Source organism: Maribacter dokdonensis DSW-8, from assembly GCF_001447995.1.
In the GTDB taxonomy this organism is placed as follows: Bacteria; Bacteroidota; Bacteroidia; order Flavobacteriales; family Flavobacteriaceae; genus Maribacter; species Maribacter dokdonensis.
Map to the genome: position 1 here is coordinate 57672 of NZ_LDPE01000006.1, position 93374 is coordinate 151045.

Consider the following 93374-nt stretch of genomic DNA (forward strand, 5'->3'; position numbering starts at 1 on the left):
GAATCAGGTAACCCAATTATACACCTCTTATACGGTACCTGCAAAGATGAATTTTTATCGTTTAGAGAAAGAATTTGGAGTAAAATCAGATGAAATAGTGCGCCTTAATCCAGAAATTACAGAACGTGGTGGGTTAAAAGAGGGTATGGTTATTCGTATACCTGAACAAAAGGTAGAAACTGGTGATATTAATACGGACAACTATATTTTTTATGAGGTTAAACCAAAGCAAAACGAGTTTAGGCTGACTAGAAAATTTGACATGACCTGGGCAGAGCTAACCCAATTGAACCCTGATTTAAAAGATGGCTTAAAGGCAGGCATGGTACTTAAGTTGCCAAAAGATAAAGTAGGTGATTTTGAAGTGAAGAATGCTCTGGTATTGGATAAAGTGAATTTATTGGATAGCATTAATGTTGCCGTAAAGCCAAAAGTACTGTTCATGTTGCCATTTAGATTGGACAAGGTGAATTTGGCGGATAAGGAAAGCGCTGAAAAAACAATTGATTCTAGAAGAGATATGACCGTTAGTTTAGGTCTGTATTCCGGTGCATTGGTAGCCATAGATTCGTTAAAGTCTTTAGGAGTATCAATAGATGTGAAAACGGTTGATAATCAATTGGATTTAGGTAAGACAAAACAACTATTGCAAGCAGAACAATTAGGTGGTTATAGTGCGGTTTTTGGTCCTTTGGACAATCCTTCATTAAAAGAGACCGCAGTTCAAGCTTCTAGATATAACGTTCCGGTATTGGCGCCGGTAACGGCAAAAAGCGATTTAAGTTTAGAAAATGTGTTCTACTCTTATACGGATGAAGAGGTATTGTGGAAACATATGTTAGACTATGTTGAAAACAATCATACAGATGAAACACTTTTGATCATAGCAGATGAAGATAATAAAAAGGAAAAAGATGCTATTATAGAAAGATTTCCATCTGCAAAAGTGGTAGTCGTAAAAGAAGAGGAGAAAAATATTGGTATTAACAGAGATAAACTACAGACACTGCTATCTGACCAAGTACCTAATTGGGTTTTTGTAGAATCTGATAATTATAAGTTGATTTCAAGTATAGTCTCCATATTAAATTCATTTAATAATACTGCCTTTGATCCTTTGGTGGGTAAAGATAAAGTTAGTGTTCGCATGTTTACAACAGACATGAACTCTGCGTTTGAAAATGATGTGATTTCCAATACACATTTATCAAATTTAAAGTTCACTTACCCTTCAGTGAATAAAGAGGTTGCCAATAGTTCTTTTGTAGATAGGTATAGAAAACGCTTTGGTGATGATCCCAATAAATATGCGGTAAGAGGTTTTGATCTTACCTATGATTTGTTGTTGAAATTAGCTTATAAAAACAACTTGTTGGAAGCTTCTAGATTCATAGGTGAAACAGAATACAATGGTAATAAGTTCAATTACCAAAGAAAAGGTGTTGCGGGCTATTATAATCAATCGTCATATATAATGATGATGGATGATTTAAGAATTAAAACATTAGAATAAAATGACATCAAAAGTAACGTATAACGGTGGTCTTAGAACTGAATGTGTTCATTTAAAGTCCAACAATTCTTTTGTGACCGATGCTCCCGTTGATAACAATGGTTTAGGAGAGGCTTTTTCACCAACTGATACCGTAGCTACGGGCTTGGCAAGTTGTATGTTGACTATGATGGGTATTAAGGCAAACGGGTTAGAGGTAGACTTGAAAGGGACTACGGCATCCGTAACTAAGCATATGGCGGCCTCACCTAGAAGAATTTCTAAAATAGAGGTTGAAGTTCATTTGCCGGAACAAGTTTCTGAAAAGGATAGAAAGATATTGGTGCATACTGCAAATACATGCCCGGTACATTACAGTTTACACCCGGATATTGAAAAAGTAATCACCTATTATTGGGATTTGTAAAAAGAACATATCATATTTTTTGGCTTTTGATCGTTTTGTGCATTGCTTCTGTTCAAGGTCAAGAGGAAGTTGAATGGTCACCGGAGTTTAGGTTTACTTGGAAAGATTTTAAAGGCAAGGTTCCGTCCGGTAGTGGTGCAGCAGCTACTACGGCCAGTGGAATTAGTTATGATTTTTCTACATTTTATGAAAACGGGGAAATGCAGGTGGACTTTAATGTATACGCATATTTTTACCCCACAAAATCTTGGTATAAACCAAAAATATGTAATGATGTAACATTATTGCATGAGCAGTTGCATTTTGATATTACGGAGCTATACGCACGTAAATTAAGGGTAAAGTTGGCAAATGCCACTTTCACCGATAATGTTAAGGAAGAGGTTCGTAAATTGTATAGGTCAACCATTAGGCAGTTGAACGATTTTCAGAATAAGTACGACGCAGAGACCAATTACTCCAGAAATTTGCCTGTTCAAGAAAGATGGGTGAAAGAAATAGGGGAGGCACTTGACCATTAGAGATCAGTATAAATTAAAAAGCACCTTTATATTCAAGGTGCTTTTTATTTTTTGGATATGAGTGTTTTTATATGTCGCAAATAGTGACACCTTGCTTTAAGGCATCTAATTTATTTTCCCAACTAGGTACAAACTCTTGTGCAACATGACCCTTATAACCTGTTTTCAAAATAGCTTTCATGACTGCAGGATAGAAAATTTCTTGGGTTTCATCTATTTCATGTCTGCCAGGGTTACCTCCTGTATGGTAATGACCATAATATTGATGGTAGTTTTCAATATTTCTTATAATATCGCCCTCCATTATTTGCATATGGTAAATATCATATAGAAGTTTAAAATGTTCAGATCCAATAGCCTCACAAAGAGAAACGCCCCATTCGGAATTGTCGCACATATAATCTTTGTGGTTTACTTTACTGTTCAATAATTCCATTTGAAGAACAACACCATGTTTTTCTGCCAAAGGCATTAGCCTCTTTAATCCGGTTGCACAATTGCGCAAACCTACAAGGTCGTCCATTCCGTTTCTGTTACCGCTAAAACAAATTAAGTTGGTGTAGCCAGCTTCAGCAACAAGGGGAATTACGCGTTCGTAATCAGCAATAAGTTCATCGTGTAAAGAAAGGTCGTTAAAACCTTTTTCAATACCCATACCTGCTCCCCAGCACATAGATGCATGAATATTGTATTTTTTTAGAAGAGGAAATTCTTCTGGTCCAACTAGATCAATCGATCTAATGTCAAGTTCCACTAAGCTTTTAAGAAAATCTTCAAAAGGAATACTGCCGTAACACCAATAACAAACACTATGGTTTATATTGTATTTTAATTTAGCCTTAATGTCAGGTTTGGTGTTGTTTGCCACTGCGGCAGATGTAGTTAAGAAACCAACAGAGGCAGCCGCTGAGGTTCCAATAAAATTTCTTCTTTTCATGTTGTTTTGAGATGTTGATTTTTTAAAGATAATTTTTTTACATTTAATAATGGAAATAATTCCCGATAAGGAAAAATTAATAGAGCTGGCACATTATAGGATGCCATTTGGTAAATATAAGGGCAGGTACTTGGTAGATTTACCAGAACCCTATTTGGTGTGGTTTCAACAAAAAGGGTTTCCTGATGGTAAATTGGGAGATTTGTTGCGATCTATGCTAGAAATCAAAACAAACAGCTTAGAATCGGTAATTCGAAAAATACAAAAACATTTTCCTAAGGAAACCCGTTAAGTTCTATCCTCAATTTGTAACTTTGTCTCCCGTAACATAGAATTCGATACATGGCACAAACCAAATACATCTTCGTTACGGGAGGCGTTACTTCTTCGTTAGGAAAGGGCATTATTGCTGCATCTTTGGCGAAATTACTGCAATCTCGCGGATACAAGACTACAATTCAAAAACTAGATCCTTACATTAATGTAGATCCAGGAACCTTAAACCCTTATGAGCATGGCGAGTGTTATGTAACTGATGATGGTGCGGAGACCGACTTGGATTTGGGTCACTACGAGCGTTTCTTAAACGTACGTACCTCACAGGCAAACAATGTTACTACGGGTAGAATTTACCAAAGCGTAATTGAAAAAGAACGTAGAGGAGAATTTTTAGGTAAGACCGTACAGGTAGTTCCGCATATAACCAATGAGATAAAAGAACGTGTGCAGTTGCTAGGCAATAGTGGCGATTACGACATTGTAATTACAGAAATTGGTGGTACTGTAGGTGATATAGAATCATTACCATACATAGAAGCGGTTAGACAGTTACTTTGGGAGTTGGGTGATGATAATGCCATAGTAATACATTTAACCTTGGTACCTTTTTTATCTGCGGCTGGCGAGTTAAAGACAAAGCCAACACAGCACTCTGTTAAGACTTTAATGGAAAGCGGTATTAAAGCCGATATTTTGGTATGTAGAACAGAGCATGAGATTTCTAATGAAATTAAGGATAAGTTAGCACTTTTCTGCAATGTCAAGCGCGAAGCGGTAATACAAAGTATTGATGCATCTACTATTTATGATGTTCCATTATTAATGCAAGAAGAAGGTTTAGATACCGTAACATTGCAGAAATTGGCATTGCCAAATACCGTAGAACCGGATCTTACTCGTTGGAATGAGTTTTTGGTAAGGCATAAAAACCCTAAGAACGAGGTTACTATTGGTTTGGTTGGTAAGTATGTTGAGTTACAAGATTCTTATAAATCAATTTTAGAGGCATTTATACACGCTGGAGCATCAAATGAGGTTAAGGTGAATGTAAAATCGGTACATTCTGAATATATAACCGAAGATAATTACAAAAACAAGCTTAAAGGATTAGATGCTATTTTAGTAGCACCTGGTTTTGGTGAGCGAGGTATAGAAGGTAAGGTAAAGGCTGTTGAATTTGCTCGCGTAATGCAAATACCGTTTTTAGGTATTTGTTTAGGTATGCAAATGGCGGTCATAGAATATGCACGCAATGTTTTAAAACTTGCAGATGCAAATTCAACCGAGATGGATGAGAACACTCCTGATCCGGTTATTAGTATTATGGAAGAGCAAAAAACTGTAACCGATAAAGGAGGTACAATGCGTTTAGGTGCTTGGAATTGTGATTTAAAGGACGGTAGCTTAGTGAAGAAAATGTATGAAGGTGCTTCTCAAATATCTGAACGTCACCGTCATAGATATGAATTTAATAATGCATATTTAGAGCAATTGGAAAATGCCGGACTTTTAGCAACTGGTTTTAACAAGGAGACCAATTTGGTTGAAATTGTGGAGTTAAAAGATCATCCATGGTTTATAGGTGTGCAATATCACCCAGAATACAAAAGTACGGTTGCCAATCCGCATCCATTATTTGTAGGTTTGGTAAAGGCAGCTTTAGACCATAAAAAGGCACAAAGTAATGCCACATTGGCATAAACTTCATATTTGGGCATATATTTGCAATCTTAAAAAATTCAAAATAGACCCAATTAATTAGAAACACCACATGGAAGAAAAGAAATTTGATGTACAATCCATCATAGGCTTTGTGCTTATTTTTGGAATACTCGTCTTCATGTTTTACCAAAACAGACCTACTCCAGAAGAGTTGGCGGCAGAAAAGGCAAAACAAGAGCAAGTAGAAGCTGCGAAGGCATCAGAAAATTTAGAAACAGAGACTGTAGGTAGCAATGAACCACAGTTAGATTTACAAGATTCTACAGCAGTTGCCAATTACCAAGGTAAATTAGGTGCATTTGGGTTTACAAAACCATCTAATGATATTACCACCTTGGAGAATGATGTTCTTTTGTTGAAAATCAGTAATAAGGGTGGGCAGATCGTAGAGGCGAAAATGAAACAGTACGTTACTTATGATTCTGTGCCGGTTTATTTGGTAAAAGATGGTAACGCTTCTTTCGCATTAGATTTCTCTACATCTGACAACAGGGTGTTGAATACGGCAGATTTGTATTTTGAGCCATCAATGTCAAATGATAATGGCAATCAAGTTTTGTCGTTGAAAGCAAAGACTTCAAACAATCAATATTTGGAGTATAGGTATGTCATGAAACCAAATGATTATTTGGTTGATTTTATGATTAAATCCAAAGGATTGGATAACGTCATTAGTGCAAGTAAACCTGTAACGTTAGATTGGAAGTTAAAAGGTATTCGTCACTCAAAAAGTATTCAATATGAAAATAGGTATACACGTTTGACCTATAATCATGAAGATGGTAAAATTAGCAAGTTATCTGAAGGAAGTGATGATGAGGAAACCGAAGAGGATATAAAATGGATTTCTTACCGTCAACACTTTTTCTCAAGTATATTAGCAGCAGATGTACCATTTAAAAATGGAGATTTGACTTCGGTTAACTTGGTAGAGGAAGAAAGTAGAACCTTTGGTTTTACAAAAGAATATGCATCTGCGTTACCAGTGGACTTGGAAGGCGGGGAAATTTCTAAAGATTTACATTGGTATTTTGGTCCAACAGATGTAGATACCCTTTCAAAGTATGAAGATTTGGGTCTAGATGATTCCATTCCTTTTGGGTGGGGTATTTTCGGTATGATCAATCGTTATGTGTTTACACCATTCTACGGTCTTTTAAGCACGTATTTTCCTTATGGTATAGCAATTGTGATCATGACGATATTGGTACGTTTGGCAATGTCGCCTGTAACATATAAATCCTACTTGTCACAAGCAAAAATGAAGGTGTTGAAACCTGAAATTACTGAGCTTGGAGAGAAATACAAGGATAATGCCATGAAAAAGCAACAAGAAACCATGAAGCTTTATGGTAAGGCAGGGGTAAGCCCCATGAGCGGTTGTATACCAGCGGTTATTCAAATGCCGATATTCTATGCACTTTTCATGTTTTTTCCAACATCGTTCGCATTACGTCAAAAATCATTTTTATGGGCAGATGACCTTTCTTCTTTTGATACTATTTATCAATTCCCAGAAGGATTCTCCATTCCATTCTACGGTGATCACGTGAGTCTGTTTCCTATATTGGCATCTATAGCTATTTTCTTTTATATGATGATGACTACAGGACAGAATATGCCAACTCAACCAGGTATGCCTAACATGAAATTTATCATGTACTTAATGCCATTTATGATGTTGTTTTTCTTTAACAACTATGCAAGTGGATTGAGTTTGTACTACTTCGTTTCTAACTTGATTACTATTGGTATTATGCTGGTCATTAAGAATTTTATACTTGATAATGATAAAATTCATGCCCAGATACAGGAGAATAAGAAGAAACCTAAAAAGGAAAACAAATTCCAAAAGAAAATGCGCGAGATGATGGAACAAGCAGAAGCGCAAAAGAAGAACTAATTTTATTGTTCTATATAAAATGAAAAGCCCTTTCAAATTTGAAAGGGCTTTTGCCATTAAATAGAGTTGGTTTGGTAAGATTTGGGATGGTAAAGATGTAATTAAATTTAAGTTCAATAAAAAGTTAGTTGTAAAGGGTGGCTTATTGTATGTTAAAATAGTCTGTACTGATGTTAGTCATTTTATGGCATAAAAAAACCTTCCCATAAAGGAAGGTTTTTAAATTTGGTGAATGGCGCTAGCTTATTACAATGCATCTAAAGCTGCTTGTGGCAAAAGAACCTTGTTAATAACGTGTACAACACCGTTGCTAGCTTCAACATCGGCAATGATAACAGAAGCGTTATCTTCGCTCGCATCTTCAACGTGTACTGTTCCATCTTTAATGTTAATACCTACATTTTCACCTTGTACGGTTGCAATAGTTTGCCCGTCACTTAAATTCGTAGAAAAAGCAGCTGTTCCAGAAACTACGTGAAAAGTTAAAATAGTAGTCAATAATTCTTTTTCGGCTTCGGTATCAAAATCCGCAAGGCTATTATAATCCTCTCCTAAAGAATCTAGTAATGCTGTGAAGGCATCATTAGTTGGGGCAAATACTGTAAAGGGACCATCCCCGTTTAAGGTTTCTACCAAACCAGCATCTGCTTGCACCAGAGCATCTACCAATAAGCTTAGGTCGTCTGTAGCTGCTGCAGTATCAACAATGGTTTTCAATTGTAAGCTCATAACAAAGTCTATTGCCGCTTGTGGTAATAAGACTTTATCAATAGTATGTGCAACACCGTTAGATGCCATAATATCTACTGCGGTAATATTTGCGTTGGTATCGGAAGCATCACCGATTACGAATGGATCCCCAGAAGAAATTATTTCAACGCTGTTGTTTTCAAACGCCGTTGCAACCTGTCCTGCAGCCAAATCTGTAGATTTTACTTCAGAGGCAATAACGTGAAATAATAAAATATTTTTTAATAAGTCAATTTCTTCATCTGTATCAAAATCATCAATGCTATTATAATCGTCGCCTAAAACCTCTAACAATGCTACAAAGGCATCATCTGTAGGTGCAAATACGGTAAATGGTCCATCAGAACTCAAAGTAGCGGCTAAATCAGCCTTAATTACCGCTGCCTCTAAAAGGGATAAAGGTTCGGTAGCTACAACAATATCCACCAATGTGCCATTCTCTTCAGGCATTTCCTCTCCGTTCAAAGCATCTATAATAGCTTGTGGTAGTAATACTTTATCAATAACGTGAACCACTCCATTACTGGCCTCTACATCTGCAATAACTACTTTAGCATCAATTTCAGTGGCGTCATCGATGAAAACATCACCATCAATATTAATGGTTAAATCTTCACCTTGTACTGTAGTCACCATCATACCGTTGGACAATTCGGTAGAGTTGGCAGCTACACCTGCAACTACATGATAAGTTAATATTGAAGTTAAGATCGCTCTCTCTTCGTCCGTATCAAAATCTGCCAAAGTATCAAAATCATCTAATTGGTTCAATAGTTCGGTAAAGGCATCATTAGTTGGTGCAAAAACGGTAAATGGACCGTCGCCACTTAATGTGCCTACTAAATCAGTGCCTTCTGAGTTGTCAGCAGTAGTAAGGGCAGAAACTAATGAGGTAAGCGCATCTTTCGCCTGAGCTGTCTCTACAATGTTCATTTCGTTTGGTGTCATAGGTGTTACACCGTCATCATCATCACTACATGACCATGTAACTATGGAAATGGTGAGTACTAGTAAAAAATTTCGTAATCGTAACATTTTTTTCATAACTGTGTTTTTAAGGATTGTTCAATTAAATATGGAAGATGTTTAACATTAATGGCAATAAAATACATATATGGTAGTAAAACATCTACAATGCTAAAAATACGATAGTTGCATTTTGTTTAAACAATTTTTAAAAAAGTTTAACAAAATATTTTTAACTCAATAAAATTAGCTGTTAGTACGTAGTTGATCTGAGCTCTTCTTTTTATTAAGATTGTAGGCAGTGAATAAAGAGTATGTGTATTTTTAAATAAATAGACTTTGAATTGAAATTTTGTAATTTTGTTGCGACCAAGATGAAGAGATGAAAAAAGTAGTAATAGGACTTTCTGGAGGAGTAGATTCAAGCGTGGCGGCATACCTTTTAAAAGAGCAAGGTTATGACGTTATTGGCCTGTTTATGAAGAATTGGCATGATGATTCGGTGACGATATCAGAAGAATGTCCGTGGTTAGAAGATAGTAACGATGCCTTGATCGTTGCAGAGAAGTTGGGTATTCCATTTCAAACGGTTGATTTAAGTGCTGAATATAAAGAACGTATAGTTGACTACATGTTCAGGGAATATGAAATGGGGAGAACCCCAAACCCTGATGTGTTATGCAATAGGGAGATCAAATTTGATGTCTTTATGAAAATAGCCATGCAGCTTGGGGCAGATTTTGTAGCTACGGGTCATTACTGTAGAAAAGGCACTATCAAAAATACAGACGGTACCGAAACCTATCAGTTATTGGCAGGGAAAGATGGTAATAAAGATCAGTCTTACTTTTTATGTCAATTATCGCAAGAGCAATTATCAAAAACCTTATTTCCAATAGGGGAGTTGACCAAGCCACAGGTGAGGGAAATTGCCGGAAAAATGAATTTGATCACCGCTGATAAAAAAGATTCTCAGGGTTTATGTTTTATTGGTAAAGTAAGATTGCCTGAATTTTTACAGCAACAATTAAAACCTAAGACCGGTAAAATTGTTGAGGTTCCTGCCGGGTTAGATGCTTATGCACAAATAGCGCCAAGTTTTGATGATAAAAAATCAGAGTTGGCCTACTATGCGGAGAAACCGGTATATCATTTAAATGATGGTAAAGTAGTAGGTGAGCACCAAGGGGCACATTATTTTACCAAAGGGCAACGTAAAGGCTTGCATGTTGGTGGAACAAAAGAACCTTTATTCGTAATCGATACTGATGTTAATGAGAATATCATTTATACAGGTCAAGGTAAGGCACACCCAGGTTTGTATAGAAGAACTTTGTTTGTAAAGGATGAAGAAATACATTGGGTTCGTGAAGATTTAGCTCTGAAAATGGATGAGAAGTTAGAGGTGAAAGCACGAATAAGATACCGACAAGAACTACAGGAAGCTGCCATATATAGAGTAGAAGGTGGTATGTACGTAGATTTTAAGGAAATGCAATCCGCCATTACCGAAGGTCAGTTCGTAGCTTGGTATTTAGAAGATGACCTTATTGGGTCTGGGGTTATTTCTTAAATTTATATGGTGTTATAGGAGGATTAATAATAATCAAAACTGTAACATATTATTCCATAGTAGGTATTACGGAGAATCAATGCTTGCGTTGAAAATTATAGTAACTATTGAATATAATCCTTTGGTGTTTTCCAGGGTAATTTACCTAGCTCATGCAAAATAGAATTTCTGAACTTTTCAAAATAGAATTTCCAATAATTCAAGGAGGTATGATTTGGACCAGCGGATGGCGATTAGCCAGTGCGGTGTCCAATGCTGGTGGTTTGGGAGTTATTGGTGCCGGTAGTATGTATCCAGGTGTTTTACGCGAGCATATTCAAAAATGTAAAAAAGCGACTTCAAAACCTTTTGGAGTGAATATACCGATGTTATATCCTGATATTGATAAATTGATGGATATTATTGTTGAGGAAAACGTCAAGATAGTATTTACATCCGCGGGAAACCCAAAAACGTGGACACCCTTTTTAAAGGAAAAAGGAATTACGGTTGTACATGTTGTCAGTAGTTTAAAGTTTGCTTTAAAGGCACAGGATGCGGGAGTAGATGCCATTGTAGCAGAAGGTTTTGAGGCAGGTGGACATAATGGTCGTGATGAAACAACAACTATGGTTTTAATTCCGGCCGTTAAAGAGAAAATTCATATTCCCCTAATAGCCGCCGGTGGTATAGCAACTGGGAAAGCAATGTTGGCGGCAATGGTCTTAGGTGCAGATGCGGTGCAGGTTGGTAGTAGGTTTGTGGCAAGTGAAGAAGCGTCTAACCACATAAACTTCAAAGAGGTCGTGGTTAAAGCCAAAGAAGGCGATACCCATTTAACATTAAAAGAGCTTGCCCCAGTTAGACTAGTAAAAAATAAGTTCTATAATGATGTACAAAAAGCCTACACTACAGGAGCAACCGTTGAAGAACTAAAAACTCTTTTAGGAAGAGGGCGTGCCAAAAAAGGTATGTTCTTAGGCGATTTAGAAGATGGCGAACTAGAAATAGGTCAAGTATCTGCGTTGATACATGATATAAAACCGGCTGGTGAAATTGTAAAAGATATTATGAGTGAGTTTCAAGAAAGGAAAGCGGAAATTTCTAATTTCTGACATTATTTAAGCAAGTTTCGATAAGCAAATCTATGCCATAGGTTTTATCAAATTCCATGTATGATGTGTCAATTGCTCTTGAAACTGACCATAATTGACTCATTGCATATTGTTCTCTTAATAATTTATTTTGTCTTATTTCTTCAAGGTAAATCTCATCCAAATATTCTAAGTCTTCTAGTATAGAATTTTCTTTTTTTGAAGTCTCAAACTGAGCTAATGTTTTTTTAATTTCTCTTTCAGAATATTCTTGAAGATTAGATTTTAATAGACTTTCAGTATTTGTTTGAAAATTAATTACAGCTAAAAAGGTTTGATCATTTTTATATGCGATAAGTAAACCAATTGCTTTCTCATCTTTAGGCATTATCATTTCTCTTTGGGTTTCATTGCCAACATAAAACGTTTTAGAGTCATTTGTTTTTAAACGATAAAGGCTTTTTATTGAGGTATACATAACATAACCATATACTTTGTCAAAGGTATTTTCATTTGTAACTAAAAACTCTAATGGCGAATATTCCCAATCTTTGGACATTGTTCCTCTGTCAATATTAATCCAACCAGTATCGTTTAGTTCAAAACCATAGCCAGTCATACGATAGGCTTCTCTTTTATTCAATAATGTTTTATAATTATTAACCAATTCTTTAGCCTTTTTTGTTTTCTCATTATTAGCTTTAACGGCTTTGTTACGTTGCTCTTTCAATTCATTTTTAACTAATTGCAACCTCTTCTCATAATAACTTTTTAAAAGCCGTAAGTTTTTATTAGGAACCTTCACTGTAGTCCATTTTTGAGATGCAAATTTTTTAAAATCTTTTTGATAAATATTCTCGTCTAATAAGCTAGCTGCAATACTGTCAAGTTCCCATAAATTCTTATCTAGGTTATGGGTATATATATCAATGATATCTGACCGGCATATTTTGAACATGAGCTTAAGTCTTTCTTCAAATTGTTTTGTGGCAATTAATGTATTTTGAAACTGATTATTTTTTATTGCTTTAATTGCAGCTGGATCAACTCCATAGTTAACTGAATTGTCAAGCTCTGAGTAGTGTGTTGAATCTAATTCTGTTTCATTTACTTTATCATAATAGGATTCGCTAACATTTATATCTGGTACAGTTTCTTTTATAATCTCATTTCCAGTCTTAAAGTATAGGCTATAATATAAACTATCAACGAACTTTTCATTTACTTTCTGGTGATTAAGAAAAGGCATTTCTTTTTCTAAAGTTTCAACAAATCCGTCAGGTAAAAAGTCTAACGTAAATAAATCTAAAGGAATAAGATAATTTTCTATCGGAATTGGATTTACCCAATTCATATTTCCATTTTTATCTCGCAAACCTTTGTAAACAGACATTCCTGATTTTCGATTGGTAGTAGGAATTTCTACATATACAGGCTTTTCAGGATTTACAAATAGTTGTTTGCCTTTAGCAGTTGCATTAAAGTAAATCATTCCATCAGTCTCTAAAAGCTTTCCATCTGATATAGTAGTGAGGTTGCTTAAAATCATCTCATCTATGGTAAGGGCTTCGGTTAATTCTATTTCAACATCATCAGTGACTATATTATTATCAGAATCTAAAAAACTTCCTTTTTGAAATACGATTGTGGTTCCATTCTCGCCAGAAATTACGGTATCATTTTTAGTGTCAATTTTAAAATATTGACTCGAAGTAATAGTATTTTTAAATGGGTCTTCTTGATGATTTTTAACTATTAAATCTGGTTTGGGCTTACATTGAAGAAAAGAAAATAACAAAGCCGAAAAGCCTAAAACTAATAAAATACCTTTTTTCATAAGAGTGGTTTAAAAGTAGGTAATAAGCGTTAAAAGTTTATTTAGAGTAGTGTAGTGCTGTCAATTAACATGCCATAAAAAAAATGAGTATCGATTTTGCGACTTAGAAGATGGCGAACTAGAAATAGGTCAAGTATCGGCTTTAATACATGACATAAAACCAGCTGATGAAATTGTTAAAGCGCTGATGAAAGAGTTTAATGAGAGGAAAGCCGAACTTTCCTCTCTATAGATTAAACTTCTTTATCTTCCCCTTCGATCACCCGCTTTTTGTTTCTCAAAGATCCAAGGTATTCAATAAGATCACGAAGTTCTCTTCTTGAAATCATTCTACCCATTGCTGGCATTGCAGACATGGAATTCTCTCTACTGGCAATTCTCATTAAAGGGACTCTTAAAGGCTCCGCTTCAGAAGTTCTTAGTAGTAATTCTTTGTCATTTTCCTCAATAAGAACACCCTTTACTTTTTGTCCGTCTTTCAACGTAATGGTTACGGTGCCATAGCCCGGTGCCAAACGTATACTAGGTTCTATAAGCGCTTCTAGCAATTGTTGTCTGTTCAGGATATTGCCAATATTGTCCAATTTTGGTCCAACCTCTCCACCAGAGCCATTTACTGAGTGGCAACGTACACATTGTGCCGTGGGATTATTGTTGAATACCGATCTACCGGCCCACCAATTTCCGCCATAAAGTGTTTCTTGAAAAGAATCGGCAGAATATCCAGCCTCCTTAAGTTTGTCTAATTGAGCTATTAATTTTGGGTTTTCGGTTGCGTTTACAGATTCCATTAAATCTAATAATATACCCTGTTTAAGTTGGTCTTTACTGGCTTTATTAATTAGGCTAGATAGTAATGCATTACTATTCTCTACAGGTAGGTCACCTAAAACATTTAACATTCTCTGTTGTTCAGATATAGAGCCTCTTTTAAAAATAGGGTCTACAATGCTAGGAAGTTTTTCTTTAGGTATATTTAATTGCGCCAATAGACCTACGGCTGCTGTTCTTACTTCTTCATTGCTGTCTTTCATACCAATGGACATGGCAGTTTCCATTTGTTCGAATTTTAATTGACCAAGACTGTTTAGTACTGTAGCACGTACCTCTGCTGATTTGTTATATTTAAAAATAGAGAATAACTCATTGTTATAATCGGTAATACCCACTGCGCTCAATGTCTTAGAAATACCAATTAAAATTTCAGGTTGGCGTTCCTTTAAAAATGAAGGAATATCTTTTCTGATCTTCTCTTCTAGTTGACCGTTTTGCCTAATTATTTCTCCTCTATATCTACCATCTACACGGTCTAAGAGAGAAGGATTGTTCCAAGTTCCTAAGGCGGCAAGAGCCTCGCCACGTAAGTCGCTAGAAACACTTTTACGCTTTGCAAAATTGATAAGGAAATCTAGTTGTTCATCACCACCAACACGTAAAGCTGCGTTGATCGCTCTTCTTAATAATGGTTCTGAGGTGAATTTCTCATTATTAAGGGTAGCTGCCAAAGCCGGCAATGCAGCCTCTATAGAAAGATCGTCGTTTATGGCACGAGCGGCTTCCGTTACTATATACTCATCTTTATCAGATAAAAATATTGAAATATTAGGGTCTTGTAATTTTCTCAAGACAAGAACTGCTGCAATACGCAAACTTCTGTTCTCATTATTGGCAAGCGCTACAATTGGTTCTACTTTTCCTATTCTTGCAAGAGCCAATACGGCGGCATGTCTTAGGTAAAGATCTTGATCATTATTTGTTTCGATCATTGCCAAAAGTGGTTCAATGGCGTTTTCATGTTTTAATCTTCCTAATGCTTGGGCAGCATAGAACTTAACCCGATCGTTCTGGTGGGTGGTCAATGCTATTAAACTATCGGCAGCTTTCCCGTACCTTACATCACCAAGAACTTTTGCACTTTGCGCAACAATTTCAGGATCTTCGTCACTTAATAGATTTAATAAAGGTTCGGCATCATCAACATCTTTTGCCGCAATTTGCCCAATACCCCATATGGCGTGAATACGTGCAAATTGGTTTTCTTCTTCAGTTAAAGCCTTTTCTAAAGCTCTGTATCCCCAAAAAGTTCTTTTGGCAAGTTCAAATTGTGCTTTTTGCCGAATTCTCATATCATCATATGAGAGTAGTTTTATAAGATTATCAGTTTTGTCATCTTCATAATTATGGGTCATTAACCGTTGTGTTTCTAACCTTTCTTGTTCAAGATCATTGGTTTGGTCCGTAACGTCTAATTTCCATACTCTTCCGTAATTTTTGGTTCCCCAACCATTAACCCAATCGGCAAGGTATAATGCGCCATCTGGACCAAAATCAATACCTGTAGGCAATACTCCGGATAAGATAGATTCTTCACTCTTCAATTCAAAAGAGGCACCTTTCGGTTTTAGATCAAAAGACCAAATATGTGATCTGCTGGGGTCACCTACAAATTCTACTAAGAAAAATTTGTCCATCCACTTTTTGCCCAAAGCGGTGCCAGGGTTATATCTCATTCCGGTAGGTCCGTTATGAAAATTCTGAATAGGAGGTATGATATACGCGGCTTGACCATCCCAATGTGGGGTAAAGAGTTTTTCATCCATCCAAACGTTATAACCATTGTTCTTTGGGTCCGTATATTTTCCATACTGCCAATTGGCTCTCCACCCAGCATCTGAACCTTCTACGATATGAACCAGGCGTTCACTTTCTCCCTTATGGTCACCGTCGTTATCAGAAGAAATAATATTTCCGTAAGCATCAAAAACAAACTCATGCGTATTGCGCAGACCGTGAGCAAAAACCTCAAAATTGCTACCATCTGGGTTACTTCTTACAATTACCCCTTCATTTGGGTACTTATGGTTTTCGCCCTCAACGGTAGTAATATTTGCACCAATATCACCAATACCCCAATATATTTTACCATCTGGACCTTCTATGGCACCGGACATACCGTGACCGCTAAATCCTATATGTACGGCAAAGCCCTCTGCAATACTGGTTTTTTCGTCCAAAATTTTATCGTCATTAGTATCTGTTAAGCGATACATACCTGGACCAATACCAACAAAAACATCGTTATCACGTACTAAGAGTGCGCCGGCCACATCATTGATTTCATCGCTAAAATCGTTCATGATCTGGGTAGAAATATCTGCAATACCATCATTGTCGGTATCTTGTAACATCCAAATTTCATCTTGTTCAACGGCAAGATCTTGCCAGTCATGAATGCTATCATTATTAAGGTCAGGTAACCATTCATTTTCTTTACTAAGTTCAGGAGCAAAAGTTTTATGAAGAAAAGCTCTTCTATCTTCCACAGATTCAAGGGAGATGGATTCTGTCATCCAATCTCTATGTCCGCGAATATCAAATTCTGAGTTTTTGGCTCTGTTAGTACGTGTAATGTATACATTGCCTTCATTGTCAATATCAAGTGCAATGGGGTCTGGAGCTAAGGAATCTGAAGCCCAAAGACTTAGTTCTAGTCCGTCTGCAACTTCAGCAGTAATGGTTTCTCGAGCTATTTTGGCCATTTCAATAAGCTCGGTACTATCTTGTTGAATGGTTATCGGAATTTCAACAGGCTTTTTATTGATGCATGAAATAGAAAAAAATAATAGGGCGATTACCCCCAAAAGGAATTTTTTAAAGAATGTCATTGTTGTTTGGTTGAATTGAAACTTAAATGTAGCGAATAATGGAGATAATCAAGAAAGAAATTGAATAGTTGTTAAGTTATTAACCATATATGATATAGATTTATCAATTTGAAATATAAATGACATTTAAATTAATGTGGTGAAACTGTAACTAAAAGTTCTGCTATATTTGATTACTTATTAAACTAACAATGATATGAATACTATTAAAACAGCTGTATTTGTTTTTCTGACGGCAATCGGTTTAACATGTGCACAAGCGCAAGAAGGTCATCCTTTAGAGGGAAAATGGAATTTGACAATTGATCAAGAAGGAGAGAAGCTACCATCGTGGTTAGAAATTAGGCACTCGGGCACCAATACATTGATCGGAAGATTTACATATGCTTTTGGTAGTGCAAGACCTGTAGCCGAAATAGAAAAGCACGGAGAATTATTTTCTTTTGAAATACCTCCACAATGGGAGCCAGGAGCTGCCAATATGGAATTTGAAGGAAAAATAGTAGGAGAAGGGCTAGAAGGAACCATGATATATGTAGATGGTAAAACATATAATTGGACAGCAACAAAATCACCAAAATTACCATACTATGAAAATGCAAAAGAAGGGAAGACCATAAAACTTTTTAATGGTAAGAACTTAAATGGTTGGATGATGAAACCGGGCAATCAATGGGCAGTGTTAGATGGTATATTGACCAGTGCAAAACCTGGAGTCAATTTAGTATCTGAAGAAAAATTCAAGGATTTTAAATTGCATGCAGAATTTAGGTATCCTGAAAATAGTAATAGCGGACTTTATTTAAGAGGCCGTTATGAAGTGCAAATAGCTGATAACATTGGGTTGGAACCTTCTTCAATTTATTTTGGTGGAATCTACGGATTGTTGACCCCGAACGAAAATGCCGCTAAGAAAGCGGGCGAGTGGCAAACCTATGATATTACATTGATAGGTAGAAGAGTAACCATAGTTGCCAACGGAAAAACTATTATCTCTAATCAGAATATAGACGCTATGACAGGTGGAGCTTTAGATAATAATGAAGCAGAGGCGGGACCTATTATGATTCAAGGCGATCACGGACCTGTAGAATTTAGAAAACTAGAAATTACGCCATTGAGCAAAGGTTAATTTAAAGTATAGGGATAAAAGCCTCTATTTTAGAGGCTTTTTTTATGCTTTTTTATTGAGCGTAGTTATTAAAGCAAGCGATTTCTCTTCCTCATCTTTGTGCACAAACACCTCAATAAGTTCGGGCAAAGGACTGCCAAAACCCGCTAACCTAGCAGATTCGGTTTCGTCTTTGATTACGGCCTTGATATTGTTGTCTTGTAAAGTTAGTTTTATACGTTGAGCTTCTATTTTATTACCGCCAAATACTTTTATATAGTCTGTGTCCATTTTTTTTTTTTTAATTTAAAAGAATTGTTTTTCCGCTTTTAGCACTCTTGATGGCAGATTCAAGAATTTCCATAGTTATCATATTGTTTTCTAAAGAGTATACATTGTACGGTTCTAATTGAAGTGTACCATTAATAACTGCAGCAAAAACGGCGAAAGGGTCATTGTAGGGCTCTTCCCGCTCTCCCAGAAGAAATGTTTCTTCGGTATAATCGCTATAGCCCTTAGAAAGTCTTATTCTTAATTGGGTAGGATTGTCAGAGTAAATAGCACCTTTAGTGCCATAAAGTTCCATATCTTTTCTGCCAATTGGCCAGTTCCAAGAAGGTTCTAAAATGGCCATTTCATTCTCATAAGTTAATATAATAGTTGCATCGTCATCAACATTCGGGTTGTTTTCTTTTTGTAGTTGCTGAGTTACGGCAGTAATGCTTTTTGGTCTTTTACCCTTGGTTATCCATGTCATTAAATTGGCGCCATAGCAACCAAAATCTGTTAAAGCACCGCCACCGTTTAAATTGGGGTCCGTTAACCATTCTAAAAATTCACTTGAGACGCGAATGTTTTTAGGTCCCTTATGTCCATCTCTAATAATTACCTTCCTTAATTCACCAATTTCTCCTTGTTGGTATAGGTCAATAGCTTTGACATTGGTTTTGTACCATGAAGTTTCATAATTGGTCAATACCCGAATATTATATTTGTCTGCGAGTCTTTTAATTTCCTTCGCATCATCATAGGTAGTTGCCAATGGTTTTTCTACCATAACATGAATTCCTTTTGGGGCACATGCTTTCACTACTTTTAAATGATCCTTAATGTTGCCAAAAGCTGCAACTGCATCAGGGTTGACCATGTTAATCATTTCATCCATGGTACTGAAAACGATATCCATAGAGAAACCAAATTCTTTGGAAAGTTTTATGGCCAGTTCTTGGTTGGGTTCTACAATTCCTACCATGTTCATATCCGGTTGCTGGCCTCTGCCAAGAATCCATCCAACGTGTCCATGGGTTAGTCCTGCTACTCCTAATTTTAACGGAGGTTCTTGAGCGTAGACCAAGGTCGTTATAATCAAGGTTAAAACTAGAAGTATATTTTTAAAATTAAAGTTAGTTGACATTATCAATTAATTCATGGGTTGGCTTTTGTTCCAATAAATTTGTACTTATGGTAAAGTAAAATGTACTGCCTATGTTTTCTTCGGAAGTCACCCATATTTTACCTAAATGATGATCTACAATTTTCTTACTCCCGTAAAGCCCAATACCTGAGCCTTCAAATTTAGATTGGTTGTGTAATTTGTGAAAGGCATTAAATATTTTTTCTGACTGTTCGCTTGGAATTCCTATACCGTTATCTGCAACGCTGAATAAATAATCATTCTCTCTTTTCTCAGATGTAATGGTGATTATTGGCTCCTGAGCAGATGATTTAAATTTTAAAGCGTTGTGAACTAAATTCTGAAATAACATTCTAATGTCGCTTGGTCTGGCAACAAGGGTTGGTAATTCATTAAATTTAATTGTAGCCTTTGTTTCTTTAATTTTTTCAGAAAGGTCATCAAGAACAGATTGCAATATTGCAGTAACGTTTACAGATTCCATACCGCTTGAGTTTCCAATTTCAGCATATTTTAAGAGACCTTCTACTAAGTTTGTAAGTCTAGTAGAACTGCCCTGCAAATGTTTAAGATAACTACTGAAATTAGCATAACTAGAAATGGCGTGTTGTTTTTCCAATTCGCTGGCAATAACATTTATGTTGTTCAATGGTCCTCTAAGGTCATGGGTAACTATAAAGGTAAATTCTTCTATATGGGTATTTTTAAGTTTTAATTCATTGTTCAATACCTCTAGTTTTTTATTCTGGTACTTTAGGTTGTCTTGTGCCTTTTTTAAGTTGAGTTCACTTTCTTTTAAAGCTTCAATATGATTTTCCAAATCTGTAGTATAAGCCCTAGTTTTATTTTGATCGTACATTCTAAAGGTTAGTGATAGCCAACCTAAACTTGCTAAAAATGCAAACACTTCATCAAAAGGAACGTCTATGGTGCCAAGTATTGGACCATACATAGTAACATAAATAGTAGGCAGTATAAACGCAAGTACATCAAAAAAAATGATGATGTTTCTTAACCTAGGATTTTTACGATACCCGATAAACGCTAGAAAACCCATGGTAGCAAAGGCGACTCCTTGTCCAAAATAGCCACCAATTAGGAGTATAAGCGACATAAAAACCAATGGAGGTAATAATGTCATGTATAACCTAGTTGCTTGTCGGTAGTCTAATCGATTTAAGATAAAACCAATGCCAAATACCACTGCAACAATAAGAGCGAGAATTTGTTCTATATACGAATGAAAAATTAAGGTGTATATAAAAACCAAAAAAGTAAAAATAGCGGATATGATGGTAATTAAACCAAATTCGTCGGTAATGTCCCTGCTTTTAGCTTTATGATTTTTTGATGTCGTATTTAACTGTGACAAATGATTTAAATTTTGATGTAGTCAATTTGAGTTCTAAACAAATAAACAAGAGCGTTAATGTTTGATCAATATCAAATTAAAAGTAATTGTTATACATATATTCGTTATTAATGAAATAGAAACATAACTCAAACAGGGGAAGTTGTAAACAATTTAATTTCTACTTAAATATAATCAAGTAATAATTAATAAGCACATATTTTTTGCTTTAAAATGGCTTTTTAATTTATTGCATTGGTATTTCCATTAGCAATATTTCAGTTTCGCTATTTGCAGTTATATTCAGGGAATTTACATCCCAGATACCTAAACCATCTCGGGAGTTCAACTTTTGGTTTTCAATTTCGACTTCACCTTTGATAACAAAAATATATACTCCGTTTCCATCCAAATGAACTGTATAATTGTCTGTAGCCCCGGTGTCATATTTTCCCAAATAAAACCATGCATTTTGTTGGATCCAAACTCCTTGATCGTCTTCGTTAGGAGATAATATTTGATATAAACTGTTTTTGGTTGCAATTTCAAAGGTTGAAATTTGATCATATCTTGGAGTTATATTTCGTTGATTAGGAATAACCCATATTTGCAAAAACTTGACCTCATCAACTGAACTTTGGTTATACTCACTGTGGGTAACTCCAGTACCGGCACTCATTACTTGAATATCTCCTGCTTTGATAATTGTACTATTGCCCATATCATCCATATGTTGAAGGTTACCTTCTAATGGTATGGAAATAATTTCCATGTTTTTATGGGGGTGTGCCCCAAAACCACGCCCCGCTGCAACCGTATCGTCATTTAAAACTCTTAAGGTTCCAAAATTCCTTCGTTCTGGGTTATAATAATTGCCGAAACTAAAACTATGATAAGAGTTTAGCCAACCGTGATCGGCATGACCTCTAGTGTCGGATTTGTGAAAAATTGTTTTCATTTTTTATATTTTTTATCATGCTTTTAGTCGAGAATTATGGCATAACTTTACCTTAGAATATATAATAAAATGCAGTGCTGAGTCTTTTGTGTTAGATTTTGATTCATACTGTGGAATTATTGATTCTATTAATTTACAGCATAATTTAATTCGCTTAAGTACGTTATAAAATAAAAATTCCTTTTTCCCCTAATATGAAATTTAATATACTATTTTTTGCTTTTATTTTTGGTGTTTATGTGAATGCTCAAGATCCAAGCGATGCGGCTAAACATATAGGAGCAGGTGTGGTCATTGGTGCAGCAGGAGGATATGCAGCACATAAAATATCAGACGGACAACGTGGTTGGAAATGGGCAGGAGCAGTAGGTAGTAGTTTAGCCGCTGGTCTTGCGAAAGAAGCAATTTATGATCAGTCTAAAGGGTATGAATGGGAAACTAAAGATGTTTTGTATACTACTTTAGGCGGTGTTCTTGCAGGGATGGCGATTGATATATTGACTGATAATAGTAGAAGAAGAAGTGGTGGGGGTAAAAGCTGTGGCTGTCTCGTAGCTCATTTTGATAGTAATAAAGTTCAACTCCCAAAGTTCGTTGAAACTGGCACTGGTGATATATTCTCAGAGGTACAGGCAGCCTATTTACTGAATTGATTTATAATAACCCTTTTGCTTTTATCTCTAAATATTTATTGATGGTGTTTATGGTAAGGTCTTCGGGCTTTGTCAGTATGGTCTGTATGCCATACTTTTTTAGTTCATTGACCACTAGTTGTTTTTCATAAATAAATTTCTCTGCAATTGCCTGTTCAAAAACTTCTAGTGTATTGTTGGGTTTACATTTTGCATACGATACAAGTTCTGAGTTTTCAAAGAAAATAACGACCAGTAAATGTTGTTTGGCAATAGCTTGCAAGTAAGGAAGTTGGCGATGCAGGGCATCAAGGGTTTCAAAATTGGTATACAGTAATAATAGACTCCTTTGTGGTAAATTTCTTTTGACATCAATATATAATCTACTGAAATCACTTTCAACAAAGTTGGTCTTGAGGTTGTAAAGTGTTTCTAATATTAAGTTCATTTGTGAACTTCTGCGCTCTGCAACAACTCTGTTTTCTATTTTATTGCTAAAAGAGAAAATACCTGCTTTGTCATTTTTTTTGAGGGCAATGCTGCTGATGACCAAGGTAGCGTTTATGGCGTAATCTAGTAAGCTGAGTGAATTAAAAGGCATTTTCATAACCCTGCCTTTATCAATAACAGAATAAATCGGCTGTGACTTTTCATCTTGAAATTGGTTGACCATTAGTTGCCCTCTTTTGGCAGTGGCTTTCCAATTTATATTTCTTATATCATCACCTTGTATGTAATCTTTGATCTGTTCAAACTCCATCGTATGACCGATTCGTCTAATTTTTTTAATGCCAAATTCAAGTAATCTGTTGCTGAATGCCATTAGGTCATACTTGCGAAGTTGTAAAAAAGAAGGGTAAACAGGTACTTCTTTATCTTGGTCAAACGTATATTTTTTAGCTAAAAGTCCAATGGGTGAAATGGCGAATAAATTTAAATTTCCAAAACTATAAACGCCCCTTTCTACGGGTCTTACAGCATAGGAGTATAGTTTCTGCTCTCCCGGTTTTAATAGGCTGTTAAAATTAAAATCTCGATTTTGAAATTGAAACGGAAGTTCATCTATAATGGTTATTTGAGCAGAAAACAAATACTTGTTGGTGACTTCTATCTTAATCGTATTGTCATCACCATTAGAAAGTTTGTCGGTAACAATTCTATGCGCTGTAATTTGCCCTTTTGACAGAAAAAGTAAAATGGCATCGGTAATAAGTAAAGCTAAAAAAAGGTAAAATAGAAGCTTTGGAATATATGCAATGTTTTCAAAAATATAAGATAGTAGAAAACATAGGATAACTCCTGATAACACCAAGAAGAACCTTTTTTGAATAAATATATTTTTGAAAATCTTTTTCACTGAAGTTTATCTTGGGATTTCTATGGTTTGAATTAAATCCTTGATCATTTTCTCAGCTGTATAACCCTCCATTTCACGTTCTGGAGTCAGAATAATTCTATGGCATAGTATAGGGCTTACTACTTTCTTTATATCATCTGGTGTAATAAAATCTCTTCCGTTAATGGCGGCAACGGCTTTAGAAGCATCTAAAATGGCAATAGATGCCCTTGGAGATGCGCCTAAATAAAGGTTGGCGTTTGTTCTGGTATTATTAACGATTGCTGCAATATATTTTAGAAGATTATCTTCCACGACAATATCTTTGATGACCTTTTGGTAAACGGCAATTTGTTCAGCCGAAAGAATAGCATCTATAAGCGATTCTACATTATTGTTTTTTTGATGGTGTTTATTTTCTAAAATCTGTACTTCTTCTTCTAAAGTTGGGTAGTGCACATTGATTTTAAAAAGAAAACGGTCTAATTGGGCTTCGGGTAATCTGTACGTGCCTTCTTGCTCTACAGGGTTTTGGGTAGCAAAAACCAAAAACGGTGGTTGCATGTCAAATTCATTACCATCTATGGTTATTTGTCTTTCTGCCATAGCTTCAAAAAGTGCAGCCTGTGTTTTTGCCGGAGCTCTGTTTATTTCGTCGATCAATATAATATTTGAAAAAATAGGACCCTTTTTAAATTCGAATTCAGATGTTTTAACATTGAAAATAGATGTTCCAAGAATATCGCTAGGCATTAAATCTGGCGTAAACTGTATTCTGCTAAAATCTACGTTCATAGTTTTTGCAAGTAGTTTTGCGGTTACAGTTTTGGCAACACCTGGAACCCCTTCTATAAGTGAATGACCGTTGGCTAAAATTGAAACGATCAAAAGTTCGATCATTTCTTGTTGACCGATTATAACCTTTCCTAATTCGGCTTTTACCTTGGTAACAGAATCTTGAAGCTTGGTAAGATCTATTCGAGAATTAAATTCTACCTGTTGTTCGTCTTGTGTGTTATCTTCCATAAGATTGTTTAAATGTATTTATTTTCTTGGCAAGTACTATAGCGTCTTGTTCAGAATGTATAGGTTTGTTTTTAAGACTAAGAATGAACTCGATGAGGTCTTTGGTTTCTTCTATCGATTTTCCTGCCTTAGCACTTAATTGTGCTATTAGTTTTTCATCAAGAACCGTAGTGTTTACATAAAACCTATTTCTAATATGGGTTAAAAAATAGGTGATTTTTTTATGGTTCAAGTTGGTGTAGTCTTTCTTTTGATGGTATAATGACCCCACGGTTTTAGCAAATTCTACAGAAGAATTTTCTAATGGTTTTATAATTGGTATTATTCGTTGCTCTCTTTTTGCCTTGAAAATAACAAATAGCAATAAACCAGTAATTGTTAGGTAGTAACTCCATTTTAAAGCAGATTGATTTAAAACGAACCGCATTGGGGAGGTAATTACTTTACGCCCAGATTTCTTATAATCGTCCCATATTAGGGTATTGTTATTCAAATAAGCGAAACTTTGACTACTGTAACCAATTTTATCACTTAACATATAATAGTTGGTATAAGCAATAGGCAGGGTGTTGATAATAAAATTTCCTTTGCCAAATGAAGTTTTTATGAAGTTGGGACTTATTTTTATTTCATTGGGGGTTTTATTTAACAATGTGGAACTTTTCACGTGAATATGACCTAAAATTTCTGTTTTGGCGGTATCAATACTGGTTAAATATGCAGGGTTGACACCTCTTTTAAAATAGAAAGCCTCTTCATTAAAATATGTATTGGTAAATGATGCTTTAGTTGAATCTTCTTTTATATCATACCGTTGTTCAATGGTGATATTTAATGTGTCTGCCAATTTACCGGTAAGGTTGCTCGTAGCTATGAATACCTGATTGCCTTCGTCTACAAATTTTAGTAGTTGGTTTGTTTCCTGTTCGTCCAAATAAATAAAATCATTGATCAAAATGTAATTGGCGGCAGTTGAGGTATCTCGATCTACTAGCACATCATAGATGTTTTCTTCTACAGTTTCAATATCGTTATGTGGAAAAATAGATGCTAACTCATTGTAAAGCACGTAGCAACCGAACGGAATTTTAGATGCCAATGTGTAAGACGGGCTCCAATTGATCGGTCTTGGGCGTACTATTTCTGTTACAATGATACCAATAAGCACCGCAACCAAAAGACCAAGTATTATTTTAGAACGTTTTCCCAAGTTACTATTGAATTAGTTTGTTGATTGCTTCAAAATCTAAGACAGATATGGTGTATCTATCATTATCTATATCTTGTTCTCCGTACCATATATAATCGTATAGATAGGCTATTCTTTTAAAACCTTGTTTTAACTGTGGTTGTTGAATCTCGTTAACATAATCTGTATTGGTTTTATCAAAATGCCAATCTATAATATCTTTTTTAGACAGTTTTTGCAGTGATAATAGAAACTGGTAACGTACCGCTAATCTGTAGTCCTTGTTTGCAAGGGCCTCATTCAATAAGTTGTCGATATCAACACCTTCAATGTGTTCTTCGGTAAGGTTAATATCGTTGATCGTTTTAGCCTTTTTTTGAAAGATTGCGTTGAAATTTTCATTGATCAGGAATTTTACGAGCAGGTAAATGGCGAGAATTCCTAATAAGATATAAATGAGATATTCTAAAAGTTGTAATACTTCTGGAGATAGGGTAATGCCAAACACATCGAATAGCCCTTGCCCAACCCAATTTAAAAATCGGGCAAATAAATTTTGAGATTCGCCGGTTTTAAAGGTATAATTGAATTCATCACCTGAATATTTCTTTGTCAGGTCATCTTCAAAATTTCTCAATGTTAAAACTGATGAAGTATCGGTTTTAACAATACTATCTGTTTTATGTTGAGCAAATGAGAAAAAGGTCATCAACAAAAAGAAAATATAAATGAATGGTAGTCTCAAATTAATCGTTTTGTCCTATTTGTTCAATTCTTGCCCTTGTATTTTCATTATAAGTCTTTTCATGTAATGCATAATATAATATGCCATTGATAAACTGGGAAAGACATTGTCCGTATACCGCAATAATCAGGAAAATGGATAACCCTAAAGTGTAAACAATTGTTGAAACAATGGAATTTGTATAATCTACATCGTTCTCTACAACATGAAAAGTATACACCCCTATTATAATACCGGGTATGATCAAAGCGATCATTAATAGCAAACCTAATAATAAACCTAAAATAAAGTTTACTCCTATAGATTTCCAAAAACTACCGGTTACAAGTTTCCAACCTTCGCCCAAGGCATCGGTAACGCTTTTTTTATTTTGGAGCATATCAAAAAAAGAAACACCGATCCAGGCTGTTAAAAAGAACTGAACAATATACTGGGCAAAAAAGCCTAGTAGGGGTATAATGGCTAAAATTATGGCCACTATAAAATAGACAAGGTAAATAGGTATAAGCAATAAGACAAAAAGCAGAATATTTCCAAATTGGCTTTTGGCATATTGCCAAACTTCTTTTTTGTCTACGTTAGAATCTTTGGTTTCCTCATATTTTATCATATAACTGGTAGAAAGCGAATAATTTAGAAAAGCAACTCCCAGAAAAATAACAAAGAATAAAAATCCTCCTATACCTAAATAAACATAATAATCTTCTTCGGCAGCTAAATTATCGGAAAACGGACTTTGCCCAGATTCGTGTGCTATCATTCCTATAAAACCAGAAACCAATAGGTAACTGGTAATTAAAAGTCCTATTAAGAAAACACCATTGTAGCTTAAGAAAACATTGGTAAAGCTTTTTATGTTCTGTTTAAAAAAATCAAAATAAGCGGAGATAATACCGCCGAATTCACGATTAACCTTTAGCGGTATGTAATTGTCTTTCATGTTTGGTATTTAGTAAAATAGGATATGCTATGTAATAAAAAATGATTAGAAATAATGATGCTCCAATAATTATGAATGCCAACCAATTGGGCATATTGGTATACCTTGTTATAAATCCTTCAATAAATCCGGCAATTATAAAAAACGGTATGGTGCTGACTACAACTTTAAGTCCATCTTTGGCACCCTTCATAAAAGAGACGCGCCTAGCGTACGTTTTCGGAAAAAGTATGCTATTGCCCATTATTAGACCTGCACAGCCGGCAATAATAATAACCGATATTTCTATGGTACCGTGAAGCCAAATTTGTTTATTGGCCTCAAAGAAAACTCCTTTGGTATAAAAAAAAGTAATGAATGCCCCGAGCATTACACCATTTGAAAATAATATATATGCGGTGCCTATACTTGTGATTACCCCAAAGGCAAATGCTAAAAAGGCAACTCTAATATTGTTAATGGTAATTCCCAAAAAAGAACCAATTTCACTACCGCCTTTATAGATTGCTGCTGGATCACCGTTAGCTATGTTGTTAAGTGTTTCATTAACATAGGCATCACCTAAAATCAACCTTACAAAGGTAGCATCGTTAATAGCGGATAAAGAGCCAATGGCAGATGCGATAATAAAAATTAAAAAGGCAATGCCCAAGGTGTTATGGTACTGTCTAAAAAAAAGAGGGAATTCTGTAATCCAAAAACTGAGAATTCGATTTTTACTTTCCTTTTTGTTCTTATAGATTTTCTGGTGGGCAAGAGAAGCAAGTTCGTTTAAATACAATAAAGTCTTACTTTCTGCGTAATACGTTTGCGCGTATGCCAAATCATTGGTCAGTTGAATATAGCCATTGGCAAGTTCATCTGGGTCGGTAGAAGCACCTAGGTTAATAGCTTTTTCAAAAGCTATCCATTTTTCCTTATTTTGCTTTACAAAAGCAGCTTCGCGCATAAACTATATTTACCTTGTTAAATTTAAGATTAAATGAATAACCTTCAAATCAATACAACGCAAAATGTTAACCTTAATTATACTATTGTTAGTATTGGTGAAAGAATTGTAGCATTTTTTATAGATGCATTTATACTTTACCTCTATTTTATCTTGGTGAATTTAATTGGCGATGCTATAGGTTATATATATTCAGATGGATGGACGCAGAGAGGTTTAGTTGCTTTAATTTCTTTGCCGGCAATGTTTTATACACTTTTAATGCATATTACCTTTAATGGTAGAACCGTTGGTAAAATGATTATGAAAATGAGAGTGGTAAAGGTAGATGGTTCACCCGTTCATTGGAGTAATTATTTAATTAGATGGATGCTACGTTTGGTTGATATTTGGATTTTTCTTGGGTCTATAGGTTTGCTCACTATTTTATTCTCCGATAAAAAACAGCGTTTAGGTGATGCCGCGGCAGGTACGGTGGTCATTAGTACAAAGAATAGGACAAAGGTATCCCATACCATTTTAGAAGAGGTGGAAGATGCTTATGTGCCTCAAATCATGAATGTTACTATGTTGACCGATAAGGATGTTAGACTTATTAAAGAAACATTTGGGATAGCTAAAAAAAGTAATGATTTTAAGACGTTAAAAGCGCTTAGAGAGAAAGTTGAAAGTATCTTGCAGACCAATTCGGAATTGTACGATATTGCGTACTTGGATACCGTTCTAAAAGACTATAATTACTTTACGCAAAAGATCTAGCTCATGTTTTATTTCATTATCGATATTTTAGGAACCATTGCTTTTGCAATATCTGGGGTATTGGTTGCTATGGATAAAAGGTTAGATGTATTTGGGGTTTTGATCATTGCATTTGTTACAGCTGTTGGGGGAGGCACCTTACGAGATCTACTTATAGGTATTAAACCTGTTGGCTGGCTTAATGCCCCAGTTCATTTATTGATTATTGTAGTAACCGTATTGTTGGCAATCATTTTTGTGAAGCAATTAAAATACGTAAGAAAATCACTTTTTTTGTTTGACACCATTGGCATTGGTTTGTATACCATGGTAGGTATAGAAAAAGGTTTGGCGGCAGATCTTTTACCGGTAATGTGTATTGCTTTAGGAACCATTACCGCCTGTTTTGGTGGCGTTATAAGAGATATATTGTGTAATGAGATTCCTGTAATATTTAGAAAGGAAATTTATGCCACCGTTTGTATATTAGGTGGGTTGGTGTATTTTGTATTGATACAGTTTCCTGTAAAAGATACCATTGCTTATTCTTTGGCTATCCTTACTATAATAATTATGCGGGTATTAGCAGTTCGCTTCAAAATTTCCCTGCTCAATATTTATAGAAATCAAGCTTAATTCTGATTGGTTGGCTATAGTTGCTTATTCTATAACTTCAGCTTTTTGAATATAAACATTTCTCATAGGCCAATCTCCTTTTTCTACAGGTACGTTATTTATTTTATCAACCACATCCATGCCATCAATGACCCTTCCGAAAGGAGTATAGTTATCATCTAAGTGATATGAGCCAGGGTCTGTAACAACAATGAAAAATTCAAATGGTGATGCTAGTTTATGTGGATTGTCCATTTCACTACTTGGCATGGAAATAGTGCCCCTGTGATGCTTATGTCCTTTTCTGGTATCTGGCGGCAATAGATAACGACCAATTTTAGATCGTTTTTCTGCTGTCTTTTTGTCATCAGAGTTTCCACCTTGAATAATAAAATTCTTTACCACTCTATGAAACTGGGTATCGTTAAAATATCCTTTTTTGGTGAGGTAAATAAAGTTGGCCCGGTGGTAGGGTACATTATCAAATAATTCTACAGTAAAACTGCCAAATTTTGTGGTAATTCTGACCTTATTTTCTTTTAGGGTCTTTTCATAGTTGAAAAAGTAATCAATGGCATTCTCTTCGGTAAGTTCAAAAGCATCTTTTTCTTGTTCTTTTTCAGCTTCATTTTTAGTAATTTTAGTAGAGTCTATGGTTGTCTTGGCTACGGTAGTAGTACTATCAACTTTCTTAGGGGTATCTTTGCAACTGGCCATTGCAAAAAATACTAAGAGTAGTAAAGAATAGAATTTTGGTAAACGCATGAATTTTAATTTTTTTGAACAACAGATATCAAAAATAAAGGATCTACCGCTACCGGGAGAAGCTTCGCAATACAAAATGGCTCCAGAAAGCCGATTAGAAGAATTACAACGTATTAATATTTCTCAGAAAAACCCTAGAAGGGCAGGGGTAATGGCATTGTTTTACCCTACAAATAATATGGGAACAAACTTGCTTTTGATTTTACGTAAAACTTATAAAGGGGTACATTCTAACCAAGTTGCTTTTCCTGGGGGCAAAGAAGAAAAATCTGATGATGGCCTAATGACCACTGCGCTTAGGGAAACGTATGAAGAAGTAGGGGTGGCACCAAAAGACATTACGGTGATCAAAAAAATTTCAGAAATCTTTATACCTCCCAGTAATTTTATGGTTCAGCCTTATATTGGGCTATATCGAAATCCAAAACCATTTGTAAAACAAGATGCAGAGGTTGAGTTAATTTTAGAAGTTCCTGTATCGGATTTTTTAGATGATACATTGGTAGTTTCAAAAAAAATGACCACATCTTACGCTGTGGATATTGAAGTACCAGCCTTTAAATTAAACGGTTATATTGTATGGGGGGCAACGGCAATGATGATGAATGAGATTAAAGAGTTACTAAAGCAGGTGTTGTAAGGCATATTTAATTATTTTAGCATTCTATGGGATTATTTGATAAAAACCCTTTTGGGCATAATTTATTCATTAAAAAATGGCTAATACGCATTTTGGCCGTGCTATCGCATCAGCGGTATAAGCGCTTTAATACGTTGGAAATTGAAGGGTCTGATATTATTAGAAATTTACCGGATAAAAATGTGTTGTTCGTGAGTAACCATCAAACATACTTTGCAGATGTTGTGGCTATGTTTCATGTTTTTAATGCCAGTTTAAGCGGTCGTGAAGATTCCATTAAGAACTTGGGATATATATGGCAACCAAAATTGAATATGTATTATGTGGCCGCTGCAGAAACCATGAGGAAAAGTCTTTTGACCAAGATAATGGCCTATGCGGGATCGGTAAGTGTAGAGCGTACTTGGCGTTCAGAAGGCAAAGATGTTAAGCGCCAAGTGAAAATGAGCGATATTTCTAGTATAGGCAAGGCCTTGAACGATGGTTGGGTAATTACTTTTCCACAAGGTACAACTACCCCTTGGAAGCCTTTAAGAAAAGGTACGGCACACATTATCAAAAAATATAAACCAGTGGTTGTGCCAGTGGTTATTGATGGCTTTAGACGTTCTTTTGATAAAAAAGGACTTCGTGTTAAAAAGAAAGGAATACTTCAATCTATGGTTATTAAAGAGCCATTGGATATTGATTACGAAAATGAATCTACCGAATCTATAATAGAAAAATTGGAGTACGCTATTGAGCAGCACCCTTCATTTTTAAAAGTGATATCAAAAGCCGATCTTTTGGCTATTGAGGAAGAGAACAAACAGCGTAAATGGAATCCCCCTTCTTAAATAGTAAGGTTTCTAAGTTCACTGTAGTTCTGTTTTAGTTTTCTAAGTAGCAGTCCGTATAATAAGAAATAAATGCCACCCATGACCAAGGTTAGAATTACTCCAAAAATACCTATGGACATCATTATGGTAATTTTTAATTTTTCGGGTGATATGTTTGCAAGGCTATCTTTTAATTCTGGGAAGGCATTGACCATATTATCATTTAGGTAAACACCTATAATCATTATGATTATGGTCATCATTATCATGGATAATGAAAAAATAACGTAATGCTTAACGGTTTTTCTAGTCTTTATGATTTTCTTCATTAGACTTTTGGAGTTGTCCAAAACCGAAATTTCCTTAAATCTTTTATAGAACTGAAAAATAAAGTAAAAGGCTATGATATAAGTAAAGCCAGAGAGCACTACAAGGTATTTTGAGACACCTATGTTTTCATATAGCTCCATTCCATCACGCATAGATGGCAGTAGATATAAAAGGTGCGGTACGGTAAATTCCAATATACTAATGATAAGGATCCACCTAACAATTGAGGAAGATTTTTTCCATATCATTTTATGAATCTCGTCATAGCTTAATTTAGGAACATCGAATTCCTTTTTTTGCCAATCTTTCTTTAATAATTCCAGTTCATCCGTCATACGCCTATGGATTCAAAATGGTTCTTAATTTTGTTTTGATACGGTTCATTTTAACCCGTGCATTTACTTCGGAAATACCTAATGTTTCAGATATTTCAGTATAGTTTTTATCTTCAAGATATAAAAACACCAACGCTTTATCAACGTCATTTAATTGTTTGACCGCCTTGTACATTAATTTTAATTGTAGTTCTTCGGTCTCATCATATTCGTCGGCCTTGATCTTAAAAATTACAGACTCATAATCAGCTGTGTCAATTCTTCTTTTTTGTTTTCGATATAGTGTAATGGCAGTATTTAGTGCCACACGATACATCCAAGTACTGAATTTGGCATCGCCCCTAAATTTGGGATAAGCCTTCCACAATTGAATGGTAATTTCTTGAAACAGATCATTGTGAGAGTCGCGGTCGTTTGTATACAGCGTACACACTTTATGGACAATGTTTTGGTTGTCCTGTAGCTCGGTCACAAATTTGTGTTCAAGTTCTTTATTCACTCTTGGTTGGCTGTTCTTACGTTGTTAGTCTATAAAAGGTTTTGTTTGTTACAATATATTTAGAAATACATAAAAAAAAGTGCCAATTAATACCTTGGCACTTTTAAAATCGATAACATAAGACTCTATTTTCTATAATCTAAGGCAGGTGCTCTATCACCTAAAAGAGGAATGTATTTAAAATCTGCTCCTCTTTTTTCTAAAAATTCAGCTTTAGCGGTCTCTACTAATTTTTTATCCTTAAAAAGGTCTATTGCAGTTTTGGTCAAGGTCTTTGCGGCTACCATCATTCCTTTTCTACCAATGGAAGTTCCGCCTGCAGCAACCGCCTGCCAACTGTGAGCCGGTGTGCCAGGAACCCAGGTAGCGGTGCCAAAACCAACTGTAGGTACGGTAAAGCTAACATCGCCTACATCTGTAGAGCCGTAAGCCCTAGCTTCGGTTTTGTAAGGTTGAACATTTTTTGCGGTAGCAAGATCCGCTTTTTCCTGTCCTAAGGTTACAGCTATTTTATCGGCAAATTCTTTTTCTTCTGCTGTGTATTCTATACCGCCAACTTCAGAAAGATTATCGTGCATTACTTTTTGTAATGTTAGGTTGGGCAGTAATTCGTGTGTACCACCGATCATCTCATAGTCCATTGTTGTACCCGTACCCAATGCGGCACCTTCGGCAGCTTTTACCATTCTGTCGAATATATCGATCACAACATCACGCTTATTATGACGTGCATAGTAATAAACTTCTGCAAAATCTGGCACTACGTTGGGTGCTTTACCTCCAGCTGTAATAACATAATGTATTCTGGCCTCTTGCGGAATGTGTTCCCTCATCATATTGATCATCAAGTTCATGGCTTCAACACCATCAAGGGCAGAACGTCCTTTTTCTGGAGAACCGGCGGCATGGGCAGAAATACCATGAAATCTGAATTTTGCCGATTTATTAGCTAAAGCAGCACCTGCGCTAGCTGCATTTTGTGACCCGGGGTGCCAATGTAGCGCTATGTCTACATCATTGAAGAGACCTTCACGAACCATATAAACTTTACCCGATCCACCTTCTTCAGCAGGAGTTCCATAGAAACGTATGGTACCTTTTGCCTTATTGGCCTCTAACCATTCCTTTGTTGAAATTGCCGCTGCCGTAGATGCCGTACCGAACAAGTGATGACCACAGGCATGACCAGCGGCGGCACCAGCAGATTCTTTTTCAGCGGTAGCTTTTTGGGATAGTCCCGGTAATGCATCATACTCGCCCATAATGGCAATTACGGGACTGCCACTGCCATATTCCGCAATAAAAGCGGTAGGTATACCCGCTACTCCGGTTTTAATGGAGAAACCGGCATCCTTTAATGTTTTTTGTAATAGACCCGAGCTCTGTTCCTCTTGGTATCCCATTTCTGCGAATTCCCAAATATTTTGAGCTATATTTCCGTATTTATCACTTTTTTGCTCTAATTTTTTGATTATGTCTTTTTCGCTCTTCTGAGCATTCATAGAAAAAACTGAAGTACCTAGTACTGCCAGTAAAATAAGGGTTTTGCGCATTTTGGTGTTTGTTTGAGTTAGAGCTTAAAGATACTAAAAACACATTATTATTTTAAAGTAGGAGTCCATTTGTTTAATTTTGTCAGTAAGTAAACTACTATGAACATACCACTCTCAAGCTATCCTAGAATTGTAATTATAGGTGGTGGTTTTGGCGGAGTATCTCTAGCCAAAAAATTAAGTAAACAAGAAGTACAAGTTGTCCTTATAGATAAGAACAATTATCATACATTTCAACCACTATTATATCAAGTGTCTACAGGAGGTCTTGAACCAGATTCCATTGCCTACCCCTTACGCAAGGTATTGATCGGATATGATAATTTTTATTTCCGTTTGGCAGAAGTAGAACATATTGATGCGGCCGGTAAAAAAGTGAATACCAACATAGGGGATATAAGTTATGATTATTTGGTGGTAGCCACAGGTTCTGAAACCAATTTCTTTGGAAATAAGGAAATTGAGGAGCATGCCATGTCAATGAAATCAATTCCGCAATCATTGAACTTACGTAGTTTAATATTGGAAAATTTTGAGCAAGCGCTTCTTACCGATGTCTATCACGAACGCGATGCATTAATGAACTTTGTAATTGTTGGTGGCGGACCAACTGGTGTTGAGTTAGCAGGCGCTTTGGCTGAAATTAAAAAAGGAATTTTGCCAAAAGATTACCCTGATCTAGATACCCGAAGAGCACAAATTAATATTGTTCAAGGTGGAGATTGTTTACTGCCGGGTTTTAGTGCGCAAGCATCTAAAAAAGCAGAAGATTTTTTAGAAAAATTAGGGGTTCAAGTATGGAAAGGGGTTAGAGTTACCGGTTATAACGGTAAAACCGTTACCACAAAAACAGATTTGAAATTCGATTCTGCCGCCGTCATTTGGGCAGCTGGTGTTAAAGGAGCTGGAATTAAAGGATTGGATGGTGAAGATGTTGTGGCTGGTGGCAACAGATTAAATGTTAACGAATTTAATCAGGTAATAGGACATCCGGAAATATTCGCTATTGGCGATATTGCTTGTATGGCTACAGAAGATAACCCCCGTGGTCATCCAATGGTAGCTCAACCGGCAATTCAACAAGGCAGGTTGTTGGGTGAGAATCTGGTGAGGTTAATAGAACATAAGCCAATGAAACCTTTTGTGTATAATGATAAAGGTAGTATGGCTACTATAGGGAGAAATAAAGCAGTATGCGATATTAAGAAATTTAGGTTTCAAGGGGTATTTGCATGGTTCGTTTGGATGTTCGTTCATTTATTCTTTTTAATAGGGTTTAGAAATAGAATGGTCGTATTTATAAACTGGGTATACAATTATATAAGGTTCGATCGAGAGGCTAGATTAATTATTAGGCCGTATAAAAGAGATTACAGTCAGTTTAAAGACTAAAGAAGAGGTGTTATTTCTTGCTGCCGCAGTAAGTTAAGTGTTTGGTAGTTAAAGTTTTGATAAGTATTTCGTTAGGTGTACTATTTAAAATATCTTTTGTAGGAATTTATTTTCAACATCTGATATCCAACCTATGAAAGTTCTCGTGCGAAGTTTTCTGTTCATGTTTGTAATTGTTGTCAATGGTCAATCAATAGAAGAACCTCCAGAGAAAAATCAACCTTCTTCATTGACGGGAATAGCGGTTACGGGGCATGCATATCCTGTTTCTGCAATAGGTGATGTTCACAAATCTTTTATGGTTCAATATGGGGTTACAAAATCTCTGCAATTAGAACTTCAAGGGTTTTACGATACTTATATTTTGTCGGAAAGATTTCGATCTAGTTTAATGGTAAAGTATTATCTGAATAAAAGATTATACTTGCTCTCTGGTCTAGATGCAGAAATTGCAACTGAAAATTCAGAAGTTGGACAAGCACCTTATCGACTTGGCTTTGTAGCGGGAATGGGATATGATGTTACGGAGAATTTCATGCTTGAAATAAAAAGTAGTATTCAATTGAACGAAACTGGTATAGGTGCTTTTGGTGAAACTCAAATTGAAATGCCATCTGTTTATACCATTGGCAGTAAATGGAAATTTTAATAACTTTTTCTAGGGTGGTAGGTATTCATGACCTCCGCCAAATGAGATCGGTCTACGTGCATATAAATTTCTGTAGTGGTAATACTCTCATGTCCTAGCATTTGTTGAATTGCACGTAAATCTGCACCATTTTCAAGTAAATGAGTGGCAAATGAATGTCTAAAGGTGTGAGGGCTAATACTCTTGTTTAATCCAATAGTGGTCGCCAAGTTCTTAACAATAGTAAAAATCATGGCTCTGGTAAGTTGTTTTCCTCGTCGGTTCAAGAACAAAATATCTTGAAAGCCTTCCTGAATTTTTAAATGTACCCTAATTTCATTTCGGTAAATATCAATATATTTTTTATTCACATGACTTATAGGTATAAATCGCTGTTTATCACCTTTGCCGGTAACTTTAATAAAATCTTCATCAAAAAAAAGGTCGGAAATTTTTAAGCTAATTAGTTCGGAAACTCTTAAACCACAGCCATATAAAGTTTCTAGCATAGCTCTATTTCTTTCACCTTCTGGTGTACTTAGGTCAATGGCATTGATTAAATTATCTATTTCAGTTTCTGAAAGCGTATCAGGTAACTTTCGTCCAATTTTTGGAGATTCTATTAAGTCTAAAGGGTTGTCTTTTCTATAATCTTCAAAAATTAAGTAGCCAAAAAAGCTTTTTAAGCCAGATATGATACGTGCTTGTGATCTGGGGTTTACTACTTTGGCCGCCTCATATATAAATTGCTGAACGGTTTGTTTGTCAATAATAATAGGGGTGGTATTAATGTCGTTCGCTTCTAGGAAGGTCATAAGCTTTTCAATATCTCTAGAGTAACTTAGAATAGAGTTTTTAGATAGTCCGCGTTCCAGTTTAAGGTAGGTGGTAAAATCTTTAAGCGCATGTTTCCAATTCATGGTTTAAAGATAAAGAATACATTAATTCTGTAGTAAATAATGTATAGATGGAAGAAATACTGGTTTATTGGTATATGTAAATACTTGTTAAATTTTTACTTTTACACCTATTAACTATAAAATGGACTTTTAGTCAATAGTCCTATTAATCAATCAATTTTTAATTAAGTCAAGTACATTAAAAAAACAACAAAATGAAAAAACTATTATTTTTAGTAGCAGCGGTTATTTTAGGAACAAATGTTTCTAACGCACAATCTGATTACACATTTGCAGCCGGTTTAGGTCTAGATTTATTTTCTGGGGTAACATTAGTTGGTCCAAGTGCAAAATATTTCTTTGCAGAAGAGCATGCAGGTCAAGCGGAGTTGATGTTTGAAAGCGGATTAACAACTTTAACAGGTCTTTACGAATACCATGGCGATATTTCAGGAGCTGATGGTTTACAATGGTTTGCTGGTGCAGGTCCTTCAATCTTATTTTTTGGAGAAGGCATAGGGACAGAGATAGCACTTAGACCAATAGTTGGTTTAGATTATAAAATTGATGGAGTGCCATTAGCTTTTTCGTTTGACTGGAGACCCTTTATAGGTCTTGGTGATCTTCTTGGAAATGAAGTTGGTGCTTTTGGTATCGGCGTTAGATATGTAATTGAATAGAAATTTCAGCATTTGAATATTAAAAGGGGAAGCTAAGCTTCCCCTTTTTTTGTACTCCAATAGGTGATTTTGTTTTAAAATAGAATTATAAAACCTATTTAAAAGCAGTGTGTACAACTACTTTAAGGGTGTTCACAACAAAGATTCATGTAAGCTAAGTCTTACCTTTATTTTTGATGAAAACAAACCAAACCAACCATGAAAAAGTTTTTTATAGTACTTATTGTTTCATTTTTTTCGACCGGTATTTATGCTCAAGAAGGGTTTAAGCTAGGAATACAGGCAGGTTTGCCATTTAATGATTACAATGAAGCGGTAAGTGTAGTACTTGGTGCAGATTTCTCGTACATGTATCCGTTAGGTGAAGTTGTAGATGTTGGTCCGGCTATAGGGTATATACACGGTTTTGCTGAAACTTTTCAAACTACAATTATAAGGGAAGAGCAAAAAGCTGTTCAGTTTATGCCATTATCGGCAGGTGTTCGTTTTTGGACCTCCAATTATTTCTCTTTTGGCGGTAATGTTGGTTATGCCGTGGGTATCAATGATGGTAACGAAGGGGGGCTTTATTATAGACCTACTTTGGCTTACTTAATGAGTTCAAGTGTAGAGGTCAATGTTTCTTACACAGGTATAGATATAGATGAGACCTCTTGGACTACTTTGACACTGGGTATTGTTTTCAACTTTGAGCCTAAGTATAGAACTCGACGTTAGTTTCGCTGTTCTTTAGTTAACTATTATACTTCTTTGATTTCTTATTAATTGTTAAGTAACATTCGTTATTTTTGATATATGAAGATTATCATAATTAACGGTCCTAACCTAAATCTATTGGGTAAAAGGGAGCCAGAAGTTTACGGTGCACAGACTTTTGAAGATTATTTTTCAAAATTGCAGTTTAAGTTTAAAGATGTTGAGTTGGAGTATTTTCAATCTAACATAGAAGGAGAACTTATTTCTAAAATACAAGAAACTGGTTTTAGTTATGATGGTATAGTCCTTAATGCTGCGGCATATACCCATACTTCTGTTGGTATAGGAGATGCGGTAAAGGCTGTAGAAACTCCTGTCATAGAAGTTCATATTTCAAATACCCATAAGCGCGAAGAATTTAGGCATATTTCCTACATATCGCCTGCTGCCAATGGGGTTATTCTAGGCTTTGGATTAAAAAGTTATGATCTAGCCATTGAGAGTTTTTTATTTTAACTCAAAAAAATAATTAACATCTAGAGTACGGTGTACATTCGTAAATAATAGAAAACTATGCTGTTATGAAAAGAATTGTATTTCTGTTATTTGGTTTTGCTATATTACTTATTGTTTCATGTAGTGATAAAGACGAGTTGGCACTTAGTCCAAATCCAAACGCGCCTATTGATTCAGTTGGGGTATTGACGACCATAAATGCTTTTTCAAATTTATCTTTTTCCAATCCTTTGGATCTACAATCTCCAGATGATGAACGTAATAGAATTTTTGTAGCTGAAAAAGATGGAATTATAAAATCCTTTTCAAGTGAATCTGAGGTAGGTGAAGTAAGTACATTTTTGGATATTTCTGATCGCATAGCCACCGAGAGCGAACTAGGGTTGCTAGGCTTTACTTTTCATCCGGAGTTTAGTGCAAACGGTTTTTTATATGTTGTCTATACACCCAATGAAGAATTGGCGGTGATATCTCGTTTTAAGGTTTCTGAAAATGATTTGGATATTGTAGATATGTCTAGCGAAACTATTTTATTGGAAATTCCTCAACCAGATACTAATCACAATGGCGGGCAGTTGGCATTTGGACCTGATGGGTATTTATATATTGCATCTGGTGATGGTGGTGGCTCAGGCGATCCCAATGGTAATGCACAGAATTTAGAAAACTTTTTGGGTAAGATATTGCGTATAGATGTAAATACTACAGATGCTGGGTTAAATTACGCTATACCGGCAGATAATCCTTTTGTAGAAGTAGAAAATGCCAGGGGTGAGATATATGCATACGGATTAAGAAATCCGTGGAGATTTAGTTTTGATGTAGCTACCAATACCATTTGGGCTGGTGATGTTGGTCAAGGAGAGAAAGAAGAAATTAACCTTATTGAAAAAGGAGGTAATTACGGTTGGAATATTCTTGAAGGAACTTCTTGTTTTCTTGAAGATGATTGTGATAGCGCAAACACTATAGCGCCAATTTATGAATATGGTCATGAACAAAATGATAGGTCCGTTACCGGTGGTTATGTGTATAGAGGAAGCAGTTTACCTTCGTTACAAGGTTTGTATGTGTACGGTGATTTTGTATCCGGCAGAATTTGGGCTTTAGATGTAAACGGTAATAATAAATTGATCGTAGATACGGATTTGGCTATATCGTCATTTGGTACGGATGCAAACGACGAGTTGTATATATGTGCCTTTGATGGTAGTATTTATCAGTTGACTACTGAAATGGAAGAACAGCCTTAACCGTTGTCTTCTGGCTTTAAATATTTTTCTTCAACATAGAATGTTGCGAAGGGTAGAAGTGAAGCTATACCAAAAATGAAAACTTTCTTAAATGACCATTTATGGGTAAAGCCAACTATTAATGTAAGTGCTATAAAAGCGATAAAAAGCACTCCGTGGGCGTAGCCAACATATTTGTTTGGTTCTGGTATTTCAGCCCAGTATTTTAATGGCATGGTCACCCCGAACAACGCCAAATAGGAGATTCCTTCTAAAATTGCCGTTGCTCGAAATAACTTTAACATGCTAAATTATATTAAGTAGTAAATTACAAATGAATAACCTCGTCATAAGCTGCTGCCACTGCTTCCATAACAGCTTCGCTCATTGTTGGGTGTGGGTGAATTGCTTTAAGAACCTCATGTCCCGTAGTTTCTAGCTTACGGCCAAGAACGGCTTCAGCGATCATATCGGTAACACCTGCACCGATCATATGACAACCTAACCACTCACCATATTTAGCATCAAAGATTACTTTTACAAATCCGTCAGAAGCACCCGAAGCTTTCGCTTTACCACTTGCCGAGAAAGGGAATTTACCAACTTTGATATCTATTCCTTTTTCTCTAGCCTGCTTTTCGGTTAAACCTACAGAGGCTATTTCTGGAGAGCAATAAGTACAACCAGGTATATTACCGTAGTCTAATGGCTCAACATGCATTTCTGCCAATTTTTCAACACATAAGATACCTTCAGCCGATGCTACGTGAGCAAGTGCTGGTCCAGGAGTTACATCACCAATGGCATAGTAGCCAGGTATGTTGGTTTGGTAATAATCGTTCACCAAAATCTTATCACGGTCGGTAGCAATACCAACATCTTCTAACCCTATGTTCTCAATATTGGTCTTAATACCTACGGCAGAAAGAACAATATCGGCTTCAAGAACTTTTTCTCCTTTAGCTGTTTTAACGGTAGCTTTTACCCCGTCACCAGAAGTGTCAACAGAAGTAACTTCTGCAGAAGTCATAATCTTTACACCTGATTTTTTGAAACTTCTTTCCAATTGCTTGGATACGTCTTCATCTTCTACCGGTACAATGTTAGGTAGGTATTCTACAACCGTAACTTCGGTCCCCATAGAATTGTAAAAGTATGCGAACTCTATACCGATTGCACCACTACCAACAACGATCATTTTTTTAGGTTGCTTATCTAAGGTCATTGCCTCTCTGTACCCAATGATCTTCTTACCATCTTGCGGCAAGCTTGGTAGCTCTCGGCTTCTTGCGCCTGTAGCTATAATAATATTACTGGCACTATATTCCGTAGTGGAACCATCTTCAGCCTTAACTGAAACTTTTTTACCAGCTTTTAAAGTACCGTAACCTTTAATAACCTCAATTTTATTCTTCTTCATTAAGAATTGAACCCCTTTGCTCATTCCTTCTGCAACACCACGGCTTCTTTTCACGACAGCATCAAAATCCTTATCGGCACCTTTCACTTTTAAACCGTAATCTTCGGCATGTTGCAGGTATTCAAATACTTGTGCAGACTTCAATAAGGCTTTGGTAGGTATACAACCCCAATTTAAGCAAACGCCTCCTAGACTCTCTTTTTCTATAATGGCAGTCTTAAAACCTAATTGTGCAGCCCTAATTGCGGTAACATATCCACCAGGACCACTACCTAAAACGATAATATCGAAAGTGCTCATATTTTGATTTTTTGTAGTTTTAATTGAGGTGCAAAAATACAAAACCTTTATCAAATTATTTGTAGGTTTTTAAAATATGACCTTTAATCTAAAATTGTGATATTTTATTAGGAGTCATCCTGTATGTGGTATATAGGTTTTAAAGTAAAAAAGAGGTCTTAAAGACCTCTTTTTTATTTCAAAATTGTTAAGCTATATGAACTATTCTGCAGGAACAAAATTTAAAGCCACACCGTTAATGCAATGGCGTAAGCCTGTTGGGGCTGGTCCATCCTCAAAAACATGTCCTAAATGCCCCCCGCAAGTGGCACAGTGCTCTTCGGTTCTTTTGTAACCAATTTTATAATCTACATCATAAGCTACATTACCTTCTATTTCCTCATAAAAACTGGGCCATCCGGTACCTGAATCAAATTTGGTATAACTTTTAAATAAAGGAGTGGCACAGGCGGCACAAACATATGTACCTTTTTCTTTGTTTTTAAGAAGTTCACTGGTAAACGGATTTTCAGTAGCAGCTTCGCGTAGAACGTAATATTCGGCATCGGTCAATTCTTTTCTCCATTCACTGTTGGTTTTTTGAACAGGAAATTCTTTTTTATCCTTATCAATGCTGCTAGATGTCATCTCTTTCTTTTGGGCATTACCCTTACAGCTTACAAAGAGTATTAAAAGTGCAATAGCAAAATGTAGTTTCATATTATATTTTTTTAATTATGTCGATGAATTTATATAATCCTTTCAATGTATAGTAATTACGATACTTTTTTGGTTAAGGTTTTAATAAAATAAATAAAAGCCTTTGAAGATTATTCAAAGGCTTTTACTTATATAGGTTAATTCCAGGGATATTTATTGTAATGTTACTTTCTGGACTTCATCTTCCGTAATACCTAAATGTGACATTACAGAGTTGATGTTAGAAGTATCTAACTTTCCAGTGGTAGATTCCGCTGGTAATATGGCGATTCTAAATACTTGGTCGTCAGTATCGCCCGGTTGTAAAGTTGATAGGTCAAAATCTGATTCTAAGAAAATACTAACATCAAAAAAAGTATAATCGTAATTATATTGTAATAAGCCTTGGTCTAATATTCTAGTTTGTGGCATTAACCTCCAAATGTCTACAGATTCTCCATTGCTGTCTTCAGTTACATCCCATAGCATGTAAACTAAAACTACATCAGTTTCAAAAACTTCTATAGTTTGTGGAAACTCGTAAAATATGGAATAGTCATTGTCCAAGGTGAAAGTACCCTGTATGTCTATCACTTTGCCTAAGATATTAATTCCGTCCGCGCCATCGGCACCATCAGCACCATCAAATCCATCAAACCCTTGTGGTCCTTGTGGTCCTTCACACGAAATAAAGAATAGCGTTACAAGTGCTCCTAGAAATACATTTATTTTTTTCATAATGTTATAATTTTTGGTTTGAGTTTTTATTTTGAATTCTTATTTCAAAAAGCGTTCCATTTTTGGTATTTAAATATATAAATCGGATATTAACTGCTATATTTTCAACAAAAATGAAATGTAGTTGAGCGTCTTTAAAAGATGATTAGCTTTACAAAAATAAACACTCCATATGCCTAACGTACAAGTTTACTCATTATTTACAGATTTTGATATCAATCTTTTTAAAGGAGGAAAGCATTATCGACTATATGATAAACTAGGGTCTCATATCGTAGAAGTTGATGGTGTAGCCGGTACATACTTTGCTGTATGGGCACCTTCGGCGAAAGCGGTTTCTGTTGTAGGTAATTTTAATTTGTGGAATGCAGAGGAGCATCAATTAAATGTGAGATGGGACAGCAGTGGTATTTGGGAAGGTTTTATTCCCAAAATTGGAAAGGGTGAGATCTATAAATATAAAATACAGTCTAACAATAATGATATTTGGACAGAGAAAGCTGATCCTTTTGCCAGGTATTGTGAGCATCCGCCTAACACGGCATCAATAATTTGGACTGCTGAGCACAATTGGAAAGATGATGCTTGGATGGGCTATAGAAAAGATAAGAACGGTTTGGATAAACCTTATTCGGTTTATGAAGTTCATTTGGGATCTTGGAAGAAAAATGCCGAAAATAAATTTTTAACCTATAAGGAATTTGCAAAAGACCTTGTGGAGTATGTAAAGGAAATGGGGTATACACATGTGGAGTTTATGCCTATAATGGAGTATCCTTACGATCCTTCTTGGGGGTATCAACTAACAGGGTATTTTGCCCCCACATCAAGATTTGGGTCGCCCGAGGAGTTTAAATTACTGATAGATACATTTCATCAAAACGATATAGGGGTCATATTAGATTGGGTGCCGTCTCATTTTCCGGAAGATGCGCATGGTTTAGGCTTTTTTGACGGCTCGCACTTGTATGAGCACCCAGATAGAAGAAAAGGATATCATACAGATTGGAAGAGTTTGATCTTTAATTATGGTAGAAATGAAGTGAGGGCTTTTCTGATTAGCAATGCTTTATTTTGGTTAGATCAGTTTCATGTAGACGGCTTGCGTGTAGATGCCGTAGCCTCCATGTTATATTTAGACTATTCTAGAGAGGAGGGTGAATGGGAGCCAAATATGTATGGTAACAACGAGAATTTAGAGGCTATGTCCTTTATACGTGAACTAAATGAAGCGGTATATACCAACTTTGAAGGTGTACAGACCATAGCGGAAGAATCTACTGCATTTTCAGGCGTATCAAAACCGGTGGCACATGGTGGTTTAGGTTTTGGTATGAAATGGATGATGGGGTGGATGCATGATACCTTACAGTTCTTTAAGAAAGAACCCATCTATAGAAAACACCATCAAAATGATCTTACCTTTAGTATGACCTATGCGTTTACCGAAAATTTCATGCTTCCTTTTTCTCATGATGAGGTAGTTTATGGTAAGCAGTCTTTGGTTTATAGAATGCCGGGAGATGAGTGGCAAAAATTCGCAAATTTAAGATTGCTATTTGGGTATATGTTTACCCACCCGGGTACAAATTTAATGTTCATGGGGGGTGAATTCGGTCAAACGGCAGAATGGAATTTTCAACAAAGTTTAGATTGGCATTTGTTACAGTACAGTGTGCATAAGGGAGTACAGGATTTTGTAAAGGATCTAAACCATTTATATAGAAATTCTCCGGGGTTATATGAAAAACAATTTAGTCCAGAAGGTTTTCAATGGATAGATTATGGTGATCATGAAAACTCGGTATTAACGTACGTTCGTAAAGGACATGATGAAAAGAACGATTTGGTGATTGCGTGTAACTTTACTCCTGTACCAAGAGAAAATTACAGAATAGGGAACCCGAAAAAAGGAAAACTAAAGGAAATTTTAAATAGTGACGATGCCAAATATGGTGGCGGTGGCAACCTAAATGATAAGATAACATCATCAACCAAGCCTTCGCACGGTCATAAGAAGTCTATCGTAATAACTATACCGCCTTTAGGGATAGTAATATTGAAATAATCATAATAAGTTGTCGTTTAAACACATCCAATTGTAAGAGTTTCTGATTTACCGACTGTTATGCTAATAATTAAGAATTCATGATCACAAACACAGAGCTTGAATATAAAGGTAATTTATATCCAAACCACATCGTTGAATTTGCACAGGACACTGATAAAATCTATTTCACCACAGATAACGGAGTAGTATTACAAATAACTATCCTTAGGGGTAGTATTATACGGTTTAGGTACGCCACAAATTACAACTTTGAACCTGATTTCTCTTATGCCATAGACCCCGAGGCTACTATGGGCTATAGTAAATTAGAGGTGGTAGAAAATGATACGGAATATATAATTTCTACGGCACGTTTAAATATTCTGGTAGACAAGAAAACGTTACGAACCCAGATTTCTGATTTAAACGGTACTATTATCAATGAAGATGAGTTGGGCTTTCATTGGGAAGAAAATTATGAATATGGTGGAAATACCGTAAAGTTGAGTAAGATTACCCAATCTGGTGAAAGTTTTTATGGAATGGGCGATAAAGCCATGCATAGCAATTTAAAGGGTAAAAGAGTGGAGAATTGGGTAACTGATCAATTTGCCTACGCAAAAGAGCAAGATCCACTGTATAAGGCCATTCCTTTTTATATAGGTTTAAATAAAGGTATAGCTTACGGTATCTATTTTGACAATAGTTTTAGAACAGGCTTTGATTTCTCTCAAGAACGAAGAAATATTACCAGTTTTTGGGCTGAAGGTGGAGAAATGAACTATTATTTCATATTTGGTCCAGATATGCCAAAAGTGGTCAGTTCATATTCTAGCCTTACCGGTACACCAGAGTTACCACCCATGTGGGCATTAGGTTTTCATCAATCTAAATGGAGCTACTATCCAGAAAGCAATGTAAAGGAAATTGCCAGTGAATTTAGAAAGTTACAAATACCATGTGATGCTATTTATCTAGATATAGATTACATGGATGGCTTTAGGTGTTTTACTTGGGATAAAAACCATTTCCCTGATCCAAAGCGAATGATTCAAGAATTGGAGGAAGACGGATTTAAGACCGTGGTGATGATAGATCCAGGTATAAAAGTAGACCGCGATTATTGGATTTATAATGAAGCCCTTGAAAATGGTTATTTCTGTAAAAGAGGAGATGGTCCGTTAATGCATGGAAAAGTGTGGCCGGGAGAATGTAATTTTCCTGATTTTACAAACCCAGCAGTGCGTGAATGGTGGGCAGAATTGTACAAGGAATTTATGTCGGATTTGGGTGTTCATGCAGTGTGGAACGATATGAATGAACCTGCTGTGATGGAAGTTCCATCAAAAACGGCCCCATTGGACACTAGGCATGATTATGATGGTAACCCGTGTACCCATAGAAAAGCACATAATGTTTATGGTATGCAAATGGTTAGGGCTACCTATGAAGGTGTTAAAAAATATGTTTATCCAAAAAGACCGTTTGTAATAACAAGAGCGGCATTTTCAGGGACCCAAAGATATTCTTCTACGTGGACAGGAGATAATGTGGCTACATGGGAGCATTTGTGGATCGCTAATGTACAAGTGCAACGCATGTGTTTAAGCGGGTATTCATTTGTTGGCTCTGATATTGGTGGTTTTGCAGAACAACCAGATGGCGAATTATTTGCTAGATGGGTGCAATTGGGAATTTTTCACCCATTTTGTAGGGTGCATTCCAGTGGGGATCATGGTGATCAAGAACCTTGGTCCTTTGGATCTGAAATAACGGATATCGTAAGAAAATTTGTAGAACTACGCTATCAGCTATTACCGTATTTGTATACGATGTTTTACAAGTATACCAAGGAAAATGTACCTATGGTGCAGTCTTTGGTCTTTTTTGACCAAGAAGATAATCAAACTCACTTTAGGACAGATGAGTTTATATTCGGTGATAAGATATTGGTATGTCCAATACAAGAACCTAATGCTCAAGGACGCCGTATGTATGTGCCAAGGGGCGAGTGGTACGATTTTTGGACAAATGAGTTTGTAGAGGGAGGTAAGGAAAAATGGGTTGCGGCAGCATTGGATATGATTCCGATCTTTGTAAAGGCAGGGTCTATTATTCCAAAATACCCTATACAGCAATATGTTGGAGAGAAAAAAATAGAAGAGCTTGTTTTAGATGTGTATTATAAAGAAGGCACTGAAACCTCTGAAGTTTACGAAGATGCCAATAATGGTTATGATTATAAAAAAGGAAGATATTCTCTAAGTAATTATAAGCTTACGGGTAAAGACAACTCCTTGATTATTCAATTGTTCAAGGATGGTACTTTTGATACGGAGTATGAGAAAATGAAGTTGAATTTTCACGGACTTCCATTTGAGATCAGTAGTGTTAAGATAGATAATGAAGAAATACCGCTAAAGAGTATAAGCATTAATGATAACAATGATTTGCTTATAGACAAAAACTTTACCTTATTGCATTTATCAGGAAAAGAATAACTTTGTAGTTTTCTACCATTAACTAAAATGAACAAAAAATGAAAAAACTAGTATTAATAATATTCGTCTTTATAGGCGTTTCGGCTTGTAAGGTTAATCCCTTTACTGGTCAAAAAACATTGAATTTTTACCCAAATAGTCAAGTATTTCCATCTGCATTTGCACAGTATGACCAATTTCTAACGGAAAATAAGGTGGTTACAGGTACTGCAGATGCGCAAATGATTACTAGGGTTGGTCAGCGAATTTCTTCGGCTGCTGAACGTTGGTTAACGGCTAATGGGCATCCAGGTTATTTAAAGGACTATGCTTGGGAATATAATTTGGTAAATGACGAAACGGTAAACGCTTGGTGCATGCCAGGTGGTAAAATTGTTTTCTATACGGGTATATTGCCCATAACACAAACAGAGACCGGTGTAGCTGTAGTTATGGGGCACGAAGTTGCCCATGCCTTGGCAGATCATGGAGCACAGCGTATGAGTGCAGGTACATTACAACAGTTAGGTGCCGTAGCAGGTAATGTTGCAATTAAAAATCAGCAAACTTTAGGTATTTTCAATCAGGCATATGGTGTAGGTACCCAGTATTTAGGTATGCTGCCTTTTAGTAGAAGTCATGAGACAGAGGCAGATAGAATTGGCTTGCAGATTATGGCAATAGCAGGTTACGACCCTTATGAAGCTGCGGAATTATGGAAAAGAATGAAAGCGAACAGTGGTGGAGAGGCACCGCCAGAATTTATGAGCACGCACCCATCTAACGATACCAGAATAAATAATCTTACAGCTTGGGCGCCAGATGCCGCTGCAGAAGCCGCAAAATTTGGGGTAACAAATTTTAAGTAAAACTTTAAGGATTATTGTATATTGAAGCCGTTCAGAAATGATCGGCTTTTATTTTTATATATGGGGAAGACACTAGTTTTAAAAGGAAGTAAGAAATTATTGAACGCTTGGGCCTTTTATGATTGGGCAAATTCCGTTTACAGTTTGGTAATTTCGTCGGCAGTTTTTCCAATATTTTATGGCGCACTTTTTAGAATTGCCGGTATTGAAAAGGTGACCATTTTTGGTGGGGAAATAGCAAGAGCACCATTAATAAGTTACACAACATCTTTAGCCTTTGTTTTTATAGCCATCATAACACCGTTAATTTCAGGCGTTGCGGATTATTTGGGGAACAAGAAGGTTTTCATGAAATTCTTCTGCTACTTAGGAGGGTTGTCATGTATTGGTTTATACTGGTTTTCATTGGAAAATATATACTTTGGGTTAGTATGCTACTTTTTTGGCCTTGTAGGGTTTTGGGTGAGTTTTGCCATTAACAACTCCTACCTACCGGACGTTGCTTTTCCAAAACAGCAAGATGCAATTAGCGCAAAAGGATTTACACTAGGGTATATAGGAAGTGTGGTGCTTTTGGTTTTTAATTTGGCTATGGTCATGAAACCTGATTTATTTGGAATAACCACAGATGAATCTGGTGCGGCCGAAATTAAGGCCATGAAATATTCTTTTGTAACCGTTGGTATATGGTGGATACTTTTTGCACAGTACAGCTTCTACTATTTGCCAAAAGGCTACAAAAAAGAGGGGGAGCGCACCAACATTGTTTTAAATGGTTTTAAAGAGTTGAAGCAAGTGTGGCATCAGTTAGGGGATCAGGTGAGGTTAAAAAGGTATCTAGGTGCATTTTTTGTCTATAGCATGGCAGTGCAAACTGTGATGTTGATAGCAACTTATTTTGGGGAAGAAGAAATTGCTTGGGGTACGGATTCTGAAAGAACTACGGGGCTTATCATTAGTATATTGGTTATTCAATTGGTCGCAATTTTAGGGGCTACGGTTACCGCAAGTGCGTCAGAAAAATTTGGTAACATAAAAACATTGATCGTGGTAAATGCCCTTTGGGTAGCCATCTGTATTTATGCCTATTTTGTAATTACGCCTACGGACTTTTATATTGCCGCTGGTTGTGTTGGGTTGGTTATGGGTGGTATACAGGCGCTTTCTAGGTCTACCTATTCTAAGTTTTTGCCAGATACTACAGATACCACATCTTTTTTCAGTTTTTATGATGTTGCGGAAAAGATTGGAATTATAATAGGAACATTTTTATATGGGGCAATAGCTCAGAGAACGGGTAGTATGAGAAGTTCTATAATCTTTTTGGGCGTATTTTTTCTGATCGGCATGATATTGCTTGTGAGAGTACGCGAAACAAAAAAGCCCCTTTAAAAAGAGGCTCAGTTGAATTGATTGTTCGCTATTTTGATCTTATGCTTTTATCCTTTTGAAATGTCGCCAGAACCAGAAGTTTTTGTGTTTACTTTTTCAGGATTTCCTCTATAGGAAATATCCCCAGAACCAGATACCCTTGCTTTTAAAGACTTATTTGCGGTAACTTGTATATCTGCTGAACCGGATATTGTTGCGTCAACATTATCAGCTTCTAGGTCATATGCTTCAATATCTCCACTACCTGAGATTGTAGCTTCAAAATTGGTGGTGTCACCGCTTAAAGTAATATCTCCTGAACCCGACATTGAGGCAGATATATTTTGAACATCAAGGTCTAAAGTAATATCACCTGATCCTGACATTGCTGTTTTGAAATCATCAGTTTTGATTTTTGTTTTGCCAACAATATCACCTGATCCTGACATAGAAACAGAACTTATAGATTCAACGGGTACGGTAATATGAATTCCAGATTTCCAATTGCTCGTTTTTAGATTAACACCCTTTTCCGTCTTGATCACCAGTTTGCCGTCTTTGACTTCGGTAATTATGTACTCCAATAGGTTTTCTTCACCTGTTAAGGTTATTTCACCTTCGTTGCCAGATACCAAATCAACATCGAACCAGCCCGATACGGCTACACCGTCATAATCCCCTGTATTTCTCTCAATGGTAACATTGTTACCATTTCCTTTAATAGTCTTTCCCCATTGCGCTGAACAAGATAGGGAGATTAACCCTGCACATACTAATACACTTAATTTTCTCATGATATTCATTTTTAATTGATTGATTTATTTTTTGCTAAAACTTATGCCGCCATAGTCGCTTGTAAGTATAATTTTGTTGCCACTGCCTTTAGAGCCATAAAATCCTTCATAGTGTTTGTCAGATGATTTTTCTATGCTAATGTTAATAGTGAAGTCATCTTTGCCACTTACACCGGCATAACTGGTAGAAATATCGAAATCAAAATGATAGGCACTGTTGTATCCAATTTTAACTCCGGTATAATCCGTTCTAATTTCTACATCGCCAGCGTCTGCAGCAAGTTCATCTATTCTAATGGAGCCATAGTCGGCTGTTATAGATACATCTCCATGAACGACGCCTAGTTTTACTGTGATGTAATCACCATTGCCATCTATGCTTTGTAGTTCTTCAATGTCCATATTGCCATAGTCACTGGTATAATCTAAATTGCCCATTTTGCCTATACTTGCATTAGTGTAATCAGCATTGATATGAAGGTCGCCGGCTTTCTCAATAGTAAAGCCCGAGTAATCTGCTCTAATTTCACCACTGTTGATAAAACCAATAGTGGATTTTGAAGTATAGTCAAAATTTAAACGGTTGTTACGGCCTCTAAGCTCACCAAGTTCAAGTCTGCCATAGTCACAGTTTATTTTGGCGTGCCCGTCTATTCTGTCCAAAATTATATTGCCATAATCATTACTGAGGTCAACATTGTTTTTAACGGGCACCTTAATGGTGTAATTGATCTGCATATTAACGTTGTTGTTATTACCCCAGCTCCATCCCCAGCCATTGTTATTTTTGTTGAAAATGGTTTTGGCGTAAACTCTTTCGTTATTGGCTTCAAAATCAACTGAAATTTCATCTAATTTTTTTTGGACCTTGTCTTCATTGTTGCCATTGGTCTTAATGTGAACTTCAATTACTACTCTATTTTCATTCCAAGAAGTTATATTTAAGTTGCCATAAGAATTGTCTATTTTTAGCAACGCGTTGGTACTTACGTTAAACTCTTTTTTAATGGTCTTTTCTTTGGTATGCTTACCATCAAAAGAAGTGTCATTAGCGAAGACTACTGTTGAGAAAGCCAAAAATAATAGCCAAGTATATTTATATAGTAAAGTTTTCATCATGTGATTTTTTAATTGATTTAATATTTTCAATTTGAATCATAACCTCGTTTAAAAGATCGATTCTGGTTTGGAAATTGGTAATCATGGCACTTAAAATTAACTTGCTGTTACCTCCGTTTAAAAGGTCTTGCTCCATTTTGGTATAGTTCAGCTGAAGCTTTTTTAGTTGGACCATGGTGTCATTAATAATTTTTTCTGTTTCGGGTGATTTTTCTGAATTCAGTTCTTTTACCTGCTCTTCGATTAAATTCGCAAAATAGAATTGCGTTTTTGATGCTTCTGGCGAAATCTCGGCAACTTTTTCTTCAATACTTGATGCTGTGTTGAATTGGGATAATCCAACCGTTAATAAAATGGCAAATGATGCTGCGACCGATAGAAAAAGTAACCAACTGTTCTTTTTCTTGGGTGTAAGTGTAGCCACGCCTTTAGACTCGTTCAGTTTTTCTAAGAATCGCTGTTCGTGCCCGCTGGCGGGTTCGGCATAATCCAATTTGTCATGTAGCTTTATAAAAAGCTCGTCAATAGTATCTTTCTTCATTAGACTGCGAGTGTTAGTTTTTTCCTTAAACTTTCTTTTGCTCTAGAAACAGTAGTTCTGCAATTGGCATAACTAATGTTCATGATTTCACTAATTTCATCATAATCAAATCCTTCAATTAGATGTAAGGTCAAAGAAATTCTGTAGTTGTCTTTTAAATCTTTCATGGTTTCCATCACTTTTTGAGCCTTTAGTTCTGTAAACACATGGTCAGATGCAATTCCGTCATTATCTTCGACCCTGTACAATACCTCATCTAAAGCAACTTCGTTCTTTTTTTGTTGCTTTCTATATTGATGTATACTGTTATTAATAACAATACGCTTTAACCAGGATCCAAAAGTTACTTCCCCTTTAAAAGTATGCAGTTTCGTAAATGCGCTTAAAAACGATTCTTGCATAATGTCTTCTGCTTGGGCAGAGTCTTTTACGATTCTGAGTGATGTATTGTACATAGCCTTGTAATACCTGTTGTACACTTCTAGCTGTGCACTTTGTTTACCGGCTAAGCACAATTGCACTAGCTCATCAATATGTTCTCTTTGTTGGCTCAAAAAGTGATTGGTTTATTGAAAGATGAACCAAAATACAGTTTGTTACAGTTTGATGGAAATAAATTTTAATTATTCCATAAGCAATAGTTGGGTATTTATTGAAATGATTTATTTCAGTTGGCACAAGAATTGAATTAGATAATAGCAAATGAAAGTGCAAAAAGCCGTATTTAACTGATTTTCATTGTTTTTACGGCAATTATGTATAATTTATAAAAACTAAATTCTGTTAATTTAATGACAGAATGACCGATATATGAGTATGGGAGATTCTAAATTTTCAAATTTTGACAATATGTCCTTACAAGGAATAGACCAAGATTCTGAGCTAATTCCATTATTGACTCCAGAAGATGAGGAGCAAATGAATAGTGAAACCTTGCCAGAGACCTTGCCTATATTGCCTTTAAGGAATACAGTACTCTTTCCTGGTGTAGTAATTCCTATTACGGCGGGTAGAGATAAAAGTATTCACTTAATTAAGGATGCCAACAACGGCTCAAAAGTAATAGGTGTAGTTTCCCAAAAAGATGAGGAAACGGAAAATCCTGATGTAAAGGATATAAATACCTTGGGTACGGTAGCCAAAATTTTACGTGTGCTACAAATGCCAGATGGTAATACCACCGTAATCATTCAAGGTAAAAAGCGTTTTGAGATTGCCGAAGTCTTAACTAAGAAGCCTTATATAACAGCTACAGTTAGAGAAACCGCAGAAGTAAGACCGGAAAAGAACGATAAGCAGTTTTTGGCAATTATAGAGTCTATTAAAGAATTGGCTTTAAAAATTATAAGGGATAATCCTAATATTCCTAGCGAAGCATCTTTTGCTATTAAAAACATTCAAAGTGATTCTTTCTTAATAAACTTTGTTTCGTCCAATCTTAATTTGGATGTAAAGGCGAAACAAGAGTTGTTGGAAATAGGCAGTCTGCAAGAGAGAGCGTTGGCAACATTGAAATATATGAATGTTGAAATGCAAAAGCTTGAACTTAAGAATGATATTCAATCAAAAGTTAGAAATGATCTAGATCAGCAACAGCGAGAATATTTCTTGCACCAGCAAATGAAGACCATTCAAGAAGAATTGGGCGGAGTTTCTTATGATGAGGAACTAGAAGAGATGAAGGAGAAGTCCAAGAAAAAGAAATGGGGCAAGAAAGAAAGAGAGCATTTTGAAAAGGAATTGTCGAAAATGAAACGGATGAATCCGCAGGTGGCAGAATATTCTATTCAAAGAAATTATTTGGACCTGCTATTGGATTTGCCTTGGAAAGAATATTCTAAAGATAAGTTCGATTTAAAAAGAGCAGAAAGAATTCTTGATCGTGACCATTATGGTTTAGAGGATGTAAAGAAAAGAATTGTGGAATATTTAGCGGTTTTGAAGCTGCGTAATGATATGAAATCACCTATTCTTTGTCTTTATGGACCTCCAGGAGTAGGTAAAACTTCATTAGGTAAATCTATTGCAGAGGCGTTGGGCAGAGAGTATGTAAGAATGTCATTAGGTGGTTTAAGAGATGAGGCTGAAATTAGAGGTCACCGAAAAACATATATTGGTGCAATGCCGGGTAGAATTATTCAGAGCCTAAAAAAGGCGGGTAAATCTAACCCTGTTTTTATCTTAGATGAAATAGATAAGCTATCCAATAGTCACCAAGGTGATCCTTCATCTGCTATGTTAGAGGTTTTAGATCCTGAACAGAACAGTGATTTTCATGACAATTTCTTAGAATTGGGTTATGACCTTTCTAAAGTGATGTTTGTTGCTACTGCAAATAACTTGGGCAGTATACAACCGGCACTTAGAGATCGTATGGAAATTATCCATGTAAGTGGGTACACTATTGAGGAAAAGGTTGAAATAGCTAAAAAACATTTATTGCCAAAACAATTGACAGAACATGGTTTAGATGCTAGTCATTTAAAAATTGGCAAACCACAATTAGAAAAAATTGTAGAAGGGTATACAAGGGAATCTGGAGTACGTTCTTTAGAAAAGCAAATCGCCAAAATGGTACGTTATGCTGCGAAATCTATTGCCACTGAAGAAGATTATGAAGTAAAGGTGAGTAATGAAGTTATCATAGAGGTTTTGGGTGCGCCAAAAATGGAGCGTGATAAATATGAAAATAATGAAGTGGCAGGTGTTGTTACCGGATTGGCTTGGACCAGTGTTGGTGGCGATATTTTATTTATAGAATCTATACTTTCAAAAGGTAAGGGAACCATGAGTATTACGGGTAACCTTGGTAAAGTGATGAAAGAATCTGCAACCATTGCCATGGAGTATATAAAATCTAATGCTGATCGTTTTGGTATAGATGCTGCGGTATTTGAGAAATATAATGTTCATATTCATGTACCAGAAGGGGCAACACCTAAAGATGGTCCAAGTGCAGGTATTACGATGTTGACCTCTTTAGTGTCATTGTTTACGCAAAAACGTATTAAAAAGAGCCTTGCAATGACCGGTGAGATCACATTGAGAGGCAAAGTGCTTCCGGTAGGTGGTATAAAGGAAAAGATTCTTGCCGCCAAAAGGGCTAAAATTAAGGAGATTATTCTTTGTGCAGATAACGAGCGTGATATTAAGGAAATCAAAGAGTCATATTTAAAAGGGTTAACTTTTCACTATGTAAAGGAAATGTCAGAAGTTATTGATATTGCCATTACAGGGGTTAAAGTAAAAAACGCAAAGGAGCTATAACTTAGCTTTTCTTTATACTTTTGATAGGATGAAAAAAATCACCATTGCAATAGACGGATTTTCCTCAACAGGTAAAAGTACTTTAGCAAAACAATTAGCTAAAAAGCTGCAATATATTTATGTAGATACGGGTGCCATGTACCGTGCGGTTACTTTGTTTGCTATGAGGGCAGGTTTGGTAAATGCCGGCAATGTTGATGAAGATACGTTGGAGCAAAAATTAGGTGATATTGATTTGAAGTTTGTATTCAATTCTTATTTGGGTTTTGCGGAAATGTATTTGAACGGAGAAAATGTAGAAAAGGAAATAAGGACAATGCCGGTTTCCAAGAACGTTAGCCAAGTAGCCGTTTTAGAGGCAGTACGTAAAAAATTGGTAGCCTTGCAACAAGCAATGGGTGTTGATAAAGGTATTGTTATGGACGGCAGGGATATTGGTACAGTGGTGTTTCCAGATGCGGAACTTAAAATCTTCATGACCGCTTCACCTGAAAAGAGAGCTGTAAGAAGGTATAAAGAGTTATTGGATAGGGGAGAGAATGTCGTCTATGAAGATATTTTGGAAAATGTTCAAAAACGAGATTATATTGACAGTAATAGAGAGATATCTCCTCTAAGAAAAGCTGATGATGCAATTGAGTTCGATAATAGTGACTTAGGACTGGAAGATCAGTTTCAAAGAATTTACGAACATTCGCTTCGGGTTATAGAAAAACAAGTATAAAAAAAAGAGGTTAGTTTTGCTAACCTCTTTTTTATTATGTAGTATATGTATTATTTGTTTGGAATAACCAATACTTGATCAGGATGAATTACATCCGGATTTTTTAAGATGTTGGTATTCGCTTCAAAAATAGCTTTATATTTCATTGGGTCACCGTAATATTCTTTAGCTATTTTACTTAAAGACTCACCGCTTTTTACCACGTGTCTGTGATAAACAGAATCATCTTCTACTGTAATGTTCGCTTTAATATCAGAAGGGCTTTCACCGCCCAATGCTTTAATTTTATCCCAGATCAAATCCTTTTCATAAGGAGTTTTTGCTTGTCCTTTTATTTTTAGAACATCTCCTTCAACAGTTACGTTACCGTCTTTGATACCTAATTGTTCACCTAGGTCCAAAACCCCTTGATATTTCGCTTTAACGCTCATATTTTTACTTTTTTTAATGGTTATTATAATGCTTCTAAGATAAGCATATTTAAGATATTCCATTCCAAAATCATGCCATATTCTTTAATTGAATGGTATATAATAAGTTGTGTTGTCTAATTTAAATAAAATGCTTATTTTTGCACACCTTTTTTGCAAGGCATTCAAGAGAAAAAGGGATTAGATAAACAAAAAGATATAACTACTTTCATAGTCGTTGCTTAAATCTTGATAAGATTATGGAATACAAATTATTGATCAGCAAATGGCTGAAGAAAAAACAAACGCAGAGGTAGAAGCTACTACCGAAGCAACACAACAAGCTGTAGAGACTCCACAGCAAGATCCACAAGAATTTTTAGAGAACTTTAACTGGGAAAAATACGAGCAAGGAATTGAGCGTGTAGATGACTCAAAGTTGAAGGAATTTGAAGATTTAGTAGCTGAAAATTTCGTTGATACTGCCGATGAGGAAGTAGTAGAAGGGAAAGTAGTTTATATTACTGATAGAGAGGCTATCATTGATATCAACGCAAAATCTGAAGGTGTAATTTCGTTAAACGAATTCCGTTACAACCCAGGTTTAAAAGTAGGTGACAAAGTAGAGGTATTGATCGATATTCGTGAGGATAAAAGCGGTCAGTTGGTTTTATCTCACAGAAAAGCGAGAACTATTATGGCTTGGGACCGTGTAAATGCGGCTCATGACAAAGAAGAAATCGTTAGTGGTTTTGTGAAGTGCAGAACTAAAGGTGGTATGATCGTTGACGTATTTGGTATAGAAGCTTTCTTACCAGGTTCTCAAATTGACGTTAAGCCAATTCGTGACTACGACCAGTATGTAAACAAAACAATGGAATTCAAGGTTGTAAAGATCAACCATGAATTTAAAAACGTTGTTGTTTCTCATAAAGCACTTATTGAGGCTGATATTGAAGAGCAGAAGAAAGAAATCATTAGCCAATTAGAAAAAGGACAAGTATTAGAAGGTGTTGTTAAAAACATTACTTCTTACGGTGTGTTCATTGATCTAGGTGGTGTTGATGGTTTAGTTCACATTACTGACCTTTCTTGGAGCAGAATCAACCACCCGAACGAGGTTGTTGAACTTGACCAGAAATTAAATGTTGTAATTCTTGATTTTGATGAAAACAAATCTAGAATTCAATTAGGTCTTAAGCAATTGGAGAAGCACCCTTGGGAAGCTTTATCCGATGAAATTAAGATTGGTGATAAAGTAAAAGGTAAAGTAGTTGTTATCGCTGATTACGGCGCGTTCATTGAAGTTGTTGAAGGTGTTGAAGGTCTTATCCACGTTTCTGAAATGTCTTGGTCTACGCACTTGCGTTCTGCACAGGATTTCGTAAATGTAGGTGATGAGGTAGAAGCAGTTGTATTGACATTGGATCGTGAAGATCGTAAAATGTCTCTTGGCATCAAGCAATTGACTCCAGATCCTTGGACTGATATTACTACGAAATACCCTGTAGGTTCTAAACATAAAGGTATTGTAAGAAACTTTACAAACTTTGGTGTTTTTGTTGAGCTAGAAGAAGGTATAGACGGTTTAATTTACATCTCTGATCTTTCTTGGACTAAGAAAATCAAGCATCCATCTGAGTTTACTAACGTAGGTGATACTTTAGAAGTTGAAGTATTGGAATTAGATGTTGAAGGTCGTAAGCTGAGCTTAGGTCACAAGCAGACTACTGAAAACCCATGGGATAAATATGAAACTGAATTCGCATTGGGTACAGTTCATACAGCAACCATTTCTGATGTAGTTGATAAAGGTGCAACAATTGAATTTAACGATGATATTACTGCATTTATTCCTCAACGTCATTTAGAAAAAGAAGATGGTAAAAAACTAGGTAAAGGCGATGAAGCTGAATTCAAGATTATTGAGTTCAACAAAGACTTCAAACGTGTTGTAGCTAGTCATACTGCAATTTTCCGTGAAGAAGAGCAACGTAATGTTAAGGCGGCTGTCAAAAGACAAGCAGCTAGTGCAGATGAGGCTAAGCCAACTTTAGGTGATGCTAACGATGCGTTACAAGCGTTGAAAGACAAAATGGAAGCTGATTCTAAGAAGAAGTAATTTCATTAGCATATATCCTTTAATAGGATAGTTTATAAAAGCCCGGATGCATAATCCGGGCTTTTTGTATTTATGATTGTTTTTTGTTTCCTAAAGGTAAGTCGCAAAGGAACTACACGTCATTCTAATTGATTTCGTTTTACCTTTGGAATAGATGATATTCAAAAGGCTATCAGCAAAGCAAATAGGTTTTACTATTTTAAGTTTAAGATTTTAATTTCTAAAATAAGTAAACAACATAGATACGTTGAAGAAAGGAATATATTCAAATGTCTTGTTAATAGGGTAAATAGTTAAAGCCCAGATTTTCATCTAGGCTTTATTAGTTTTCATTCAGTCGGTTCCTATTAGGGTTCTAACGTAAATGAAATACTAGTGGAGATTGTTATGTAATTAGACTTTTTATGTAATTGTGTTTGCTCAGAACAAGATCAGGTTGGCAAAAAAATTAATACACCTTTTTCTTCACGAACCAGATATCTTCAAGGCTTAAGTTCAAGGTAAGTAGGTGATAGTTCTCCTTTACCAGAACGTTTTGCAATAGCCCTTTAGAGCCATAACTATATGAAAGGTTGATCATAGAATGTGTTCCTCTGCTTGTAGGTATACCAATACCGGCAGTAAAATTGTAACCTTCAATTTTTTCATCACTTATGGCTAAATAACCATTGTCATAGTTGTACCCTAATCTATAGGCTATTCTTTGACCGTATTTGTAACTAGTTGGGTCTTGAATATATTCTAGACCAAAAGCGTATATATCTTGGTCTTCATAACTTCCTATATTTTCAGACTGATCGGTGTCCGTCCAAAAGTTCTTTTTATAATCTGCACTAAAGGTTAATTCTTCAATAGGTTTAATGCTCATACCAAAACCGAGCTCTAGAGGTAATTTAAAGTCTGAAACAGTGTCAGAAGTGTCGTCTTCTACAGTAATTTCAATACCGGATAACGATTTGTTGACAGACCTTTTTAAATTGCCGTTTAAACTTGTAGGTAATTGTACAGTACTACCTATGGTAATTTTTTCGTTAACATCATATTGCAGTCCAAAGCCAAGTCTTGCACCACTATAATTTGTTTTTTCAATAGATTCAAAAGCAGTTGCATTGTAGGTAAAAGATTCCGTCTCTTCAATGTTTCCAAATAGGAATGAAGCACTTAAACCTAATCTAAGCTTAGGAATTAAGGCATAACCAACATTAAGTTTAATATCATTTAGACCGCCCAAACCGGTTACGTTACTTTCAAATGAATTTGTAGACCCTTCAATGTTGCTACTTACACCAAGTAGGGAATATCCAACATCACTATAAGGTACCATGGTTATGCCTGCACCAAAATTTTCTGCAATTCTAAAACCAAAGGCGATATTGGAAAAATTGACATTTGATTTTTCTTCAGTATCCGATGTATTGCTGTAATTATTAAATTCTCCGGTAACCCCAATATCATACAAGAAAGAGTTTTTGGGTATTAAGGCATAATTGGCAGGGTTTAAGTTATTCAACTCGTAAGTTGATTTAATACCTATGCCGCTATAGCCTAAACTATTGAACTTTCCAATACTGGTTTGGTTAATAACACCTAATCCGTATAAGGAATATGGAGAACTGGTTAAAGCTTCTGATTGTGCTGAAATTTGCTGTATGCCAAGAAAAGCTCCTATGGTGACCACTATAATTTGGTTAATCTTCATCGTAAATACCGTATGTTAATTCTAAAATTGTTTCGTTTTCCCCATTACCGTTTCCGCTCATAATAAATCGATCTACAGTAGAATTATAATCAACAGGAAGTAAGATTAAAGCATCATCAATATCCCTGTCCTTTAGGTAAAGCTCTTCTAAATAATAAGACAGGGATATTTCATAATAGATGTCGTTAAATTCTTGATTGTCCCTGTTTAAAATAGCATAGGAAGTAGAGGACAGGGTTTCGGTCAAATCATTGTTTTGGTCAACGACATATACCGCAAGGGTGTCTCTTAGTTTTAGATTGTCGTTATAAGATTGGGCAACTGGTTTTATTTTAAGGGTGCCGTCCAATATGGTGCCACTGCCAGGTATGTCGTAAAGACTTGTAATACTTGGAAATTGTACCCTCATGGCTATTCCTACACCAGATTGAATGTAACTCTCGTTGTTAGAATCGGAACTTTCTAAGTTGACCTTACTATCTGTTAAGCCCTGTAGCGGTGTAATAGGGTCTTCTGCGGTTATGCTATTAAAGAAAGGAATTGGTGTGGTTGTTGCGTTTATTTGAATATCAAAATATTCCTGTTCAGATTCATATTCGGTTTCTGTACTGTAATACAAGCGCATGTAGGTATTTTCAGAAGATTTTGAAAAACCGATGATTGAGCCATTGTCGGTTTCGTCAGGTAATAACGCTATGCCTTTAAAGTAATCCCTATATTCATCAGAATTTACAATGTCTTTCTCCTGTAGTTTGGAGAATATGTCCGTACCAAAATCGTCTATCATTTTTATGGTTATAGAGTCTCCTGCCAAAGGTCTTGGGTTGTATTCGTAAAAACCCAGGTCATCTTCATCATAGCTGATTTTACTCGTATTGTAGAAATAATCTTCACTTTCTGGATTCAGGTTTTCTATAATTTTTTTAATGTGAATGGTGTTTTTCTGTAGCGTGTCATTGTAGTAGTAATTATCATAGCCCAAGACCATTACCAAACTATCAAATACCGCCTCAGAATCTATGGTATAGGTCTCTGGTAAAAACTGCATGTAGCTAGATGCCCTAACGGTACCAAAAACAGCATCTGAATATTTTCCTGTAAGAATTCTTGTAGATTCAGAAGTAGCTAAACTATCGAACTTCATGGTAGAGGTACTCACCGTTAATGTATCGATCAATATGAGACGAATGTTACTATCGGTAAATGTCTCACCGGCTACAAAATCGGTATCATTATATATGTCATCACTGCAAGAGATAACGGCTATTGTAAATAAACCACCGATCATTATGATGTGGAGTGCACGTAGTTTGTTTAAGAACACCTTCATTTAAAATTTAGTTTTCATCAAAGCTAAATACCCAATGCGGTTGTAAAAACCTGAATAGACGAATCCGTAATGTTAAGGGATGAAATCTATTATTTAAACTATTAATGAAATGTTTGTGTTCGTAGATGAAAACCTAGGATTGGTATGTTAAAAATCAATCTTAATCTATTGTGTTTTTTAGAACCCTGGGGTCTCTAGTAGATTTGATTTCTCAAAGAAAGAACCTTAAAACAAAAAAGTAATGAATAAAAGAAAATCGTATGTATACAAAATTACCGGGGTGGCGCTTTTGGCCATGGTAGTTACAAGTTGTTCAAGTGATGATGAGGACGATTTAGGTAACTGGGTAGATAAATCTGTATTTGATGGTAGCCCAAGAAGTAGTGTATCTGGTTTTACAATAGATAATATTGGGTATATGGGTGTTGGTTATGATGGAGACGATTATTTGGCTTCCTTTTGGGCATACGATATTGAAGGTGACTACTGGTCTCAAAAAGCTGATTTTCCTGGAGCTGCTAGAAATGCGGCCGTAGGTTTTGAGATTGACGGTACTGGTTATATAGGTTCTGGGTATGATGGTGTAGATGAATTGACGGATTTTTATAGTTATGATACTGCCTCTAATACATGGACGGAAATAGCCTCTTTACCAACAGCAAGAAGAAGTGCTGTAGGTTTTGGAATTAACGGTTATGGTTATGTGGGTACAGGATATGATGGCGAAAATGATAGAAAGGATTTCTATAAGTATAACCCTGCAACCGATTCTTGGACTGAATTAGTAGGTTTTGGAGGAAATAAAAGAAGATCTGCCACCACTTTTACTATAGATGGTTTGGTGTATTTAGGTACTGGAGTGTCTAACGGGGTATACTTAGATGATTTTTGGGTATTTGATCCTGCTACTGAAAGTTGGACCTCAAAATTAGACCTTGATGAAGAAGATGATTATGCTATTGCAAGAAGTAATGCTGTTGGATTTACGTTAAACGGATACGGTTATATAGCAACCGGAGAATTAGGTGGTGCTACCAATACAGTTTGGGAGTACGATCCAGCTTCAGATGAATGGGAACAAAAAACATCTTTTGAAGGAGCTACAAGGCAAGATGCCATTGCTTTTTCAAATGGAAGTCGAGTATTTATAGGAATGGGTAGAACTGGTACATTGTACCTAGATGATTTAGATGAATTTTTTCCATTGGATGAGTACGATGACGAAGATTAATTTTTCATAGTGAGTGCAATTGTTAATTTTTTGGGTCAATCTGTGAAGGTTGGCCCATTTTTAAACATTTATTTATGAGTTCTACTGTAAAATACTCGCTTGCTATTGTGCTATTTTTGGTACTTGTCTTTGGCATTGTTATGTATATTCAATCTGAGCCCAGCCAAAACCAAATATTTGAAAGTCAAATAGTAAGTCTAGATGATGGATTTGGTTATAAGATTTTGAGAGGAGAAAAGATAGTGATCGTACAAGAGTTCGTTCCCGGTCTTCCAGGTAAGCACCAATTTGTTTCTAAAGAAGAAGCTCAGAAAACGGCAAACTTGGTACTATCTAAATTAGAAGAGGGGAAATCGCCAATTTTATTACCGGCAGATCTGGCGAAATTGAATATTTCAACCCAAGTAGGTCATTGATAGTATATGAGATCGATAATTAATAATAGAATTCAGATAGTTGTCCATATCAGCATTTGGATTCTGTTTTATGGACTCACATTTTATCCTGTACTAAATGATGCAAGACCTATTCCTTCAGATGTGTTTCCAAAGCTCATTGTAATTATAGTACTATTTTATTTCAATTATTTTTACTTGGTACCAGAGTATTTACTGAAAAAGACAGTGCTCTTTTATTTATTTCTTTCACTGGGACTTTTGATTTTTTCGGTGTATTTGCTCAATCATTTTTTTCCGCCAAGAATACCCGATAATTTCTTTATACAACAAGAAAGACCAAGAGGTCTTGGTTTTATGCCGTTTTATAGAACGTTCGTAAATCTTGGAATACCTTATGTGATCAGTGCCATTTTAAGAATGTATGTGGAGTGGAAACGTAATGAGAATTTACGTTTATCGGTTGAAAAGGAAAATATTAAGTCTGAGCTACAATTTTTAAAGGCGCAATTAAATCCACATTTTTTGTTCAATTCGCTTAATACCATTTATGCCTTATCTGTAAAAAAATCTCCCGACACCTCAGAGGCAATAGTTGATTTATCGGAACTTATGAGATATATGATCTATGAGGCAGATAAAGACTTAGTGCCTTTAAATAAAGAACTAGATTATATAAAAAGTTATATACAGTTACAGCGATTAAGACTATCTGATAGTGAAAATGTATCCTTAAAGATTACCGGGGAAGATAGAGGGCGTGCGGTGCCGCCTTTGCTATTTATCTCGTTTATAGAAAATGCCTTTAAATACGGTACGGATTATAAGGGTAAAACCTATGTCAAAATTTCATTGATAATTACAGATGCCTCTATCTATTTAAACGTTAAGAATAAAATTGGAATTTTTAGAGAACCCACCAAGAACTCGGGTATCGGACTTGAGAATATTAGAAATCAGTTAGAATTGATATATCCAGGCCTGCACAACTTAGAGGTAAGTAATGACGGCCAAGATTATGAAGTTTCTTTGACCATTTACCAAAAACAATCAAGCTTATGAAATGTATAATTATAGATGATGAGCCTTTGGCGATTGAAATACTAACGGGCTATTGTGAAAAGCTAGACTTTATAGAGTTAGTGAACTCATATACCAATCCGCTCGATGCTATTACCGAAATCAAGGAAAAGAAAATAGATTTGATCTTTTGCGATATAGAAATGCCCCAAATAAACGGTATAGATTTTATGGGCACTTTAGATAACAGACCGTTGTTCATATTTACCACAGCTTATTCACATTATGCGGTAGATGGGTTTGAGTTGAATGCAGTAGATTATTTGGTGAAACCTATACCTTATCATCGTTTTATAAAATCAGTATCAAGAGTACAAGATTTAATTTCAAAAAAACAAAAGCCAATTATGGAAGCAAACGTTTTCTCATCTACCGGTGATAGTACAGTAGAAAAAAAGTTCATTTTTGTGAAGGCGGAATATGAAAGTATAAAAATAGATTTGGACCAAATTGAATATGTACAAGGTTTAAAAGATTATTTGAAAATTCATATTGCCAACACCAATAAAACCATTTTAACGTTAATGAGCTTTAAGGAGATTATGAGTAAGTTACCTGCAAATCAATTTCTTAGGGTGCATAAATCCTATGTGGTCAATGTAAATTACATTAAAACGGTACAGCGTAACAGAATAGTTATTAATGACATGCGCATACCTATTGGTGAAAGCCATAAAGAAGCCTTCTTTTCTATCTTGGGCTTATAGATTTCACGTTCATTGATCTAAATTTATTTTTTTTGATTTTACTTCCTTATTTTGGCTGTCAAAGTTTAGATAGAATTATCTATTTTTGTTAAGCTAAAAGCACGGGTGCCCATTATGAGTCAAAAAGTTTTACTCTCTTCCAAAGAAATACATATCATCCTGCACAGATTGGCTTGCCAATTGCTTGAAAACCATTTAAATTTTGAAAACACAGTTTTAATTGGAATTCAACCAAGGGGAAAATTTCTTGCTGAACGCTTGAATAAGATTTTAAAGGAGGAGTATAAAGTAAAGAAGATAGACTTGGGTTTTTTGGATATTACTTTTTATCGTGATGATTTTAGAAGAGGAGAAAAGACCCTAGAGGCCACAAAAACAAAGATAGATTTCTTGGTAGAGGACAAAAACGTTGTTTTAATTGATGATGTGCTGTACACTGGTAGAAGTATAAATGCGGCTTTAACTGCTTTGCAATCTTTTGGCAGGCCAAAAGATGTAGAGTTGTTATGTTTAATAGATCGCAGATTCAGCAGACATTTGCCTATACAACCCAATTATAGAGGTCGCCAGGTAGATGCCATAAATGATGAGAAGGTAAAGGTGATGTGGGAAGAAAATGACGGGGAAGATATAATATACTTAGTAAATAGATAAGAAAATGAGCGAACTGAGTGTTAAACACTTACTGGGAATTAAATACCTAAAGGAAACCGATATTCAGCTTATTTTTGAAACTGCCGATCATTTTAAAGAGGTAATCAACCGGTCTATTAAAAAAGTGCCTTCGCTTAGAGATATTACCATTGCCAATATATTTTTTGAGAACAGTACTAGGACTAAACTGTCTTTTGAATTGGCGGAAAAGCGTTTATCTGCAGATGTGCTTAATTTTTCCGCAAGTCAGTCTTCGGTTAAAAAGGGTGAAACCTTAATAGATACGGTAAATAACATTCTATCTATGAAAGTAGATATGGTGGTGATGAGGCATCCTAACCCTGGTGCGGGCATATTTTTATCCAAACACGTAAATGCATCAATCGTAAATGCTGGCGATGGTGCACACGAGCATCCAACACAGGCATTGTTGGATTCTTACTCCATACGTGAAAAATTAGGAGACGTTGCAGGTAAAAATGTAGTGATCGTTGGTGATATTCTTCATTCACGGGTAGCCCTTTCAAATATTTTTGCGTTAAAATTACAAGGAGCAAATGTTAAGGTGTGTGGTCCTAAAACATTGCTTCCTAAGTACATAGAATCTTTAGGGGTCGGTGTAGAAACCAATTTAAGAAAAGCGTTGGAGTGGTGCGATGTAGCTAACATGCTGCGCATACAAAACGAAAGATTGGATATAAGTTATTTCCCGACCACACGAGAGTATACCCAACAATTTGGGGTGAATAAAAAATTGCTTGATAGCTTGGATAAGGAAATTGTAATAATGCACCCAGGTCCAATAAACAGAGGTGTGGAAATCACAAGTGATGTGGCAGACTCCAAGCAATCTATAATATTAAATCAGGTAGAAAACGGAGTTGCCATTCGTATGGCGGTAATTTATTTATTGGCATCTAAAATAAAATAATATGATTTTCACTAAAGAAGAATCGTTGATTATTGTATCTCAAGAAGAAATTTCAATTGAGCGTTTTTTAGAGAATTTGCAGAAGGAATATGCAAAATTAAAAAACGATAATTTGGTGTTAGACTTGTTAAGCTTCTCAAAGTTGACACCTTATAATGTTATCTCATTTTTAGAAATAGCAAGAATGCACAAAAAGAACGGACAGTCGTTCGTTTTGGTATCGGATAAAGTGTCTTATGATGATGTTCCTGAAGAAATTAATCTTGTGCCAACCCTTCAAGAAGCTAGAGATGTGGTTGAAATGGAAGAAATAGAACGTGATTTGGGTATATAACAATACGCAAAGCACAGATAAGAATACTTAAGTACTTATTTTATGCGCCTTACTGTATTGGGTTGTTATGCGGCAACACCAAGAACGCTTACGAATCCTACGTCACAAGTTTTAGAAATTAACAATCAAGTTGTATTAATTGATTGTGGTGAGGGTACCCAAGTAGAGCTTAGAAGGCATAAAATAAAGTTCTCAAGAATAAACCATATTTTCATTTCTCACCTGCATGGAGATCACTTTTTTGGACTCCCAGGTTTTATTTCTACCATGAGATTATTGGGTAGGGAGAAAGCACTTCATGTATACGGCCCCAAAGGAATTAAAGAGGCTATTACATTGCTTTTGAAATTGGGAGATTCTTGGACAAACTACCCATTGTTATTTCATGAACTTACCAGTAAGGAACAGGAGCTTATCTTTGAGGATGATAAGATAAGTGTAACTACCATACCATTAGATCATAGGGTATATACAAATGGCTACTTGTTCAGGGAAAAATTAGGCAAGAGAAAGCTGAATGTTACTGCGGCAGAAAAGTATGGGATTGACAAAGCTTACTATAACAATATAAAAAACGGAAAGAATATAACTTTGGATAGTGGCACTATTGTACCCAATAGTGAATTAACCTTTGATCCGCCTGAGCCAAAATCTTATGCATTTTGTAGTGACACCGTTTATGATGAAAGTTTGGCTGAAAAGATTAAAAATGTAGATGTTTTATATCATGAATCTACATTTTTGGAAACAGAGACCGATCTTGCCGTGAAAACCAAGCATGCTACCGCTAAACAAGCCGCAATGGTAGCAAAAAAAGCTAATGTAAAAACCTTAGTGTTAGGTCATTACTCTACCCGCTATAAATCAATAGTATTGTTTAAAGAAGAAGCTTCAACTATTTTTCCTAATGTAGTTCTTGCTGATGATGGTAAGACATTCGATTTTTAAACCTTTTAATACGTTTTTATAACGTTTATTTTCCTTTCTTTTTAGAACTTTGTTTATCTTGTTTTTAACACGAAAATGATGCAGAAAGATTTAGGTGATTATAGAAAATCCTATGAGAAAAGTGCGTTGGTAGAAGATAGTATATCTGATAATCCAATACAGTTATTTCAAACATGGTTTTATGAGGTTGAAAATTCCGATGGGGTAGATGAACCCAATGCTATGACGGTTTCTACGGTAGGTTTAGATGGTTTTCCTAAAAGTAGGGTAGTACTTCTTAAGAAATATACTCATGAGGGTTTTATCTTTTATACGAACTACAATAGCGAAAAGGGAAAAGCTATTAGTGAAAACCCAAATCTCTGTCTATCCTTTTTTTGGGCAAACTTAGAACGCCAAGTAATCATAAAAGGTGTTGCCGAAAAATTGCCCGAAAATCTTTCTGATGGTTATTTTGAGTCAAGACCTGAAGGAAGTAAATTAGGGGCATTAGTATCGGATCAAAGTACTGTAATTGATTCCAGAGCCGTATTGGAAGATAAATTGGCTAAGTTGGAAAAAGAATATAACGGTAAAGAAATAGAAAGGCCTAAGCATTGGGGTGGCTATTTGGTAAGACCTTTATCTATAGAGTTTTGGCAAGGCAGACCTAATAGACTACATGATCGAATTAGGTACACCCTTACCAGTGAATTTGATTGGAAAATGGAACGATTGGCTCCTTAAATATGTTAACATGAAGAATCTATTTTTAATGCGCCACGGTAAGTCTTCTTGGGAGCTAAATGTTAGTGATCAAGATAGGGCACTTTTGCAAAGAGGGGTTAATGATGCCCATTTGGTTGCTATGGAAATTGCCAGACAAGATATTAAAATAGATAAAGTATATACTAGCCCTGCAAACAGGGCATTTCACACTTGTATGATTTGTCTTAGAATTATTGGTCATCCTTTAAATAATTGTGGTATAGATTCAAGTTTGTACGACTTCTCAGGTGATCAGGTTTTTGAGTTTATAAAACAATTAGAGGATACTTTTGAAAATGTTCTCATTTTTGGGCATAATCATGCCTTTACCTTTTTAGCAAATTCGTTGGGAGATAAACTTATAGATAATGTGCCCACCAGCGGTTTTGTTCAATTACAGTTTAAAGAAAATTCATGGGCCGCTATCACTCAGGGCTCAACAATACAAACCATATTTCCGAAGCAATTAAAAGCATGATAAAAAACAACAACCAGTACGTAAATAGAGAAATAAGTTGGTTATGGTTCAACGAGCGTGTACTACAGGAAAGTGCAGATAAGAATGTGCCATTAATTGAAAGATTACGGTTTTTAGGTATTTTCTCAAATAATTTAGATGAGTTTTTCAAGGTGCGTTATGCAACGGTAAAGCGTATTGTAGAAGCTGGTAAAACCGGTAAAAGCGTACTTGGGGGAGAAAAGGCAAAAGACCTTCTAGAGGAGATTACCAATATTGTAATTGAACAGCAAACAAAAAGTTTATCAATTCTTAGAAGAATTGAACATGAGTTGGAAGGGGAGAATATATTCATTATCAAGGAAACGGAATTAAACGATAATCAAAAGGATTTCGTGAAGGCCTATTTCTTAAAGGAAGTGAGTCCGCAATTAATGACTATCATTTTAAATGATTTAACACGTTTTCCTACCCTGAAAGACACTGCAGCGTATTTGGCTGTAAAAATGGTCATTAAGAGTGATGATAGTAGAAAAGAGAAAAGATATGCCTTAATTGAAATACCCAAGGGAATTGATCGCTTTATTGTATTGCCAGATGAAGGAGATAAAAGTTATATCATAATACTAGATGATCTAATTAGGTACTGTCTTGGTAATATATTTACCATGTTCGAGTATGAATCTATTTCTGCTCATATGATCAAGATAACAAGAGATGCCGAACTTGATATTGACAACGACCTTAGTAAAAGTTTTATTGAAAAAATTTCATCTAGTGTAGAGCATAGAAAAATAAGTGATCCCGTACGCTTTGTATACGATAAGAGTATTGGCAGGGACACCTTGACTTTTCTAAAGGAAAAGATGAACATAGAAGATACGGATAGTGTAATACCAGGCGGTAGGTACCATAATCGTAGAGATTATATGGGTTTTCCAAGCTTGGGAAGAAAAGATCTTTTATATGACAAGATAGTTCCGTTACCGGTAAAGGGGCTTAGTGTGGAAGGTAGTATTTTAGAGAGTATAGCCAAAAAAGATTATTTGCAATACACACCCTACCATACGTTTACCTATGTATTAAAATTTTTACGTGAAGCTGCACTTGATCCAAAAGTACGTTCCATAAAAATTACGGTTTATAGACTGGCAAGTAACTCACAAATTGCTGCAAGTTTGATCAACGCGGTTAAAAATGGTAAACAAGTAACCGTTCAAATTGAACTTCAGGCACGTTTTGATGAGCAGGCAAATATTGAATACGCAGAGCAGTTACAGTCTGAAGGGGTTAAATTAATATTTGGTGTTCCAGGGCTAAAGGTTCATAGTAAAATATGTTTAATTGAGCGCGAAGAAAATGCAGCTTTAAAGCGATACGGTTTTGTGAGTACAGGTAATTTTAATGAATCTACCGCAAGAATTTATACTGATTTTACTCTATTTACGGCAGATGATTCTATACTAAAAGAGTTGAATAAAGTCTTTGACTTTTTTGAGACTACCTACAAGATCAACAAGTATAAACATCTTATAGTATCTCCGCATTATACCAAAAATGCGTTTATGAAATTAATTGATAATGAGATAGCAAATGCCAAGCAAGGCAAAGTGGCTTTTATCAAAATAAAGATGAACAGTTTTACCTCTTACAAAATGGTAGATAAACTGTATGAGGCTAGTAGAGCGGGGGTAAAGATCCAGTTGATCATAAGAGGTATATGTTGCTTAATACCAGGGGTTGAGGGTATGAGTGAAAACATAGAAGCTATAAGTGTTATAGATAAGTTTTTAGAGCATACTCGTTTCTTTGCTTTTGCAAATGGTGGCGATACTAAAATGTATATATCATCTGCAGATTGGATGACTAGAAACCTTGATTATAGAGTTGAAGTTGGTTGCCCAATTTATGATGAGGATATAAAAAAGGAATTGATGGATACGTTCGATATCTGTTGGAGAGACAATATGAAAGCTCGTGTGTTTAATGAAAAACAAGACAATGCATACCGTAAATCTTCCATACCTAAAATAAGATCTCAGTTTGCTACGTACGATTATTATGCTAAAAAACAGGAATCTTAAAAATAGTATTTTTTGAAAGTAAGAAAATTTGCGGCAATTGATATAGGCTCCAATGCTATTAGATTGCTAACACACAATGTTATTGAGGATAAGGGTAAAAAGACTCAATTTAGAAAAAGTGCATTGGTAAGGGTACCTGTAAGGCTAGGTGAAGATTCTTTTACCGTTGGTGAAGTTTCTGAACAAAATGAAGCCCGTTTAATAAAGACCATGAAAGCTTTTAAGCTTTTAATGGAAGTGTCGGGTGTTGAAAGGTACCGTGCATGTGCTACATCTGCAATGAGGGAAGCCAATAACGGTAACGAGATAATTGAGAAGATTGTAAAGGAATCTGGGGTCAAAATAGATTTAATAGACGGTAAACAAGAAGCTGCTATTATAGCTTCTACAGACTTAAAAAACTTGATTAAAGATGATCAATGCTATTTGTATATAGACGTTGGTGGTGGTAGTACGGAGTTTACCTTGTTTTCTAATGGTAAAATTCAAGTAAGCAAGTCGTTTAAGCTGGGTACGGTAAGACTTTTAAATAATATGGTTAAACCGGAAACTTGGAATAAACTAGAGGAGTGGATCAAAACAATTTTAAAGGATAAACCCAAATTATCCATTATAGGGTCCGGTGGCAACATTAATAAGTTGCATAAACTATCAGGTAGAAAAGAAGGTGAGCCACTTTCTTACATTTGGTTGAACGCACAATATCATTTTTTAGACAGTCTAAGTTATGATGATAGGGTGTCTGAGCTAGGATTGAATCCAGATAGGGCAGATGTTATAATTCCTGCAACCAAAATTTTTCTCTCGGCCGCAAAATGGAGCGGGGCAAAGAAAATTCATGTTCCCAAAATTGGACTTTCAGATGGTATTATAAAAGATTTGTATTATTCAGAAGTTAAATAAGCCGCGTTCTATCCGTGAATGCTTTCTTTTTTGCCTAGGTCTTTCATGATCTGGGCTTCATATTCTAAAAGACTGTTCCATTTTTTGTTCACCTCTTCAAGATCTCCATATTTACGAGCAAACTTTAGGAACATGGTGTAATGCCCCGCTTCACTGATCATTAATTTGTGATAAAATTCGGCTAGTTTTTTGTCTTCCAGTTCTTCGGATAATAATCTAAAACGTTCACAACTACGCGCCTCAATTAAAGCTGCATATAATAATCTGTGTACTAATTGGGTAGTTCTACTACCGCCCTTTGGAAAGAATTTAATAAGTTCTATAACATACTCGTCTTTACGATCCCTGCCCAGCGCATTTCCTCGCTTTAAAATAAGGTCGTGTACCATTTTAAAATGACCCATTTCCTCTCTAGATAAGGCTATCATTTCCTCAACAAGTTCAGTATATTCAGGGAAAGATACAATGAGTGATATTGCTGTACTTGCGGCTTTTTGCTCACAATACGCATGATCTGTCAATATTTCATCAATATTCTTCTCAACAATGTTTACCCATCTTGGATCGGTTGGTAGTTTTAAGCCTAACATAGTTCTCTTTTTTTCAAAATTAGAAAGAATTTAAAGACCTAACGAATTTTAATCAAAAACCTAGACCGCTTCCTGATGAATAATAATTATTTTTGATGTAGAGACCATCCAAACAACAAAAATGCATAATCCAATAGATATTCAAAATATACTGAACACATACGGGGCGCCAGATAGTGTCGCTTGGCTAAAAGGTAAAATTGAAAGTTTAAAAGAAAATAAATCTTCTAAAGATTTATTTATGACCTATAGCCTGTTAAATGTAAAATTTGATGCTGCAAACGTAATATCATTTGATGCATTGGATACAACGAGTTCGCGCTATTTAAGTGGGCACAATGCAACTATGCTACAGGTGTCGCGTATTTATTTTTTAGCAGAGGTATTAAGTAAAGATATTGAATTTTATACACCAAAGGTTGCCAATATTATACAAGTGGCAGATACCGGTGAATTAGAAACCTTCTTAAAGTATTTAGTTTTACTACCCAATCCAGAGGAATATAAACAGACAGCTGTAGAAGCGTTAAGAACTAATATTGCAACGATTTTTGATGCTATTTCATTGAACAATCCGTATCCGGCAGAATATTTTAATGATCAACAATGGAATCAAATGTTTTTGAAGGCGGCTTTTATGGAAAGAGATCTCTCGCAAATAGCATCCATTGATAAAAGAGCTAATGAGGATTTAGCTAGAATAATATCCGATTATGCACATGAAAGATGGGCTGCAGGTAGAAAAATAGATCCATTGTTCTGGAGACCTGTTTCAAAATTTTTAAATGAGCAACTTTTGGGTGATATGAAGACATTACTTAACAGTGATGATGTTGTAGAGAATTTAGCCGGAGCTCTTTGCTGTTATTATTCAGAAAACGAAAAAGCCCTTGCGCTATTAAATGGTAAGCCAGAGCTAAAACATAAAATTGCCGATGGGCATACAACTTGGAATACGATAAAACAACAATAGAATGGAAGATAAAATGATGATCATTGACCCGCATGTACACATGACGTCAAGAACAACAGATGATTATGAAGCAATGGCAGCAGCGGGAGTTGTAGCAATAATAGAACCATCCTTTTGGTTGGGTCAACCAAGAACCCAAGTAGGTTCTTTTCAGGATTACTTTAGTAGTTTGGTGGGTTGGGAGCCTTTTAGGGCCAGTCAATTTGGTATAAAACATTATTGCACTATCGGTTTAAATTCAAAAGAAGCAAATAATGAGGCTTTGGCAGAACAGGTAATAGAATTGTTACCGTTGTACTTACATAAAGAAAATGTGGTCGCTATTGGTGAAATTGGATATGACGATCAAACACCTGCAGAGGATAAGTTTTTTAGAATGCAACTAGATATGGCTAAAGAACTTAATATGACCGTACAGGTACATACGCCGCACCGAGATAAAAAAGCAGGAACCATAAAGAGTATGGAGGTTTGTTTGGAGCATGGTTTAGATCCTGCAAATGTAATAATTGATCATAACAATGAAGAAACGGTAAAAGAGGTTCTTGACCGTGGTTTCATTGCTGCTTTTACCATCTATCCCAAAACAAAAATGGGCAACGAGCGTATGGTAGAAGTTGTTAAGAAATATGGTAGTAATAATATTATAGTGGATAGTTCGGCAGATTGGGGTGTAAGTGACCCTTTAGCAGTGCCAAAAACAGCATCTTTAATGCTAAAAAGAGGTGTGTCTATGGAGGATGTTAGAAAAACCTGCTATCAAAATGCATTAGATGCTTTTAGTAAAAATGGTAAAATGAAAGAAGCGCATTGGTTGCAGCCAGATAGTATTAATCAATCGCAACTTTTTAATGATAATAGTGTTCTTAGGGGGCAAAAACCTCGTATTGACGAAGATCAAATCATTTAACAAATGAAAGAAAAGTTAATGGGTTTTGCTCGTTTGGCAAGACCTGCGAATTTGCCAACTGCCGCAGCGGATATATTGGCAGGTATTGCCATTATATTATATCTTAAGGATTTAGTAGTGCTTAATTTTATGAGTGGGCAGAGCGGCAATGTACTTTCTTTGGTTTTCTCATCAATTGCCTTATATGCAGGTGGAGTCGTTTTTAACGATGTTTTCGATGCAGATCTAGATGCGGTCGAAAGACCGGAGCGGGCAATTCCAAGTGGACTTGTACCCAAAAAAGAAGCTATTTATTTTGGTACAATTCTCATGCTGATCGGTATAACATTGGCATTTAAGACTACTGTATTATCAGGTTTAATATCTGTTGCTTTAACCGTAGCTATTTTAACATATGATGGCTACTTTAAACAATTTGGTTTTGCTGGTCCCTTAAATATGGGAATTTGCCGTGGATTAAATCTTTTAATGGGTATGTCTATTCTTGGAAACCTAACACATTGGTACATTTCATTGGTTCCTGTTGTCTATATTTTTGCCATCACATTGATCAGTAGAGGAGAGGTGCACGGAGATAATAAAAAACATATTGTTTGGGCAGGTATCTTATACGCAATAGTTATTCTATCCATTGCGTTAATTGTAATGCAACAGAAAGACAATCTCTTGGTGCTATTACCGTTTATATTAATGTTTGGTTTTTTAATTTATTCGCCTTTAATTAAAGCGTATAAAGTAAATTCACCTAAAAACATTAAGAAAGCTGTAATGGGTGGTGTATTGTCACTAATTGTGATGAACGCTTGCTGGGTGGCCGGTTTTTCTAATTGGTATTTGGCATTGGCCGTTTTATTATTATTACCATTATCCATGCTTTTGTCAAAATTATTTGCAGTAACATAAAATACGTATGCAATTACAACCTATAAAACAGTCTTTTCAAGTACAGTATGATTATCAATTATATTTTACTTCTGGACTATTTGTTTTAGAAAATCAAATGTTCGTAAACTTAATTGCGGACTATAAAGATTTTGAACCTGTAAAACTATTGTTTGTTTTAGATGACGGAGTTAAACATCATCATCCCTCTTTAATACCTCAAATTGAAGATTATTGTAAAGCACACCGGCAAACTATAAAATATACCGACACTTTAGTGTTGCCAGGGGGAGAACAAGTAAAGAATAGTGATAAGGCTATTGAATCAGTGTTAAAAGGGGTAAACGATAATAAAATTTGTCGTCATTCTTTTGTGGTGGTCATTGGTGGTGGTGCTGTAATTGATATGGTCGGTTATGCGGCAGCTATAGCACATAGAGGAGTTAAATTGATAAGAATACCTACAACGGTATTATCACAGAACGATTCTGCAGTAGGGGTAAAGAACAGTGTAAATGCATTTAAGAAAAAAAATTTTCTAGGAACATTTGCACCGCCGTTCGCCATTATTAACGACAGTGATTTTCTTGAAACCTTAGAGCAGCGCGATTGGATTTCCGGAATTTCCGAAGCCATTAAAGTGGCATTGATCAAGGATAAAACCTTTTTTAAATATATTGCCGATAATGCAGTTGCATTAAAAAATAGGGAAATGGAGCCTATGCAGTATGTTATTTACAAATGTGCCGAAATGCACATGCATCATATTGCACAAGGTGGAGACCCATTTGAATCCGGATCGTCTAGACCTCTGGATTTTGGACATTGGGCTGCACATAAAATGGAATTCATGACCAATTATGAGTTGCGACATGGTGAAGCTGTAGCCAAAGGCATCGCATTAGATGTTACCTATGCGCAGTTAGTTGGATTGATTTCTGAAGAGGATTTGCAGCACATTTTGGATGTAATGATCGCTATTGGTTTTGATTTGTCACTTCCTGTGCAGAACGATGATAAAATTGAGCAGTTATTAAACGGTATAGAAGAGTTTAGAGAGCATTTAGGGGGGCAATTGACAATAACCCTTATTTCTGATTTGGGCGTAAAGTACGACGTACATACTATTGATATGGAGTTAATGTCCAAGGCCATTACTAAACTTAATCATCAATTCGCATTAAATTAAATGCAATGCAACTGAAAAAAAACCTTCACCTAACATATTGTACAAATATTCACCCTGGGCAAGATTGGAAAAATACTTTTGAAAGTATTAAGCGTCATGTGCTTGGTATAAAAAATGAAGTTTCAAAGAATCAAGCTTTTGGTTTAGGACTGCGCCTATCAAATAAAGCCAGCGAAGAGCTTGACATGGGCAGTAATTTGACCGACTTTAAAAAGTGGTTAAATGATAATGATTTGTACGTGTTTACCATGAATGGTTTTCCTTATGGAAATTTTCATGACGAGCGTGTAAAAGATTTGGTACATGCGCCAGACTGGACTACAGATGACCGCTTAAATTATACCAAAAGATTGTTTCGTCAACTTTCAGAATTAATTCCCGCGGGATTGAATGGCGGAATTTCAACATCTCCAATCACATATAAATACTGGCATAAGACCCTTTTGGAAACAAAAAATGCATTTGAAGCCGGTGCTAAGAATATGCTTGAAGTTGCCAAGCAATTGTTCAAAATTGAACAAGCTACAGGAAACTATTTGCATTTGGATATTGAACCTGAACCAGATGGTTTGCTAGAAAATAGCGATGAGGTTTTGTTGTTTTATTCGGATTACTTGGTTCCTATAGGTAGAGCTTATTTTAAGCAGGAATTAGGTTTAAATGCAGATGAGGCAGAAACTATAATTAAAAAATATATTACGGTTTGTTATGATGTTTGCCATTTTTCATTGGCTTATGAAGAACCTACCGATACGTTTGCCAAGTTCAAGGCAAATAGTATAAAAGTTGGTAAAATTCAAGTAAGTGCAGCGTTAAAAATTATTTTTAACGGTACCAATGATGAACGAATTTGGGAAGAACTTTCACAATTTAATGAGCCTACCTATTTACATCAGGTAACCGAAAAATTAGACGGAAAGGTTAAGACTTATAGTGATTTACCTTTGGTATTGGAAGGGGATAGAACTCATGAAGAACTAAGGGCCCATTATCACGTGCCTATATTCTTGGAAAAATATGGTGAACTGTTTTCTACACAAGATCATATTCTAAAAACAATAGCATATATTAAAGAAGACCCAATTTCAGAGCATTTAGAGGTAGAGACTTATACATGGGATGTACTCCCAACAGATTTAAAACAGGATTTATCAGTGTCAATAATACGAGAACTAGAGTGGCTTAAATCACACATGTAATATGAAGAAAACGGTTGTCATTAATGTAGTTGGGTTAACAAAACGATTGATAGGTGAACATACACCGTTTATAAAATCATTTTTAGAGAGAGGGCAGGCATTATACATAGAGCCTGTGCTACCTGCCGTTACATGTGCTGTTCAATCTACCTATGTAACCGGTAAATGGCCATCTGAACATGGTATAGTTGGTAATGGTTGGTATTTTAAAGATGAGTGTGAAGTAAAGTTTTGGAGACAGTCTAACAAACTGGTAGAACAACCAAAAATATGGGACGATCTCAAAGAAAAATATCCCAATTTTACCTGTGCCAACCATTTTTGGTGGTACAATATGTATAGCAACGTGGATTTTAGTCTTACACCAAGGCCTAATTATTTGGCAGATGGCAGAAAAATTCCAGATGTATATTCATATCCTGCTGAATTAAGGGATGAAATGCAAAGTACATTAGGGACATTTCCGCTTTTTGAATTTTGGGGACCAAAAACTACCATCAACTCATCTAAATGGATTGCAAATGCAGCTTTGTTGACGGATAAGAAACATAATCCTGATCTAACATTGATTTATTTACCCCATTTAGATTACAATTTACAACGTTATGGTCTTGATTTTAAAATAATTTCTAAAGATTTAAATGAAATAGATGCTGTAGTAAAACAATTGGTACAACATTATGAGTCTTTAGATGCCAGGGTAATACTTCTTTCCGAGTATGGAATTACAAATGTAAACAAGCCAATTCATCTCAATAGAATATTAAGAAAAGAAGGATATATAGCTATACGTGAGGAGCGTGGACTGGAGCTTTTAGATGCTGGTCAAAGTGATGCTTTTGCTGTTGCAGACCATCAAATTGCCCATGTGTATTGTAAAAATGACAAGGATATTGATAAGGTAGCTACATTGATAAAAGCAGTTGAAGGTGTAGAGAAAGTGTTATATGGTGAAGATTTAAAGGACTACTATATTGATCACGACCGCTGTGGTGATATTGTAGTAGTAGCAGATAAAGACTCATGGTTTACTTATTATTTTTGGTTGGATGATGCCAAGGCACCTGACTATGCCAGAATGGTAGATATTCATAAAAAACCGGGGTATGACCCTGTTGAAATGATGACCGATCCAAAAGATAAGTTGGTTATGGCAAAAGTTGTTGGAAAGCTCATAAAGAAAAAAATGGGCTTTAGAACGGTAATGGATATTATACCAATAGATGCCACTTTAATAAAGGGTTCTCATGGTCGTATAACAGAAGACGTTGAAGACTATCCAATTTTTATAAGTAATCATAGCTTTGGTAAGAAGAATCAAACTATTAGTGCAATACAGGTACGTGATCTTATTGAAGATCACCTATTAAACTGAATTTAGATGAATGTATTATTTAAAACATTAGGATTTGTATTTGCAATTTTATTTGCGATAGGCGCAGTGTTACAGTACAATGATCCAGATTCTTTACATTGGATCATCGTGTATGGTATAGCGGCCTTAGTGTCGTTGTTATTTGCATTGAAAAAAGTTAAATTTGTTGTGCCGCTGGTATTGGGGGTGTTTGCTTTTATAGGTTTTGTTTATTTGTATCCGTCAGATTTTCAAGGTTTTGATTTAAATGATGGAGATATTAAAACAGTTGAATTGGGAAGGGAAGCTTTTGGGTTATTGATAATTTCGGTAGTTCTTTTAGTATTCGCTTTTAGAATAAAGAGAACGCTATAGATCTAAATCGAACTCTTGTCTCAATAAATCAATCACAGGGTTTTTCTCTCTTAGTTTTTCGTATTTTTCTTCAGGAGTAAATGCAAATTTCTTTGCCGTTGTTTCATTCACCGTAATGTCTAGGTGTACGAAGTGATTGTTTAATTTGGCACGTAAATATTCCATTAGCTCAAACTGTTCGCGCTCAATCTCCTTTTTCATTGTACTGTTAGGAAGCTCAATATGAATTTTAAAATCTTCCTTAAGTTTTGGGACATCGGTGTGTAAGTTTGATGCTAAAATTTTCTGCCCTTTTTTATCTATAATTTCTATAAAATCAGCCCAATGCTTGCGTAAATCTTCTTCGGTAAAATTTTCTCTTGGTAGATTTTTTTCATCGATAACAACCTCAATTCTGTTGAGTTCGTGCTGTTTTTTGGCGTTTAGACTTTTAATTGAAAGACCTGATACCCTTTTGGTGGGACGATTGATTTTAATCTTTTTATCATCCTTTATATCGTTCGTTTCCGGCGTATTAAGTGGCTCCGGTTTCTTTTCTTCTAATTTAACTTGTGGGTTTGAAACTACATTAGTTTCTTCTGTACTAGTGTGATCAGTAGTAGCCGCTGTTTTTGTTTCAGAAGAAATACTATCTTTTGCCGGTTCTGCTTTGGTGCTTACCGTTTCGGTATTATTATTTTCAACAGGTTTCTCTATAGTCTGGTTTGAAGAACTAGCAACTTTTGGAATCTGTTTGTAAAATACTGAAGGAGCAATAAAATCAATGGTCTTATTTTGAAGTGCTACTGATTCAGGATTTTTTTTTTCTCCATCAAAATCGATAGAGGCAAGTTTCATAAGTGTCAATTCAACTAGAAGGCGTTGATTTTTACTTGTTTTGTACTTTAAATCACAATCATTTGCAATATTCAGCCCTTGTAATAAAAAGGAAGGAGATGTCCTTTTACTTTGTTCTCTATATAATTGTTGGGCTTCTTCGCCTACCTCTAATAAAGTAATAGTGTCTGGGTGTTGACATACCATCAAATCTCTAAAATGAGATGCTAAACCAGATATAAAATGGTGTCCGTCAAAACCTAAAGACAATGTTTTATTAAAAAGTAAAAGTAGATTTGGAATCTTATGTTCCAATATTAGATCAGTGGCTTCAAAATAAGTATCGTAATCTAAAACGTTCAAGTTTTCTGTAACTGCTTTACGTGTTAAATTAGATCCAGAAAAGCTAACCACTCTATCAAAAATGGACAAGGCATCTCTCATGGCACCATCAGCTTTTTGGGCTATAATATGTAGTGCATCATCTTCCGCATTTATTCCTTGATTTTCTGCTATATATTTTAAGTATTCAGCGGCATCTTTAACCGTAATTCTTTTGAAATCGAATATTTGACATCTAGAAAGAATAGTAGGTATAATTTTATGCTTTTCTGTGGTTGCTAGTATAAAAATAGCATGCTTTGGCGGTTCTTCTAATGTTTTAAGAAAAGCATTAAAAGCCGATTGAGATAGCATATGCACCTCATCAATGATATAAACTTTGTATTTACCTACTTGTGGCGGTATGCGTACTTGGTCAATTAAATTTCTAATATCGTCCACAGAGTTGTTGGAAGCGGCATCCAACTCAAAAATATTGAAAGCAAAATCTTCATTCTCCTGTTCTGTGCCATCAGAATTTATTTGCTTTGCCAAAATACGTGCGCAAGTTGTTTTACCTACACCTCTAGGACCACAGAATAAAAGCGCTTGAGCTAAATGATTTTGGTCAATGGCATTTTGTAAAGTATTGGTTATAGATTGTTGACCTACAACATCTTTAAATGTTTGAGGTCTATACTTACGTGCCGATACGATAAAAGGTTCCAAAATGCTACTCTCGTTTATTCTATTACAAATATAAATATAGCTTGGAATACTTACGAGAATTAAGGTTACAGATCATCTTTAGTTATCAACAATTGCAGTACATTTGCGCAAAGCAGACCGCCTTATCGCTGCCAAGCAATTGGGAGAGGAAAGTCCGGACACCATAGTGCAGTATAGCGGGTAACGCCCGTCCGTTGAAAAGCGAGGACAAGTGCAACAGAAAGCAAGTACAGTTAGGCTGTAGTGAAACCAGGTAAACTCTATACGGTGAAACGTCATGTAAATCGGTGTTTAAGGGCTGCACGCCCAAGCCGAAGGGTAGGCGGTTAGAGTACTGGGGTAACCCTTTACCTAGATAAATGATAAGGAGTTCTAATGATTTTAGGATACAGAATCCGGCTTATGGTCTGCTTTTTTATTTTGTTATTTTTCAAAAAAACTAAAAACACTACCACCATATTTTCGTGAGTTTTTGTAGAAAGGTAATTCTGCTAAGCTGGTGCGGTTAGAGTGTTCAATAATTAATACACCGTCTTCTAATAAAAGGTCGTTTTCAAAGACCAACTGAGGTAATTTTTCAAAATCGGTAAATTCCATATCGTAAAATGGATCGGCAAAGATGATATCGAATTTTTCGGTATTTCGCTGTAAAAAACTAAAGACATCGCTCTTTAAAGTTCTAATGTTCATATCTAATAGGGAAACCGTCTTGTCTATAAAATCTATACAACCACCATGGGCATCAACGGCAAGTACATCATCTACGCCTCTAGATGAAAACTCGTAACTGATGTTTCCGGTACCGGTAAAAAGATCTAAAACCTTCAAATCAGGAAAGTAGTAAGAATTGTTCAAAATATTGAACAAGCTTTCTTTGGCCATGTCTTTGGTAGGTCTTACAGGTAATTTTTTAGGGGCTATTAAGTTACGACCTTTGTGCTTTCCTGAAATTATTCGCATTATATAGTATTAATGAGCGTGAAGTCTATAGAACTGGAAGATGGTTCTCCAAGTTTTATTAATTGTTGGGTTGAGGGAGCGAAAATGCTAATATGTTGTATATAATTGTAACATAATTTAAAAGTTGCATCATCTTCTTCAATATCTCCAAAAAGTTTTACAATTGCTGTTTTAGGGTCTAACTCCAGCTGTTCTAAAACAAATAACAGGTAATAGGCAAAATCTTCTTTGGTGTCGTATTTAAAGCTGTTGTAAAGCATTAATTTACGTTGGTTCAAAACCGTAATGTCCAGCTGATCTTTGCTAACATGTACAAAGCATGTAGTTTCTTGGTTTTGTGTTTGGTTGTTCATTAAAGATTGTAGCAGTACCGTGCCATTATGCATATAGTGGAATTCACCGAAAAGATCATAAATATAATTGTTGATATTTACGTAAGGCACATATACAATTACTAGATCGTGATTTTCAACTTCGTCATAAGCCAAAATATCATTTGCCAAAATTTTGGTGTTGAACTTTAAGTACTCGTATAAATTATCGGCATTGAACAATGATTTAGGAACTAAACCAAAGAGGGTGTTTCTATGAACTGTAACCACCTCGTCAAACTGCATATTTTCTATATCATGTTTCAGAAATAATTTATGCAGTTCATCCTTTGCTTCCATAGGGTTTTTTTCAAATGCGAAATCAACCCTATCAGATAGCAATAATTTTTGCGAAACAGTATCTGCCACACAAAAAGAAAGTCCATTCAAGCTAACCTGAATGGACAATTTCTTAAAATTTTTATCCGCTATATTTAAGCTATTATTTCTTCTCCTTTTTGTCATAAATAGCAGGCCAGTTACCAGTTGTGCTAACATCTTCAAGAGAACCTACTTTAATAGACGGTCCATTAACCTCTTCTACACTTAATGCGGCTTTTTCACGAGCCAATAAATCTTTGGGCTGATCGTATAGTACTACTTCCTTGTCAACTTTAGCTTCAAAAACAGGGGCTTTATAGCCACTCTTTTCTACAAAGGCAGATTTCATTGTAAATTTTTCTCCGTTTGCAGCTGTAGGTACTTCCATTAAGCTTTTATATCTGGTATCTGCTTTAAAAAGAGAATCTTTTACAGAAACAAAACCCAATGTATCAATAATTTTCACCTCTCTTAACATGTCAATACCGTAAGCTTTATCGAACTCCATAAATGAAGAATCTCTTTGCTGTGTAATTACATATTTACCGGTATCGATAAAACGAATAAGACTATTGAAATCATTTGCATACTTGCCATTAACAGTTTTGTAAGCCTCTTGCGAATTTCTAATATCCTTTAGCTTAGCAATAACTTGTGCAAAACGCTCTTCTTTTACCTCTTTAAATTTGATTGGTCCGGTAATGGAGTTGTAAATAAAGTATCCTAAAGCGATACATCCAATCCAAAGTACAATTTGTATTACGGTCTTCATTTCGTATGTGTTATTTTTATTTAGTGGTCTTCACAAATCTACAATTTTTTTTTAATGGTAAAAGTTTTTAGCCTAAAAATCATCTTTATCTTTGGGGGCTCATGAAACCAATAACACCCGCTTCTTTCTATACTATACTAGAAAACAAATTTCCTCATTCACCAACTGCCACACAATCAGTGGCTTTGCAAAAATTGGCAGAATTCACACTGTCAACAGTTAAAGATGAAGTTTTTTTATTAAAAGGCTATGCCGGTACCGGAAAAACTACTTTAATTGGCACTTTGGTCAATAGTTTGTGGAAAGTTCAAAAGAAAGCTGTGTTAATGGCTCCTACTGGTAGGGCTGCAAAAGTGATGTCCAACTATTCGAATACGCAGGCATTTACCATTCACAGAAAAATATATTTCCCGAAAAAGCAAAGTGGTGGTGGAGTTCAATTTGTGTTGGCACCTAATAAACATAGAGATACTTTGTTTATAGTGGATGAGGCTTCAATGATTCCCGATACCGCTGCAGATTCAAAGTTATTTGAAAACGGTTCTCTTTTAGATGACTTAATGATGTTCGTTTATTCAGGACATAAGTGCAAGTTGTTGCTAATAGGTGATACGGCACAATTACCACCCGTTCATTTGGTGTTGAGTCCGGCGTTAGATGGTAACAAACTTTCCTTAAATTATAATAAAGAGGTCGTTAGGTTAGAACTAAGCGAAGTGGTAAGACAAGCGGGAGATTCTGGTATATTGGCGAACGCTACATTATTGCGAGAGCAACTGCAAAGCGATTTTTTTGAAGATTTTAAATTTGATGTAGACCCCTTTACAGATATTGTAAGATTAATAGATGGCAATGAAATACAGGAAGCCATAGATAGTTCGTATGCGGAAAACGGAAAAGAGGAGACGGCATTTATAGTTAGGTCAAATAAGCGAGCAAACTTATACAATCAGAATATACGCGAACGTATTCTTTATCTAGAGAATGATATTGCCGTTGGTGATTTTATGATGGTGGTAAAAAATAATTACTATTGGTTAAAGCCAAGCTCTGAAGCTGGATTTATAGCTAATGGAGATATTATTGAAATACTGGAAATATTCGATATCAAAGAAATTTATACTTTCAAATTTGCCGAAGTAAAGGTGAAAATGGTAGATTACCCCAACATGGCGCCATTTGAAACGGTATTGTTGTTAGATACTATAACAGCGGAATCTCCTTCACTATCCTATGAAGACGGCAATAGGCTTTATCAAGAAGTAATGAAGGATTTTGCCCATGAAACTTCAAAGTATAAGAAATTTTTAGGGGTAAAGAATAATAAATACTTTAACGGTTTACAAGTTAAATTCTCATACGCTATTACATGCCATAAATCTCAAGGTGGGCAATGGAATACTGTATTTGTAGAACAACCTTATTTGCCAAATGGTATTGATAAGGAATATTTAAGATGGTTATATACAGCGGTAACCAGAGCGAAGAATAAATTGTACCTTATAGGTTTTAAAGATGATTTTTTTCTTGATTAAGAAAAGATTATTTTAGTATTTATGGACACGGAAAAGGAGTCTTTTCCATAGTGAAATCAACATGACAACCGATACGATTTTAAGCATTTTTTTAGGGGTAGGATTAGCAGCATCTGTTGGGTTCAGGGTGTTTTTACCATTGTTTGCATTAAGTTTGGCATCTTATTTTGGAGTATGGGAACTAAATGATAATTGGCAATGGATAGGTAGTCTAGTTGCCGTATTGACATTGGGCGTGGCAACCTTACTTGAAATTTTTGCCTACTTTATTCCTTGGTTCGATAATTTACTGGATAGTATAGCCGTACCATTGGCAGCAATAGCGGGTACTGCCGTAATGGTATCTACAGTGGCTGATCTAGATCCCGTAATAACGTGGTCATTGGCAATTATTGCGGGCGGTGGTACCGCAACAGCAATTAAGGGTGCTGGTGCCACGGGGAGATTGGCATCCACAGCTACCACCGGAGGTCTGGCCAACCCGGTAATTACTACCGTTGAAACAGGTACTGCCGCAGTAGTGTCCGTTGCCTCGATATTTGCACCTATATTAGCAGCCGTTTTGGTCATTATCATATTAGTGATCATTTTTAGGATTTACAGAAAATTACGACCAAAGGCTAATACTTAAAATATATTTAGTTGAAAAAAATAGCAATGATTCCTGCCCGCTATGCGGCATCGAGATTTCCTGCAAAATTAATGCAGGATTTGGCTGGCAAACCGGTCATTTTAAGAACTTACCAAGCTGCAGTACATACAAAGCTTTTTGATGAAGTTTATGTGGTTACCGATAGCCAGGTTATTTATGATACCATTGTAAGGGAAGGTGGTTTGGCTATCATGAGTGTTAAGGAACATGATTGTGGCAGCGATCGTATTGCCGAGGCAGTAATGCAAATGGACGTTGATATTATTGTAAATGTACAAGGCGATGAACCATTTACAGATCGTGAAAGTCTTGAGGGTGTAATACAGGTGTTTGAAGATGACGTTCATAAAGAAATTGACTTAGCATCGTTAATGGTTAAAATCACAGATGAGGAGGAAATTAATAATCCAAATACGGTAAAGGTAATCGTAGATAATAGGGATTTTGCACTGTATTTTTCAAGATCGCCAATACCTTATCCAAGAGCAAAAAACAAGGATACTGTCTATTATAAGCACAAAGGTATTTACGCTTTTAGAAAAAGTGCTTTGATGGATTTTCAACGACTGCCAATGCTTCAATTAGAGGCTACCGAAAAAATTGAGGCTATACGTTATTTGGAATATGGTAAAAAAATAAAAATGGTAGAAACCAATGTTCAGGGCATAGAAATAGATACACCTGAAGACTTAAAGAAAGCGCAGAAGGCATGGAAATAAATTTTGATGGAATTAATGTAATTGGTTTTGATGCAGATGATACCCTATGGGTAAACGAAACTTATTTTAGGGATACTGAAGATAAATTTGGCGATCTTTTAGAGAAGTATGAAACTAAGAATAAAATAGATCAAGAGCTTTTTAGAACTGAGATTAAAAATTTGGACCTTTACGGTTACGGCATAAAAGGATTTGTACTTTCTATGATCGAATGTGCGTTGGAGCTTTCAAATAATCAAGTTGCTCCTAAAACGGTAAGAGCACTTTTGGATTTAGGTAAAGAAATGATAACACAACCCGTTGAATTATTAGAAGGGGTGGAAGAAGTACTTCAAAGTTTAAAGGACAAATATCGTTTAATTGTACTGACCAAAGGTGATCTCTTGGATCAAGAGCGTAAATTGGAGCGGTCAGGTTTATCAGAATATTTTCACCATGTAGAAGTATTAAGTGATAAGAAAGAGAAAAACTATAGTGATTTATTAGAGCACTTACAAATAGAACCGGACGAGTTTTTAATGATCGGAAACTCTTTAAAGTCAGACGTATTGCCACTTGTGAATATTGGAGCAAGAGCGGTTCATATACCTTTTCATACCACATGGCAGCATGAAGAAGTAACGGAGGTTGTAGATAATAATGGTTATATGACAATGTCTACTTTGACCGATGTACTGAAATACGTTTAATGAAAATGCAGGTGAACAAACAGATGGCAAAGAGCAATATACCGACCAAAGCATCACAAGAATTCCGTAATTTTCCTATGGTACCTAGAGTGGTCTATGGTGTAGGTAGTTTTGATACTCTTGGAGATATTTTGATGCCAAAGAGAAAACATTCTGAAGCACCAATGATATATTTGGTTGATGATGTTTTTGAAAATACAGAATTGATTAATAGAATACCTAGTATATTTTGTGATCAAATTATTCTTATTTCAGCCAATGAAGAACCAAAAACAGAGCAAGTAGATGCATTGGTTTCTATGATTAAGGAAAAGTTTACAGAGCTTCCTTCCGGTATTATAGGTATTGGGGGCGGTACACTTTTGGATTTGGCAAAGGCTGTAGCGATTATGCTCACTAATAAAGGGAGTGCATCAGATTATCAAGGGTGGGATTTGGTGAATAAGCAATCAATCTATCATGTAGGTATTCCCACAATTAGTGGTACAGGAGCTGAAGTTTCAAGAACTACGGTTTTAATGGGCCCCGAAAAGAAGTTGGGAATCAATTCAGATTACACCACTTTTGATCAAGTAATTCTAGATCCGGATTTAACCGTAGGTATTCCTAAGGAGCAATGGTTTTATACAGGGATGGATTGCTTTATTCATTGTATAGAATCACTTAATGGTACTTTTTTAAATGCATTTAGTAAAAGCTATGGCGAAAAGTCTTTAGAACTTTGCAAAGAAGTGTTTTTAAAAGATATCGAAGCATCCGATAGTAGAGAAAAATTAATGATGGCATCGTGGCATGGTGGTATGAGTATAGCTTATTCCCAAGTAGGCGTTGCACATGCCATGAGTTATGGTCTAGGTTATGTTTTAGGAGTAAAGCACGGAATAGGAAATTGCTTGGTTTTTCAATATTTAGAAGAGTTTTATCCTGAAGGAGTACAGTTGTTCAATGCAATGTTGGAAAAGCATAATATAGTATTACCAAAAGGAATTTGCTCTAAATTGACTGATTCGGAAATGAATACAATGGTTACGGTTGCTTTAGGTATGGCGCCACTTTGGGAAAATGCCCTAGGAGCGCAGTGGAAAACTATTATCACCCCAGAAAAGCTTAAGGCTATTTATCAAAAAATATAGTCTCATTTAAATTACCTCTTACATTATAATATGAGGCTTTGCCAAATAGGCAGGTCAATACCCAAGTAATATGCAGCAAATAGCAAAATTCATTTATTTTAAATTATTAGGGTGGAAGCTAAATGGAGTTTTTCCATCACATTTAGATAAGTTTGTCGCCATCGTAGTGCCACACACCAGTTGGTGGGATTTTTTATTGGGGTTGTTGATACGAGCGGTTTGGCAAGAAGAGATAAACTATGTAGGTAAGAAGAGTCTGTTTAAAGCTCCTTTCGGTTGGTTTTTTAGGTGGACAGGTGGTGCGCCAATTGATCGCACAAAAAATAGTGATACTGTGAAGGCAACAGCACATATATTTAGTGAACGGAAAAAATTTAGATTGGCACTATCTCCGGAAGGCACCCGAAAAAAAGTTGAAAAATGGAAGACTGGCTTTTATTATATAGCCAAAACTGCAAATGTGCCTATCGTTTTAGTTGCTTTTGATTATGGTAAGAAAGAGATAAAACTTTCAGGTCCGATGACACCCACAGAGGATAAAGAAGCTGATTTTAAACAGTATCACGCTTTTTTTGATGGGGTGGAGGGGAAGTATGTATAAATGTTATTAAAAACTTTGGAATGCTAATGTAAGTAATGCTCTGTTTATTAATTAGGATAATACTTTCCTTATAACTACTAATAATGTTGTCGTTTATCGATTTTTTTAGTCTTTCATCTGGTATTAAGATGTTAATTTTTCGTTAATCTAATACTGTTGTAATTTTAATTGGGTCAATTGATTAATTGACTTTCCCCTACTTTTTAATGTCTCATATGATGTTTGTTGACAATAAGTTTTGTTGATGGATATCTCTTTAAATATATCTAAATGAAAATAAAAAAGGGGGTAAGTAGTTGGTTAAAAATAGCTGCTGGTTTTGCAGTAATTTCAGTGTCCTTGAGTTTTGGTTCTATGTTTTTTGGACCAGGTTATAGCGATGTACAGCCAATCGGATCATTTGTTAATGGAAACTTTCCAGACGTTGATCTTGATCAAGATCCTTATGAAATTGCCTATCCAAATATAAGATTCGATTGGCCATTAACATACTCTATCGTGCCCGGTCAAACTAGAGTAATTGTCGGGCAGCTCGATGGAAAGATTTATTGGATGGAAGATAACCAAGCAGTTCCAAATAAGAACTTATTAGTTGATTTTTCTAATGAAATTGGTGATGCCGTTTCACCAAATATTGAAGTTTGGGATGGAGGCCTATTGGGATTGGAAATTCATCCGGAATTTGGCACACAAGGTAAAAACTACATATATATTTATTATACCACGGAATCGGAGACAGGTGATGAGACTTTAAATAGTGGTGGTAATGGAACGTTTGGTTGTGATTTATCCAATTTTCATGGAAATTACATTCATTTAGATCGCTTCGAAGTGAATCCGTCGAATATGTCATTCATTTTAGATTCTAGAGTGCGTATGATGCGTCGTCGAATGTTGAATACTACTCATAGAGGTGGTGCAATGGAATTTGGTGATGACGGTTTTCTTTATATAGCCACAGGAGAGCAAGGTAGGGCTGTAAATGCACAAAATATTGTTGATAATTTGGATGGAGGTGTATTGCGTATAGATGTGGATATGAATTCAGATAGGAGTCATCCACCAAATAGGGTAATGCCTGAAGATGCTGGTGAGTCTGATGAATTTACGGGTAGGCTATATTGGATACCTAATGACAATCCCTTCGTTAGTACTTCAGGTGATAATTTTGAGGAATATTATACGGTAGGTAACCGAAGCCCTCATAGAATGAGTAAAGACTCTCAAACAGGCAAGTTGTTTATAGGTGAAGTTGGGCAAAGCACTCATGATGAAATAAATATTGTTGCTAAAGGGAAAAATTATGGTTGGCCTGTTTGGGAAGGAGAAATTGCGGGTCCTTTTAATCAATGTAATATTCAAATGCTGAATAATATGGAACATGAAGTTCCTTTGACTTCATTTAGTAGGGATGATGCTAAATCAATAATAGGAGGTCAGGTGTATCGTGGGTCTGAATTTACGTCCTATAATGGAAAATATATTTCCGCTGATTGGCTTACACAGAAAATTTTTTCTGTTGATATTAATAATGGTAGCCATGTAACCTTAGGTACATTGCCCAAAAGACCGATTTCTTTTGGCGAAGGGTCAGACGGTAACATATATTATTTACTACAGGGTAACAATGTACAATTATTGCGTTTTGTAGCCCCTTTATTGTCATCTGGCGCGCCACAGTTACTTTCTGAAACGGGAGTTTTTACAGATATGAATAACCTAAAAGTGACCAATGGATTTGTTCCTTACGAAACGATTGATGCATTTTGGTCTGATGGCGCAGTAAAGAAACGTTGGATGGCATTGCCTAATGATGGAACCTATGATTCGGAGGAAGAACAAATTCAATATTCGGAAAATGGAAATTGGATTTTTCCTGTAGGTTCTGTTTTGGTTAAACATTTTGATTATCCTACTAATGAAAATAATCCAGATATTACAATTAAAATAGAAACGCGATTTTCTATAAAAAATAGTGATGATAATTGGACTTTTTTATCCTATAGATGGAACTCCGATCAGACCGATGCAAGCCTTGTGAATATGACTACAGGTGAAGAACGACCAATAGGTATTCTTAAAACTGATGGAGGAATACGTACGGAAATTTGGCGCTATCCTTCGACAAATGAATGTTTAAACTGTCATAATGAATCTTCTCAAGGTACTTTAGGTCCAAGAACAAGGTATTTAAATAGTGATTATGATTACTCAACCCATATTAGTGGAGGAATGGTAGCAAATCAATTAGTTACTTTGAGTCATTTAGGAATTTTAAATGAACAAATTTTTGATTCTGATACACAAGATTTTTTGACCTATACCTCCATCGATGATCCCAACGCAACCTTAGAAGATAAAGCTCGTTCATATTTAGATTTGAACTGTGCTTATTGCCATTTGCCATCGAATGGACTGCGAGCAGAATTTGACTTAAGGTTAATAAATTCCTTGGAGGAAACTGGTCTTTTAACTGCTGGTATAGGTGAAGTTGTTGAAGGTATTGGAAATGATCAAAAAATTTTATATCCGGGTAATGCTGCAAAATCACATGTTTTTTATCGGGTAAACAGTACAGATTCGGGTATAATGATGCCTCCTATAGCTAAGGGTAAGATTGATGAAAAAGGAGTAGCGTTATTAAAAGAATGGATTGATCAACTAAATGTTGAACCAAATACAGATGGTTACAACGAACCAGATCCCGAGGTCAACCTAGCACTGTTGGATGATGCCGTCCTTGGAGGAAGTGTCAATGGAGGTCGGGG

At 35.7% G+C, this 93374-nt stretch carries 88 protein-coding genes and 1 other RNA gene (1 of these 89 only partly in view); 54 read left to right on the forward strand and 35 right to left on the reverse strand.

Annotated features, from left to right (window positions below; all coding sequences use genetic code 11):
* The 3 genes in view from I600_RS16720 to I600_RS16730 are tightly spaced (at most 1 nt apart) and all read left to right on the forward strand, a layout consistent with a single transcriptional unit that may run on beyond the window.
* On the forward strand, positions 1 to 1513 hold the 3' portion of the coding sequence (locus I600_RS16720) for a LysM peptidoglycan-binding domain-containing protein (RefSeq protein WP_058105711.1). It extends 674 nt beyond the left edge of the window; only the last 1513 of its 2187 coding nucleotides appear in the window; its start codon lies off the left edge, out of view; the stop codon is at positions 1511 to 1513.
* 1 nt (position 1514) lies between these two features.
* Positions 1515 to 1919 (forward strand): OsmC family protein, encoded by a 405-nt coding sequence (locus I600_RS16725; RefSeq protein WP_058105712.1) that lies wholly within the window; start codon positions 1515 to 1517, stop codon positions 1917 to 1919.
* Positions 1907 to 2440 carry a DUF922 domain-containing protein gene (locus tag I600_RS16730; RefSeq protein ID WP_245188911.1) on the forward strand — a complete coding sequence of 178 codons (534 nt, stop codon included), beginning with the start codon at positions 1907 to 1909 and terminating at the stop codon, positions 2438 to 2440. The genes I600_RS16725 and I600_RS16730 overlap by 13 nt, the downstream gene beginning before the upstream one ends.
* Positions 2441 to 2507: 67 nt before the next feature.
* Here the strand turns inward: I600_RS16730 and I600_RS16735 are convergent, their stop codons facing one another.
* Positions 2508 to 3377 carry a hydroxypyruvate isomerase family protein gene (locus tag I600_RS16735; RefSeq protein ID WP_058105713.1) on the reverse strand — a complete coding sequence of 290 codons (870 nt, stop codon included), beginning with the start codon at positions 3375 to 3377 and terminating at the stop codon, positions 2508 to 2510.
* 49 nt (positions 3378 to 3426) lie between these two features.
* On the opposite strand from I600_RS16735, the gene I600_RS16740 reads away from it, so the two are divergent.
* The 3 genes from I600_RS16740 (at position 3427) to yidC (ending at position 7281) form a co-directional block, all read left to right on the forward strand.
* Positions 3427 to 3669: a DUF3820 family protein gene (locus tag I600_RS16740; RefSeq protein WP_058105714.1), complete on the forward strand. Its 243-nt coding sequence runs from the start codon at positions 3427 to 3429 to the stop codon at positions 3667 to 3669.
* Positions 3670 to 3719: 50 nt separating this feature from the next.
* On the forward strand, positions 3720 to 5357 hold the full coding sequence (locus I600_RS16745; RefSeq protein ID WP_058105715.1) for a CTP synthase: 1638 nt from the start codon (positions 3720 to 3722) through the stop codon (positions 5355 to 5357).
* Between the two features lie 70 nt (positions 5358 to 5427).
* Positions 5428 to 7281 (forward strand): membrane protein insertase YidC, encoded by a 1854-nt coding sequence (yidC, locus tag I600_RS16750; protein ID WP_058105716.1) that lies wholly within the window; start codon positions 5428 to 5430, stop codon positions 7279 to 7281.
* Between the two features lie 246 nt (positions 7282 to 7527).
* On the opposite strand, the gene I600_RS16755 is transcribed toward yidC, so the two are convergent.
* Positions 7528 to 9075: a fasciclin domain-containing protein gene (locus tag I600_RS16755; RefSeq protein ID WP_058105717.1), complete on the reverse strand. Its 1548-nt coding sequence runs from the start codon at positions 9073 to 9075 to the stop codon at positions 7528 to 7530.
* 304 nt (positions 9076 to 9379) lie between these two features.
* Between I600_RS16755 and mnmA the strand changes: the two genes are divergently transcribed.
* Together mnmA and I600_RS16765 are read left to right on the forward strand one after the other, a co-directional pair.
* The gene (gene mnmA, locus I600_RS16760; RefSeq protein ID WP_058105718.1) at positions 9380 to 10570 is read left to right on the forward strand and encodes a tRNA 2-thiouridine(34) synthase MnmA; all 1191 of its coding nucleotides are present in this window, start codon (positions 9380 to 9382) and stop codon (positions 10568 to 10570) included.
* Positions 10571 to 10722: 152 nt separating this feature from the next.
* The gene (locus I600_RS16765) at positions 10723 to 11664 is read left to right on the forward strand and encodes an NAD(P)H-dependent flavin oxidoreductase (RefSeq protein ID WP_058105719.1); all 942 of its coding nucleotides are present in this window, start codon (positions 10723 to 10725) and stop codon (positions 11662 to 11664) included.
* On the opposite strand, the gene I600_RS16770 is transcribed toward I600_RS16765, so the two are convergent.
* Both I600_RS16770 and I600_RS16775 read right to left on the reverse strand, forming a co-directional pair.
* Complete coding sequence (locus tag I600_RS16770; protein ID WP_058105720.1) at positions 11654 to 13480, reverse strand: hypothetical protein; 1827 nt, start codon at positions 13478 to 13480, stop codon at positions 11654 to 11656. The two genes, I600_RS16765 and I600_RS16770, sit on opposite strands and share 11 nt — an antisense overlap.
* 233 nt (positions 13481 to 13713) lie before the next feature.
* Entirely contained in the window at positions 13714 to 17145 is a 3432-nt protein-coding gene (locus I600_RS16775; RefSeq protein WP_058105721.1) for a HEAT repeat domain-containing protein, read from the reverse strand.
* 196 nt (positions 17146 to 17341) lie between these two features.
* Between I600_RS16775 and I600_RS16780 the strand changes: the two genes are divergently transcribed.
* Positions 17342 to 18277: a 3-keto-disaccharide hydrolase gene (locus tag I600_RS16780; RefSeq protein ID WP_058105722.1), complete on the forward strand. Its 936-nt coding sequence runs from the start codon at positions 17342 to 17344 to the stop codon at positions 18275 to 18277.
* Between the two features lie 42 nt (positions 18278 to 18319).
* Here I600_RS16780 and I600_RS16785 read toward each other — a convergent pair whose 3' ends face one another.
* The 4 genes from I600_RS16785 to I600_RS16800 form a co-directional block, all read right to left on the reverse strand.
* Positions 18320 to 18547 carry a putative signal transducing protein gene (locus I600_RS16785; RefSeq protein WP_058105723.1) on the reverse strand — a complete coding sequence of 76 codons (228 nt, stop codon included), beginning with the start codon at positions 18545 to 18547 and terminating at the stop codon, positions 18320 to 18322.
* A 10-nt stretch (positions 18548 to 18557) separates the two neighbouring features.
* Positions 18558 to 19670 carry a Gfo/Idh/MocA family protein gene (locus I600_RS16790; RefSeq protein WP_058105724.1) on the reverse strand — a complete coding sequence of 371 codons (1113 nt, stop codon included), beginning with the start codon at positions 19668 to 19670 and terminating at the stop codon, positions 18558 to 18560.
* The gene (locus tag I600_RS16795) at positions 19660 to 21042 is read right to left on the reverse strand and encodes a sensor histidine kinase (protein WP_058105725.1); all 1383 of its coding nucleotides are present in this window, start codon (positions 21040 to 21042) and stop codon (positions 19660 to 19662) included. Before I600_RS16795 ends, I600_RS16790 begins: the two co-directional genes overlap by 11 nt.
* A gap of 226 nt (positions 21043 to 21268) precedes the next feature.
* Complete coding sequence (locus I600_RS16800; protein ID WP_058105726.1) at positions 21269 to 21979, reverse strand: pirin family protein; 711 nt, start codon at positions 21977 to 21979, stop codon at positions 21269 to 21271.
* A 194-nt stretch (positions 21980 to 22173) separates the two neighbouring features.
* On the opposite strand from I600_RS16800, the gene I600_RS16805 reads away from it, so the two are divergent.
* Positions 22174 to 22632 carry a hypothetical protein gene (locus I600_RS16805; protein ID WP_058105727.1) on the forward strand — a complete coding sequence of 153 codons (459 nt, stop codon included), beginning with the start codon at positions 22174 to 22176 and terminating at the stop codon, positions 22630 to 22632.
* Position 22633: 1 nt separating this feature from the next.
* On the opposite strand, the gene I600_RS16810 is transcribed toward I600_RS16805, so the two are convergent.
* The 6 genes from I600_RS16810 to I600_RS16835 are packed head-to-tail and all read right to left on the reverse strand — an operon-like array spanning position 22634 to position 28796.
* The gene (locus tag I600_RS16810) at positions 22634 to 23968 is read right to left on the reverse strand and encodes a DUF58 domain-containing protein (RefSeq protein WP_058105728.1); all 1335 of its coding nucleotides are present in this window, start codon (positions 23966 to 23968) and stop codon (positions 22634 to 22636) included.
* Between the two features lie 6 nt (positions 23969 to 23974).
* Entirely contained in the window at positions 23975 to 24973 is a 999-nt protein-coding gene (locus I600_RS16815) for an AAA family ATPase (RefSeq protein ID WP_058105729.1), read from the reverse strand.
* On the reverse strand, positions 24963 to 26183 hold the full coding sequence (locus tag I600_RS16820; protein WP_058105730.1) for a DUF4350 domain-containing protein: 1221 nt from the start codon (positions 26181 to 26183) through the stop codon (positions 24963 to 24965). The genes I600_RS16815 and I600_RS16820 overlap by 11 nt, the downstream gene beginning before the upstream one ends.
* 4 nt (positions 26184 to 26187) lie before the next feature.
* Positions 26188 to 26907, reverse strand: a complete 720-nt coding sequence (locus I600_RS16825) for a DUF4129 domain-containing protein (protein ID WP_157490926.1) — start codon at positions 26905 to 26907, stop codon at positions 26188 to 26190.
* A 1-nt stretch (position 26908) separates the two neighbouring features.
* A complete protein-coding gene (locus I600_RS16830; RefSeq protein ID WP_058105732.1) occupies positions 26909 to 27847 on the reverse strand; it encodes a hypothetical protein in 939 nt (312 codons plus the stop codon).
* Positions 27816 to 28796 carry a stage II sporulation protein M gene (locus I600_RS16835; protein ID WP_058105733.1) on the reverse strand — a complete coding sequence of 327 codons (981 nt, stop codon included), beginning with the start codon at positions 28794 to 28796 and terminating at the stop codon, positions 27816 to 27818. The genes I600_RS16830 and I600_RS16835 overlap by 32 nt, the downstream gene beginning before the upstream one ends.
* 33 nt (positions 28797 to 28829) lie before the next feature.
* Between I600_RS16835 and I600_RS16840 the strand changes: the two genes are divergently transcribed.
* Positions 28830 to 29555: an RDD family protein gene (locus I600_RS16840; protein ID WP_058105734.1), complete on the forward strand. Its 726-nt coding sequence runs from the start codon at positions 28830 to 28832 to the stop codon at positions 29553 to 29555.
* 3 nt (positions 29556 to 29558) lie between these two features.
* A complete protein-coding gene (locus I600_RS16845) occupies positions 29559 to 30170 on the forward strand; it encodes a trimeric intracellular cation channel family protein (protein WP_058105735.1) in 612 nt (203 codons plus the stop codon).
* Positions 30171 to 30194: 24 nt separating this feature from the next.
* Here the strand turns inward: I600_RS16845 and I600_RS16850 are convergent, their stop codons facing one another.
* Positions 30195 to 30914, reverse strand: coding sequence for a peptidylprolyl isomerase (locus I600_RS16850; protein ID WP_058105736.1), 720 nt, complete (start codon positions 30912 to 30914; stop codon positions 30195 to 30197).
* On the opposite strand from I600_RS16850, the gene I600_RS16855 reads away from it, so the two are divergent.
* Together I600_RS16855 and I600_RS16860 are read left to right on the forward strand one after the other, a co-directional pair.
* A complete protein-coding gene (locus I600_RS16855) occupies positions 30913 to 31554 on the forward strand; it encodes an NUDIX hydrolase (RefSeq protein WP_058105737.1) in 642 nt (213 codons plus the stop codon). The genes I600_RS16850 and I600_RS16855 overlap by 2 nt on opposite strands.
* Before the next feature lie 26 nt (positions 31555 to 31580).
* Entirely contained in the window at positions 31581 to 32390 is an 810-nt protein-coding gene (locus I600_RS16860; protein WP_058105738.1) for a lysophospholipid acyltransferase family protein, read from the forward strand.
* Here the strand turns inward: I600_RS16860 and I600_RS16865 are convergent.
* The 3 genes from I600_RS16865 to I600_RS16875 all read right to left on the reverse strand — a co-directional run bounded on the left by I600_RS16865 (position 32387) and on the right by I600_RS16875 (position 35089).
* Entirely contained in the window at positions 32387 to 33037 is a 651-nt protein-coding gene (locus I600_RS16865) for a hypothetical protein (protein ID WP_058105739.1), read from the reverse strand. The genes I600_RS16860 and I600_RS16865 overlap by 4 nt on opposite strands.
* A gap of 4 nt (positions 33038 to 33041) precedes the next feature.
* Positions 33042 to 33536 carry an RNA polymerase sigma factor gene (locus I600_RS16870; RefSeq protein ID WP_058105740.1) on the reverse strand — a complete coding sequence of 165 codons (495 nt, stop codon included), beginning with the start codon at positions 33534 to 33536 and terminating at the stop codon, positions 33042 to 33044.
* A 125-nt stretch (positions 33537 to 33661) separates the two neighbouring features.
* Entirely contained in the window at positions 33662 to 35089 is a 1428-nt protein-coding gene (locus I600_RS16875) for an amidohydrolase (RefSeq protein WP_058105741.1), read from the reverse strand.
* Positions 35090 to 35188: 99 nt separating this feature from the next.
* On the opposite strand from I600_RS16875, the gene I600_RS16880 reads away from it, so the two are divergent.
* The gene (locus I600_RS16880) at positions 35189 to 36481 is read left to right on the forward strand and encodes an NAD(P)/FAD-dependent oxidoreductase (protein WP_058105742.1); all 1293 of its coding nucleotides are present in this window, start codon (positions 35189 to 35191) and stop codon (positions 36479 to 36481) included.
* A gap of 133 nt (positions 36482 to 36614) precedes the next feature.
* Positions 36615 to 37130 carry a hypothetical protein gene (locus I600_RS16885; protein WP_157490927.1) on the forward strand — a complete coding sequence of 172 codons (516 nt, stop codon included), beginning with the start codon at positions 36615 to 36617 and terminating at the stop codon, positions 37128 to 37130.
* Here the strand turns inward: I600_RS16885 and xerD are convergent.
* A complete protein-coding gene (xerD, locus tag I600_RS16890; protein WP_058105744.1) occupies positions 37127 to 38029 on the reverse strand; it encodes a site-specific tyrosine recombinase XerD in 903 nt (300 codons plus the stop codon). The genes I600_RS16885 and xerD overlap by 4 nt on opposite strands.
* 194 nt (positions 38030 to 38223) lie before the next feature.
* Between xerD and I600_RS16895 the strand changes: the two genes are divergently transcribed.
* The 4 genes from I600_RS16895 (at position 38224) to I600_RS16910 (ending at position 41153) form a co-directional block, all read left to right on the forward strand.
* On the forward strand, positions 38224 to 38688 hold the full coding sequence (locus I600_RS16895; RefSeq protein ID WP_058105745.1) for a hypothetical protein: 465 nt from the start codon (positions 38224 to 38226) through the stop codon (positions 38686 to 38688).
* 198 nt (positions 38689 to 38886) lie between these two features.
* A complete protein-coding gene (locus I600_RS16900; RefSeq protein WP_058105746.1) occupies positions 38887 to 39405 on the forward strand; it encodes an outer membrane beta-barrel protein in 519 nt (172 codons plus the stop codon).
* Between the two features lie 78 nt (positions 39406 to 39483).
* Positions 39484 to 39900 carry a type II 3-dehydroquinate dehydratase gene (gene aroQ, locus I600_RS16905; protein ID WP_058105747.1) on the forward strand — a complete coding sequence of 139 codons (417 nt, stop codon included), beginning with the start codon at positions 39484 to 39486 and terminating at the stop codon, positions 39898 to 39900.
* Positions 39901 to 39965: 65 nt separating this feature from the next.
* Positions 39966 to 41153 (forward strand): PQQ-dependent sugar dehydrogenase, encoded by a 1188-nt coding sequence (locus I600_RS16910; RefSeq protein WP_058105748.1) that lies wholly within the window; start codon positions 39966 to 39968, stop codon positions 41151 to 41153.
* On the opposite strand, the gene I600_RS16915 is transcribed toward I600_RS16910, so the two are convergent.
* From I600_RS16915 to I600_RS16930, 4 genes are all read right to left on the reverse strand, one after another.
* Positions 41150 to 41437: a DUF3817 domain-containing protein gene (locus tag I600_RS16915; RefSeq protein WP_058105749.1), complete on the reverse strand. Its 288-nt coding sequence runs from the start codon at positions 41435 to 41437 to the stop codon at positions 41150 to 41152. The two genes, I600_RS16910 and I600_RS16915, sit on opposite strands and share 4 nt — an antisense overlap.
* A 23-nt stretch (positions 41438 to 41460) precedes the next feature.
* The gene (gene lpdA / locus I600_RS16920) at positions 41461 to 42852 is read right to left on the reverse strand and encodes a dihydrolipoyl dehydrogenase (protein WP_058105750.1); all 1392 of its coding nucleotides are present in this window, start codon (positions 42850 to 42852) and stop codon (positions 41461 to 41463) included.
* 201 nt (positions 42853 to 43053) lie between these two features.
* The gene (gene msrB / locus I600_RS16925) at positions 43054 to 43551 is read right to left on the reverse strand and encodes a peptide-methionine (R)-S-oxide reductase MsrB (protein WP_058105751.1); all 498 of its coding nucleotides are present in this window, start codon (positions 43549 to 43551) and stop codon (positions 43054 to 43056) included.
* Positions 43552 to 43704: 153 nt separating this feature from the next.
* Positions 43705 to 44268, reverse strand: coding sequence for a hypothetical protein (locus I600_RS16930; RefSeq protein WP_058105752.1), 564 nt, complete (start codon positions 44266 to 44268; stop codon positions 43705 to 43707).
* Between the two features lie 172 nt (positions 44269 to 44440).
* On the opposite strand from I600_RS16930, the gene glgB reads away from it, so the two are divergent.
* The 4 genes from glgB to I600_RS16950 all read left to right on the forward strand — a co-directional run bounded on the left by glgB (position 44441) and on the right by I600_RS16950 (position 51059).
* Positions 44441 to 46336 (forward strand): 1,4-alpha-glucan branching protein GlgB, encoded by a 1896-nt coding sequence (glgB, locus tag I600_RS16935; protein WP_058105753.1) that lies wholly within the window; start codon positions 44441 to 44443, stop codon positions 46334 to 46336.
* Positions 46337 to 46416: 80 nt separating this feature from the next.
* On the forward strand, positions 46417 to 48819 hold the full coding sequence (locus I600_RS16940; protein ID WP_058105754.1) for a glycoside hydrolase family 31 protein: 2403 nt from the start codon (positions 46417 to 46419) through the stop codon (positions 48817 to 48819).
* Between the two features lie 38 nt (positions 48820 to 48857).
* Positions 48858 to 49667 (forward strand): M48 family metallopeptidase, encoded by an 810-nt coding sequence (locus I600_RS16945; RefSeq protein ID WP_058105755.1) that lies wholly within the window; start codon positions 48858 to 48860, stop codon positions 49665 to 49667.
* 60 nt (positions 49668 to 49727) lie between these two features.
* A complete protein-coding gene (locus I600_RS16950; RefSeq protein ID WP_058105756.1) occupies positions 49728 to 51059 on the forward strand; it encodes an MFS transporter in 1332 nt (443 codons plus the stop codon).
* A gap of 47 nt (positions 51060 to 51106) precedes the next feature.
* Here the strand turns inward: I600_RS16950 and I600_RS16955 are convergent, their stop codons facing one another.
* The 4 genes from I600_RS16955 to I600_RS16970 are packed head-to-tail and all read right to left on the reverse strand — an operon-like array spanning position 51107 to position 54046.
* On the reverse strand, positions 51107 to 51832 hold the full coding sequence (locus I600_RS16955) for a head GIN domain-containing protein (protein ID WP_058105757.1): 726 nt from the start codon (positions 51830 to 51832) through the stop codon (positions 51107 to 51109).
* Positions 51833 to 51856: 24 nt separating this feature from the next.
* Positions 51857 to 52948: a DUF4097 family beta strand repeat-containing protein gene (locus I600_RS16960; protein WP_058105758.1), complete on the reverse strand. Its 1092-nt coding sequence runs from the start codon at positions 52946 to 52948 to the stop codon at positions 51857 to 51859.
* On the reverse strand, positions 52929 to 53492 hold the full coding sequence (locus tag I600_RS16965; RefSeq protein WP_058105759.1) for a hypothetical protein: 564 nt from the start codon (positions 53490 to 53492) through the stop codon (positions 52929 to 52931). The genes I600_RS16960 and I600_RS16965 overlap by 20 nt, the downstream gene beginning before the upstream one ends.
* On the reverse strand, positions 53492 to 54046 hold the full coding sequence (locus I600_RS16970; RefSeq protein WP_058105760.1) for an RNA polymerase sigma factor: 555 nt from the start codon (positions 54044 to 54046) through the stop codon (positions 53492 to 53494). The genes I600_RS16965 and I600_RS16970 overlap by 1 nt, the downstream gene beginning before the upstream one ends.
* 262 nt (positions 54047 to 54308) lie before the next feature.
* Between I600_RS16970 and lon the strand changes: the two genes are divergently transcribed.
* Positions 54309 to 56759 carry an endopeptidase La gene (gene lon / locus I600_RS16975; RefSeq protein ID WP_058105799.1) on the forward strand — a complete coding sequence of 817 codons (2451 nt, stop codon included), beginning with the start codon at positions 54309 to 54311 and terminating at the stop codon, positions 56757 to 56759.
* Positions 56760 to 56787: 28 nt separating this feature from the next.
* Positions 56788 to 57483 (forward strand): (d)CMP kinase, encoded by a 696-nt coding sequence (cmk, locus tag I600_RS16980; protein ID WP_058105761.1) that lies wholly within the window; start codon positions 56788 to 56790, stop codon positions 57481 to 57483.
* A gap of 50 nt (positions 57484 to 57533) precedes the next feature.
* Here the strand turns inward: cmk and I600_RS16985 are convergent, their stop codons facing one another.
* Positions 57534 to 57914: a LysM peptidoglycan-binding domain-containing protein gene (locus I600_RS16985; protein WP_058105800.1), complete on the reverse strand. Its 381-nt coding sequence runs from the start codon at positions 57912 to 57914 to the stop codon at positions 57534 to 57536.
* A 265-nt stretch (positions 57915 to 58179) separates the two neighbouring features.
* Between I600_RS16985 and rpsA the strand changes: the two genes are divergently transcribed.
* On the forward strand, positions 58180 to 60015 hold the full coding sequence (rpsA, locus tag I600_RS16990) for a 30S ribosomal protein S1 (protein ID WP_058105762.1): 1836 nt from the start codon (positions 58180 to 58182) through the stop codon (positions 60013 to 60015).
* A 448-nt stretch (positions 60016 to 60463) separates the two neighbouring features.
* Here rpsA and I600_RS16995 read toward each other — a convergent pair whose 3' ends face one another.
* Positions 60464 to 61714, reverse strand: coding sequence for an OmpP1/FadL family transporter (locus I600_RS16995; RefSeq protein WP_058105763.1), 1251 nt, complete (start codon positions 61712 to 61714; stop codon positions 60464 to 60466).
* A complete protein-coding gene (locus tag I600_RS17000; protein ID WP_082643016.1) occupies positions 61704 to 63044 on the reverse strand; it encodes a DUF4270 family protein in 1341 nt (446 codons plus the stop codon). Before I600_RS17000 ends, I600_RS16995 begins: the two co-directional genes overlap by 11 nt.
* Before the next feature lie 241 nt (positions 63045 to 63285).
* Here I600_RS17000 and I600_RS17005 point away from each other — a divergent pair, with 241 nt between their 5' ends.
* From I600_RS17005 to I600_RS17060, 12 genes are all read left to right on the forward strand, one after another.
* Positions 63286 to 64275 (forward strand): Kelch repeat-containing protein, encoded by a 990-nt coding sequence (locus I600_RS17005; RefSeq protein WP_058105765.1) that lies wholly within the window; start codon positions 63286 to 63288, stop codon positions 64273 to 64275.
* Between the two features lie 74 nt (positions 64276 to 64349).
* Complete coding sequence (locus I600_RS17010; protein ID WP_058105766.1) at positions 64350 to 64691, forward strand: DUF4907 domain-containing protein; 342 nt, start codon at positions 64350 to 64352, stop codon at positions 64689 to 64691.
* A gap of 6 nt (positions 64692 to 64697) precedes the next feature.
* Positions 64698 to 65732 carry a sensor histidine kinase gene (locus tag I600_RS17015; RefSeq protein WP_058105767.1) on the forward strand — a complete coding sequence of 345 codons (1035 nt, stop codon included), beginning with the start codon at positions 64698 to 64700 and terminating at the stop codon, positions 65730 to 65732.
* A complete protein-coding gene (locus tag I600_RS17020) occupies positions 65729 to 66457 on the forward strand; it encodes a LytR/AlgR family response regulator transcription factor (protein WP_058105768.1) in 729 nt (242 codons plus the stop codon). Before I600_RS17015 ends, I600_RS17020 begins: the two co-directional genes overlap by 4 nt.
* A gap of 114 nt (positions 66458 to 66571) precedes the next feature.
* Positions 66572 to 67111 (forward strand): bifunctional pyr operon transcriptional regulator/uracil phosphoribosyltransferase PyrR, encoded by a 540-nt coding sequence (gene pyrR / locus I600_RS17025; protein WP_058105769.1) that lies wholly within the window; start codon positions 66572 to 66574, stop codon positions 67109 to 67111.
* Positions 67112 to 67115: 4 nt separating this feature from the next.
* Entirely contained in the window at positions 67116 to 68042 is a 927-nt protein-coding gene (locus I600_RS17030) for an aspartate carbamoyltransferase catalytic subunit (protein WP_058105770.1), read from the forward strand.
* Position 68043: 1 nt separating this feature from the next.
* Positions 68044 to 68376, forward strand: coding sequence for a hypothetical protein (locus I600_RS17035; protein WP_058105771.1), 333 nt, complete (start codon positions 68044 to 68046; stop codon positions 68374 to 68376).
* A 42-nt stretch (positions 68377 to 68418) separates the two neighbouring features.
* Positions 68419 to 69324, forward strand: coding sequence for a ribonuclease Z (locus tag I600_RS17040; RefSeq protein WP_058105772.1), 906 nt, complete (start codon positions 68419 to 68421; stop codon positions 69322 to 69324).
* A gap of 78 nt (positions 69325 to 69402) precedes the next feature.
* Positions 69403 to 70050 (forward strand): pyridoxamine 5'-phosphate oxidase, encoded by a 648-nt coding sequence (pdxH, locus tag I600_RS17045; RefSeq protein WP_058105801.1) that lies wholly within the window; start codon positions 69403 to 69405, stop codon positions 70048 to 70050.
* Positions 70051 to 70060: 10 nt separating this feature from the next.
* Entirely contained in the window at positions 70061 to 70549 is a 489-nt protein-coding gene (locus I600_RS17050; protein ID WP_058105773.1) for a SixA phosphatase family protein, read from the forward strand.
* Complete coding sequence (gene ppk1, locus I600_RS17055; RefSeq protein WP_058105774.1) at positions 70546 to 72612, forward strand: polyphosphate kinase 1; 2067 nt, start codon at positions 70546 to 70548, stop codon at positions 72610 to 72612. Before I600_RS17050 ends, ppk1 begins: the two co-directional genes overlap by 4 nt.
* A 12-nt stretch (positions 72613 to 72624) precedes the next feature.
* On the forward strand, positions 72625 to 73515 hold the full coding sequence (locus I600_RS17060; RefSeq protein ID WP_058105775.1) for a Ppx/GppA phosphatase family protein: 891 nt from the start codon (positions 72625 to 72627) through the stop codon (positions 73513 to 73515).
* 8 nt (positions 73516 to 73523) lie between these two features.
* Here I600_RS17060 and miaE read toward each other — a convergent pair whose 3' ends face one another.
* Complete coding sequence (gene miaE / locus I600_RS17065; protein WP_058105776.1) at positions 73524 to 74105, reverse strand: tRNA-(ms[2]io[6]A)-hydroxylase; 582 nt, start codon at positions 74103 to 74105, stop codon at positions 73524 to 73526.
* Between the two features lie 121 nt (positions 74106 to 74226).
* Here miaE and I600_RS17070 point away from each other — a divergent pair, with 121 nt between their 5' ends.
* The 7 genes from I600_RS17070 to I600_RS17100 are packed head-to-tail and all read left to right on the forward strand — an operon-like array spanning position 74227 to position 80987.
* Complete coding sequence (locus I600_RS17070) at positions 74227 to 75078, forward strand: EboA domain-containing protein (protein WP_058105777.1); 852 nt, start codon at positions 74227 to 74229, stop codon at positions 75076 to 75078.
* Between the two features lies 1 nt (position 75079).
* Entirely contained in the window at positions 75080 to 75988 is a 909-nt protein-coding gene (locus I600_RS17075) for a TatD family hydrolase (protein WP_082643017.1), read from the forward strand.
* A gap of 3 nt (positions 75989 to 75991) precedes the next feature.
* On the forward strand, positions 75992 to 76891 hold the full coding sequence (gene eboC / locus I600_RS17080) for a UbiA-like protein EboC (RefSeq protein WP_082643018.1): 900 nt from the start codon (positions 75992 to 75994) through the stop codon (positions 76889 to 76891).
* A gap of 7 nt (positions 76892 to 76898) precedes the next feature.
* Positions 76899 to 78059: a 3-dehydroquinate synthase gene (locus I600_RS17085; RefSeq protein ID WP_058105778.1), complete on the forward strand. Its 1161-nt coding sequence runs from the start codon at positions 76899 to 76901 to the stop codon at positions 78057 to 78059.
* A gap of 5 nt (positions 78060 to 78064) precedes the next feature.
* A complete protein-coding gene (eboE, locus tag I600_RS17090) occupies positions 78065 to 79258 on the forward strand; it encodes a metabolite traffic protein EboE (protein WP_058105779.1) in 1194 nt (397 codons plus the stop codon).
* A 1-nt stretch (position 79259) separates the two neighbouring features.
* Positions 79260 to 80633, forward strand: coding sequence for an alkaline phosphatase family protein (locus I600_RS17095; protein ID WP_058105780.1), 1374 nt, complete (start codon positions 79260 to 79262; stop codon positions 80631 to 80633).
* Between the two features lie 6 nt (positions 80634 to 80639).
* On the forward strand, positions 80640 to 80987 hold the full coding sequence (locus I600_RS17100; RefSeq protein WP_058105781.1) for a transmembrane 220 family protein: 348 nt from the start codon (positions 80640 to 80642) through the stop codon (positions 80985 to 80987).
* Here the strand turns inward: I600_RS17100 and I600_RS17105 are convergent.
* A complete protein-coding gene (locus I600_RS17105) occupies positions 80982 to 82853 on the reverse strand; it encodes a DNA polymerase III subunit gamma/tau (RefSeq protein WP_058105782.1) in 1872 nt (623 codons plus the stop codon). The genes I600_RS17100 and I600_RS17105 overlap by 6 nt on opposite strands.
* A 109-nt stretch (positions 82854 to 82962) precedes the next feature.
* Here I600_RS17105 and rnpB point away from each other — a divergent pair.
* An RNA gene (rnpB, locus tag I600_RS17160) (RNase P RNA component class A) lies at positions 82963 to 83271 on the forward strand.
* A 5-nt stretch (positions 83272 to 83276) separates the two neighbouring features.
* Here rnpB and I600_RS17110 read toward each other — a convergent pair.
* The 3 genes from I600_RS17110 to I600_RS17120 are packed head-to-tail and all read right to left on the reverse strand — an operon-like array spanning position 83277 to position 85277.
* On the reverse strand, positions 83277 to 83813 hold the full coding sequence (locus tag I600_RS17110) for an RsmD family RNA methyltransferase (protein ID WP_058105783.1): 537 nt from the start codon (positions 83811 to 83813) through the stop codon (positions 83277 to 83279).
* Positions 83813 to 84649, reverse strand: coding sequence for a DUF3822 family protein (locus I600_RS17115; RefSeq protein WP_058105784.1), 837 nt, complete (start codon positions 84647 to 84649; stop codon positions 83813 to 83815). The genes I600_RS17110 and I600_RS17115 overlap by 1 nt, the downstream gene beginning before the upstream one ends.
* Positions 84627 to 85277, reverse strand: coding sequence for a hypothetical protein (locus tag I600_RS17120; protein ID WP_058105785.1), 651 nt, complete (start codon positions 85275 to 85277; stop codon positions 84627 to 84629). The genes I600_RS17115 and I600_RS17120 overlap by 23 nt, the downstream gene beginning before the upstream one ends.
* Before the next feature lie 101 nt (positions 85278 to 85378).
* Between I600_RS17120 and I600_RS17125 the strand changes: the two genes are divergently transcribed.
* From I600_RS17125 to I600_RS17155, 7 genes are all read left to right on the forward strand, one after another.
* Positions 85379 to 86812: an ATP-dependent DNA helicase gene (locus I600_RS17125; protein WP_058105786.1), complete on the forward strand. Its 1434-nt coding sequence runs from the start codon at positions 85379 to 85381 to the stop codon at positions 86810 to 86812.
* A 61-nt stretch (positions 86813 to 86873) separates the two neighbouring features.
* Complete coding sequence (locus I600_RS17130) at positions 86874 to 87443, forward strand: DUF4126 domain-containing protein (RefSeq protein ID WP_058105787.1); 570 nt, start codon at positions 86874 to 86876, stop codon at positions 87441 to 87443.
* 26 nt (positions 87444 to 87469) lie between these two features.
* The gene (gene kdsB / locus I600_RS17135; protein WP_209439210.1) at positions 87470 to 88183 is read left to right on the forward strand and encodes a 3-deoxy-manno-octulosonate cytidylyltransferase; all 714 of its coding nucleotides are present in this window, start codon (positions 87470 to 87472) and stop codon (positions 88181 to 88183) included.
* Positions 88174 to 88872: an HAD family hydrolase gene (locus I600_RS17140; RefSeq protein ID WP_058105789.1), complete on the forward strand. Its 699-nt coding sequence runs from the start codon at positions 88174 to 88176 to the stop codon at positions 88870 to 88872. The genes kdsB and I600_RS17140 overlap by 10 nt, the downstream gene beginning before the upstream one ends.
* Before the next feature lie 23 nt (positions 88873 to 88895).
* Positions 88896 to 90005, forward strand: coding sequence for an iron-containing alcohol dehydrogenase family protein (locus I600_RS17145; protein ID WP_058105804.1), 1110 nt, complete (start codon positions 88896 to 88898; stop codon positions 90003 to 90005).
* A 70-nt stretch (positions 90006 to 90075) separates the two neighbouring features.
* The gene (locus tag I600_RS17150) at positions 90076 to 90606 is read left to right on the forward strand and encodes a 1-acyl-sn-glycerol-3-phosphate acyltransferase (RefSeq protein ID WP_058105790.1); all 531 of its coding nucleotides are present in this window, start codon (positions 90076 to 90078) and stop codon (positions 90604 to 90606) included.
* Between the two features lie 270 nt (positions 90607 to 90876).
* Positions 90877 to 93374 (forward strand): PQQ-dependent sugar dehydrogenase (locus I600_RS17155; RefSeq protein ID WP_209439209.1); only part of this gene is annotated, 2498 nt, incomplete at its 3' end.

Excerpts from the sequence above, each read along its gene's own strand:
- I600_RS16725 (WP_058105712.1), top strand. The coding sequence starts at position 1,515 with ATGACATCAAAAGTAACGTATAACGGTGGTCTTAGAACTGAATGTGTT.
- I600_RS16735 (WP_058105713.1), bottom strand. The coding sequence starts at position 3,377 with ATGAAAAGAAGAAATTTTATTGGAACCTCAGCGGCTGCCTCTGTTGGT.
- I600_RS16740 (WP_058105714.1), top strand. The coding sequence starts at position 3,427 with ATGGAAATAATTCCCGATAAGGAAAAATTAATAGAGCTGGCACATTAT.
- I600_RS16745 (WP_058105715.1), top strand. The coding sequence starts at position 3,720 with ATGGCACAAACCAAATACATCTTCGTTACGGGAGGCGTTACTTCTTCG.
- yidC (WP_058105716.1), top strand. The coding sequence starts at position 5,428 with ATGGAAGAAAAGAAATTTGATGTACAATCCATCATAGGCTTTGTGCTT.
- I600_RS16755 (WP_058105717.1), bottom strand. The coding sequence starts at position 9,075 with ATGAAAAAAATGTTACGATTACGAAATTTTTTACTAGTACTCACCATT.
- mnmA (WP_058105718.1), top strand. The coding sequence starts at position 9,380 with ATGAAAAAAGTAGTAATAGGACTTTCTGGAGGAGTAGATTCAAGCGTG.
- I600_RS16765 (WP_058105719.1), top strand. The coding sequence starts at position 10,723 with ATGCAAAATAGAATTTCTGAACTTTTCAAAATAGAATTTCCAATAATT.
- I600_RS16770 (WP_058105720.1), bottom strand. The coding sequence starts at position 13,480 with ATGAAAAAAGGTATTTTATTAGTTTTAGGCTTTTCGGCTTTGTTATTT.
- I600_RS16775 (WP_058105721.1), bottom strand. The coding sequence starts at position 17,145 with ATGACATTCTTTAAAAAATTCCTTTTGGGGGTAATCGCCCTATTATTT.
- I600_RS16780 (WP_058105722.1), top strand. The coding sequence starts at position 17,342 with ATGAATACTATTAAAACAGCTGTATTTGTTTTTCTGACGGCAATCGGT.
- I600_RS16785 (WP_058105723.1), bottom strand. The coding sequence starts at position 18,547 with ATGGACACAGACTATATAAAAGTATTTGGCGGTAATAAAATAGAAGCT.
- I600_RS16790 (WP_058105724.1), bottom strand. The coding sequence starts at position 19,670 with ATGTCAACTAACTTTAATTTTAAAAATATACTTCTAGTTTTAACCTTG.
- I600_RS16800 (WP_058105726.1), bottom strand. The coding sequence starts at position 21,979 with ATGAAAACAATTTTTCACAAATCCGACACTAGAGGTCATGCCGATCAC.
- I600_RS16805 (WP_058105727.1), top strand. The coding sequence starts at position 22,174 with ATGAAATTTAATATACTATTTTTTGCTTTTATTTTTGGTGTTTATGTG.
- I600_RS16815 (WP_058105729.1), bottom strand. The coding sequence starts at position 24,973 with ATGGAAGATAACACACAAGACGAACAACAGGTAGAATTTAATTCTCGA.
- I600_RS16830 (WP_058105732.1), bottom strand. The coding sequence starts at position 27,847 with ATGAAAGACAATTACATACCGCTAAAGGTTAATCGTGAATTCGGCGGT.
- I600_RS16835 (WP_058105733.1), bottom strand. The coding sequence starts at position 28,796 with ATGCGCGAAGCTGCTTTTGTAAAGCAAAATAAGGAAAAATGGATAGCT.
- I600_RS16840 (WP_058105734.1), top strand. The coding sequence starts at position 28,830 with ATGAATAACCTTCAAATCAATACAACGCAAAATGTTAACCTTAATTAT.
- I600_RS16845 (WP_058105735.1), top strand. The coding sequence starts at position 29,559 with ATGTTTTATTTCATTATCGATATTTTAGGAACCATTGCTTTTGCAATA.
- I600_RS16855 (WP_058105737.1), top strand. The coding sequence starts at position 30,913 with ATGAATTTTAATTTTTTTGAACAACAGATATCAAAAATAAAGGATCTA.
- I600_RS16850 (WP_058105736.1), bottom strand. The coding sequence starts at position 30,914 with ATGCGTTTACCAAAATTCTATTCTTTACTACTCTTAGTATTTTTTGCA.
- I600_RS16860 (WP_058105738.1), top strand. The coding sequence starts at position 31,581 with ATGGGATTATTTGATAAAAACCCTTTTGGGCATAATTTATTCATTAAA.
- I600_RS16865 (WP_058105739.1), bottom strand. The coding sequence starts at position 33,037 with ATGACGGATGAACTGGAATTATTAAAGAAAGATTGGCAAAAAAAGGAA.
- I600_RS16875 (WP_058105741.1), bottom strand. The coding sequence starts at position 35,089 with ATGCGCAAAACCCTTATTTTACTGGCAGTACTAGGTACTTCAGTTTTT.
- I600_RS16880 (WP_058105742.1), top strand. The coding sequence starts at position 35,189 with ATGAACATACCACTCTCAAGCTATCCTAGAATTGTAATTATAGGTGGT.
- I600_RS16885 (WP_157490927.1), top strand. The coding sequence starts at position 36,615 with ATGAAAGTTCTCGTGCGAAGTTTTCTGTTCATGTTTGTAATTGTTGTC.
- xerD (WP_058105744.1), bottom strand. The coding sequence starts at position 38,029 with ATGAATTGGAAACATGCGCTTAAAGATTTTACCACCTACCTTAAACTG.
- I600_RS16895 (WP_058105745.1), top strand. The coding sequence starts at position 38,224 with ATGAAAAAACTATTATTTTTAGTAGCAGCGGTTATTTTAGGAACAAAT.
- I600_RS16900 (WP_058105746.1), top strand. The coding sequence starts at position 38,887 with ATGAAAAAGTTTTTTATAGTACTTATTGTTTCATTTTTTTCGACCGGT.
- aroQ (WP_058105747.1), top strand. The coding sequence starts at position 39,484 with ATGAAGATTATCATAATTAACGGTCCTAACCTAAATCTATTGGGTAAA.
- I600_RS16910 (WP_058105748.1), top strand. The coding sequence starts at position 39,966 with ATGAAAAGAATTGTATTTCTGTTATTTGGTTTTGCTATATTACTTATT.
- I600_RS16915 (WP_058105749.1), bottom strand. The coding sequence starts at position 41,437 with ATGTTAAAGTTATTTCGAGCAACGGCAATTTTAGAAGGAATCTCCTAT.
- lpdA (WP_058105750.1), bottom strand. The coding sequence starts at position 42,852 with ATGAGCACTTTCGATATTATCGTTTTAGGTAGTGGTCCTGGTGGATAT.
- msrB (WP_058105751.1), bottom strand. The coding sequence starts at position 43,551 with ATGAAACTACATTTTGCTATTGCACTTTTAATACTCTTTGTAAGCTGT.
- I600_RS16930 (WP_058105752.1), bottom strand. The coding sequence starts at position 44,268 with ATGAAAAAAATAAATGTATTTCTAGGAGCACTTGTAACGCTATTCTTT.
- glgB (WP_058105753.1), top strand. The coding sequence starts at position 44,441 with ATGCCTAACGTACAAGTTTACTCATTATTTACAGATTTTGATATCAAT.
- I600_RS16940 (WP_058105754.1), top strand. The coding sequence starts at position 46,417 with ATGATCACAAACACAGAGCTTGAATATAAAGGTAATTTATATCCAAAC.
- I600_RS16945 (WP_058105755.1), top strand. The coding sequence starts at position 48,858 with ATGAAAAAACTAGTATTAATAATATTCGTCTTTATAGGCGTTTCGGCT.
- I600_RS16950 (WP_058105756.1), top strand. The coding sequence starts at position 49,728 with ATGGGGAAGACACTAGTTTTAAAAGGAAGTAAGAAATTATTGAACGCT.
- I600_RS16955 (WP_058105757.1), bottom strand. The coding sequence starts at position 51,832 with ATGAGAAAATTAAGTGTATTAGTATGTGCAGGGTTAATCTCCCTATCT.
- I600_RS16960 (WP_058105758.1), bottom strand. The coding sequence starts at position 52,948 with ATGAAAACTTTACTATATAAATATACTTGGCTATTATTTTTGGCTTTC.
- I600_RS16965 (WP_058105759.1), bottom strand. The coding sequence starts at position 53,492 with ATGAAGAAAGATACTATTGACGAGCTTTTTATAAAGCTACATGACAAA.
- lon (WP_058105799.1), top strand. The coding sequence starts at position 54,309 with ATGGGAGATTCTAAATTTTCAAATTTTGACAATATGTCCTTACAAGGA.
- cmk (WP_058105761.1), top strand. The coding sequence starts at position 56,788 with ATGAAAAAAATCACCATTGCAATAGACGGATTTTCCTCAACAGGTAAA.
- I600_RS16985 (WP_058105800.1), bottom strand. The coding sequence starts at position 57,914 with ATGAGCGTTAAAGCGAAATATCAAGGGGTTTTGGACCTAGGTGAACAA.
- rpsA (WP_058105762.1), top strand. The coding sequence starts at position 58,180 with ATGGCTGAAGAAAAAACAAACGCAGAGGTAGAAGCTACTACCGAAGCA.
- I600_RS16995 (WP_058105763.1), bottom strand. The coding sequence starts at position 61,714 with ATGAAGATTAACCAAATTATAGTGGTCACCATAGGAGCTTTTCTTGGC.
- I600_RS17000 (WP_082643016.1), bottom strand. The coding sequence starts at position 63,044 with ATGAAGGTGTTCTTAAACAAACTACGTGCACTCCACATCATAATGATC.
- I600_RS17005 (WP_058105765.1), top strand. The coding sequence starts at position 63,286 with ATGAATAAAAGAAAATCGTATGTATACAAAATTACCGGGGTGGCGCTT.
- I600_RS17010 (WP_058105766.1), top strand. The coding sequence starts at position 64,350 with ATGAGTTCTACTGTAAAATACTCGCTTGCTATTGTGCTATTTTTGGTA.
- I600_RS17015 (WP_058105767.1), top strand. The coding sequence starts at position 64,698 with ATGAGATCGATAATTAATAATAGAATTCAGATAGTTGTCCATATCAGC.
- I600_RS17020 (WP_058105768.1), top strand. The coding sequence starts at position 65,729 with ATGAAATGTATAATTATAGATGATGAGCCTTTGGCGATTGAAATACTA.
- pyrR (WP_058105769.1), top strand. The coding sequence starts at position 66,572 with ATGAGTCAAAAAGTTTTACTCTCTTCCAAAGAAATACATATCATCCTG.
- I600_RS17030 (WP_058105770.1), top strand. The coding sequence starts at position 67,116 with ATGAGCGAACTGAGTGTTAAACACTTACTGGGAATTAAATACCTAAAG.
- I600_RS17035 (WP_058105771.1), top strand. The coding sequence starts at position 68,044 with ATGATTTTCACTAAAGAAGAATCGTTGATTATTGTATCTCAAGAAGAA.
- I600_RS17040 (WP_058105772.1), top strand. The coding sequence starts at position 68,419 with ATGCGCCTTACTGTATTGGGTTGTTATGCGGCAACACCAAGAACGCTT.
- pdxH (WP_058105801.1), top strand. The coding sequence starts at position 69,403 with ATGCAGAAAGATTTAGGTGATTATAGAAAATCCTATGAGAAAAGTGCG.
- I600_RS17050 (WP_058105773.1), top strand. The coding sequence starts at position 70,061 with ATGAAGAATCTATTTTTAATGCGCCACGGTAAGTCTTCTTGGGAGCTA.
- ppk1 (WP_058105774.1), top strand. The coding sequence starts at position 70,546 with ATGATAAAAAACAACAACCAGTACGTAAATAGAGAAATAAGTTGGTTA.
- miaE (WP_058105776.1), bottom strand. The coding sequence starts at position 74,105 with ATGTTAGGCTTAAAACTACCAACCGATCCAAGATGGGTAAACATTGTT.
- I600_RS17070 (WP_058105777.1), top strand. The coding sequence starts at position 74,227 with ATGCATAATCCAATAGATATTCAAAATATACTGAACACATACGGGGCG.
- I600_RS17075 (WP_082643017.1), top strand. The coding sequence starts at position 75,080 with ATGGAAGATAAAATGATGATCATTGACCCGCATGTACACATGACGTCA.
- eboC (WP_082643018.1), top strand. The coding sequence starts at position 75,992 with ATGAAAGAAAAGTTAATGGGTTTTGCTCGTTTGGCAAGACCTGCGAAT.
- I600_RS17085 (WP_058105778.1), top strand. The coding sequence starts at position 76,899 with ATGCAATTACAACCTATAAAACAGTCTTTTCAAGTACAGTATGATTAT.
- eboE (WP_058105779.1), top strand. The coding sequence starts at position 78,065 with ATGCAACTGAAAAAAAACCTTCACCTAACATATTGTACAAATATTCAC.
- I600_RS17095 (WP_058105780.1), top strand. The coding sequence starts at position 79,260 with ATGAAGAAAACGGTTGTCATTAATGTAGTTGGGTTAACAAAACGATTG.
- I600_RS17100 (WP_058105781.1), top strand. The coding sequence starts at position 80,640 with ATGAATGTATTATTTAAAACATTAGGATTTGTATTTGCAATTTTATTT.
- I600_RS17110 (WP_058105783.1), bottom strand. The coding sequence starts at position 83,813 with ATGCGAATAATTTCAGGAAAGCACAAAGGTCGTAACTTAATAGCCCCT.
- I600_RS17115 (WP_058105784.1), bottom strand. The coding sequence starts at position 84,649 with ATGACAAAAAGGAGAAGAAATAATAGCTTAAATATAGCGGATAAAAAT.
- I600_RS17120 (WP_058105785.1), bottom strand. The coding sequence starts at position 85,277 with ATGAAGACCGTAATACAAATTGTACTTTGGATTGGATGTATCGCTTTA.
- I600_RS17125 (WP_058105786.1), top strand. The coding sequence starts at position 85,379 with ATGAAACCAATAACACCCGCTTCTTTCTATACTATACTAGAAAACAAA.
- I600_RS17130 (WP_058105787.1), top strand. The coding sequence starts at position 86,874 with ATGACAACCGATACGATTTTAAGCATTTTTTTAGGGGTAGGATTAGCA.
- kdsB (WP_209439210.1), top strand. The coding sequence starts at position 87,470 with ATGATTCCTGCCCGCTATGCGGCATCGAGATTTCCTGCAAAATTAATG.
- I600_RS17140 (WP_058105789.1), top strand. The coding sequence starts at position 88,174 with ATGGAAATAAATTTTGATGGAATTAATGTAATTGGTTTTGATGCAGAT.
- I600_RS17145 (WP_058105804.1), top strand. The coding sequence starts at position 88,896 with ATGGCAAAGAGCAATATACCGACCAAAGCATCACAAGAATTCCGTAAT.
- I600_RS17150 (WP_058105790.1), top strand. The coding sequence starts at position 90,076 with ATGCAGCAAATAGCAAAATTCATTTATTTTAAATTATTAGGGTGGAAG.